Annotated in this window: 90 protein-coding genes and 1 pseudogene (2 of these 91 cut by a window edge); 46 read left to right on the forward strand and 45 right to left on the reverse strand. The window is 41.6% G+C overall.

The genetic code is table 11. The features are described from left to right. On the forward strand, positions 1-498 hold the 3' portion of the coding sequence (locus L2703_RS04705) for a glutathione S-transferase family protein (RefSeq protein ID WP_248969974.1). 60 nt of this gene lie to the left of the window's left edge; the window shows 498 of its 558 coding nt (coding positions 61-558); the start codon falls outside the window, past its left edge; its stop codon occupies positions 496-498. Between the two features lie 60 nt (positions 499-558). On the opposite strand, the gene L2703_RS04710 is transcribed toward L2703_RS04705, so the two are convergent. Continuing rightward, positions 559-2,391 carry a M61 family metallopeptidase gene (locus L2703_RS04710; RefSeq protein WP_248969975.1) on the reverse strand — a complete coding sequence of 611 codons (1,833 nt, stop codon included), beginning with the start codon at positions 2,389-2,391 and terminating at the stop codon, positions 559-561. 199 nt (positions 2,392-2,590) lie between these two features. On the opposite strand from L2703_RS04710, the gene L2703_RS04715 reads away from it, so the two are divergent. From L2703_RS04715 to xni, 4 genes are all read left to right on the forward strand, one after another. Then, positions 2,591-4,747, forward strand: coding sequence for a tetratricopeptide repeat protein (locus L2703_RS04715; protein WP_248969976.1), 2,157 nt, complete (start codon positions 2,591-2,593; stop codon positions 4,745-4,747). A 176-nt stretch (positions 4,748-4,923) separates the two neighbouring features. Then, positions 4,924-6,480 (forward strand): sensor domain-containing diguanylate cyclase, encoded by a 1,557-nt coding sequence (locus tag L2703_RS04720; protein ID WP_248969977.1) that lies wholly within the window; start codon positions 4,924-4,926, stop codon positions 6,478-6,480. A 62-nt stretch (positions 6,481-6,542) separates the two neighbouring features. Continuing rightward, positions 6,543-7,907, forward strand: coding sequence for a nucleotide 5'-monophosphate nucleosidase PpnN (ppnN, locus tag L2703_RS04725; RefSeq protein WP_248969978.1), 1,365 nt, complete (start codon positions 6,543-6,545; stop codon positions 7,905-7,907). Next, a complete protein-coding gene (xni, locus tag L2703_RS04730) occupies positions 7,900-8,667 on the forward strand; it encodes a flap endonuclease Xni (protein WP_248969979.1) in 768 nt (255 codons plus the stop codon). The genes ppnN and xni overlap by 8 nt, the downstream gene beginning before the upstream one ends. A gap of 387 nt (positions 8,668-9,054) precedes the next feature. On the opposite strand, the gene L2703_RS04735 is transcribed toward xni, so the two are convergent. Further along, the gene (locus L2703_RS04735; protein WP_248969980.1) at positions 9,055-11,847 is read right to left on the reverse strand and encodes a S9 family peptidase; all 2,793 of its coding nucleotides are present in this window, start codon (positions 11,845-11,847) and stop codon (positions 9,055-9,057) included. A gap of 351 nt (positions 11,848-12,198) precedes the next feature. On the opposite strand from L2703_RS04735, the gene L2703_RS04740 reads away from it, so the two are divergent. Further along, positions 12,199-13,209: an isocitrate dehydrogenase gene (locus L2703_RS04740; protein ID WP_248969981.1), complete on the forward strand. Its 1,011-nt coding sequence runs from the start codon at positions 12,199-12,201 to the stop codon at positions 13,207-13,209. Between the two features lie 70 nt (positions 13,210-13,279). Here the strand turns inward: L2703_RS04740 and rlmM are convergent, their stop codons facing one another. The 4 genes from rlmM to L2703_RS04760 form a co-directional block, all read right to left on the reverse strand. Continuing rightward, entirely contained in the window at positions 13,280-14,368 is a 1,089-nt protein-coding gene (gene rlmM / locus L2703_RS04745; protein WP_248969982.1) for a 23S rRNA (cytidine(2498)-2'-O)-methyltransferase RlmM, read from the reverse strand. Between the two features lie 99 nt (positions 14,369-14,467). Then, the gene (locus L2703_RS04750; RefSeq protein WP_248969983.1) at positions 14,468-14,848 is read right to left on the reverse strand and encodes a DUF423 domain-containing protein; all 381 of its coding nucleotides are present in this window, start codon (positions 14,846-14,848) and stop codon (positions 14,468-14,470) included. A 22-nt stretch (positions 14,849-14,870) separates the two neighbouring features. Beyond that, complete coding sequence (locus L2703_RS04755; RefSeq protein ID WP_428848642.1) at positions 14,871-15,581, reverse strand: alpha/beta family hydrolase; 711 nt, start codon at positions 15,579-15,581, stop codon at positions 14,871-14,873. Continuing rightward, a complete protein-coding gene (locus L2703_RS04760) occupies positions 15,562-16,473 on the reverse strand; it encodes a transcriptional regulator GcvA (RefSeq protein WP_248969984.1) in 912 nt (303 codons plus the stop codon). The genes L2703_RS04755 and L2703_RS04760 overlap by 20 nt, the downstream gene beginning before the upstream one ends. A gap of 177 nt (positions 16,474-16,650) precedes the next feature. On the opposite strand from L2703_RS04760, the gene L2703_RS04765 reads away from it, so the two are divergent. Next, positions 16,651-16,887 carry a hypothetical protein gene (locus tag L2703_RS04765; RefSeq protein ID WP_248969985.1) on the forward strand — a complete coding sequence of 79 codons (237 nt, stop codon included), beginning with the start codon at positions 16,651-16,653 and terminating at the stop codon, positions 16,885-16,887. Positions 16,888-17,426: 539 nt separating this feature from the next. Here L2703_RS04765 and thiI read toward each other — a convergent pair. The 3 genes from thiI to pomA all read right to left on the reverse strand — a co-directional run bounded on the left by thiI (position 17,427) and on the right by pomA (position 20,880). Continuing rightward, positions 17,427-18,881, reverse strand: a complete 1,455-nt coding sequence (thiI, locus tag L2703_RS04770; protein WP_248969986.1) for a tRNA uracil 4-sulfurtransferase ThiI — start codon at positions 18,879-18,881, stop codon at positions 17,427-17,429. 301 nt (positions 18,882-19,182) lie between these two features. Further along, positions 19,183-20,109, reverse strand: a complete 927-nt coding sequence (locus L2703_RS04775; RefSeq protein WP_248969987.1) for a flagellar motor protein MotB — start codon at positions 20,107-20,109, stop codon at positions 19,183-19,185. A gap of 3 nt (positions 20,110-20,112) precedes the next feature. Beyond that, positions 20,113-20,880, reverse strand: a complete 768-nt coding sequence (pomA, locus tag L2703_RS04780; protein WP_248969988.1) for a flagellar motor protein PomA — start codon at positions 20,878-20,880, stop codon at positions 20,113-20,115. A 358-nt stretch (positions 20,881-21,238) separates the two neighbouring features. On the opposite strand from pomA, the gene xseB reads away from it, so the two are divergent. From xseB to dxs, 3 genes are read left to right on the forward strand one after another with little or no spacing between them, the layout of a single operon-like run. After that, a complete protein-coding gene (gene xseB / locus L2703_RS04785; RefSeq protein ID WP_248969989.1) occupies positions 21,239-21,475 on the forward strand; it encodes an exodeoxyribonuclease VII small subunit in 237 nt (78 codons plus the stop codon). Between the two features lie 36 nt (positions 21,476-21,511). Next, the gene (ispA, locus tag L2703_RS04790; RefSeq protein ID WP_248969990.1) at positions 21,512-22,393 is read left to right on the forward strand and encodes a (2E,6E)-farnesyl diphosphate synthase; all 882 of its coding nucleotides are present in this window, start codon (positions 21,512-21,514) and stop codon (positions 22,391-22,393) included. Positions 22,394-22,415: 22 nt separating this feature from the next. Continuing rightward, a complete protein-coding gene (gene dxs / locus L2703_RS04795) occupies positions 22,416-24,281 on the forward strand; it encodes a 1-deoxy-D-xylulose-5-phosphate synthase (RefSeq protein ID WP_248969991.1) in 1,866 nt (621 codons plus the stop codon). 72 nt (positions 24,282-24,353) lie between these two features. Here dxs and grpE read toward each other — a convergent pair whose 3' ends face one another. Next, positions 24,354-24,959 carry a nucleotide exchange factor GrpE gene (gene grpE, locus L2703_RS04800; protein ID WP_248969992.1) on the reverse strand — a complete coding sequence of 202 codons (606 nt, stop codon included), beginning with the start codon at positions 24,957-24,959 and terminating at the stop codon, positions 24,354-24,356. A 154-nt stretch (positions 24,960-25,113) separates the two neighbouring features. Between grpE and nadK the strand changes: the two genes are divergently transcribed. From nadK to L2703_RS04815, 3 genes are all read left to right on the forward strand, one after another. Continuing rightward, positions 25,114-25,992: an NAD(+) kinase gene (gene nadK, locus L2703_RS04805; protein WP_248969993.1), complete on the forward strand. Its 879-nt coding sequence runs from the start codon at positions 25,114-25,116 to the stop codon at positions 25,990-25,992. 330 nt (positions 25,993-26,322) lie between these two features. After that, positions 26,323-27,975, forward strand: a complete 1,653-nt coding sequence (locus L2703_RS04810) for an L-lactate permease (protein WP_248969994.1) — start codon at positions 26,323-26,325, stop codon at positions 27,973-27,975. A gap of 138 nt (positions 27,976-28,113) precedes the next feature. After that, entirely contained in the window at positions 28,114-30,918 is a 2,805-nt protein-coding gene (locus L2703_RS04815) for an FAD-binding and (Fe-S)-binding domain-containing protein (RefSeq protein WP_248969995.1), read from the forward strand. A 189-nt stretch (positions 30,919-31,107) separates the two neighbouring features. Here the strand turns inward: L2703_RS04815 and L2703_RS04820 are convergent, their stop codons facing one another. From L2703_RS04820 to L2703_RS04830, 3 genes are all read right to left on the reverse strand, one after another. Continuing rightward, positions 31,108-32,169, reverse strand: a complete 1,062-nt coding sequence (locus tag L2703_RS04820; protein ID WP_248969996.1) for a CobW family GTP-binding protein — start codon at positions 32,167-32,169, stop codon at positions 31,108-31,110. Next, a complete protein-coding gene (locus L2703_RS04825; protein WP_248969997.1) occupies positions 32,166-33,437 on the reverse strand; it encodes a DEAD/DEAH box helicase in 1,272 nt (423 codons plus the stop codon). Before L2703_RS04825 ends, L2703_RS04820 begins: the two co-directional genes overlap by 4 nt. 220 nt (positions 33,438-33,657) lie before the next feature. Beyond that, the gene (locus L2703_RS04830) at positions 33,658-36,726 is read right to left on the reverse strand and encodes an EAL domain-containing protein (RefSeq protein WP_248969998.1); all 3,069 of its coding nucleotides are present in this window, start codon (positions 36,724-36,726) and stop codon (positions 33,658-33,660) included. A 582-nt stretch (positions 36,727-37,308) separates the two neighbouring features. Between L2703_RS04830 and yiaY the strand changes: the two genes are divergently transcribed. Continuing rightward, positions 37,309-38,457 (forward strand): L-threonine dehydrogenase, encoded by a 1,149-nt coding sequence (yiaY, locus tag L2703_RS04835; protein WP_248969999.1) that lies wholly within the window; start codon positions 37,309-37,311, stop codon positions 38,455-38,457. Between the two features lie 226 nt (positions 38,458-38,683). Next, positions 38,684-39,049, forward strand: a complete 366-nt coding sequence (locus tag L2703_RS04840) for a cytoplasmic protein (RefSeq protein WP_248970000.1) — start codon at positions 38,684-38,686, stop codon at positions 39,047-39,049. A gap of 71 nt (positions 39,050-39,120) precedes the next feature. Here the strand turns inward: L2703_RS04840 and L2703_RS04845 are convergent, their stop codons facing one another. From L2703_RS04845 to L2703_RS04870, 6 genes and pseudogenes are all read right to left on the reverse strand, one after another. Next, positions 39,121-39,489 (reverse strand): acyl-CoA thioesterase, encoded by a 369-nt coding sequence (locus L2703_RS04845; RefSeq protein ID WP_248970001.1) that lies wholly within the window; start codon positions 39,487-39,489, stop codon positions 39,121-39,123. 209 nt (positions 39,490-39,698) lie between these two features. Then, positions 39,699-40,715 (reverse strand): low-specificity L-threonine aldolase, encoded by a 1,017-nt coding sequence (ltaE, locus tag L2703_RS04850; protein ID WP_248970002.1) that lies wholly within the window; start codon positions 40,713-40,715, stop codon positions 39,699-39,701. Positions 40,716-40,733: 18 nt separating this feature from the next. Next, positions 40,734-41,315, reverse strand: a complete 582-nt coding sequence (gene tpx / locus L2703_RS04855) for a thiol peroxidase (RefSeq protein WP_248970003.1) — start codon at positions 41,313-41,315, stop codon at positions 40,734-40,736. Further along, positions 41,245-41,523 (reverse strand): annotated as a pseudogene (locus L2703_RS04860) (hypothetical protein). The gene tpx and the pseudogene L2703_RS04860 overlap by 71 nt, the downstream one beginning before the upstream one ends. A gap of 122 nt (positions 41,524-41,645) precedes the next feature. Then, complete coding sequence (locus L2703_RS04865) at positions 41,646-42,479, reverse strand: mechanosensitive ion channel family protein (RefSeq protein WP_248970004.1); 834 nt, start codon at positions 42,477-42,479, stop codon at positions 41,646-41,648. Between the two features lie 25 nt (positions 42,480-42,504). Beyond that, positions 42,505-43,152: an OmpA family protein gene (locus L2703_RS04870; RefSeq protein ID WP_248970005.1), complete on the reverse strand. Its 648-nt coding sequence runs from the start codon at positions 43,150-43,152 to the stop codon at positions 42,505-42,507. Positions 43,153-43,682: 530 nt separating this feature from the next. Between L2703_RS04870 and L2703_RS04875 the strand changes: the two genes are divergently transcribed. Then, positions 43,683-45,152 carry a peptide MFS transporter gene (locus L2703_RS04875; protein WP_248970006.1) on the forward strand — a complete coding sequence of 490 codons (1,470 nt, stop codon included), beginning with the start codon at positions 43,683-43,685 and terminating at the stop codon, positions 45,150-45,152. Positions 45,153-45,219: 67 nt separating this feature from the next. On the opposite strand, the gene L2703_RS04880 is transcribed toward L2703_RS04875, so the two are convergent. Further along, a complete protein-coding gene (locus tag L2703_RS04880; protein ID WP_248970007.1) occupies positions 45,220-46,344 on the reverse strand; it encodes a response regulator in 1,125 nt (374 codons plus the stop codon). Positions 46,345-46,388: 44 nt separating this feature from the next. Next, on the reverse strand, positions 46,389-47,168 hold the full coding sequence (locus L2703_RS04885) for an MlaA family lipoprotein (protein WP_248970008.1): 780 nt from the start codon (positions 47,166-47,168) through the stop codon (positions 46,389-46,391). 293 nt (positions 47,169-47,461) lie between these two features. Between L2703_RS04885 and L2703_RS04890 the strand changes: the two genes are divergently transcribed. Then, entirely contained in the window at positions 47,462-49,555 is a 2,094-nt protein-coding gene (locus tag L2703_RS04890; RefSeq protein ID WP_248970009.1) for a hypothetical protein, read from the forward strand. Positions 49,556-49,558: 3 nt separating this feature from the next. Further along, entirely contained in the window at positions 49,559-49,870 is a 312-nt protein-coding gene (locus L2703_RS04895) for an EscU/YscU/HrcU family type III secretion system export apparatus switch protein (protein WP_248970010.1), read from the forward strand. Positions 49,871-50,124: 254 nt separating this feature from the next. Here L2703_RS04895 and L2703_RS04900 read toward each other — a convergent pair whose 3' ends face one another. Next, the gene (locus L2703_RS04900) at positions 50,125-50,463 is read right to left on the reverse strand and encodes a hypothetical protein (protein ID WP_248970011.1); all 339 of its coding nucleotides are present in this window, start codon (positions 50,461-50,463) and stop codon (positions 50,125-50,127) included. 597 nt (positions 50,464-51,060) lie between these two features. On the opposite strand from L2703_RS04900, the gene L2703_RS04905 reads away from it, so the two are divergent. Continuing rightward, positions 51,061-52,026, forward strand: a complete 966-nt coding sequence (locus L2703_RS04905; RefSeq protein WP_248970012.1) for a DUF3187 family protein — start codon at positions 51,061-51,063, stop codon at positions 52,024-52,026. A 360-nt stretch (positions 52,027-52,386) separates the two neighbouring features. Here L2703_RS04905 and L2703_RS04915 read toward each other — a convergent pair whose 3' ends face one another. After that, entirely contained in the window at positions 52,387-53,325 is a 939-nt protein-coding gene (locus L2703_RS04915; protein ID WP_248970013.1) for a diguanylate cyclase domain-containing protein, read from the reverse strand. A 3-nt stretch (positions 53,326-53,328) separates the two neighbouring features. Further along, the gene (locus L2703_RS04920; RefSeq protein ID WP_248970014.1) at positions 53,329-58,194 is read right to left on the reverse strand and encodes a PAS domain S-box protein; all 4,866 of its coding nucleotides are present in this window, start codon (positions 58,192-58,194) and stop codon (positions 53,329-53,331) included. Between the two features lie 346 nt (positions 58,195-58,540). On the opposite strand from L2703_RS04920, the gene L2703_RS04925 reads away from it, so the two are divergent. Beyond that, the gene (locus L2703_RS04925; protein ID WP_248970015.1) at positions 58,541-60,163 is read left to right on the forward strand and encodes a methyl-accepting chemotaxis protein; all 1,623 of its coding nucleotides are present in this window, start codon (positions 58,541-58,543) and stop codon (positions 60,161-60,163) included. 802 nt (positions 60,164-60,965) lie between these two features. Then, complete coding sequence (locus L2703_RS04930; protein WP_248970016.1) at positions 60,966-62,012, forward strand: GGDEF domain-containing protein; 1,047 nt, start codon at positions 60,966-60,968, stop codon at positions 62,010-62,012. 103 nt (positions 62,013-62,115) lie between these two features. On the opposite strand, the gene L2703_RS04935 is transcribed toward L2703_RS04930, so the two are convergent. Together L2703_RS04935 and L2703_RS04940 are read right to left on the reverse strand one after the other, a co-directional pair. Beyond that, positions 62,116-64,584, reverse strand: a complete 2,469-nt coding sequence (locus L2703_RS04935; RefSeq protein WP_248970017.1) for an alpha/beta hydrolase family protein — start codon at positions 64,582-64,584, stop codon at positions 62,116-62,118. 97 nt (positions 64,585-64,681) lie between these two features. After that, positions 64,682-65,368: a DUF6933 domain-containing protein gene (locus tag L2703_RS04940; RefSeq protein WP_248970018.1), complete on the reverse strand. Its 687-nt coding sequence runs from the start codon at positions 65,366-65,368 to the stop codon at positions 64,682-64,684. Positions 65,369-65,548: 180 nt separating this feature from the next. Between L2703_RS04940 and L2703_RS04945 the strand changes: the two genes are divergently transcribed. Further along, positions 65,549-66,958, forward strand: a complete 1,410-nt coding sequence (locus L2703_RS04945) for an MBL fold metallo-hydrolase RNA specificity domain-containing protein (protein ID WP_248970019.1) — start codon at positions 65,549-65,551, stop codon at positions 66,956-66,958. Between the two features lie 44 nt (positions 66,959-67,002). Here L2703_RS04945 and L2703_RS04950 read toward each other — a convergent pair whose 3' ends face one another. Continuing rightward, positions 67,003-69,048, reverse strand: a complete 2,046-nt coding sequence (locus L2703_RS04950; RefSeq protein WP_248970020.1) for a TonB-dependent receptor plug domain-containing protein — start codon at positions 69,046-69,048, stop codon at positions 67,003-67,005. A 37-nt stretch (positions 69,049-69,085) separates the two neighbouring features. On the opposite strand from L2703_RS04950, the gene L2703_RS04955 reads away from it, so the two are divergent. Further along, positions 69,086-69,514 carry a Cd(II)/Pb(II)-responsive transcriptional regulator gene (locus tag L2703_RS04955; protein ID WP_248970021.1) on the forward strand — a complete coding sequence of 143 codons (429 nt, stop codon included), beginning with the start codon at positions 69,086-69,088 and terminating at the stop codon, positions 69,512-69,514. A gap of 276 nt (positions 69,515-69,790) precedes the next feature. Further along, entirely contained in the window at positions 69,791-70,012 is a 222-nt protein-coding gene (locus L2703_RS04960) for a DUF2375 family protein (protein ID WP_248970022.1), read from the forward strand. Positions 70,013-70,179: 167 nt separating this feature from the next. Here the strand turns inward: L2703_RS04960 and L2703_RS04965 are convergent, their stop codons facing one another. Together L2703_RS04965 and L2703_RS04970 are read right to left on the reverse strand one after the other, a co-directional pair. Further along, positions 70,180-70,575 (reverse strand): MerC domain-containing protein, encoded by a 396-nt coding sequence (locus tag L2703_RS04965; RefSeq protein ID WP_248970023.1) that lies wholly within the window; start codon positions 70,573-70,575, stop codon positions 70,180-70,182. Between the two features lie 297 nt (positions 70,576-70,872). After that, on the reverse strand, positions 70,873-72,921 hold the full coding sequence (locus L2703_RS04970; protein ID WP_248970024.1) for a TonB-dependent receptor: 2,049 nt from the start codon (positions 72,919-72,921) through the stop codon (positions 70,873-70,875). 150 nt (positions 72,922-73,071) lie between these two features. Between L2703_RS04970 and L2703_RS04975 the strand changes: the two genes are divergently transcribed. The 7 genes from L2703_RS04975 to L2703_RS05005 all read left to right on the forward strand — a co-directional run bounded on the left by L2703_RS04975 (position 73,072) and on the right by L2703_RS05005 (position 80,239). Beyond that, positions 73,072-73,332, forward strand: a complete 261-nt coding sequence (locus L2703_RS04975; protein WP_248970025.1) for a hypothetical protein — start codon at positions 73,072-73,074, stop codon at positions 73,330-73,332. Further along, positions 73,332-73,631 carry a hypothetical protein gene (locus L2703_RS04980; protein ID WP_248970026.1) on the forward strand — a complete coding sequence of 100 codons (300 nt, stop codon included), beginning with the start codon at positions 73,332-73,334 and terminating at the stop codon, positions 73,629-73,631. The genes L2703_RS04975 and L2703_RS04980 overlap by 1 nt, the downstream gene beginning before the upstream one ends. Beyond that, positions 73,628-75,247 carry a PepSY-associated TM helix domain-containing protein gene (locus L2703_RS04985; protein ID WP_248970027.1) on the forward strand — a complete coding sequence of 540 codons (1,620 nt, stop codon included), beginning with the start codon at positions 73,628-73,630 and terminating at the stop codon, positions 75,245-75,247. The genes L2703_RS04980 and L2703_RS04985 overlap by 4 nt, the downstream gene beginning before the upstream one ends. Before the next feature lie 360 nt (positions 75,248-75,607). Further along, positions 75,608-76,078 (forward strand): Fur family transcriptional regulator, encoded by a 471-nt coding sequence (locus L2703_RS04990; RefSeq protein WP_248970028.1) that lies wholly within the window; start codon positions 75,608-75,610, stop codon positions 76,076-76,078. A gap of 273 nt (positions 76,079-76,351) precedes the next feature. Then, entirely contained in the window at positions 76,352-76,771 is a 420-nt protein-coding gene (locus tag L2703_RS18965) for an ATP-binding cassette domain-containing protein (RefSeq protein WP_283107803.1), read from the forward strand. 1 nt (position 76,772) lies between these two features. Beyond that, a complete protein-coding gene (locus tag L2703_RS05000) occupies positions 76,773-78,899 on the forward strand; it encodes a TonB-dependent siderophore receptor (RefSeq protein ID WP_248970029.1) in 2,127 nt (708 codons plus the stop codon). 134 nt (positions 78,900-79,033) lie between these two features. Further along, complete coding sequence (locus L2703_RS05005) at positions 79,034-80,239, forward strand: acetyltransferase domain-containing protein (protein WP_248970030.1); 1,206 nt, start codon at positions 79,034-79,036, stop codon at positions 80,237-80,239. A 204-nt stretch (positions 80,240-80,443) separates the two neighbouring features. Here the strand turns inward: L2703_RS05005 and L2703_RS05010 are convergent, their stop codons facing one another. Then, the gene (locus tag L2703_RS05010; RefSeq protein ID WP_248970031.1) at positions 80,444-80,617 is read right to left on the reverse strand and encodes a hypothetical protein; all 174 of its coding nucleotides are present in this window, start codon (positions 80,615-80,617) and stop codon (positions 80,444-80,446) included. A gap of 825 nt (positions 80,618-81,442) precedes the next feature. On the opposite strand from L2703_RS05010, the gene L2703_RS05015 reads away from it, so the two are divergent. The 4 genes from L2703_RS05015 (at position 81,443) to L2703_RS05030 (ending at position 84,291) form a co-directional block, all read left to right on the forward strand. Further along, positions 81,443-82,138 (forward strand): hypothetical protein, encoded by a 696-nt coding sequence (locus tag L2703_RS05015; protein ID WP_248970032.1) that lies wholly within the window; start codon positions 81,443-81,445, stop codon positions 82,136-82,138. A 254-nt stretch (positions 82,139-82,392) separates the two neighbouring features. Continuing rightward, complete coding sequence (locus tag L2703_RS05020; RefSeq protein WP_248970033.1) at positions 82,393-83,154, forward strand: uracil-DNA glycosylase family protein; 762 nt, start codon at positions 82,393-82,395, stop codon at positions 83,152-83,154. A gap of 40 nt (positions 83,155-83,194) precedes the next feature. Further along, on the forward strand, positions 83,195-83,647 hold the full coding sequence (locus L2703_RS05025) for a hypothetical protein (protein ID WP_248970034.1): 453 nt from the start codon (positions 83,195-83,197) through the stop codon (positions 83,645-83,647). 344 nt (positions 83,648-83,991) lie between these two features. Continuing rightward, a complete protein-coding gene (locus L2703_RS05030; RefSeq protein ID WP_248970035.1) occupies positions 83,992-84,291 on the forward strand; it encodes a helix-turn-helix domain-containing protein in 300 nt (99 codons plus the stop codon). Positions 84,292-84,440: 149 nt separating this feature from the next. On the opposite strand, the gene L2703_RS05035 is transcribed toward L2703_RS05030, so the two are convergent. Further along, positions 84,441-85,544, reverse strand: coding sequence for a Fic family protein (locus L2703_RS05035; RefSeq protein WP_248970036.1), 1,104 nt, complete (start codon positions 85,542-85,544; stop codon positions 84,441-84,443). Positions 85,545-86,392: 848 nt separating this feature from the next. On the opposite strand from L2703_RS05035, the gene L2703_RS18970 reads away from it, so the two are divergent. Continuing rightward, positions 86,393-86,518, forward strand: a complete 126-nt coding sequence (locus tag L2703_RS18970) for a hypothetical protein (protein ID WP_283107804.1) — start codon at positions 86,393-86,395, stop codon at positions 86,516-86,518. Positions 86,519-86,659: 141 nt separating this feature from the next. Here L2703_RS18970 and L2703_RS05040 read toward each other — a convergent pair whose 3' ends face one another. Together L2703_RS05040 and L2703_RS05045 are read right to left on the reverse strand one after the other, a co-directional pair. Continuing rightward, positions 86,660-87,889 carry a type II toxin-antitoxin system HipA family toxin gene (locus tag L2703_RS05040; protein WP_248970037.1) on the reverse strand — a complete coding sequence of 410 codons (1,230 nt, stop codon included), beginning with the start codon at positions 87,887-87,889 and terminating at the stop codon, positions 86,660-86,662. Further along, on the reverse strand, positions 87,882-88,208 hold the full coding sequence (locus tag L2703_RS05045) for a helix-turn-helix domain-containing protein (protein ID WP_248970038.1): 327 nt from the start codon (positions 88,206-88,208) through the stop codon (positions 87,882-87,884). The genes L2703_RS05040 and L2703_RS05045 overlap by 8 nt, the downstream gene beginning before the upstream one ends. Positions 88,209-88,959: 751 nt before the next feature. Between L2703_RS05045 and L2703_RS05050 the strand changes: the two genes are divergently transcribed. Both L2703_RS05050 and L2703_RS05055 read left to right on the forward strand, forming a co-directional pair. Continuing rightward, the gene (locus L2703_RS05050) at positions 88,960-90,309 is read left to right on the forward strand and encodes a type II toxin-antitoxin system HipA family toxin (RefSeq protein ID WP_248970039.1); all 1,350 of its coding nucleotides are present in this window, start codon (positions 88,960-88,962) and stop codon (positions 90,307-90,309) included. After that, positions 90,306-90,722 carry a helix-turn-helix domain-containing protein gene (locus tag L2703_RS05055; RefSeq protein WP_248970040.1) on the forward strand — a complete coding sequence of 139 codons (417 nt, stop codon included), beginning with the start codon at positions 90,306-90,308 and terminating at the stop codon, positions 90,720-90,722. The genes L2703_RS05050 and L2703_RS05055 overlap by 4 nt, the downstream gene beginning before the upstream one ends. Positions 90,723-90,932: 210 nt before the next feature. On the opposite strand, the gene L2703_RS05060 is transcribed toward L2703_RS05055, so the two are convergent. The 3 genes from L2703_RS05060 to L2703_RS05070 all read right to left on the reverse strand — a co-directional run bounded on the left by L2703_RS05060 (position 90,933) and on the right by L2703_RS05070 (position 93,303). Further along, positions 90,933-92,243, reverse strand: a complete 1,311-nt coding sequence (locus L2703_RS05060) for a type II toxin-antitoxin system HipA family toxin (protein WP_248970041.1) — start codon at positions 92,241-92,243, stop codon at positions 90,933-90,935. After that, positions 92,243-92,524, reverse strand: a complete 282-nt coding sequence (locus L2703_RS05065; RefSeq protein WP_248970042.1) for a helix-turn-helix domain-containing protein — start codon at positions 92,522-92,524, stop codon at positions 92,243-92,245. Before L2703_RS05065 ends, L2703_RS05060 begins: the two co-directional genes overlap by 1 nt. Positions 92,525-93,102: 578 nt before the next feature. Further along, entirely contained in the window at positions 93,103-93,303 is a 201-nt protein-coding gene (locus tag L2703_RS05070) for a hypothetical protein (protein WP_248970043.1), read from the reverse strand. Positions 93,304-93,807: 504 nt separating this feature from the next. On the opposite strand from L2703_RS05070, the gene L2703_RS05075 reads away from it, so the two are divergent. The 8 genes from L2703_RS05075 to L2703_RS05110 all read left to right on the forward strand — a co-directional run bounded on the left by L2703_RS05075 (position 93,808) and on the right by L2703_RS05110 (position 105,474). Continuing rightward, entirely contained in the window at positions 93,808-94,287 is a 480-nt protein-coding gene (locus tag L2703_RS05075) for a hypothetical protein (RefSeq protein WP_248970044.1), read from the forward strand. Positions 94,288-94,290: 3 nt separating this feature from the next. Beyond that, on the forward strand, positions 94,291-95,916 hold the full coding sequence (locus L2703_RS05080; protein WP_248970045.1) for a hypothetical protein: 1,626 nt from the start codon (positions 94,291-94,293) through the stop codon (positions 95,914-95,916). Continuing rightward, the gene (locus tag L2703_RS05085; RefSeq protein WP_248970046.1) at positions 95,909-98,839 is read left to right on the forward strand and encodes a site-specific integrase; all 2,931 of its coding nucleotides are present in this window, start codon (positions 95,909-95,911) and stop codon (positions 98,837-98,839) included. The genes L2703_RS05080 and L2703_RS05085 overlap by 8 nt, the downstream gene beginning before the upstream one ends. 9 nt (positions 98,840-98,848) lie before the next feature. Continuing rightward, positions 98,849-100,168 carry a hypothetical protein gene (locus L2703_RS05090; protein ID WP_248970047.1) on the forward strand — a complete coding sequence of 440 codons (1,320 nt, stop codon included), beginning with the start codon at positions 98,849-98,851 and terminating at the stop codon, positions 100,166-100,168. 295 nt (positions 100,169-100,463) lie between these two features. Then, positions 100,464-101,630, forward strand: coding sequence for a tyrosine-type recombinase/integrase (locus L2703_RS05095; RefSeq protein WP_248970048.1), 1,167 nt, complete (start codon positions 100,464-100,466; stop codon positions 101,628-101,630). Positions 101,631-101,711: 81 nt separating this feature from the next. After that, positions 101,712-103,385, forward strand: a complete 1,674-nt coding sequence (locus L2703_RS05100) for a hypothetical protein (protein ID WP_248970049.1) — start codon at positions 101,712-101,714, stop codon at positions 103,383-103,385. A 464-nt stretch (positions 103,386-103,849) separates the two neighbouring features. Further along, positions 103,850-104,140 carry a helix-turn-helix domain-containing protein gene (locus tag L2703_RS05105; protein WP_188925606.1) on the forward strand — a complete coding sequence of 97 codons (291 nt, stop codon included), beginning with the start codon at positions 103,850-103,852 and terminating at the stop codon, positions 104,138-104,140. A 2-nt stretch (positions 104,141-104,142) separates the two neighbouring features. Next, the gene (locus L2703_RS05110; RefSeq protein WP_248970050.1) at positions 104,143-105,474 is read left to right on the forward strand and encodes a HipA domain-containing protein; all 1,332 of its coding nucleotides are present in this window, start codon (positions 104,143-104,145) and stop codon (positions 105,472-105,474) included. Positions 105,475-105,565: 91 nt separating this feature from the next. Here L2703_RS05110 and L2703_RS05115 read toward each other — a convergent pair whose 3' ends face one another. From L2703_RS05115 to L2703_RS05155, 9 genes are all read right to left on the reverse strand, one after another. Then, the gene (locus tag L2703_RS05115; RefSeq protein ID WP_188925608.1) at positions 105,566-105,826 is read right to left on the reverse strand and encodes a hypothetical protein; all 261 of its coding nucleotides are present in this window, start codon (positions 105,824-105,826) and stop codon (positions 105,566-105,568) included. A gap of 421 nt (positions 105,827-106,247) precedes the next feature. Continuing rightward, entirely contained in the window at positions 106,248-107,597 is a 1,350-nt protein-coding gene (gene glmM / locus L2703_RS05120) for a phosphoglucosamine mutase (RefSeq protein ID WP_248970051.1), read from the reverse strand. A gap of 274 nt (positions 107,598-107,871) precedes the next feature. Continuing rightward, positions 107,872-108,750 (reverse strand): UTP--glucose-1-phosphate uridylyltransferase GalU, encoded by an 879-nt coding sequence (gene galU / locus L2703_RS05125; RefSeq protein ID WP_248970052.1) that lies wholly within the window; start codon positions 108,748-108,750, stop codon positions 107,872-107,874. A 35-nt stretch (positions 108,751-108,785) separates the two neighbouring features. Beyond that, entirely contained in the window at positions 108,786-110,720 is a 1,935-nt protein-coding gene (locus L2703_RS05130) for a polysaccharide biosynthesis protein (RefSeq protein WP_248970053.1), read from the reverse strand. Positions 110,721-110,947: 227 nt separating this feature from the next. Beyond that, the gene (locus L2703_RS05135) at positions 110,948-111,496 is read right to left on the reverse strand and encodes a sugar transferase (protein ID WP_248970054.1); all 549 of its coding nucleotides are present in this window, start codon (positions 111,494-111,496) and stop codon (positions 110,948-110,950) included. A 9-nt stretch (positions 111,497-111,505) separates the two neighbouring features. Further along, positions 111,506-112,453 carry a UDP-glucose 4-epimerase family protein gene (locus tag L2703_RS05140; RefSeq protein WP_248970055.1) on the reverse strand — a complete coding sequence of 316 codons (948 nt, stop codon included), beginning with the start codon at positions 112,451-112,453 and terminating at the stop codon, positions 111,506-111,508. Beyond that, a complete protein-coding gene (locus L2703_RS05145) occupies positions 112,450-113,601 on the reverse strand; it encodes a glycosyltransferase family 4 protein (RefSeq protein WP_248970056.1) in 1,152 nt (383 codons plus the stop codon). The genes L2703_RS05140 and L2703_RS05145 overlap by 4 nt, the downstream gene beginning before the upstream one ends. Then, positions 113,591-114,595 carry an NAD-dependent epimerase gene (locus L2703_RS05150; protein WP_248970057.1) on the reverse strand — a complete coding sequence of 335 codons (1,005 nt, stop codon included), beginning with the start codon at positions 114,593-114,595 and terminating at the stop codon, positions 113,591-113,593. Before L2703_RS05150 ends, L2703_RS05145 begins: the two co-directional genes overlap by 11 nt. Before the next feature lie 41 nt (positions 114,596-114,636). Further along, positions 114,637-115,343: the 3' portion of a nucleotide sugar dehydrogenase gene (locus tag L2703_RS05155; protein WP_248970058.1), read on the reverse strand. 460 nt of this gene lie beyond the right edge of the window; only the last 707 of its 1,167 coding nucleotides appear in the window; its start codon lies beyond the right edge, outside the window; it ends in the stop codon at positions 114,637-114,639.

Genomic DNA, 115,343 nt, shown 5'->3' on the forward strand with positions numbered 1-115,343 from the left:
GAATCAACACTCGACTATGAATTTATCGAGACAGATCAAGTTGCCAGCGCAACATTATCGCCAACCAAACGGGTACCACTTTTACAAGATGGTGAACTGACATTACATGATTCTAGTGCCATATTGCGTTATATTCGCAATAAATCAGACAAACCATTTATTGAAGGCGCAGTCGAACTCGACCAATATTGCCTGATTAACACGGCTCTGGACAGCACAATCAATCTGTTTTTCTTGACCCGTGATGGTGTCGATATTGAACAATTTGACTACACCAAACGACAAGCTCAACGCATAGACTCTATTTTAGCGGAGTTAGAACAACTTAAACTGCCGCTTAACGGCCCATTTAATGACGTACAATTGCGATTAGGCTGTTATTTGAGTTGGGCGGTTTTTCGTCAGCGCATCAAAATTGCCGATTACCCGCGACTAGCACTCTTTTTGACCAGTATTGAACAAGATCCGTGCTTTATTGAAACCGCTCCACCCGTTTAAGCCTGCTTATGAAAACATAAAGCCCTGAACGCTCAGGGCTTTATAAGTTAATTAACGTCCTTAAGCCTTGTTGTCAGTGCTCAACCATTCACCCTTATCATTAAATGGCCAATCAATACCAAGCCATGCTTTGAAGAACGCTTTTTGTTTGTCAGTCACCTGCTTAAGGGCTGTTATGGCTAATTTCCCTTTCGGTTGCTCACCCAATACCATGCTAAGCTCTTTTAGACGATCATTACTAAAGACGGTTAATGTCACTGTATCTCCAGGCTCAAAGTCATTAAAGCGCTTACTTAATCCTTCTGCGGTAACTTTTAAACCATTAAGGGCAACTAATTCATCACCCGCGATTAACCCCGCTTTCCAAGCCGGGCTATTTTTCGCAACAGTTGCTAAGACTAAATCGCCATGCAAACCAGACAATCCTATGCCTGTATCCACTTGGCTTTTTGGCTTGTCGCCGTATGTTGTCACCAATCCAGCCTGGGCTAATAAGGTATCAAACTCTATGCTAAAAGGCTGATTAACAAACTCCTGCCACCAGGGTTGGTAATCTTTGCCTGTCAGCTTGGTGAGGATATTCTGAATATCCTGAACCTTATAACCCATGGGGATTTTAAAGTGTTGATATAATGCCTTATGAACATCTCGATAAGAATGTGCTAACTCACTGTCATCAATGATATTAAAGTCTAAAACCATGGAGGTCAGGTAACCTTCAGAATAAATATTCACGCTGTGGTTAAGGGCATAATCCCCCCAGGTGCTACTCCATTGGCCTAAACTGGCCTCTGCAATTGACTGAGTATCCCTGCCAGGGTTGTGCTCATTTAGGCCTATTCGTAAACTTAAATCATCAAAAAACTCTTTAGGTGTTATCACCCCTGCACGCAGCAGTAGTTGATTCTGAAAATAACTGGTAGACCCTTCAGCCACCCATAACAACTCACTCATATTTTCAGACTGATAATCGTAAGGCACTAGGCCTTGAGGCCGATAAGATTTAACATTCCAGGTATGTATAAATTCGTGTGATGCCGTGCTGATAAAGCGTAAATAGTCATCCCGCTCACGGAATTGAAATCGCGGTAATTGTATTACTGTAGAATTAAGGTGTTCGGTTGCCCCACTCGCACCACTTGTAGCATGAACCATATAAACATAACGTTCGAACGGATAATCATCCCAAATCATTGAAGCTTGACCGCTAATTTTACGCAGATCAGTTAAAATTTGCTCGGTGTCATAATTACCCTCCCCCCAGAAAACCACCTCATATTCACGGCCATCTGCTTTAAAATTAAAATGTTGATTAATCCCGGTTTCAATAGGTGAATCAACTAACACATCATAATTAGCCGCGGTAAAAGAATGAGGCTTGGGTCCTTTGTCCATACCCGAAAAACTGTTCCATCCTTTAGGAACGCTCATTTCAACGGATATCGGTTCCTGGCGAAACTCAGGGCTATACATAAACACACCACTGGCATCCAAATAAGCATGACTTTCGTCAATATGACGTAAACGGTCGCCTAACTCATTAGCATGCAACTGATAAGTGACTTTTACCGCCGTAGGCTTAGTTAAACTGACCGTCCACTCACCACTGGCTGTTCGCCGCCAAGGTAAAGCATGTCCTTTACTGTCTGTTGCGTTAAATAATCTAACGCCATCAGCGACAGGCAATACCTGATAACGCCCCGTGCGCCACACGGGTAAATTAACAACCAGTTCTGAAGATTGGGATTGAGGAAAAGAAACACTGACTTGAGCCAAGTGGTGAATGGGTTGGTTAATATCAATATGGTAATTAACATCTGCAAAAGAAGATGTAGAAAAACACATCGAAAAAAGTGCACTTGTCGTTAAAAAGGCAAGATTTGTTGGTTTCACAAAGAGTTCCTTCTGATATGATTCTATTTGTTTTTATTTTAAATTCCGAACAATTATAACAATCTACGCTAATTTACAAAGTCGCCATTTACGACTCATTACAAAATGTCATGTTGCAACAGTAAATTTAAATGGGATTACGCGCTATCGTCGTTTGCCCCGCGTTTATGCTAGACACACATTTAAGGATTCAATCACTATGCTTCGACTTGCATATCTTTTACTGTTTTTTTCACTATTTACCAGTTCAGTCGTGGCCGCAAAAGATCTTGAACAGCAAGAGATTGAATTTAAAGAAAACCCCGGAAAACTATACATTAAGCTTTTAAAATCAACAGAATACCCGCAGCACTTCACCACAAAAGAAGCGTTTGTCCAGGTGGCAAACGACTTGGGGTTTCAACCCGTTGAATTACAAAGGGACTTAGAAGTACTCGCCCGAGTCAACCTTGAGGCCAACTTAACATCACCCACCAAGTATGAAGATGCAAAACAGTTAATTGAACAGCTTGATTTAATAGCAACAACAGCTTACGACAAAGCCATGGTTATCATGCTTAAAGCAAGATTAAGAGGGCGGGAGAATAAAGAATACCAACCGATTGTCGTGCAATACATGGATGCATTAAACATGATCAACACTGACACGAGCACCCAAGCAACCATTTTTAAGTACATACTTCATGAGCATTTAGCCGGCTTAAATATGATGTTACTTCAAAGTACAGCCGCCCTGTCACACTTCAATCGCTACCGCGAAATAGCCTATCAACTGCACAATGATTATTTTATTGCCGAAGCCGAAACGGCATTAGGCAAATACTACAATCGCAGTGGCGATAAAGCTAAGTCATTACAACACTTTAGCGAAGCATTTCGCCTAGCAAATGGGGTTAGTTACCCTCAATTAAAATCGCAAACACTCATTAACCTTGCACGCACTTATCGAGATTTAGAGCAATGGGATGATGCACTAAAATATGCCCATGAAGCGGCAGACATTCAACAAAACTTAGGTTTAGAGAGCTATCTTGCAGAAACGTTAAATGTCATCGCAATGGTGTACGAGGGTCAAGAAAAGTGGACTAAGGCGGTTGATTATTATTTAAATGCACAGCAAGTTAACGAACGCGTAGGCAATATTATTGCGGTAGGTGTTAATTTTCACAATGTGGGGGGAATATATGCAAAACTGGATAATATTCCTGCTGCACTCAATGCATTACAACGCGCAAATGAAATTTTTCGCTCCTTAAAAACACACCATTACCTCGTTCATAATGAGTTATTGTTCACGCAAATCAATGCCGAACAAGCTCAATGGGCAGAAACCATCAAACATGCGAAGCAAACACTTGAGTTAGCAAAACAACTTAAACAAACCGACATTGAAATCGAAGCACTTGAGTATCTTTCTAACGCTTATCGAAAAACCAACGACCTTAGTGCGGCAATCGACACCATAGAGTCCATTATCGAACTCACAAAAATAACCAAAGAGAGCGCTAAAGAATCAAATGGTCATTCTGAATTTACAGAACAAAAATTAAAGTTTGAACTCACCACCCTCAATAGTAAGCTCGAACAGCAAATTGCCAACAACAAGCACAATCAGTTTATTATTATTCTCTTCGCACTGAGTTTAATCATTGTGGTGTCGCTAATGATTTTTACTTGGCGTAAATACATACAAAAAAGAAGGCTATATCTCAAATCTGAAGCCATTAATCATATCGAACCAACATCACAAACCCCAGGCTATCGGGCATTTATTCAAACGCTCGATTCAATCGATTTGACCACAGCTAAAACTCTCGCACTCATTAATATTAATGAACTGAATCATATCGATTTACAACTTGGGCTAACCGAATCAAGACAGTTCATGCAAAAATTCCTTGTTCAAATGGAGCAACAATTCAATACACAAGTCTTTATGATCCGCTCAGGCTTAATTGCATGTTATTTTGATCAACCACGTGATGCTGAATATATTCATGCCCAAACAATGCAATGCTTGGAAACATTCAAGACAATACAAACCAACATTCCAAATTTTTCAAACACATGTAATGCTCATCAAATTAGTATTGGTCACATTAATTTACCCTTAATCGCCAATCCAGATGTGACCATTAGTGCTCAGTTACATTTCGAAACCATTCAATATGCATTAGCCGCAGCGCTCGCAATCCCAGAAAAACCAGCCTTTGTCTCATTAAGGCCGCTTAATTTTGCCCCTGCTGCTATATTTATGCCGCCATTGTACTTAAACCTCTCGCAAGCATTAAACCGAGGGATCATTCGTGCAGAGAGCAATCGAAATATTTTGGAGTTTAATTGGCCAAAATGCTAATTGGCTAATAAACTAGCAACTGTCACTCAATGGTTAATGTTTTATGGGTAATTAGATTTGTTGCACAACATTATTGAGATAAAATCACTATAATGTACAGGTATAGCAATCATCCTTATTTTAGGATTGTGATAATAGGTCGTTAAGCAACCTAATTAAGAGTAGGCAACATATTGATGAAAGAGTCAGATACCGCGGTTTCACAAATATCCCTAATGAAGCAAAAACTTCATGCGGCAAAGCTTGCTCTAGATGATATTAATAATGATCGTAACGACAAATTAAAAACACTTATTCAGTTTATTAGCCATTTAAGTCTTGCCTGTAAAGGCCAAAATTTAGAGCTAGACAATAAACTGGCGAAATTGCGACATCATATGCATAACTTTGAGCAAATTGATGAAGCATTGCCCGAATTAATTGATATTGAACGCCTTTTAAAAACACAGTATAACCATACCATGTCACGGCTTGAAGACAGCCGTCTGGGGTTAACGCGGGTTATTCGTCAAATTCAACGAATCAATTCAGTACCTGACAAGCTCAAAAAAGAAATCACCTATTTCAAACAAGATTTGAGCAAACCATTCCATACGGTTTGGGAATACATCCCCAAAGTTGAAAAACTGATCTTTTTTTATGAAGAAATCCTAAAACAAGAGATATCAGGTACAGACAACTACGATATTCTGCCGCAGCACATCCAATTAGCCAGAGAACTGGCAGCCAAAATTGCAGAAGTTGAGTTCAGAAAAGACCAACGAGATCAAATTTTAGTCCTAAAAGAAGTCTTATTAGGTGATATTCATGTCAATGGGCTGTTAGAGGCTTATCAAACTATTTTAAGTTTATTACTCGATAATATTGCCCGTGAAAAAACAGCCTCACAAGACTTTTTATTTGCCTTAAATGATGCCCTTAGCATTGTTAGAGATGTCGTCAATAACACCTACAACAACAGCCAACGTAGCGAGCAATTAAAAGGCCAGTTAAACAAAGAAATTAACTTGCGCGTTAATAATGCTGACTCCATCGTTGTCGATATTAATGATCTGTCAGAGCTTAAGACTCAGCTTACCGTTCAATTATCATCGCTTCGCGATGCACTTTCTCGCAAAGAAGCGCTTGAACAACGTGAACAGGCTATTCTTCGTAAGTCGATAGAGTCTATGCGTAAAGAGCTAAACGCGATGAGCAATGAAGCAAACAACTACAAAGAAAAGCTCTTTGAGCACCAAAAGCTAAATCTGCTCGACCCCTTAACCCAACTGTCAAACCGAACCGCTTTAGAAGACAGAATGGAGCAAGAATATCGCAACCATGTGCGCTATAAAACGCCATTATGGATTGCAGTGACAGATATAGATCACTTTAAAAGCATTAACGACAACTTTGGTCATAGCACCGGTGATAAAACCTTACAAGTGATTGCTATGGCGCTGAAAAACTCTCTACGAGACAGTGAGTTTGTCGCAAGGTATGGTGGAGAAGAATTTGTATTATTACTCCCAGACATTACAGATGAACATATCTCACTGATGCTCAACCGAGTCAGAGAGAAAATTAAAAATATTCCGTTTAAGTTTAAAAATCAGAGAATTACAGTTACATTATCTATAGGTGCTGCCCAAGTAATGGAAAATGAAACGCTTGAAGAAGCATTCGAAAGAGCAGACGCAGCATTATACCAAGCAAAAAACAACGGCAGAGACCGAGTCGTTATTGATATCTAATCCACTGCAAAATCATTTTCTTTGGACTCGATATCAACGACTCGAGTCCAAAGGAGTTGCTTATGATCGTAAAAATTAGTCCACGCGGTAGCCTAGATCAACTGTCTCAATTAGAAGTAGAACGCCTAAGACAAGGCGCCAAAAGCGAGCTTTATCAGTTGTATCGTAATTGTTCGCTTGCCGTATTAGCGTCAGGCTTAATTAGCGACAGCTCTGAAGCGTTATTTAGCCAATATGAATCATTTAATATTAATATTCTTCAGCGCGAGCGCGGCATTCAAATCGAATTAATTAATCCGCCGACACAAGCTTTTGTCGACGGAGAAATTATTGTAGGTATTCAAGAGCATCTATTCGCGGTGCTACGAGACATTATCTACATCAGCAATAAATACGAAAATTTAAAACACATCGACTTAACAAATGCCAGCCACATTACCAATGTGGTATTTGATATTTTACGTAATGCTCAAGCCATTTCGCCCATGAAAGACCCTAATGTTGTGGTCTGTTGGGGTGGCCACAGTATCAACCCTGTCGAATACCAATACACCCGTGATGTTGGTTACCAACTCGGACTTCGAGGCCTTGATATCTGTACAGGTTGTGGTCCAGGCGCAATGGAAGGACCAATGAAAGGGGCCACCATAGGCCATGCTAAACAGCGTGTGTCTAATGCCCGCTATATTGGCTTAACCGAACCAAGCATTATCGCCGCCGAGCCACCTAACCAAATCGTCAATGAGCTGGTGATTTTACCCGATATTGAAAAGCGCCTAGAAGCCTTTGTCCGCATTGGTCACGGTATTGTGATTTTCCCAGGTGGTGCAGGTACTGCAGAAGAACTTCTGTATCTGTTAGGTATTTTACTGCATGAAGAAAACAGCAACACACCCTTTCCGTTAGTATTAACTGGCCCGACAGAAAGCGCTGAATACTTTACAGAAATCGATGCGTTTATCGGTGCGACACTGGGTAAAGCTGCACAAGACAAATACCACATTATTATTGGCGATCCTGAAAAAGTTGGCCAAATGATGAAACAAGGCATGAGTGAGGTAAAAACATATCGCAAAAATAAAGGCGATGCGTATCAATACCAATGGTCACTAAAAATTGAACCTGAATTTCAATTACCCTTTGATCCAACCCATGAAGTTATGGCAAATTTAAACTTATACTTTCAGGATAACAAAGCAGAACTGGCCGCCAATTTACGCAAAGCATTTTCGGGCATTGTGGCAGGAAATGTAAAAGGCGACACCATAAAGCTCATTCAACAACATGGGCCTTTTAATATCCAAGGCGATGTGCAGCTTATGCACATGATGGACAAAGTGTTAACGGCATTTGTAAAACAACAACGGATGAAATTACCAGGTAGCGCTTATGTGCCCTGCTACAACATAATAAAAAACAATGAATAAACTGCTGATTATTGATGGATTAAACCTGGTGCGCCGTATTCATGCGGCGCTACCCGACGAGAACGACATCACAAGCGTACAACAACGTACGCTTGCTGCCTCGCAAAAAATGTTGCTTCAACATCAACCCACCCATGTCATCGTAGTGTGGGACGGCAGTGAAACATCTTGGCGCAAAGTGCTGTTTGAAGATTATAAAAAAGGGCGCAAACCTATGCCAACCGCGTTAAGCGATGGGTTAGTACACATAAAAGCAACCTTAGCCTCTAATGATATTCACTCATTTGACGCCCCCTCAGAAGCCGACGATGTCATTGCCACTATCGCCACCAAAGTTATCAACAATCAGGGTGAAGTCGTCATCGTATCGACCGACAAGGGGTTTAGCCAATTACCAAGCAAAAACCTAACATTGTGGGATCACTTTAACCAACAAACCTTTGATATTAAACAATATGAAAAGAAGCTTGGGGTTGAGCAATATCAGCTACTGGACTTTATTGCATTAGCGGGAGACAGCGGCAATAAAATCCCAGGAATAACAGGGATTGGCCCCAAATCAGCAGCTGATTTACTGAATAAATTCAGAACCCTTGCCAACCTATATCGCTCACTTGATAACCTAGGAGCAAAACAAGCACAAAAACTTGCTGAAGGTAAAGACATGGCACGGATAAGCTATAAGCTTGCCCAACTGCAAACAGATATCCCGCTCAATGTAAACTTAAAGCAATTTAGGGTGAATACCAATCCGCATTAATTAACCTCAACTCTGGATAAGAGATGTATTGATAACGATATAAATCAATAGATTGACTAAAATCCACTGTCAAGCTTGTGATTTGCTTTGCTAACAAGGCGAATTAACGCGTCAATAGCTAGCCTATTGCAAGTTAATTCAACGCAGTGAGGAAGGCAAAGGACTGCTTGAAAGGCGTTTGTTATCCAGAGCTGAGGTTAATTAGGTGTCTGCACACTGACCGCGGTTTTGATTAACGTGTTGATGTAGTATTTCCTGTTCCCTTTCAACAGCGACAACCTAACGCCAAAGCCACTGGGGCATCACTAAACACAAAGCTGAAAACCTAATGTGACGTGCATAAAAAAGGCCACAGTAATCATACTGTGGCCTATTAATCGCTTAGGCTTAATCGGCTTTTTTGTACTCTTGATAAGCCTCACCTTGAGATAACCATGTTGGCGCTGGTGCGCCTTTTAAATAATGGTCAAAGTACTGCTTCATTTTAATGCTGTAATCTAATTTATTAGGGTATTTTTTCAAATGATGAGGTTCATCTTGATACTGCAAAAAGACCACATCCTTCCCCGCACGACGCATGGCTAAATACAGCTCAACGCCCTGCTCCCAAGGCACGGCATCGTCTTTATCGCCAAACATAATCATCATGGGTGTTTGGATTCGATCTGCATAAAAAATAGGTGAATTCTCAACATACTTTTGTGGCGCAGCAAATAAGCTCGCTCCAATGCGGCTTTGACCTGTCTCATACTGAAATTGGCGCGCCAAACCCGAACCATGACGAATGCCACTATAAGCACTGGTCATGTTAGACACGGGAGCCCCCGTGACTACAGCCTTAAAAATATTGGTTTGCGTTACAGCATAGGCACTTTGATAGCCGCCCCATGAGTGCCCCTGGATCCCAACAGCATTAGGATCTGCAACGCCCATCTCAATAATTTTTTGCACCCCAGCAGTCAATGCCTTTACAGACGAAATGCCAGGGTAGCCTATTTCAAAGCGAATATCGGGTAAAAATATGGCGTAACCATTGTCGGCATACCATGCAAAATTTGGACGATGATTAAGCTTCATATCAGGAAATGCATGTAATCTGTCACTCATAAAGCGATAAAAATACACCATCGTTGGGTAAGCCTTACCCACCTGATAGTTAGCAGGTTTAATCAATACCCCATCCATTTTAACGCCATCACCATCACGCCAATGCACTAACTCAGCACGACCCCAAGCAAAATCATTACGCTGAGTATCAAGCTCAGTGATTTGAATGGCATTTTGAACATTATTGATATTGGCACTGTACAAATCAGGGTATAAATCATAACGCTGTTTAGAAAACACTACAGTGTCGGCATCTGTTGAGCGGGCGAGCAATGTCAGCTTACTGTCGCCTTCGGTAAGGGCTGTCACGCCTTGTTTGCCTACAGTCGCCCGGTAAAAAGTGTCGGCTTTAGTGCTGTGGCTATACCCTTGCAGTAGTATTTTTTGCCCCTGGGAAATCACCGCAGGTAGGCGCTTCTCTTTTGCTAACCCCACAACCCTAAATTGAGTTTTGCTCTTGCGTCCGTCACCCTTTGTAAGCATAAACCCCTGATGTGAAGAGGTATCAAATTGCCACATATCGTATTTATCATAAACGGTAATGCCGCTGTCATCACCTAACCAAGGTCCAAAACCATACCCCGGAGCCTCGATGGGATAATCATGATCTTCATCAGCAAATGGGGTGCTAATGTTATGCGTTAAGTTAATACTGCGACCCGAGCTAATATCAAATAAATACACACCACCTTGCTTAAAATATGCTAAAAACTTGGCATGAGGCGATAGGGTTGGCATTGAGTCACTTGGCTGCTGAGCAAGAATAAGTTGCTTATTACCCGTATTAAGATCGACAAGGTACACATCGCGATAAAAACCCGCCCAAGTGATCATTTTTTGGTACGGCACATCAGAGCTTGCAACCAAATAATCACGTTGTTCACCATAAGCAACATCTGGTACAGACTCATCAGCTAATTGCACCATGTTATTGGTTTGAAGATGCAAAACCGCAAGATAAGTACGTTTTAATTCTTTTGCGTACTCTTTTACTTCTTGTGGCTTAATTTTAGGGTCGTCACCATGCCATATTCTTAACTGCTTTTGTGCCGTAATGATCTCAGGATTTACCACATCCGCAGCGTCATTGTATTTAGGTAACTGAGCTTGTTGAGCCACACTCGCAACACGGCCAACAAACAAACGTTGGTTATCTTTTGAAAATTGTAAGCTGGAATATTGATTGTAACTCCAGCCATTATCTTGGCGATAAATCTGCGATTTTTTCGTATCGGTATCTAACAGCAACAGTGAGTGTTCGCGGCCATAACGCGCCACCGATGCATCACCTTTAGTCAAGGCAACAAAACGTCCATCAGGGCTTATCGCTAACGATTCAAGTTGTTCGCTGTTGCTGTCATATAGGATTTCGCTGGTCAATGATTCAAGCTTAACCAAAGACATTTGATGCACTTGATGTTTGTTTTGCAATACCGCTACATAGTTACCCGCTTTATCAAATGCAAACTTGGTGACATTGTTTAGGGTTATTTGCTCACTAGTGGCAAGCTTGATTAAAGTGACATTTGTACCGACATCCTTTTCATCCACATCAGGTTTTGTCTGCTCATCAGTCGACGGTTCGTTAGTCTTTGCTGCTAACGCCTGCGCAGCATCCTCATCGTCTTTAACCGGTTTATGTTTAATCAGTAAATAAGCGCCATTGTCACCAAACAGTGTCGACTCGACCTCATCAAACTGCTGCGTTGTGCCGCTGTCGGTTGCCAATAGCACTACCGAATGAGGTAAATCGTCGCTTTTTTCGGTTTCGCGATCAAATAAAGGTGGTTCAATGTCAGCAAGCACAAAGCGTCCGTCAGCACTAACTTTAACATTGCTACCATGGTCAATCTGATACCGTTTACTGTTATCACTAAAGCGCACTAATGCGCGGCTGTCACCGCGATCAGGTGTAGCTTGTACAGCAATAACCTTGCCATTATCAGAAATAACCGGCTGTTGCAGGGTTTCAAACTGCATAATATCGTCAATGGTTAATGCCCTTTGTGTCGCAAAACTGGGCACGCTAAAAGACAGGCACAAAGCCAGTGGAATTAAATTAAATACTTTCACAGTTCCCTCTAATTATTATCATCATGGATTGTCTGTTATCGCTATGGCGAAAAAGTAGCGCCATCTTACGACCAAAGTCGTCTACATAAGCTGTCTGACATCAATTATAACCTTACCCTTTGAGTCAGCGTAAACTCACCCCTGTCGAGCTGGCTGTCATAGTAAAACAATCGGATTAGGATTGACTCAACAATATCGGAAATAACGTGATAACTCTCACTATTTTCTGTAAATAAACATTAAAATTCGTTAAAATGCGCCGCAGAAAAACGGCGGATTTTATCGTCGTCTGGCCGCAGTAATGATGCGGTTCAACGCTTGCAGTAACCACAACCGTGGAAAGGACTATTCATGTCAAAACGTACAATTACCGTAATCCCTGGTGATGGGATTGGACCTAGCATTATCGATTCAGCATTAAAAATCCTCGACAAAGCAGGATGTGACTTTGAATACGAATTCGCCGATGCAGGGTTAACAGCACTAGAAAAACACGGCGAATTATTACCACAACGCACGTTAGATCTTATCGAAAAAAACCGCATCACCTTAAAAGGCCCACTGACGACACCTGTGGGTGAAGGCTTTACCTCAATTAACGTGAGTCTTCGCAAAAAGTTCAGTTTGTATGCCAACGTTCGCCCAGTCAATTCATTTAAAGGCACTCAGGCGCGTTACGAAAATATCGATATTATTACCGTTCGCGAAAACACCGAAGGTATGTATTCAGGTTTAGGCCAAAAAGTGTCTGATGATGGGCAAACAGCCGAAGCAACCAGTATTATTACTCGCCAAGGTGCTGAACAAATCACCACTTTTGCCTACGAGTTAGCACGTAAAGAAAACCGTAAAAAAGTGACGATTGTTCATAAAGCAAACATCATGAAATCAACTTCAGGTTTATTCCTGAAGGTGGCACGTGAGGTGAGTTTACGTTACCCAGATATCACCACTGAAGAAATGATTGTTGATGCAACCTGCATGAAATTAGTCATGAACCCAGAAAACTTTGATGTGATTGTCACCACAAACCTATTTGGTGACATTTTATCTGACTTATGTGCCGGCCTTGTGGGGGGGTTAGGCATGGCGCCAGGTGCAAATATTGGCCGCGACGCTGCTATTTTTGAAGCAGTACACGGCAGTGCACCAGACATTGCAGGTAAAAACCTTGCCAACCCGACATCAGTGATTTTAGCGTCGATTCAAATGCTTGAGTATTTAGGCATGTCTGACAAAGCTGAAATGATCCGCAATGCTGTATCTGCAGTGATTGAAGAAGGTGACCGTACCACACGCGATTTAGGTGGCACACATGGTACAACCGACTTCACTCAAGCGGTTCTTGAGCGCTTGAGTTAGTCTCGCATCACGCCAATAAAAAGCACGCTGATGGTCACATCAGCGGGCTTTTTATTCGGTCTGCAAATCACTAAGCGTAATTCACACCCTTTTCAGGGAATAACCATAAATGAACAGTCACTTCATCACGGTCATGATATAAGTGTTTACATTGCATTTTAAAGTCAATTTCATTCTCAGTTAAAATGGTGCTCATGGTATCTAAAATGGTACTGACTTCTTTGTATCGACTCTTCATCGGCAGTTTAAGATTAAAAATAGCCTCTTTAAACCAACCATTAATCGCCCATGCCTCCATCAACTCAGCCACTCGAGCAGGCTTTTCGACCATATCACACACTAACCAATAAATGTTTTTGCGCGGTGGTTCAAAACGAAACCCATCCGCTCGATAATGTTTAACTTGGCCGGTTTCCATTAATTTAGGATCCATTGGACCATTATCAATTGCAGCAACCATCATGCCTCGGCGCACAAGTTGATATGTCCAGCCGCCAGGACAAGCACCCAAATCAACGGCATTTAAGCCACTACGGCATCGGGTTTCTTGCTCTTCTTTAGTTAAAAACACACCAAATGCTTCGTCTAACTTTAAACTCGAGCGACTAGGCGCGTCGGTTGCCATTTTTAAACGCGGAATGCCCATAAAGTGTGCAGAAGAATTATGACTCAAGGAGTAACCGGCATAAGCTTTACCAGGTGCAATAAAACACACATGAATAATTGGACGACGGTCATTTTCAGTACCTAACAATGCACCACTTTTCTTTAACCCTTGACGAAGTGGGACTGTAAATTTACGACAAAACGCAGACAGCTCTTTGGCTTCATTGGTGTCAGGTGTTTCAACCCGTAACTCGCCACATTTTGATAACTCAGATAATGCCGCAACAACAGGACTCACACGGTCTTGCTCTGGTAAATCAGACAACATCTCGCCTGCTGCAAACATTTGTCTGGTAAAAATAAGCGAACTTAGCGCCAATTCTTTCGCTAACGTATCCGCCCCATTCTCTTCAAAACATTGATAAATAACATAAGCATCATTGACGTTAGTTTTTACAAAACCTCCGACATTGAGTTCTGCTGCACGTTGTTGAATTTCTGCAGCGCAGTCTTTTTCATAGCCTGAGCGACAAAATAGGAATAGGTTTTTCATTTAGAGCCTTAACATTAAGGATGGTCGCATAAAATCGCGAGACAATAATCCCGCTATTATACCCAAAAAAACGTTAGGAGGGAGAATTAAGGCAAACCGTTATTTATCTGTTTTTGATTGCCACACAGCGGTAGCAAATAACACCCACCCTGCCAGCAAACACAAACCACCCAAAGGGGTTATCGGCCCAATCCATTTCGCGCCCGTAAAAGCATATAAATATAACGATCCTGAAAATAGCACCATACCGGCAATGAAGCTGTAAGCTGCCCAATGGAGTAATTTAGAGGTAACCCAATGACCCGAAAAGGCTAACGCGATCAATGCAAAAGTATGATAAAACTGATACTCAACACCGAGTTTAAAAATGCTAACCATCTCTGGTGGTGCGATTGCTTTTAGTCCATGAGCACCAAATGCTCCCAAAGCCACCGCTAAAAATCCACTTAGGGTTGCGACAAGCAACAAGCTTTTATTCATGTCATTATTCCTATGGAATACTTTAACCATTAGCAGCAATAAATTGACTGATATTGCTTACCGCCAATTGCATATTACCCGCTAAGGTATAGCCGGACGACTTTCGCGGTTGCAGACTGTGATCGCCATCGCTCATCCAACACAACACAGTCTTATCTGTTAGCGTCCAGGCGGGGAGCTGTTCCCGGCCACCAAACTTATCTCGTTCACCTTGAACGATAAGTATAGGTAATGGATTCGTTTGAATAGGTGCTAGTCGAGGTTCGCCACCTTTTAATGGAATAAACGGATAGCCAAGGCACACTACAGCACAAATGTTAGCTGCAACCTCTTTAGCTTGAGCCGATAAAAATACGTGTTCAGCGCTGGTCAATATCGCCGACATACGACCGCCCATTGATTTACCCATGAGCACAATACGTTTTGGTGCGATCAATCCTTGCTCAATCTTATGCCCAACGTCTATCAACACCTGCTCAAAATGATTGAGTAATTTAGGGGCACGATCAGGTGGTCGGCGTTTACCATCTTGCATGTTGGCTTGCATATACAAAAAATTGAAACGATAAACTTGAACCCCCGCACTGACCAATAGCTCACTCATATTGACCATAAACTCATGGTGCATGTTGGCCCCCGCGCCATGAGCAAAAATAATTAAGGTGTCACTTTTAGCCCCTTGCAACACATAATCTTGCGCCATTGCAGCTTGGTTATCCGGTAAGCAGCTCACTGCGAGACTCCTCTGCAAACATATCAACCATCCATTCTCTAAACGCTGAAATTTTGCCAATTTCAGAATGGTTTTGTTGGCATACAAGGTAATATGCATCTTTACTGACTAGCACTTCAGAAAACGGGCAAATCAAGCGTCCAGCTTTAATATCAGGTCTTGCCAATACACTGTAGCCTAACGCCACACCTTGACCGTGAGCGGCAGCCTGAAGCACTAACGACGAATGACTGAAAATAGGCCCTTGGTTCACGTTAATATCGGTCACGCCGCATTGTCTAAACCAGGCTTGCCAGTCTTGGCGACTAGAATCGTGCAATAAAGTATGAAATTTTAAATCACTTGGTTGAGACAAAGGTTTAGGGCCGTTAAGTAATAATGGTGAACACACAGGGATCAGCACTTCATTACGTAATTTGTCTGCACGCAAGCCCGGCCAATTGCCTTGGCCGTAGTAAATTGCCACATCAACATCATCGGTTAACGAGCTTGCGTCGCTGTCTACCGCTTTAATGCGCACATCAATATCGGGGTTTTTCTCACTGAATTTTGATAAACGAGGCACTAACCACTGAATAGCAAAACTTGGCGACATACTGACCGTTAATGAGCCCACAGCGCTGCGGGCAAGTAAACGATTTGTTGCTTCACCCAGCTCAATAAAAATATCTTTAATGTCGAGAAAATAGCTTTGCCCTTCTTCTGTTAACAATAATGATCGATTCTTCCGCCTAAACAGCTTTAGCCCTAAAAAATCTTCTAATGCTTTAATCTGATGACTTACGGCGGCTTGAGTGACAAATAACTCTTCTGCGGCGCGGGTAAAGCTCAGATGCCTTGCTGCGGCCTCAAATGCCTTAATGGCATTCAAGGGAGGCAATCGTCTAGACATAGTGATCAATCTCTCGTTTTATGATTAGTTTTTCTAATGATTATCGTTATTTTTTGTCGTTTGTAAAGAACACTGTGTTTGGTTAAATTAGCATCATTGAAAATACAGTTGGACAATCTCCACGACGTAATAGGGATAGTCCAGCAATTGTGAATAAGTCACCTGGAGGCTTCCCCTATGAACAACTCAACCCTATTTGCTGCATTAGTGCTAACATCCATTATCGGTTTAACCTCTGCTCAAGCAACAGAGCTCGAACCGATAAGCATAACAGATTTACATGCTGAGCTATCTCAAAGTATTGAAGCAATGAAAATTGATATCCATGACGATGTTAACAGTATTTTAGTTGCAGACAATGAAGAAGCACAAAAAACTTCTGATGCACCTAAAACAAACGCTCCACAAAATTAACCCAGGCAGAGTAAATAACCTCAACTCTGGATAAGAGATGTATTTATAACGATATAAATCAATAGATTGACTAAAATCCACTGTCAAGCTTGTGATTTGTTTTGCTAACAAGGCGAATTAACGCGTCAATAGCTAGCCTATTGCAAGTTAATTCAACGCAGTGAGGAAGGCAAAGGACTGCTTGAAAGGCGTTTGTTATCCAGAGCTGAGGTTAAATACCTTTGCGGGTTTAATCGAGAATGACTCAGTGAGATTGTAAAAGGGCATAAACAAGGCACATGGCTGAGCGAGTACAACTTAATAAGCCGTTGTGCTTTATAAAGCCAGGCAATGTAGGCTTTTAATGGCTATAAAGATACAAAGTCACCAGAGATTGCGTAGGCAAAATCGCTTAATCAATTAGTCTTTTGATCATACATTTCTCATCCAGAGTTCAGGTTAAGTCAACGCCAACAAGTACAAAAAAACCGCAACGAATGCGGTTTTTTTATGTCTCGACTTTGTGAACACCAACCAGTAGACCAGTTGGTGAATTACATTTAAGGACGATACACTTTTACGTTAGTGTAGCCTTGCTCAATTAAGTACAGAGCTTGCAGTTTACTCATTACACCGCGATCACAGTACAGTAGATACGTTTTACTCTTGTCTAGGTCAGCAAACTGGGTCGAAAGCTTAAAAAACGGAATGGTCTTAACCAGCACGTTATCGATTTCAAGCGGATTACGCTCTTCTTCTTCCGGTGCGCGTACATCAATCACGATTTCACCTGATGCCACATCTTTAACGGTTTCAGTTTCAGTAACCTGTTGATTCATTTCAGCTTCAATATCACGTACATCCATCACCACAGCGGCATCAACGACGCGATCGATTAAATCTTCAGAGAACTTAAGCTCTTCTTTTTCTACCTTTGACAAAATCGCTTTAACGGTCGGTTTTTGTGAAATAACACCGCAATATTCAGGGATAGATTTGGCAAAATCTTCAGTGCCAATCACTCGGCTTTGATTAATAATATCTTGCTTGTCCATGGCAATCAGCGGACGCAAAATTAATAGATCGGTGCTGCGGTCAATCACATTTAAGTTGGTTAACGTTTGGCTCGACACTTGGCCTAAACTTTCTCCAGTGACCAACGCCTGGATACCATATTTATTGGCAATGCGAGTTGCTGCACGCATCATCATACGCTTTAACACCACGCCCATTTGGCCATTATCAATACGCTCTAAAATTTCAGCAACAACCGGTTCAAAGGGCACAGAAACAAAGCGTACCTTGTGTGATTCGCCATAGGTTTTCCACAAATGATAAGCCACTTGTTTTACACCAATTTCATGTTGAGCACCACCAAGATTAAAGAAGCAATAATGAGTACGGGCACCCTTTTTAATAAATTGAAAACTCGATACACCAGAGTCAAAACCACCAGATATCAATGACAACACATCTTCTTGAGTTGCCATAGGAAACCCACCAAGCCCTGGAATACGGCGTTCAACCATATATAGCTTGTCTTGATCTATCTCAAGATTAACGGTGACTTCTGGGTTTTTAAGCCTTACGCCCAGTGCATCAGTGTGCTGATTTAAACCACCACCAACATAACGCTCCACATCGATTGAGTTAAAATCATGTTTACCGGAACGTTTCACCCGCACACAAAATGTTTTACCTGCAATTTCATCGCGGTATTTTGGTAACACTTGCTGATAAATATGATCGATAGAATCAAAAGCGTATTCACTGACCTGCACCACATGGGCAATGCCCGGAATACACGCCAAACGCTCAGCAAATGCATCGCCTAATTCTGGTTTATTGTCTGGCACTTTCACTAAAATACGATCGTATAAACGCTGTACTTTGGCTTCTTCATCAACTTTTTTCAGTACATTACGAATATTGGTTTCGAGCATCTTGGTAAAACGCATTCTTACCGATTTACTCTTCATCATTATTTCAGGGTACAGCTTTACAATAAACTTCATGTGGCGTCCGCAGGCATAACTCATCCCTCAGCGCGGCATGATAGCGGGCTAAAAGGAGTTGCAATACATTGATTATAAGTTTGAAAAACAGCTTACGATGTTAAACACCCCAGTCATTTGCCTAAAGTGCGTTAAAACGTAAACAATAATTTGTCGATTATACCAAATGCTGACTATTTACCAAATACATTCAATTTTTAATCATTGATTTTGTGCTTCCCACCCTTTTAACAAACATTTTGATAACAAAAAAGCGCAATCTTTGCAGATTGCGCTTATATAAATAGCGAGTTTGACCAAGTTACTGGGCGACCGTTATCTCATTGGACTCTTTTGCTTTACCTTGTTCTATCGATATCTCAACTCTACGATTACGGGTTCTGTTTTCGTTAGAATCATTAGGTACTAAAGGTCTATTTGATGCTTCACCCACCACTTTCATTCGGGTTTCATTAAAACCGGATACCCGCCTTAATTCATCGGCAACCGCTACCGCACGCTGGCTCGACAATTCCCAGTTAGAGCTATATAACTCGTTATTAATATGCGCTCCGTCAGTATGGCCTGACACAGTCACAATCCCCGGCACATCCTTAAGCAAAGCACCAATGGAACGAATAATAGGCTTAAACTTAGGTTGTAAAAACCCCGAGCCTGAAGCAAATGAGCCCTTCTCACGGATCCGGATAATGATTTGCTGCCCAAGAGATTCAATCTCAATGGCGCCATCAACGATTTCCTCGTTGAGTTTTTCAGCCATTTTTTTCACTTGTTCATTGATATTCTCTTGCGCCGAGGCCGCATCTTTTTTAACAGACTCAGCTTCTTGCTGTGCCGTTGCAGCCGCATTACCGCCACGCTGATCGCCACTTTGTTTTTGCGTTCCGCCGGCACTGTCTTCTTCGCCAGCTTGATACTCAATCGTCGGCTGGGTCATTTCGTTAGTCTGTTGATTGATGATCTCAATCGGAGTCGGATCAGGGCGTCCAGGACGAAACTCAAGTGCAATAACAGAAGTGCCCTTAGGAATGTCTTTCACTTCAACCTTATTTTGTACACCAAAGGCGTACTTCATCGAACCCGCAATCTGCTTAAACTTCATCACGTCCATTTCAGAGAACGCCAAAAGCAGTACGAAGAAGCACATTAGCAACGACATGAGATCAGCAAAGGTAGCCAACCACATCGGCGCGCCAGCGGGTGGACAATCACACTTGGCCTTAGCCATGAGTTACTCTCCGTCCGTTGTATCAATTTTTCGTTGTTTCTCAGCGAGGTAGTTCTTTAGAAACCCTTCAATTACCCGCGGGTTTTGCCCATCTTGAATAGCCAATACCGCATCCATAATTAAATTTCGATTCAATAGTTCTTCGTTCATGCGCAGCGACAGTTTATCGGCCATCGGTAGCGCTATCATATTGGCGATTACCGCACCGTATAATGTGGTTAACAAGGCAACAGCCATAGAAGGCCCAATAGATTTAGGGTCATCCATGTTTGACAGCATAGCAACAAGCCCCACAAGCGTACCAATCATTCCCATTGCGGGCGCCACATCCCCCATGGCTTTAAAGATACTAATACCGGTTTTATGTCGCTCTTCAGTTAACGCTATGTCTTTTTCTAGCGCATTACGCACCACATCACCGTCGTGGCCATCCACTAACATATCAACCGCTTTTTGCATAAAGGTGTTAGTAATCACGGCTTCTTCTAAGGCTAAAAATCCACCTTTACGCGCAGCATCTGCCATGGTGACAGATTGTTCAATTAAGTCTTCAGGTTTATCAATTTTAAACATGAAGGCTTTCAAGCCGATTTTTATCGAACCTAAAAATTGCTTGAGGTTAAACTTCATCATCACAACAAATAAAGACCCCATGATAACAATCAACACGGAGGGCACATCGATAAATAAACCGATACCACCACTGGTCACCATTGCGCCAATAATAAACGCAAAAGCACCGATAATACCTATTAGGGTAGCTAAATCCACAACCTCTCCTCAATCGCAGCGATGATTCTGCTTATTTATGCGCTCAGTAAATACAATTTATGATGACGTTTTAACGTAATGATGTCGACACAAATCACAATGATGATGTAATACTGTAAAAGTTATCATGAAATTTGCCAACAACATGTTGTGACCAATCACACTCTTTATCGCGCTCTCTAATTTAAGCCTCTAAGTCGTTATCGGACAAACTCGCTTCAAGTTTAGCCCGTTTTTGGAGTTTCTAAAAAAAATTCAACAACAAAGCGTGCTGTCGAGCAAATAATAAGCGACTGTATTTGACCGATACGCTAGCCTGATATACCTTGTCACACGCGCCAAAAGAGGAATATTATCCGTGGTTAAAAAAACAGAAAATCTCAGTTTCGAACAATCCCTAGCCGAACTCGAAACCATTGTTGCTCACCTAGAACAAGGTGAAGTCTCACTTGATGACGCGCTTAAACAATTTGAACGTGGCATTACCTTAGTTCGCCAAAGCCAAACTAAGCTAGAGCAAGCCCAACAAAAAGTGTCTATTTTACTAAATGAAAATGATGTTGAGCTAACACCATTTTCAGTCGAAAGCGAATAACATTCAATTAATTAGATTGAATCATAGGTCTTAAACGTGTTAGCTGAAGCGATAAAAACTTACCAAAAACGAGTCGATGCAGTACTCAGTGAACATCTAAACCAACTGGATGATGCTGCACCTTACCTTAAGGCCGCCATGTTACATGGCGCCTTATTGGGCGGTAAGCGTATTCGCCCCTTTTTGGTTTACAGTGTGGGTGACATGTTGGCGACAAATATCAGCGCCCTTGATAAAGCCGCTGCCGCCATCGAATGTATCCATGCCTATTCATTAATACACGATGACTTACCGGCAATGGACAATGACGCGCTTCGTCGAGGACAACCAACCGTTCATATTGCTTTTGATGAAGCAACTGCGATTTTAGCAGGTGATGCACTACAAACGCTGGCGTTTGAGATCATCACATCGCCATGTTCTTCATTAACGCCGAGTCAACAGCTGGCCATGGTCAATGTGCTCGCTAAAGCCTCGGGGTATCATGGCATGTGTGGTGGCCAAGCCATTGATCTGAGCGCCACAAACCACAGTATTGAATTACCACGCTTAACTGAATTACATAACAAAAAAACCGGTGCATTAATTAGTTGTGCTGTTGAGCTTGCATTGATAGCGGCAAATGCCCCAAAAAAAGACTATCAATTAATGATGCAGTACGCGCAATCATTGGGGTTAGCGTTTCAAGTTCAAGATGATATTTTGGATATAACCGCAAGTACAGAAGAGCTCGGAAAACCTCAAGGCAGTGATGAGCAATCCAATAAAAGTACTTTTCCAAAACTACTTGGCCTTGACGGTGCAAAGGCCACTGCGGAACAACTAATACAAGATGCACTATCAGCGCTGACTAAATTGCCCTACAATAGCCAGTTAATTGCAGACTTCGCCCGCTACATTATTGAGCGAAGATTATAATAAAGAGTCAGAAAATCTCGCTATGAGTTTCGATATTTCTAAATTCCCAGTACTAGCACAAGCTAATACGCCAGAAGAATTACGGAAGTTACCCCAAGGTTTACTTCCACAAGTGTCTGATGAACTTAGACAATTCTTACTTCAGTCTGTTGGTATTTCCAGCGGACATTTTGCGTCTGGCTTGGGCACGGTTGAATTAACTGTTGCGCTCCATTATGTCTATAACACTCCCTTTGACCGTTTAATTTGGGATGTTGGCCATCAGGCATACCCACATAAAATTTTAACGGATCGTCGTGAGCGTATGCACACCATTAGACAAAAAAATGGTTTGCATCCTTTTCCTTGGCGTGAAGAAAGCCAATACGACACTTTTAGTGTGGGCCACTCTGGCACCTCAGTAAGTGCGGCACTCGCCATGGCTGTCGCGGCAGACAAAGAAGGCGCAGGCCGAAAAGTCGTTGCGGTGATTGGTGACGGTGCCATGACCGGTGGCATGGTGTTTGAAGCCATGAATCACGCTGGCGATCTCCATAAAGACATGTTGGTGGTGTTAAACGACAATGAAATGTCTATTTCAGAAAACGTTGGTGCATTGAACAACCATTTAGCCCAATTAATGTCAGGACGTTTTTACACCACAATCCGCGAAAACAGCAAAAAAGTACTTAAAGGTATGCCGGTTATTAAAGAGATGGCCAAGCGTACTGAAGAGCACCTCAAAGGAATGGTGGTTCCTGCCACCTTGTTTGAAGAGCTTGGTTTTAATTATATTGGCCCAATCGACGGCCATGATGTGGATTCGCTAGTTGAAACCATGCGCAACATGCGCAACCTAAAAGGCCCACAAATACTGCACATCATGACCAAAAAAGGTCGTGGTTATGAACCGGCAGAAAAAGACCCAATTGGCTGGCATGCCGTGCCTAAGTTTGACCCAAGCCAATTTAAAAAGCCGGCATCTAAACCAGGCTTACCCACTTTTTCACAGGTATTTGGTAAATGGCTATGTGATGTTGCTGAAAAAGACGACAAGCTAATGGCAATCACACCAGCTATGCGTGAAGGCTCAGGTATGGTTGAGTTTTCGCAACGTTTTCCAAAACAATATTTTGACGCAGCCATAGCAGAGCAACATGCTGTTACCCTAGGTGCGGGCTTTGCCTGCGAAGGGCTTAAACCCGTTGTCGCCATTTATTCAACCTTTTTACAACGCGGTTATGATCAATTAATTCATGATGTTGCTTTGCAACGCCTACCGGTATTATTTGCCATTGACCGCGGCGGCATTGTGGGTGCTGATGGCCCAACTCACCAGGGAGCTTTCGATTTAAGCTTTATGCGTTGCATCCCTAATATGGTTATTATGGCGCCATCTGACGAAAATGAATGCCGCCAGATGCTCTATACCGGATACTGCTATCAAGATGGTCCAACCGCCGTTCGCTACCCTAGAGGCAGTGCAACAGGTGCTGAACAAGTTGAAGAAATGACCGCTATGCCAATCGGCAAAGGGGTGATAAAACGCCAAGGTAAACGCATTGCAATCCTAAACTTTGGTACAACACTGGCCGCTTCACTTGAGGCAGCTCAGCAACTTGATGCCACCGTGGCAGACATGCGTTTTATCAAACCACTGGATCTTGATTTAGTTTCTCAACTGGCTAACAGCCACGATATTATTGTTACCGTTGAAGAAAATGCAATCATGGGTGGTGCAGGCTCTGGCGTATTAGAAGCACTGCAACGAAAACGCATAATCAAACCTGTGTTATTAATTGGGTTACCCGATGAGTTTATCAAACATGGTGCCCCAGATGAAATTACCGCCGAGTTGCAGCTTGATGCACCTGGGATTTTGTCACAAATTCAAGCATTTATTTCGTAAAATAACATAATATAAAAAAAGGACTGAATATTCAGTCCTTTTTTATACTCAACTGAGCGCGATAATATCAGCTTAAGCTTCTACGTCTACGCTAGCACCGCCTTGAGATACCATCACCATGGCAGGGCGCAATAAACGGTCATTAAGTAAATAGCCTTTTTGCATCACCATCATCACAGTGTTTGCTGGAAATTCAGCACTAGGTTGCATACCAATGGCTTGGTGATGATCAGGATTAAATGCTTCGCCCTGAGGGTTCACTTGAGTCACGCCAAACTTCTCTACCGAAGTCAGGAATCCCTTCATTGTTAACTCGACGCCTTCATAGATGGCTTTTGTTGATTCGTTTTCAGGATCGGTTCCCTGTAACGCACGCTCCATATTGTCTATGACAGGCAATAATTCGTTGGCAAACTTTTCAAGTGCAAATTTACGCGCTTGTTCAACGTCTTTTGCAGCACGTGTACGGATATTTTGTGTTTCAGCCGCGGCACGTATCTCGACATCTTTACGTTCAGCCAATTCAGCTTGAGTTTCAGCTAATTGTTGCTCTAATTCTTCAATGCGAAAATTTGCTTGGGTCAATTCATCCATCAAACTTGCTTCATCAGCCACCACTTCAGGTGTTACCACTTCTTCCACTTGATCTTGCGGTGCGTTGTTCGATTCGTTGCTCATTTTCACTCCAGCTAAAAAATGCAAAATTGGATATGCTAGTAATGTGACAATTTACTGATTAATTAACAGTAAATAGCACACTTTTAATAAGTTTGAGTATATTATGGGGATCAATTCTTATGTTTCAAGTCCTAAAGGCACAACAAACTCGAATATGACTAAATTGTTCAACACAATCGGACTCATCGGCAAGCCGCATCATGAAGGGACAAATCAAACCTTAAGGCGATTGCATCATTGGCTCAGTATTCAGGGCTTTAATGTGATTGTTGAAGAACGCGTCTCAGCCGAGTTAGGCCCTGACGTTCGCTCAATGGACTTACTCGAAATGGGCGAACATTGTGATTTAGCCATCGTGGTGGGTGGTGACGGTAACATGCTAGGGGCAGCAAGAGTGTTAGCCAGGTTTGACGTGGCAGTGATTGGCGTAAACCGAGGTAATCTTGGCTTTTTAACCGATTTACCCCCCGATAACTTTGAGGATGCGCTGTCTAAAGTCTTAGACGGTGAATTTGAAACCGAACACCGATTTTTACTTGAAGCAGAAGTGCATCGACATGGCAAAATTACCTCAAGTAACAGTGCCGTTAATGAAGCAGTGTTACATCCGGGTAAAATAGCGCACATGATCCAGTTTGAGGTGTATATCGACGATCAATTTATGTACAGTCAGCGCGCTGATGGCATGATTGTATCGACACCGACAGGATCAACCGCGTATTCATTATCTGCGGGGGGCTCCATTTTAACGCCCAATTTACAGGCATTAATTTTAGTGCCTATGTTTCCACACACTTTGTCTTGCCGCCCTATTGTGGTCGATGCATGCAGTACCATTAAATTGCTTGTGTCACCAAACAATGGGGAAAATCTTGAGGTCAGTTGCGATGGGCATGTGCATTTAGCTGTGCTACCAGGGGATGAGATTTTTATCCGCAGATCCAATGAGCGCTTAAAATTAATTCACCCTAAGGGTCATAATTACTTTCATGTACTGCGCAATAAATTAGGCTGGGGCAGTAAACTTTTTTAACTTTTGACCCCGGTCACACATTCTCAAGCCTGGACGTGAAACGCTTCACATTAACACTTGCTAATACACGTTATCTTAAGCCATCCGTTTTTACGTATGGCTTTTTTTATGATGATTTTTCCGCTTCCAAAACGTGATCTCAAACCAACATTTAAAATACTGCTATTGAATGTGGATCTCACTTCTACAAGTGAACTCGGTTTCTCCTATTTTAGATGATCTCGATCAACACTTTTAACACTTAAATAACGTCTATTACGCCCTAGTTAGCGATAAAGCTAACAAATAATAACAACTCAATACCCACTATAAAGTGATACAGAGGTATACATGACATTTCTACAGTTACTCGCAAGCTTAACGCCGATTATCAGCGTAATGGTATTTTTAGTACTCATGCGCTTACCGGCATCTAAAGCGATGCCCATATCAATGATTGCGACAGGTCTGGCAGCAATCTTTATTTGGCAAATGGACACGACGCTTCTGGCAGCCTCCGTTGTCGAAGGACTTCTTTCAGCATTAACACCGCTTACCATTATTTTTGGCGCGGTGTTTTTGTTAAATACCTTAAAATATTCTGGTGCAATGGACACTATCCGCTCAGGATTTACCAACATTAGCGCTGATGCGCGCGTGCAAGTTGTGATTATTTGTTGGTTGTTTGGTTCGTTCATTGAAGGATCTGCAGGTTTTGGTACCCCAGCAGCCATTGGCGCACCATTACTGGTATTGCTTGGTGTACCTCCTATTGCCGCGGCTGTTGTTGCCTTAATTGGCGACTCTACCGCGGTATCATTTGGTGCCATTGGTTTACCGGTACTATTTGGTATGGAACAAGGCTTAACTGAAGGTGGCGTTAACATGGCAGCAGCGCAATTTGCTGAACATGGCGGTACGTTTGTCGGTTACGCTCAGTTTATTGCTAAGCACATGATCACTATCGACTTAATCACGGGCTCACTGATCCCATTAGTGATGGTCTGTGTTTTAACCGGGTTCTTTGGCCGTAACAAATCCATTAAAGAAGGCTTACAAATTTGGAAATTCGCCTTATTTGCAGGCTTTGCATTTACGGTGCCTGCATGGTTAATTAACTATTTCGCCGGCCCTGAGTTTCCATCAGTTATCGGTTCGCTTGTTGGTATGGCATTAGTGATCCCAGTGGCCAGAAAAGGCTGGTTATTACCGTCACAACCTTGGTGCGACTTTAGCGAAAATGACAACAAGTCAGAAGAAGAGTTAACCATTAACGAAACACCAGTAAAGTTCTCGCAAATTGCGGCTTGGTCTCCTTACATTATCATGGCTGCGCTATTGGTATTATCACGGGTAGTTGGGCCTTTTAAGAGCTGGTTAACAAGCTTTAACGTAAGCTGGACAGGATTATTAGGCACAGAACTAAAAGCGGGGTTTGCGACCTTTTACGCGCCTGGGATCTTCTTTGTTGCCGTCTGCTTATTTGGTTTTGTGCTATTCAAAATGAAGCCCAAAGCCATGAAACAGTCGTTTACGGTTTCTTGTAAATCAATGTTACCGACCATTATTTCGTTAGGTGCATCTGTACCTATGGTGAAGATTTTCCTCAACTCTGGCGACAACGGAGCCGGTCTTGCTTCTATGCCTGTGGCACTAGCTGATTTACTGGCAAACAGCATGGGGGCCGTGTGGGCATGGGTGTCGCCTATCGTGGGGATTTTTGGTGCCTTCCTTTCAGGCTCTGCCACATTCTCAAACATGATGTTCTCAGGCTTACAATACTCTGTGGCCGATAATATCGGGATGAATCACGCACTAGTGTTAGCACTTCAAGGTATTGGGGCAAACGCCGGTAACATGATGTGTGTAATGAATGTTGTTGCCGCAGCAACGGTCGTTGGTATGGCAGGCCGTGAATCTGAAATTATTCGTAAAACCATGCCTATCGCCCTTGGTTATGCACTTGTTGCTGGCACCATTGCGGTGCTTTGGGGCGGTTTTTAATCACTCAAACTCAAATCAAAAAATAAATACCTACACACGTTGGGGTTGTAACCAGGGATGTTGCAACACCAACAACTAAAGGTATCAATCAGTAGGCATAACTGCCTACACAATATTACAGTGTTAAGAGAGCATGTTATGACTATAAACTATCAAGTGGTAATGGATATTTTAACGTCTCAATTAGGCAGCCAATGTGTGACGAATGATCCGGTTCGTCGCTTTGCCTGGTCTACCGATGCGAGTTATTTCCGTATCGTTCCTGAAATTGTCGTTCACGCAGATACCCTAGAACAAGTTAAAATCACACTCAATATCGCCAATGCCAATAATGTCCCAGTGACATTTCGCGCGGCGGGCACCAGTTTATCTGGCCAAGCAATTGGCGAAGGTATTTTGTTAATACTCGGCCATGATGGTTTTAGAACCATTGACATTAGCGAAGACAAATCTGCCATTACATTAGGTGCGGCAGTCATTGGCTCAGACGCAAATGCCGCGCTCAAACCTTTTAACAAAAAAATCGGTCCAGATCCTGCCACGCTCGCCTCGGCACAAATTGGTGGCATGGTTGCCAACAATGCATCTGGTATGTGTTGTGGTACTGCACAAAACAGTTATCAAACAATCAAGTCAGCCAAATTAATGCTTGTTGATGGCACCGAACTCGATACCGGATGTCCGCATTCAAGAGCGGCATTTAGCCAATCACATGCTGCATTATTGGCCGCATTAACTGACTTAGCACAGTTAACCCAAAACAACCCCACACTCGCAGCTCGTATCCGTAAAAAGTTCGCGATAAAAAACACCACCGGCTATAGCATTAATGCGTTAGTAGACTTTACCGATCCCTTTGACATCATTAACCACCTTATTGTGGGCTCTGAAGGTACCTTGGCATTTGTGAATGAAATTACTTATCACACAGTCGAAGAAGCCCAATTTAAAGCCTCTGCCATGGCGGTATTTTTCAGCATGGAAGATGCGGCTAGTGCAATCCCATTAATTAAAGGTGACAGTGTTGCTGCCGCTGAATTACTCGACTGGGCGTCAATTAAGTCTGTAACAGGCAAAGCAGGCATGCCAGAGTGGTTAAGTGAGCTACCTGAAGGCGCTGCAATTCTGCTGATTGAATCACGCGCCAATGACTCGCAAACACTCGAGCGTTACACCAGTGACGTTATCCAAAAAATTGCTCACATTAAAACAGAGCGTCCAATTGAGTTCAGTAAAGATCCAGCAGTATTTGGGCAATACTGGGCCATGCGTTCTGGTTTATTCCCCATTATTGGTGGCGCCCGCCCGAAAGGAACATCTGTGATTATCGAGGATGTGGCATTTGAGCTTGTACATTTAGCTGATGCAGCAGCCGATTTAACCGCATTGTTCCATAAACACGGTTATCCTGAAGGGGTAATATATGGTCATGCCCTAGCGGGCAACTTCCACTTTATTATTACACCAACATTTGCATCACAAGGCGACATCGATCGTTTCCATGCCTTTATGCAAGATGTGGCAGACATGGTAATTAATAAGTACGACGGCTCAATGAAGGCTGAACATGGTACCGGCCGTGCTGTGGCGCCATTTGTTGAAATGGAATGGGGTAGCGATGCTTACACCTTAATGAAGCAAATTAAGCAGATTTTCGATCCGACCAATTTGCTAAACCCTGGGGTTATTTTAAATAATGACCAACAAGTCCATGTTAAAAATATCAAGCCATGCCCAGTGGTTGATGATTTTGTCGATAAATGTATTGAATGTGGTTTCTGTGAAAAAACCTGTCCAACATCGGCATTGAACTTCTCGCCACGTCAGCGTATTGCAGTGTTACGTGAAATTGAACGTTTAGAGCAATCTGGTGACAAACAAGCAGCCGCCGAGATGCGCGCCAGTGCGAAATACGATGTGGTCGATACCTGTGCAGCATGTCAGTTATGTACCATTGCCTGCCCTGTCGATAACAGCATGGGCCAATTAGTACGTAAATTACGCACCCCGTATATCACCACAACAGAGCAAAAAGTACTCGACTTCCAGGCCAAACATTTTGGGGCGGTAAACCAGGTGATCAGCACAGGGTTTGACATTCTCGGTATTCTTCATAAAGTGACCGGTGACACCATTACCAATTCGCTGATGAATGCTGGGCGAATGATCACCAAAGAAGTGCCATACTGGAACCCTGATTTCCCTAAAGGTGGCAAAGTCGCTAAACCATCGGCTCACAAGCCTAGTCAAAAAACCGTACTGTATTTCCCCGCTTGTGGCGGCAGAACCTTTGGGCCTACGCCAAAAGATCCTGACAATCGTACGCTATCTGAAGTGGTCGTCACCTTACTTGAACGTGCTGGCTATAATGTTATTGTTCCTGACAACACCCGCCATTTATGCTGCGGTCAAATGTGGGAATCGAAAGGTGACTTTAAAAATGCCGATGCAAAACGAGACGAGCTGATTGATGCACTCAGTACATTGTCAGATAACGGCAAAGTGCCGGTAGTGGTTGATGCATTGTCTTGTACTTATCGCACGTTAACTGGCAACCCTAAAGTTGCCATTACCGACTTAGTCGAGTTTATGCACGATAACTTGCTGCCAAATATGAAAATCACCAAAAAATCTAACGTCACCTTACACCAAGGGTGTAGTGCGCGTAAGATGAAACTTGAACCCAAACAACAGGCTATTGCAGATGCATGCGCTAATCATGTTGTACTACCTGCCGGTATTACCTGTTGTGGTTATGCGGGCGAGAAAGGCTTATACAAACCTGAAATCAACGCAAGTGCATTACGTAATATCAAAAAACTCATTCCGGCAGAAACCAAAGAAGGTTACTACGCAAACAGAATGTGTGAAGTGGGCTTAACTCAACACAGTGGGATTTCATATCGCCATTTAGCATACTTATTGGAAGAATGTACTCGCTAAGGTGATTCTTGTCTGCTTAAGGCAAAAACACAATGGGCATTGATGTTATATCAATGCCCATTTTTTGTGGTGGAATATGGCTTTACCCAAAAGAGTTACTGAGATGACTTGATATCAATCTATTCGCCTCGATTAACAGGTTGTTAACTCGAACAACACTGTCCAACAGAGATCTACAGACCCAACTGATTAATCAACACATTCAAATAGCTGTTGTTGGAGTGTGTCGCCATCGAGCGGTTTATCGCTGATGATTTCTATACGCGAATCAAGTGCATCGTCTAATTCATCAAGGGTTAATTTATCATCAACCATATTGACACTTAAAATGCCGTCAAAGGTAATCACAATAGCTTTTAACCTCATAACATTGAGAGATTTTACGGACTCAACCCATACCATAAAACGCGCAAAATCAAAGCAACGCTGACAATCGATAATCCAGCCAACACTGTAACAGCCTTCACCTTGATTTGTTTTGTAAATATAGCCCTGAGCATCAAACTGCTGCTGCAATGCCTCATCGACCTTAATTGATGCAACAGGAGTAAACCATTGCTCAGCAGAACGAGAAAGCAAACTGACGGGCTTTGGAGACTGATGCCATTTAGCACGCTGACTGGGCTTATTAAGTAAAAGCATCAAGTGTTGCAACTGTGAAGCTTGAGTGAAATGACTATCACTGAGCATAATAGGTGTATCCGCCCTACCAAGGGACGCCATAAAATCGCGTAAACACGGCATGGCTTGTTCATCATAAAGCTGAGCTTTGTTAGCAATGACCATATCAGCAATGTGCAGTTGTTGCTTAAAGATGTCATGGTCGCGATAACGGCTATCACTGACTTTACGAGCATCAACTAAACACATGCTGGCCTGCAAGGTGATAACGTGCTGTAAATGTGGTGCTTGTAACAAGTTAACAATTTCAGCGGGATGCCCAAGCCCTGTGGGCTCAATTAAGAGTCTGTCTGGTTTAGCTTGTTGAATAATTTGATTAACAGCAACTTGTGTCGGCACGCCCGCGGCGCAACAAAGGCACCCTCCAGGCACTTCTTTAATGACAACTCCTGAGCCATTATGGCCAGAACTCAGTAACCCGCCATCAATGCCAATTTCACCAAATTCATTAACTAGCACGGCCCACACTTCGTTGTCTGGCTTACTGGCCAGCAATGCTTTAATCAGCGTGGTTTTACCCACGCCCAAAAAGCCGGTAATAATATTCGTTTTAATTGGTGTAGTGATCATTTTTTCGCTTTAGCGTATTTGCCTTTTCGGCTTGGTTTAGCATCACCTTGTGACGGTTTTCCACGACGATGCTTAAAAACTTTCTTAGGTTTATCGGGGCTGATGTCGCGATACCTTGCAGGCAAAGGTGCACCTTCTTCATAACCAATGGGGATCAATGTTGGTAACGTTTGGCCAATCAGTTGCTCAATCTCATTGAGCAGTAATACTTCTTGAGGGCTAACTAAAGAAATCGCCTCCCCCGCTAAGCCTGCTCGGCCAGTTCTGCCAACACGATGCACATAATCTTCACACTCTTCTGGTAACTCAAAATTAATCACCCGTGGTAAAGCTTGAATATCTAACCCACGAGCGGCTAGATCGGTGGCAATCAATACGCGCAATTGTCCTGCTTTAAATTCTTCTAGAGCGCGATTACGTGCGCCTTGGCTTTTGTCACCATGGAAAACGGCTGACTTAATGCCATCTAAAGACAGCTCACGAAATAAATGTTCTGCCGTTTCTTTTCGGCTGGTGAATACCATTACCTGTTGCCAGTTATGCTTACCAATGAGCTCAGAGAGCAATTCTGCTTTGCGACGAGCATCAACACGATACACTTGTTGGGCAACATTAGCCGCTGTGGTTTGGGTTTCAACATGGATATATTCAGGCTGCTGCAACATGTTCGCGGCAAGGCTTTTCACATCTTCAGAAAACGTAGCCGAAAACATCATCGTTTGATGCTGCTTCGCAATTAACCGCTTCACTTTTTCGATGTCTTTAACAAACCCCAAATCAAGCATGCGATCAGCCTCATCTATCACAAGATGAGTCACAAAAGATAAATCCAATTCATGTTGACCAATAATGTCAAACAAACGACCTGGCGTAGCAACGAGTACATCCACACCTTGTGCTAAGGTTTTACGCTGTGGATTAATACTGGCACCACCGTAAACCGCTAAAGTGGCCAGTTCACTATATTGGCTGTACTTAATAAGGTTTTGTTCAATCTGAATAGCCAACTCACGGGTTGGCGTCATGATAAGCACTCGCAAGCGCTGTTCTTGAGGGATGTCAGTATTAGGTTGTTGTAATAATTGATGTAACAACGGCAAAGCAAATGCCGCTGTTTTACCGGTACCTGTTTCGGCACTGGCCAGAATATCTCTACCTTTTAGCGCTAGAGGGATCACTGCTTGTTGGACAGGAGTGGCAGTGTGATAACCAGATTGGTCAATCGCATCTAGTAGTAATGGCGATAGCCCTAGCGAAGTAAATGACATAACAAACTCAATAAACAATGAAATAGTCCGCTATTGTATACCCAAACAACCTGAAGATGATCGATTTCAGCAAGAATTTACGCGCGTTTGGGCAAGGCATTGATTGCGGGGAATGGTTATTCCCATCTACATCAAAGTCATTTGAAGCCGTAATGGGGGTTGTGACGCAACCCCGAAGGGCGAATTGGTATAATTTGCGCAATTAGCGAAATGCATCATTTTAACTGGCTGTAAATTGATTTATCAGTATCAGCTCAGCGGGTTGTTGCAAGTATTTTTGTTCAAAGTCTTCACTGCATAACGCATGTGAAAACAAATACCCTTGGCCGTAATCACAACCCGCAAATTCAAGTAAGTTTCGCTGTTGCTCTGTCTCGATCCCTTCTGCGATGACTTTCATGCCTAACTTATGTGCCATCACAATCATGGCTTCGCACAAACTTAAATCGTTACTGTCAGGGGTAAGATTATTAACAAAGGACTTATCAATTTTAAGGTAATCAATATTGAACTTGCGTAAATAAGACAAAGAAGAATAACCCGTACCAAAATCATCTAAAGACACCTCAAGCCCAGCCTCTCGATAGGCGAGTAGCTTGGCTTCAACATTTTGCTCTTTTTCTAGCAATAAACCTTCGGTGATCTCAATACAAATACTCTTGGCGTTTAACTGTAATTGAGACATGGTTGAAAGCCAGTCCTGCACATCGGTGGTTTCGTCTCTAAATTGTACCGGAGATTTATTAATACTGATTTGAATATCAACATTAAACAGAGCTTTCCATTTAGCAGACTGCGCCACGGCCTCATTAAAAACCCAATTACCAATATCGATAATCATCCCCGTCTCTTCTGCAATAGGGATAAACTCTGCTGGCGATATAAACCCCATGGTTGGATGATCCCAACGAATGAGCGCTTCAGCCTTAATGACACTGTCACTGCCCAGCTCAACTATAGGTTGATAATACAGCTCAAACTGCTCTTGCAACACCGCATTTTTTAGCTCTTGCACTAACAACATTCGTTTTTGAGCATCGCTTTGCATTGCTGGGGTAAAATAATTAAAACGATTACGACCATGGGTTTTGGCCGAGTACATCGCTTGATCAGCATTTTTAAGTAATGCCTCAGTGGTTGATGCGTCATCAGGAAATAACGTAATACCAATACTGCCACTAATGTAGGCGGTTTGATCGCCTAATAAATAAGGCTCAGCTAGGCTTTTAAGTATTTGGCTCGCAACGCGTTCTACACCATGGTTATCATCTAGATTAGTTAATACAATGGTAAATTCATCGCCACCTAAACGCGCCACGACATCAGATTCTCGCACACAGCGTTTAAGGCGCTCAGCGGTTTCTAACAACAACTCATCGCCCATATCATGACCAAGTGTGTCATTAATTTCTTTAAAGTAATCTAAATCTAAAAACATCAAGGCAAAGTGATTGCGCTGACGATCAGTTTGGGTTACCGCTTTGGCTAAAAACGCTAATAGCATTCTACGATTAGGTAAGCCGGTAAGTGAGTCATAATTTGCTTGGCGCCAAATTAACTCTTCGGTTTGTTTTTTCTCCGTAATATCTGAAAATAACGCCACAAACCTTGCTGATTGTGTTTTAGTTCGGTTGACAGAGTTTATCGTTAACAAAATGAGGTAGTTTTCGCCATTTTTATGTTGCATCCACACCTCACCCTGCCAGCGACCAATTTGTTTAAGCTGAACACTGAGTTGATCATAGAACTTCTGAGGCTGTAACTCAGATTTAAACATACTAAGGCTTTGACCTTTTATCTCATCTTTTTTAAACCCTGTAATTAATGAAAATGCAGGGTTAGAATCAATAATCACCCCTTCAGAAGTAAAGACACTCATTGCCTCACTGGAATTTTGATATACCGATGCAGCAACGCTTAACGTCTCTTCGACATGCTTAATATCGGTAATATCGCTCAATGTACCGCACACACGCAGTGGTTTACCCTTTTCGTCAATGTCGACCACTTTACCCGTTTGTAAAATCCATCGAGACTCACCCATTAAGTTAATTAATTGATACTCAATTTTTTGGCTAATGCTGCGTCCCTTTTGGATATCAATAAGCGAGCGCAAAAACCTTAATTTGTCGTTTTTATCAATCGCATCAATCCATCTTTTGGGTGTTTCATTTAGCTTACTCATAGGGCAACATAAAATATCAGCGCTGTATTGGTTTATATTAACTGTCCGTTTTTGAACATCCCAATCCCAAACACCTAGTTCACTGCTGTCGAGTACCAAATCAAGTTGCTCTTTGCTTTGTAACAATGCAAGTTCAGCTTGTTTTTGTTTGGTAATATCAAGAAAGCCAGCAATGACTAAAAAACCGTCGTCATCTGGGTTACGTCTACAGGCAATCGTGATATGGGTATACACAATGGAACCATCTTTCGCCACAAAGCGCTTGTCCATTTCGTACTCATCAATTTCACCTTTGACCATTTTGTCGTATTTGAGTAAATCTTTATTTAAATCATCGGGATGAGTAATCTCTGCCCAGGTTAGCGCCTTTAACTCACTTTCACTGTAACCAAGCATTTGGCACAAATAAGGGTTCACTTTGAGCCAATACTTAGCTTTTGAGGTGATCGAAATACCAATGTTACCGATATCAAATTGGCTTCTGAATAAAAAGTCTTCTTGGGATTTAATCTGTTGCTCGCGCTCCCGAAACATAATTTGCGTCAACAGCCGACCAGTTACCATAGTTAAAAAAGGAAAAATAATTAAGATTGGAAAAGCAATAAGTAAAAGCGTGTCAACCGCTTGCTCAAAAGGGATTAACAACACAGAAAATAATAAAAACACATGAACGATAATACCAAACACATAAAAGGCCACAAGGCTGATTTGGTCCAGATGATTTTTACGGTAGTGGCGCCATACCAAACCGAGAAACCCACTACAAAACAACATGATAATACCGACAGACGCACCAACACCCCCAAGGCTGTAACGGTATAACGCCATAAATATAGCCGCGACTGTAGTAGGGATCACCCCAAAAAAAAGCCCTGACAAACACAATAACACTGAGCGACTATCGAACTGTAAACCTTCTTGAAATACCAGTGGGCTCATCATAATGATCACACCAATAATACCAATGATCGCTCCGATACCGAGTTGCCAATACAACAAATGAGAATGACGCTGATGAGAGGGAAAAAGCGAATACAGGTATACCAGCGCAAGCAATAGCGCGGCATTTTCGAAAAAAGAGAAAAAAATATTCAGATTGATCATCTACACATTTCCTTAGGCATCCATAACACTCTCATTTGCATCCAAGCATTCTTTCATTAGTGTAGCAGAATCAAATAACTAACATGATTCTTTTGCAGGTATAACCGTATCGCTGAACATAAATCAACTTTTGATAATACATCTACCCAAAGCCAATCGTTTATTGCAATTAACCGATTTAACCACAATGAGTCATTGAGCATACCAAACTCAACAAACCTTGAGCAATATTAGGGCGTGTTTATCTTTATTGATAAATAATGCAGACGGCTGTTTTCCAGACAATGGCAAACAGACCCCGTTTAGCCTGCTAACCAAGTAAATGTGTGGCCAGTATAACTAGAAAGTAGTCACAGCACGCCGGGGTGAGACTGAACAAACATAAACGCGCCTTAACAACCTTAATATCAAAAATAGGCCCAGATCACACTTTATCGGCTAAACATCGATGGTGTAGTAAAAGCACATAGGTTTCCCCCAACACAGGTATGTATTTAGAGGTATATCACACAAAGTTGTCCATCATATTGGTACTTTTACTACAGAGAAAATTTAAAATTACAATATATAGGGGTACAACTTATGGCGACTAAATTCTTTATTCCAAGCGTCAACATTCTTGGTCAAGGCAGTGTAGATGAAGCGATTAATGATATTAAAGCACTCGGCTTTACCAAAGCATTAATCGTCACTGACAAACCATTAGTCAGTATTGGCCTTGTTGCTAAAGTGCAAGATAAACTCAATACCCAGGGGATTGAAGTTGTTATTTTTGATGGCGTTCAGCCTAATCCCACCACTGGCAATGTTGAAGCCGGTTTAGCATTGCTCACCAGTAACCAATGTGACTTTATCATTTCACTCGGTGGTGGCTCACCACATGATTGCGCCAAAGGCATTGCACTCGTTGCAACTAATGGCGGCCAGATCAAAGATTATGAAGGCGTTGATGTGTCTAAAAAACCACAAATGCCATTAGTCGCCATCAATACCACAGCCGGTACAGCAAGCGAAATGACGCGCTTTTGTATTATTACCGATGAAGCAAGACACATCAAAATGGCGATTGTCGATAAAAACACCACGCCTATTTTATCAGTGAACGATCCTGAACTGATGTTAGAAAAACCAGCATCATTAACCGCGGCAACCGGTATGGATGCCCTCACCCATGCGATTGAAGCCTATGTCTCAATAGCAGCAAACCCCATCACTGACGCTTGTGCGATTAAAGCCATTGAACTCATCAACGCCAACCTTATCAATGCTGTTAAAAAGGGCAACGATATCACTGCACGCGAGAATATGGCCTATGCGCAATTTTTAGCAGGCATGGCGTTCAACAATGCCAGTTTAGGTTATGTCCATGCGATGGCACACCAGCTAGGCGGGTTTTATGATCTTCCGCACGGTGTTTGCAACGCGTTATTGTTGCCTCATGTTCAAGCATACAATGCTCAAGTTGCGCCACAACGCTTAAGTGATGTGGCTAAAGCCATGGGAGTTGATGTTAGCCTAATGACAGCAGAACAAGGTGCCCAAGCTGCGATAGATGCCATTAAAACCTTATCTGCCGCGGTCAATATACCGGCAAATTTAACTGAGCTAGGCGTAAAAGCGGAAGATATTCCAACGCTTGCGGACAATGCCCTTAAAGATGCCTGTGGTTTCACTAACCCTAAACAAGCGACTCACCAAGAAATTTGTCAAATTTTTACTAACGCATTATAAAGGTTAAATTTAGCTTCACTTTTTAACGCTCGCAGCCTGCTGCGAGCGTTATTTTTATCCGCTCTACAAGATTGGCTTTTAAAGTAAATATCTAACAATGACAATAGGTTATTTATGATTTAGTAAAAAGTGATGCATAGATCTAAGTTCTTGAAATAAGCATTGACCAATATAAAAAATAAGGACTATGATGAAATCACTTAGAAAGCGAATAGGTAGGTAAATAATGACAGCAATCACTCATGTATATAATTACACCGTTCGATGCCCGCACTATAAAGAAAATGAACAACCTGCAACATGGCTTAACCATATAGAAGTAAATCAATCGTGTGAAATCGCCTTAGCTCGTATCACTAAATGGCATAATATTTCAGGCACTAAATCATTTGAGCTAAATGACTTTGTGGTAAGAAAAGCTGACAACGAAGAAGCCTATTTTGCTATGCAAAGTAGCCGCTTAAAACATGATGGACATGCACTCGTCACATTCAAAATCTTTTTAGACAACTGCTGCCAAGAAGCCTCACCCAATACCATCATGCAACACTTAATTGAAGATTATCAGCATCGAATTGCTAAAATTGAATAAGCCAATCATCGCAATACAATCATAATTTGAGGAGCAAATAATTGAGATTATTTGCTCCTTTTTTTACTGGGTTATGCCGCATTAGCACGCATACCATGTGGAATTGGCAACCCATTTTCATTAATATTAACGAACACCATTTTATCTATGAATGCGATAGGAGCATGGTTAACTTTATTACGGATTTTACATCTCACCGTTACAGAGCTTTGCCCTAAGCTGACAAGTTCAAAACCAAATTCAATAATGTCACCAACGTAAGCGGGTGCCATAAAGTTGATTTCAGAGATAACTTTTGCAATGTGGAACTGGCTGCGCATTTGGCAACTGGCAAAGATAGTCGCCTCTTCATTAACCCAACTTAATAGCTGACCACAACATAAGGTTTGACTGCTATTTAAGTTAATAGGCATAACCATGTGACGTGTGAAATATTTCATAATAACCTCGTGTGTTAATCCATTCATTTTATGCCACCAGGCATATACCTCTAAATGAGTAGCAACGTTCAGGCCAATTATTTAGGCTAAACATTTCAACAACTTAATTATTATCAATTGATAAAAACACGTATATTGCTCGAATAAAATGCACTTACGCACCAAAAAAAGACAAAGACAGCGTCAACGTCTTTGTCATCCCGCTTGCATCAGCACTTGAGCAGTGCGTGTTTAAATTCGTGCACAAATGTAATGATATCTTGTTGGCTAATATCGTGATGAGTCACAAGGCGAAGGTTATGACCACCACTGATTAATATTCCTTTTCTGCGTAATATGTCAGCCAATATCATAGGATTAATGTCGTCAGCTAATTGCACAAAAACCATGTTAGTTTGTACCGCTGCAAGGTCAACGGTGATCTCAGAAATTTCAGCCAACAATTGAGCTAACAATCTCGCATTATCGTGATCTTCTGCTAATCGCTCTACTTGATCTGTGATGGCAAGTTTAGCTGCAGCGGCAATGATCCCAGCTTGTCTCATACCGCCGCCGAGCATTTTACGCCAACGAGTCGCTTTTGAAATCAAACGCTCATCACCCAGCAAAATAGAGCCTATTGGGGCGCACAAGCCTTTAGATAAACATATAGAAACTGAGTCAAAATACTGGGTAATATCAGCAATAGCGATCCCTTGCGCGACCGCGGCATTGGCAACCCGAGCACCATCAAGGTGTATTTTAAGGCCTCGGTTAAAGGCCAATGCCTGTGCTTTTGCCAAATATTCTTGGCTAAGCACTTTACCACCAATGGTGTTTTCCAAACTTAGTAAGCGAGTACGAGCAAAATGAATGTCATCAGGTTTAATTGCGGCCTCGATGTCACTTAATAAAATGCTGCCATCAATTTGATTGCTCAACGGTTGTGGCTGAATACTGCCCAACACTGCAGCCCCACCACCTTCAAACTTATAATTGTGGGCTTGCTGGCCACATAAATACTCATCACCGCGTTCGCAGTGAGCCATTAATGCCAATAGGTTTGCTTGAGTACCAGAGCAGACAAATAATGCGCCATCAAAGCCAAACATCTCTGCCGCCATCTCTTGCAAGTGATTCACTGTAGGGTCGTCACCATAAACATCATCGCCCACCTCAGCCTGCGCCATCGCAGCGCGCATTGCTGGTGTCGGTTTAGTGACGGTATCACTTCGAAAATCTATCATTTTGCACTCACTTTGTGGTTAGTTTGCAGCAATTTCAGTAAGCGCGTTAAGAGCAGCTGTGTAATCTGGGTGCTCACTGACCTCACTAACAAGTTCGTGATACTTTAATATTCCTTGCGCATCAATAATAAATATAGAACGGGCAAGCAAACCACGGTCTTGGATCAGCAAGCCATATTTTTGGCCAAAATCACGCCAGACAGAATCTGACAACACTTTAATTTTATCGACGCTTTCTGTTTGGCAAAATCGCTTTTGTGCAAAGGGCAAGTCTTCGCTGATAGTCAACATAACCACATCTTGACCAAACTGGCTAAACTCTTTATTAAATCGTTTCGTTTGCAATGCACAAACACCGGTATCAAGGCTTGGTACCGCACTAATAAGCACAGTTTTACCTTTAAAGTCGCTTAAACTAATCGGTGTAAACTTTTCATCAACCACTTTAAAAAGTGGGGCGGGTTCACCCAACGCTGGGATTTGACCTTCAAGTGCAACAGGGGTTCCTCCCATGGTAATCATGGTCTTTTCACCCGCGCTCACACTGAAAGCTGCGGCAGAAAAAAGTGTAATTACTGCAAATGTTGAAATAAATTTCATACAAACTCCTAGGGTCTGTTGATCTTTCAAGGTTATTTTTGCAGCGAGTTGTTGGTCTTTTATACAAGGCAGAGACTTTGAAGTGTAGTTATTCTACATAAAAAGTCGATAACGCAGTAAAAATGACCAACAAACGCTGCCCACAGGGTTCGGCTAAAAACGTTTTACTCTTTGTTGAATAGATTTTGCTTAGGTGGCTAGGCTTCAATCCATTCGCCTCGATTAAAACGTTTTTAACTCGAACAAAATTCAACCAGCAAAGATCAACAGACCCAGTATAAAAAAACCAGCAAATGCTGGTTTTTGTTTATAAACATACGTTGCTGCAAATTATTTTGCTGGAACTTCTTTTACATGTAAATCCATTTGTGGGAATGGAATTTCAATGTTAGCAGCGTCTAAGGCATTTTTAATTTGCTCTAGTAGCTCAAAGCGAACTGGCCAATAGTCTGCCGTGCTAACCCAAGGACGAACCACAAAGTTAATTGACGAATCAGCAAGTTCAGCTAAACCAATTGTGTAGCCAGGATCTTTTAATACCAATGCATTGTTATCAAGTACATCAGCAATCACTTTTTTGGTGGTAGCAATATCAGCAGTATAAGACACACCAATAGTTAAATCGATACGACGTTTTTCTAAGGCTGAGTAGTTAGTAATTGTGCCATTCATGATTGAAGAGTTTGGCGCAATAATCACTTTGTTATCGCCTGTGCGTAAACGTGTAGAGAAAATAGTAATCTCATCAACCACGCCTGCAGTGCCTGCCGCTTCAATAAAGTCACCAACGCGACATGGACGGAACAATACCATCAACACACCAGAAGCAAAATTCGATAACGAACCTTGTAATGCCAAACCAACGGCTAAGCCAGCAGCACCGATAACAGCAACCAGTGACGCAGTTTGCACGCCAACCTGACCTAATGTGGCAATAATGGTAAATACAAACACTAATGCCCACGCGAGGTTTGCAACAAATGACACCACAGTTGCATCAACTTTACGGCTATTAAGCACTTTCACCGTGACACGCTTTGCTACACCGGCAAAATATTTACCAATGATAAAAATAACAATAGCAGCTAATGCTTTAAGACCATAAGTCATTAGAAACTCAGGTGCTTGCTCAATTAGACCATCTAAACCTTCTAGGTTTTCCATTTCTCTCTCCCTTAGATAAGCAGAATCATTCTGCTAAAATGATAAATTCTACACGCCGGTTACGCTGTCGCCCTTCTACTGTGGCATTATCAGCCGCCGGCATTTTGCTACTCATGCCAACAACGTCAATCGATGTTGGTTGGAATTGGTAATCATTAACCAATAACTCTTTTATTGCGTTAGCACGTTTAAGTGATAATGCACTATTTATCGCCTCGCTACCTATGATATCGGTATGGCCTTCTAAACGAACCCTGACTTGTGGGTGCTGCTCAATATATTGTTGTACCCTAACTAAAGTGGGGCGTTGGGTTAACAATACATTGGCTTTATCAAAATCAAAATACACAGGTTGAAGAATTGACCCAAAGCAATCAGCAGCCACATTGACATCCGGTTGCTGGCGACATTGCTCTGCAATTAATGCGGCATTATTGGTAATCGTTGCACCAACTTCACCTTCATCGCTGTCGTCGTAATCGTCACCGTCTTCATCAACAATTAAAATATCATTATCAATACAACCATTGGCCATAACAACGGTGTTAATAGGCGTCTCTTGGCAGGCATCTTTTTTGTCGGGTACACCATCAAAGTCAGTGTCGACCCAAGCTAAAGCACTGCTAAAATAAAGGCTAAAAATGGTTAATGTCAAAGTGCGAACGATAGCCATGGGAACTCCTTCGACATAGTATCGAGATGCGTGAATAACAGTCATGTTAACTGTTTATTGACAAAATTAAAAGACAATACTTAATAATCAATGCCTTGCAAACGAGTTATCATCAAACTGTCACAATATGAATACAATGTTATCGACCGCTTTGTTGAAAACCTAACTCAACAAACGCGCATTTCCCAAACAAAAACTTACAACTTACTAACATACAAGCCTTTTTATTTTTTCCTCTGACACACTTTTTAACAGGCTTAAGCGCCCCGTTTCCCGCATTAACATTGACTTTATCGCCTCTAAAAGGGTATATAAGGTTAGCTTTTTGGTGTTTGGTCTGCTTTTAGCATCAAAATGACATAATCTCTTATAAAAATTAACCAATAAAGTCGCTCAGTCATGTTGTATTTATCATTTCCTTGCTTGTGCAAGTGCAAATTGTACCCCATGACTAGACGATAAATGCAAACAAATAATTTCTGTGTCGACATTTTCGCACAGGCAATCACAAGCTTAAGGTGGAAGACTTAATGAGTGAAGCAAAACCAGCAGGAACAATGTTTGGACACCCAAAGGGGTTGTTCTTACTTTTTACAACAGAATTATGGGAGCGGTTTAGCTACTATGCTATGCGCGCCATTTTGGTGCTTTATCTTGTTGATAAAGTACAAAGCGAAGGCGGTCACGGTCTTGGTTGGACTCAAGCCGACGCGATTTCGCTTTATGGTACATTCACCGGTTTAGTATATTTAACTCCGCTACTTGGTGGCTGGTTAGCTGACACCTATTTAGGTCAGCGTAAAGCCATTTATATTGGCGGTTTTTTAATGGCCGCAGGTCAGTTTTTATTAGGTACACCTCATGCTTGGGTTCCTGGTATGGAACTTGAAATGTTTTACCTTGGGTTAGGTACGCTAATTTTAGGTAATGGCTTATTTAAGCCAAATATTTCAACCATGGTAGGTGACCTCTATCAAGAAGGTGATCATCGCCGTGATGGTGCCTTTACCATCTTCTATATGGGTATTAACGTTGGCGCATTCTTATCAGGTATCGTTGTAGGCTCTGTTGTAGCGGCTTATGATGGTAACTTCCAGGCCGGCTTTATTTGCGCTGGTATCGGTATGATAGTGTCGTTAATTATTCAATTCTTTTTTGCACAAAAACTACTTGGTGACATTGGTACTGTACCAGCTGCTAAGCTTGAGCAAAGCAAGAACGAAGCAAAAGGCGAAGTGCGTAAAGAACCATTAACCCAAGTGGAACGTGACCGCATTAAAGTGATTATGGTAATGGGTCTGTTCACAATTATTTTCTGGGCAGGTTTTGAACAAGCCGGTGGTCTAATGAACTTGTTCACGAATGACTTCACCGACCGCATGATTGGCTCATGGGAAGTACCAACAACGTGGTTCCAATCATTAAATGCGATGTTTATTGTGTTATTTGCCCCCGTTATTGCTTCAATTTGGGTCAAACTCGGTAAAAACGAACCTAACTCGCCAGTTAAATTTGCACTAGGTTTGTTCTTCTTAGCTATCGGCTTCTTATTTATGATTGGTGCCGTTTTAGAAATGGGTGGCGACGCTTCTGTTAAATCAAGCATGTGGTGGTTAGTTGGAGCTTACTTCTTCCATACTATGGGCGAGTTATGTTTATCACCTATTGGTTTATCGATGGTGACCAAACTTGCTCCACTGCGTATCGCCTCACTGATGATGGGTGCTTGGTTCCTGTTTATTGCTGCGGCAAACAAGATTGGCGGCTTAGTGGGCTCGTTAATTGGTCATGGTGGTGCAGTTGAAGAACAGCTAGCAAACGCAATGGCTATTTTCGCGGGTATCGCAATCACAGCAGTTATCTCTGGTATTATCTTATATTTAATGTCAGATAAATTAGTTGACTGGATGCACGGTGCAGAAAGCAAACACGATTCTGAAGAGCAAGCTTTAGAAGAAGAAATTGCTGTTACTGCTGAACATGAAGCAATTAAGCGTTAGTAGTATCGACTATAAAATAATGAGTTAACAAAAAATCCCCTTCAAGCTAGCTTGCAAGGGGATTTTTTTATGCTTGACACGTTAACTGCATAAAGCCACCAGCATCGATATCAGACTGATAAATCAACCCTGTAAAGCGATTGTCGAGTAACTGCTGCCTATGCTGCTGATGATAAGTACCAATACAAAGTTTCTCACCTAGCTGCAACTCTCGTCTTTGCACCCCAACTTGGTGCCAATTGACATCACCCAATTGCAATGCACTAGGGAGCACTAACGGCATTAAATGATTATCGTGCCTCAAATAACAACGTAACCCATTACCAGCCTGCCCGACTGCAACTACACGTTGCTGCAAATCAATACACACATAAACGATGTCTGTCAGTATATGTAAGCCCGACCTCACCATTCGCTTATGTAAATACCCAAGCATGTTGCCTGGTTCAATTAATGTTGTACTTAAGCCATTTCGAAATAATTTTAATTTTTGATTCACAAAGCTTCGCAGCAGAACACACCCAAAAGCCGCACTATTGTCTTCAGGGTGAAAATGCGCCATGTACATCACTAGGTGACGCTCACCAACCATAGTCGAGTCAATAAAGTAGGCACTGATATCATTATTTTTAAATAAACTGTAATCAATTACCGCATTTGGGTAATTCACATGAGATGCTGGAAACAATTGCTGTTGTACGCTTTTAGCCGCTTGGACATTTTGTTCAAGCAACTGTAAGTTATCGGTTAATTCTTGATAGGATAATTCGTTCATTTCATGTAAATGAGATTGACCCGCAACATTTAACGGCATTGCAGCGGTTAACATGGCTTGAATAATGGCATGTTCTATCACAAATAAATCAGCTATCGGTTTTGTAAGGTAATCACTTGCCCCTATACGCAGTGCTTCGACCACGTCAGACATCACATCGTTGCCCGATATTACAACGAAAGGAACAGCTGGATTTATACTCTGCATTTGTTTCAGCATAGGTAGGCCACCCAGAACAGGTAACCCCAGATCGGCAATGACAATATCAAATATCTTGTCAGAAAAAAGTGTAAGCCCCTCAGAACCATTGCAAGCTTGCTGAACCCTTGCTCCTTGCCCTTGCAAAAAATCGGCAACAACTTGACGAAATATCGGATCATCCTCAACAAAGAGGATGTTCACATCAGTTAACGCCATACTACAACCCCGCAGATATGCTGTCGGGGTTGTTAAGGTCCCGACTACTCTAGTTCATCTAGAAATTCATCAAGTAATTCATCATCAGCTTGATTTGATGGCACATCACCATCGTAAACTTTGTAATCCATGTGCTGTAAGTATGCATCTTTAGCAAAAGCATAAGGATCCAGAGCATTGTCTAATAGCCTTTCTTGATCGATAGCTTCAGCTCGAGAGTGAAGCCCTTTTAAGCCCCATTTAAGCACCGATTGCCAAAAAGTCAGTTCTGATAAGGGAAAGTATAGACCATCCACCCAATCAGAGGCGATTTCTCTTGTCACAAAAGGGCCATAAAAAGGGGCCATAAAATACGGGCCATTTGGCACACCGTAATAACCCAAAACCTCGTTAAAGCTATCTTGCTTACGAGGCATGCCCATCATCTCAGCAACATCAATAACACCGAGTAATCCAATGGTGGTGTTAACGGTAAATCGCCCCCCCGCATTTGCCGCCCAAAGCCACTTTCCTTGTAAGGTGTTATTCACCAACGAACTGGGTTCTTCTAAATTATAAACAAAATTAATCACCCCCGTTCTTACCGGGTTAGGTACATATTGTTTATAACCATGAGCCACAGGCCTTGCGATATATTTATCTAAAAATAAATAATTAAAGTCCCACATTGTGCGGTTAAATTCTTCAAACGGATCCCTTGGATCGTCATAGGTAATCTCAATCGCAGATTGTGGTTCACTTGCAACTTGAGGCGCTTCACTTTCTGCATACACTGGTATACTAAAAGCCAAAACCGCCTGAAGTAATATCCATTTATACTTCATAAAACTCTCTTTAACATGACAAAGGGTTACTCAACAAACTGCTATTTTTGTCTTTTTATTAAAGCAATTTTTGTTCAAGTCGATATAATTTAACGTACTACACTCAGGCGTTGCCTTGAGATGTTCATTTTTGTAGGACATCAAGCTTGTTCTTATTACTAGCAATCTTTATCAACACAACAACTTGATAAAATGAATTGCCCCAATATGAGCAACAAGAACGCTAAGGATACTGCGGCTGTTGACAATATCAATCAAAAGTTTGTAAAACATGTTCGCTAAATAGGATATTTATGGTTTTGCCTACTGCACATTCAGCGACAACAATAGCAACACCAGCACCGCAACAACCTGCAAATGCAAGTCAGGCAAATACATCTGCCCCCCAGCAAACCCAAAGTAGCTCAGAAACCGCTAAGCACATAACAAGTAATATAACGTCCGATCTTTCGGCCATGCTTTTGCCTGTGCAAGTACAACAAAAACAAACATCTGTTAACACTCAAATCAATGTCGCGATTCAAGAGCAGCAGTACCTACTTAATAAGACCGCCGAACTACAAAAATTATTACAGCAGACATCTCAAATTGTGATTTCAAACGAGCAAGCCAAATCAGTTGCCAGAGCTGCAATGACTCAAGTAGCCATCCCTGCTGACGTCGCTCAACTCGCAACACAAACAATGGCTAGCGCAAAACCCATACCCGCTCAGCTCATATTACTTGCGCAAACAGTACAATTTGCCTTACCGCAATCCTTAACTGAGCTAGCGGCACAAAATGGGGTATCAACCAAACAATTGATGACCTTAGCCTCTCGGCCTCAAGGGTACCCCTTACCCACAGCACATATTTCTCAAGGTCAATTAACATTTACCGATGGCCCCACCGTCCAACTGCCCAACAGCACAGTACTCAATAATGGCCAATATCTGGCCAAAGTCGTGCTTAACCAACATCAATTACAACTCGCTTTAACACCAGTCATTGGCGAGATAAAAGTCGACTTACTCAAACAATCATCGACGCCCCAGTCTGTACAACACAATAATATTGTGGTCACTAAAAACGAACCGGTACAAATCTTAAGTCAATTTTTAAAAAAATTAGAAGCAAGTCCGCTACCATCGACAAATACGGTAAACGAAACCACACAGTTAAAAACGCCCTCTGGGCAAATAAGCGCTGCAGTCAATAGCACTCAACTAGCAGAGAAAAGCCCGGCTGAACGCACACAAATGGTTAGCCAACAAACAGTCAACAGTACAAAATCACAAGATATTGCCGGTTTAAATACCCAAAACACAGCCCAGAGCCCACAAACTAAAAATAACGATACTCTGGCCAATATCCAGGCACAGGGAAAACAAACTGAGGTAAAAACCAACCCGCTTAATCTCAATCAAGGCACGACAAAATCAGGCAGTAACGCTAACATTCAACAACTTACGCAAAACCCAACGTTACCTCAGACTAAACAGGAAACAGCACTTGGCGCCAAACCGCTCAATACGACACCAAATCAAGATCCTCAACCCATCGAAGTGTTAAATAAAGCGTTGTCCAAAGCCGGGGCCATGCCGATAAAACAACAGCATTCGTTACAAGTGTCCAATAACTTAGCCACAGAACTATTAAAACAATTACCGCAAATTAACCCACAGCCGCTAAGCGCCTTAAGTGACCCTAAATTACTTAGCAATGAGCTCTATAGCCTTGCTGGATTAAACCTGGCACAAACTCAATTAAGCGCTAATAACGCCGTCGCCACAACACTGTACTCTGGTGGTGCGATTACCACCTTATTCCAACTGTTGCTTGGTGTAAAAGCCAAAACAACGGGCACAGGAATTAGCGCTAAATTGCAAGAACATCTTAACCAGTTGCAACAACGCACCCTGGCAAAATTAAGCGCTAACTCAGGTTTGTTAAGCGCATTAGATAAACTCGGTGGTGCCGATTCTTTAGCACAATTGGCTGGTAGCATTGCGTTATATCAACAAGCCAGTACCGATCCAAGCCAAGCAATGACCTGGTATTTTGCTCTACCTTATTCACTCAACCAGCGAAATGAGCAATTTGAAGGTAAATTCGAACAAGAAAATGAACAAGATAACGACAAGTCAAGTGGATGGAAACTTCAGCTTAAATTCAACATGACGCAAGGGTCATTGCTTATTTGTGCCCACAAAAAAGCTGAAAAGCTCGATATCCAGTTTAAAGGTAACAACCAAGCATTGTTGGCCAAGGTCGACCAATATAATGGTGCTTTAGCCGACAAAATTAGCCAAATAGGCTTAAGCCCTGGTACCTTCAGTACTCAATTAACCCCCATTCCTGCAACCTTACTGCCCGGTGATCATTACCTTGTCAAAACGAGAGCTTAACCAATGAATGATGAATCAAAAAAAATTCAGCAAGCTGTAGCACTTAGCTTTGATGGTAAACACGCCCCTAAAGTAACAGCAACAGGTAAAGATCTCGTCGCAGAAGAAATCATCGCCATTGCTAAAAGTGCCGGGATCCATATCCACCAAGATCCCCATTTGAGTGAGTTTTTACAACTATTAACACTCGGAGAAGAGATCCCCAAAGAGCTCTATTTACTGATTGCCGAACTCATCGCTTTTGTTTACATGCTCGATGGAAAATTTCCAGAGCAGTGGAATAATCTTCACCAAAAAATTATTGCTCAAGCGTAGGGGCAGTTGATCTTTGTTGGTAAATTAACCTGATCTCGGGATAATAAATGCCTTTCAAACAGTCCTTTGCCCTGCTCACAGCGTTGAATCGACTTACAATAGGCTAGCTATTGACGCGTCAATTCGCCTTGTTAGCAGAACAAATGACAAGCTTGAAAGTGAGAATGGGTAACATGTTGATTTTAAATAGTATAAGATCATCCCTTATCCCGAGATCAGGTTAAATTATTCAGTCAGGTTGAGGCTAACCTGGCTTATGCCAAAAGTTGATAGGCAACTCTACCGCTCATAATCACCCCACCCGTACCTAAGCCTGCAAGGCACAAACCAGCTAGATGATCTTGATCAAATTCAAGCCAGCCGTTAAATGCAGCATAAAATCGCAATGAAATTCCATATAAAACAATAAAGGCTAATGAAATAAAGCTGTAGAGATAATGTTCTGGATAAAAAAACGTCAACAATGGGATAAATGCTAATACATAATCGCCGATTTTATATTCAAAATCAGTGTTATTTTCGATGATAACATCGAGTAACATTTGCAGCGGAATAATAATGACCAGCAAACCTAACAACAGAATAAAGTCCATCAATCCTCCGTTGGTCTGCAGTAAATACAGACATTGCTAGCTTGAGTAAAGACAAGCCGACTATTGAGAGTAATTGACCGAGTTAACCACCTATTTATCACACGATATTTAGGTTTAAAGCAAAACGAGGGACCATGTTCATTCAAGCTAATGGCAAAGACATGGCAAAAAAACCGTCTAATCCAATCCATTATAAATTCCATTTATAAGTGTTTCGTCCATTTCAAACTGTCACAGTATCAATAATAAGATAAAAAAATACAATGCAGTTAACAAAATTTATAACTTGTTTTTAGCTCACAATCAATCATTTACATCATTTAATACCAATCCTTATTAGAATAAGACATATTGGCATACTCTATAATGAGATCCGTAAAGCAAATAGGCATCAGCGAACATGTGATCCAGTTAATACTTGATATAATTTATCGCAATATTTAGTTCATTTTTGATTGTTTAATTTTATATTGTGCACAATGATAATAGTCAACTCGATGGTGATGATGTTTCCCCAAAACAACACAAGCTCACCGAATTAATGGCAGTGTTAACGCTGAACAAGATTTCACGCAATCAATGAGAGAGATGATGTCAATGAAAGCCAATTTGTTAATTACACTTTCAGGATTAGCTGTATTTCCTGCAGTTCAAGCTCAAATGGTAGACTTTGACGATTACGGCCCACTAAGGGTTTATGCTCAATCACCAATCCAATCAATCAACCACAGCCCATTACTCCGCTCCGGATTCTCATTACCCAATGACCAAAAAGAATGGTATATCACAGCCAACATCGGAAGCATTTGGTCTGAGTCAGATGTATTGCTCGCTGATTACTATCAAAATACTGTCTCGGGTGGCATAAAATGGCAAATGTCTGATGCCCTAATGTTAGATGTAAATTACCGATGGGCATTTAGTGCAGATAACCATTTAGATTCGCTCACAATGTGGTTCCATGATGTTTTTGGGTTTGATCAAAATGGTCGTCAAGATCAAGCCAAGCATCAAAACCAAATTCATTCAGATGAATATGATATTCACATTGATGATTTAAGCGGTAAAACCCTCGAAAACGCCTTAACGGCATACTTAGGCTATCAATTATTACAAAATGAGCATCATGGATTATCTGTTGGCGCTAGCCTCTATTACAAAGCTGTCGACAGTGGCCCATTTGCTGAAGATTCTTTTGCGCAAAGTATCCAAATAAACTATAGCTACAAAAATGGTCGACATCATGTTAATTCAAGCTTTGGAGTCAGCTTTATTGAAGACACAGAGTCGATATCAACCAATAATTATAACTCTCGTTTCACCACGTTTGGGATAGGCTATGAATATCGCAGCGGTCGCCATGGTTGGTTAGCTGAGATACACAGATATGAGGGACTGGTAAGCTGGGATGAAAACTTCTCAGATGCGTCTCATGAAGCGTTACTCGGTTACCGTTACTACTTAAATAGCAGTGCGATTGAATTTACTCTGGTTGAAAATTTTGAAAACATGGATAACAGTGCTGACATTGCTTATACCATCGGCTTTCGCAATCGCTTTTAATGCACATAATGTAAACAACTGCCATCGTCATTAGGCAATGCCACTCAACTGCCTAATGACAAACATAACACCTAAATGTGCCTAGGGCCTGTTGATCTTTGCTGGTTGAATTTTGTTCGAGTTAAAAACGTGTTAATCGAGGAGAATGGATTGTAGCCTAGTCACCTAAGCAACTTTTTATTTGTAAAGCATTGTTCAACAGAGAGTAAAACGTTTTTAGCCGAACCCTGTTGGCAGCGTTTGTTGGTCATTTTTACTGCGTTATCGACTTTTATGTAGAATAACTACACTTCAAAGTCTCTGCCTTGTACAAATGGCTAACAATTCGCTGCAAAAACAACCTTGAAAGATCAACAGACCCTAGAGTACCTGTACACCAAGCACCCTATTTCGCCCACGCTCTTTAGATAAATAAAGTTGTTTATCCGCGGCCTCTATGAGTATCTTATCGTCTTTATTTCTTACAGGAACAATCGTGGCGACGCCAGCGCTTAATGTCACATAATCAGAGATGTGTGATTTCTCATGGGTGATTTTAAGAGCAATGATGCTATCGACAATTTGTTGTGCAACATAAGTGCCGCCAGTTAAATCCGTATTTGGCAACACACAGATAAACTCTTCACCACCATAACGAGCCACTAAATCATAAGGACGATTGACAGTATCTTGAATTGTTTGAGCGACTTTCCTTAAGCAAGCATCGCCTTCGGTGTGCCCGTAGGTATCATTAAATAATTTAAAGAAATCAATATCCAATAAAATAATGGTTAATGGCTGTTGCTCACGGCAACATTGCAACCAACTGACTGGCAATGTTTGTTCAAATTTACGGCGGTTAGCCACGCCAGTTAATCCATCAAGCAACGCAATTGAACGTAGTAAATCTGATTGAGATTTTAATGTTAACTGATTTCTGATTCTTGCCTTGGTAATGATTGGGTTAATAGGCTTATGAATAAAATCAACGGCCCCAAGGTTAAACCCTTTGACTTCTTTATCTTCATCAAAATGGCCACTGATAAAAATAACCGCAATTTCTTTTGTCGCCGGATCACTCTTAAGATGAGCGCATACATCAAATCCGTTAAGAATTGGCATTTCAATATCTAATAACACCAAATCCGGGTTTACTTTTTTACACATATCAATAGCCTGATGACCATCTCTTGCCATGTAAATATCGTAATCATCTTGCAGTAATTGATGCAGTATTTTTATGTTAACGACCTGATCATCAACTAATAATATCTTTCCTTTAGCAGGAGCAACACCCGAAATATACTCATCTATGAACACACACTACTCCTTAATTATCGATTTCAGTGTATCGATAGCATCCAAGAATTCTAATTGGCTTACCTGTGCTTGTAATCTTAACCAGTGGCTATCTGCCGCCACGTTCTCTAACAACTGTGCTAGGTAGCTTATCGCATCCAGGTTTTGATCAACTAACAAATCCATTAATCGATATTGTTTATCTATCGTTATACTGGTTATCGGCAATAACTCGGTTTTATCCAACTCATTCTCTGGCGTTTTGGGTTCATCAGGAAATAACGTGTCTAGCATATGTAAACTGTCATTTATTTGCCCCTGCATTTGGCTTAAACAATAATTGGGGTCAATGTGAGCACCCTGTTTCATTTTTTGTTCTAGCTGGGTAGCAAACGCGGCCAAGCGCTTAGCACCAATATTACCCGCAGTCCCTTTAATGGTATGAGCTATAATACTCACTTTATCATTATCTTGCATTGCAAATGCCTGAGCTAATGCGCTTAACTGCTCAGACATTTCGTTAGAAAAATGATGTTTTACATCCATAAAAAATGCAAGCTCGCCACCAAAGCGGCGTAAAATAGAATCTGGATTTTCGATAATCACATCATCATCAGTTAACGCTATTTCGGTATCAACTACATCATCGCCTTCAAACACGGCGTCTTTGCCTAACAGCCTCAACATGCAGGGGAGTAGCAAGGTCATGTCTATCGGTTTTCCGATGTGATCGTTCATACCGGCTTCTAAACACAGTGTTTTGTCAGCCAGTGAGGCATTTGCTGTCATTGCAAGTATGGTTAAATCATTGAACCGTCCATCAGCACGGATGAGTCGTGTTGCCTCAAGTCCGTCAATATCAGGCATTTGCATGTCCATAATCACAATATCAAATTTGTTTTGAGATTGTGTCACCCACTCTACACCTTCTACACCGCCTTTAGCGAGTGTCACCAGCGCTCCTTGCAAGCGGAGTAACTCGTCTATCACCTGACGATTTAATTGGTTGTCCTCAACCACTAGCACTCTTATGCCCTGCAGAGCAGGGCCGGTGATTTTTTTGGCCTCAACCGGTAAGTAAACCCCGGTTATCGCTTGATTAACGGCCTCAAGCATTAAATTAGCGGTGATAGGTTTACTTAACATATTAACAAAAGGTTGCTGACTGTACTGTTTAGTTTGTTTCATCACCTCAGTGCCATAAGCCGTCAGCATAATAATTGCTGGTGCACTCCCTTCTGGGAACATTAACTGAATATGTTGCGCCGTTTCTAAACCATCCATGTCAGGCATACGCCAATCCATGATAATCACATCGTAATGGTTTGTTGCATGTAAACTTTGCTCAATTAAATTAATAGCTTGTTGACTATTACTCGCTTCATTAACATACGCACCATGAGCCACTAACGTTTTTGCCAATATTTTTCGGCTCATTTTACTGTCATCGACAATAAGAATATTTTTCCCATGTAAATCAATATCTAAATAAGTATTTTTCAATTCAACAACAGCAAAATCTAAGTCAAACCAAAAACGACTGCCTTGGCCTAACTTACTGCTTAAACTTAACTCTCCGCCCATTAACTCAACTAAGCGTTTAGTAATGGCAAGCCCAAGGCCTGTACCACCAAATCGCCTTGAAGTAGATGACTCAGCTTGAACAAACCCCTGAAATATCTTAGTTGCTTGCTCATCGCTAATCCCAATGCCGCTATCTGACACCGAAATACTGAGCTTCACGTCATCTTGAGTCAGTAGCTTACAGTGCACTCCAACAATCACATGCCCTTCTGTTGTAAATTTAATGGCATTACCCGCAAGGTTTAACAACACTTGTCTTAAGCGCTGCTCATCCCCCTCAATTAAGTAAGGGATATCGGGGTCAAGGTCAAAAATCACTTCCAGACTTTTACTGTGAACATTTGTCGCCAACATGACAGCAAGTTCGCGCATTAAGGTTTCCATTTGAAATGGATGCTGATCGACTTCGAGCTTTCCGGCATCAATTTTAGAAAAGTCTAATATATCATTTAACAAGCCTAACAATGACTTAGCTGCGACTTCTGCTTTTGTCACGTAATCAAGCTGTTGCCTTGTCATATCAGAGTGTTGTACTAATTGAAGCATACCTAACACCGCATTCATTGGGGTGCGGATTTCATGGCTCATATTGGCCAAAAATGCTGACTTAGCCGCACTTGCCGCATCAGCGGCTTGTTTTGCCAGCCTTAATGTATGCTCTAGTTCACGCTGCTCCGTAATGTCGCGATTAATCCCCACAACCCTAACTGCGGTACCTTTATTGTCGTAACTGATTTGTGCGCCAGCATGAATGTAGCGAATTTGATTAGACCGAGTAATGATCCTAAAAGTCGGCTCATAGGTTGTGTTATTAATTATGGCTTGCTGTAAGCATTGCTCTGCCATATCAATATCTTCTGGGTGTACTCTATCTCGCCAGTGCTGGTAAGTCAGTCCTGCTTCTTTTATTTCAAGCGGGTAATCATACATAACAAACATCCGGTCGTTCCAAAGCAAATCGTCGGTGAGTAAATCTAAATTCCAAATCCCCAACTCAGCGACTTCTGCAGCTTTTATCAACTGGTTACTTGCTGATACAAGCTCTTCTTGTTGCTTAAGCATAGTGTCAATGTTCACGGCAACACCCAAGTAGCCAACAATGTTTCCAGCATCATCTCGCATTGCAGAAACAGACAAAGACACCGCGCATTGCGAATAATCTTTTCTCACGTAGGTCCATTGACGGGTTTCTGGCCCCTCGTGTCTGGGTTTATAAACAAAAACATTAAATGCGTTTATGTCTTCACCAAACTCTTCACTCAACTCCTTACCTCGCAGCCTCACTTCGCTAGGAACGTGGAATACCGCAGGGCTCATTTTGCCCACAACTTCCTCAGCACTATAGCCAAGCAGTAATTCTGCACCACGATTGAAAATCGTAATAATGCCTTCGTTATCGGTGGAAATAATGCCAATTTCAGACGCGGCAGACAGCACATTGGTTAACAAGGATGTCAGTTTATTGTTTTCAAACTCAATACTTTTACGATCAGTGATGTCTATTCGCAGTGCAATACAACGTTCAAGTTCGCCAATACTGTTTAAAACGGGGGTAATAACTGTGTCAAACCATTTACTGTTACCCTGTTTGTCATAATTACAAACTTCTTTATGCCATGATTTACCTTGGGTAATGGTTTCCCACATGGTTTTCCAAAATGCATCATCATGTTGATCCGATTTTAATATGGAATGGGTTTGGCCAATCATTTGCTCTCGAGTAAACCCCGATGCAATACAAAAATAGTCGTTAACCGCTAAAATAACGCCATTTTTATCTGTCTCGGAATAAAGTAATTGTTGATTGATGTTTTCAAGTAAGGTTTTGTTTTCGGATAACGCCTCTTGCAATGCTTGGGTTCGCTCAGCCACTTTACGCTCAAGATTGGCGTTTAAGCTTAAAATCTGCTTTTCAGCATTTTGTTGCGCGGTAATATCGCGAATAGTTTGGCTTACCCCCGTGATCACACCAAATTCATTGTAAATGGCTAATGACGTCATGGTTGTTGCCAGTAACTCATTGTCTTTTCGCTTATGTTGACCAATCAAATTTAATAGTGGCTTACCCTGTAGCACTTGTTCAAACAATGCCTTCTCTGCCTGTGAGTTTTCACTATCAGGTGCTATGCATGTGTAATCTTTTACACCCACAACATCGTTAGGCACATAACCAAAAGTGGACTCGGCTCCTTTATTCCACCCAGTAATCACACCATCGCAGTCGTAACTAATAATGGCATCTTGCGAATGTTCTAAAATATTGGATCGACGTTCATTATCTTCAATAATGATACGCTTTCTACCCAAAGTGACACTGTAAAAACAAATAAATGAGCCTAATAACAAACTTAAAACCAGCCCATAAATAAACACAATATTGGGCGAGGTTAAATTAAGTCCGCTCACAAAATTAGGGTAAGCAAAAACGCCTATTTGCCACTTTCGGCCAAACACTTCACGTTCTAACTCAACATGGTACTGAGATAGTGGCGAGGCATCATCGATATGAGTTTGATAAAAAGTAATTGCATTATCGCTGTCGGTAATGTCGGTGATAGCAAGTTTAGTGGTTTGCCTTGATAAAGAAAGATCGTTAAAGACCTCATTAGCAACCAATGGAGCATAACTCCAACCAAAAGCATTCTGCTCTCTAAGCTCTGGAGTTAAAGGCGTATTGCCCGTTTGATAAATTGGCATCAAAATTAAAAAGGCTTGTAAGGGGTTTCCAGTAGCTTGCACAAGGGTTATGGGGCCGGTTAACCGCACTTCACCGCTAAGGTAAGCCTCTTTTGCTGCAGTTTTACGGTTACCCTCAGATGCGATATCTAACCCTACCGCAGAGTAGTTTCGTTCTACAGGTTCAATATACTGGATGATATAACGTTCATCATCGTGGGGAGTTAACTGCCTAATGGCAAAATGAGGCCAATCATCTTGTTGAGCTTGAGCAATAAACTGCGCTTCATCTTGTTTATCCACCCGCCGGATAAACCCAAAACCACGCGCACCAGGAAACTCAACATCTAACTCACGAGTCAGGCTGTATTTTATAAATTTAGCACGAGATAACTCCTCACCAGCCGTGTATATAATGCCTCGTGAACTACGTAACCCATATTGATAAAGCTTAAAGCGGTCGGTAATGTTGTTAGTGATCTGTAACGATACGTCTTCAAGTGATTTACTAACAAATTGATTATTTTGATTTTTTACCTGTAAGGCAACGCCTGCACTAATGGCCAAGCCAAGAGCGAAAACTCCAACACCTAATTTAAGCGCATTTTTGTAACTAGCAAATATGGTCATTTTTATAATTAGTTTAGGGTTACCGATAATTAACTGTGGACGATAATTTAGCGGATTACAAGCTAGACATTGAAAAATATAGTTTTTTTAATTGATTATTTGCAAGGTAACGCAGCACTGAGGTGACGCTTTGATAACAAAAATCACACTTAATTAAAGTATTACCATCACCAACCGATAACAAATTACACTTTACATTACTGATGATAAATACCGAATCGTTGGCCCTATCATTTAGCGTAAACGACGATAACTTAACCGTTATTGCTGGCAAAAAGACCGCAGTAAACTATGTTTATTGTTGATGTACTAGCATACGGTTTTAAACACAACATAGAGGGTGACAATGAGAAATATCAAAATTGGCAAATTATTGTTATTGGGTTTTTCAATACCCGTGATGGCAATTATTGGATTAATGTTATTGTCACTTTCACAAATGAACACCATTAACCAGCAATCTACAGAAATATCAAGCAATTGGCTTCCTTCGGTGCAGCTTATTGAACGCATTAATACGCAAACGGCCGATCTTCGTAACGACGAAGCCGTGCATATCATTTCAACAGATGCACAAACCATTGCGCAGGTAACAAATCAAATAAATAAAAAGAAGCAAATCATCGACAAAACCATCAGCGATTACAAAATACTCATATCAAGCCCACAGGAGCAGGCGCTTGTTGATGAATTTGATGAGCTTTATCAGCAATACCTCGCCATTCAAACTGATTTACTTAGGCTATCTGAAAACAATAACAATGATGAAGCAAAAGCCATGTTTCTTGGCAAGTCGCTAGCGGCTTACAGTAAATATTCAGACACACTGATCAAGTTGTCAGAGTTAAACGAAAAAGGCGCGATTACAGCCAGTGAGTATGGCGATGTCATTTACAATCGATCTATGACCATCATGATGGTCAGCGTGGGGGTTGTGGCCATCATTATTGTATTTATGGCATTGCGGATCTCCAGTCTTCTCGTTAATTCAATCACGGTAATTCAACATGCCATGATCAGAATGTCGCAAGGTGACTTAAGCGTACGTATTGATAATCAAGGTGAAAATGAACTCGGGGTACTGTCAGACTGTTTAAACAAAACATCTGAACAATTTGCAAAATTAACGCAACAGTTGATTACCGTCGCAGACGCAGTCGACAGCTCGTCACAAACACTGGCCTCTACCATGGAGCAAGCAGACAGCAACTCACAACATATGCTGATGCAAGTTGAACAAGTTGCAACGGCAGTCAATGAAATGTCGAGCACAGCAATGGACATCAGCCGCAATGCCACAGAAGCGGAGTCATCAGCCATTGAAGCTAACCAAAGTGTCGATAAAGGCCATCACGCATTACTAGAATCGAATAAAATATCGGATAAAATCAATCACTCAATAAAAGAGTCAACTGAGATTGTTAATCAGTTAAAAAGTTATTCGAACGAAATTGGTGCAGTCATAGAAGTCATCAACGGTATTTCAGAACAAACCAACCTATTAGCGCTTAATGCCGCAATCGAAGCGGCACGAGCAGGTGAACAAGGCCGAGGTTTTGCCGTTGTGGCAGATGAAGTCAGAACATTAGCTGGTAAAACCCAAACCTCCACCATTAATATTCAAGAAATCATCACTAAACTGCAAAATCAAGCATCTAAAGCCGATGAATACATGCAATCAAATGCATACTTAATTGACGAAGCCCAAAAAATTGCTCAAGAAGTTCGAGACTCATTCTCAGACATTGCCCTATCGGTTTCTAAAATCTCAGAAATGAACTCTTTAGTCGCAACCGCTTCTACTGAGCAATCAAGTGTTACGGACGATATTTCTAAAAATATTACTCAAATGGTCGACATGGTAAATCAAAATGTTGAGGGTATAAGCCACAGTTCTAAAGCCAGTATTGATTTATCTAAGCAGTCTTCAAATCAGAAAAAAGTGCTTTCGTTTTTTACCATTAACTAGTTAACCTGAGCTCGGGATAATAAATGCCTTTCAAACAGTCCTTTGCCCTGCTCACTGTGTTGAATCGACTTACAATAGGCTAGCTATTGACGCGTCAATTCGCCTTGTTAGCAGAACAAATGACAAGCTTGAAAGTGAGAATGGGTAACATGTTGATTTTAAATAGTATAAGATCATCCCTTATCCCGAGATCAGGTTAGTTAATTTGTAGAATAAAACTCAAAACGCGAAGGCTATCATGATTGCCCTTCGCGTTTTTGTGGTTTGTTTGGGCTAATACCACTTAGCACCACACACTCAGCAATACCAAAAACACATCACCGTTATTCTGATAACTCGATTGCACCAAAACCGACTACTAACACGTACATACAACCTGTTGTTGCCTGCAAAACTCCCTTTTTAAAGCGAAGCAATCACAGGAGCAATATGAACAGGGTAAGCCATTATTTATTCACCAAAGTCCATGGATATTTAGATAAAACTGATTTAATGTAGTGAGCAATGTTTATACAATAGTATTAACCGCAACTCATCAAGGGTTGAATGCTCATAAAGTTTTGCATATAAACCATTGTAAAATAACAGCATATATTCCAGTACAACAAAAATACAGAATACCATATTGATTAGTGCGTTTTTTACAGTCATATTGTACTTTTATGTTAGTATCTTTACCCAAAGCAGCTTTACAATAACCTGAATATATTCAGTCAATGGCAGTATTTTTCAGTAATAAGAGTGAGTTAAGGTACATTATTTATTCACAACCTAAATTCACCGAAATGAAAGGATTCAATCATTGCTCGAACGCATCAAAAAATATCGCACCAGCAACGGTGAGCTTGAACAAGCTAGAGTGATATCGCTCTTTTCACTGGTTGGCATGTCAATCACTTTCTTGATGGGGTTCATTGGCCTATTTGGCGACAATACCACGCTAACCGTCGTATTGTTTGTCGCGAGTTTTGTTTATCTGCTGGCGTTTCTCTTCATTAAGCGGTTTGACATAACAGTCAGTGCAAGCATTATCATTTACTCACTGTATTTATTGATGTTTTATCTGATATTTAGCGGTGGAGTCTCGCAAACCGGTCCGTTGTGGATCTTCATTGTTGCTCCCGTCTCGGTGTATGTTTTGGGCTTACGTCAAGGCGTGATTAATTTATCCGTTTTCCTCTGTACCATCTGCATTATTATGTTTTTACCCCAGCAGTGGGTAGCGCATGCTCAATACACTAATGAGTTTAAAGTGAGACTTTTTATCTCATTTTTGACCTTATCATTTTTGTCTGCCCTTTATGAATATTCAAGAATGCTGGCATTCAAAAACGCCATCGAAATCAGCAAGCAATATCAACAACTTGCCATGCGTGATCCTCTGACCAAACTGGCTAATAGACGTAATGCAGCCGCCATTTTAGAACAAGAAAAGGCCAGATTGCAGCGCAACAATGAACCACTATCAGTATTGTTATGCGATTTGGACCATTTCAAAGCCGTTAACGACAAATACGGTCACAATGCCGGTGATATGGTACTTACCGAGTTATCGGCTTTATTTACAGAACAGGTGAGAAAACAAGATTGTGTTGCGCGCTGGGGTGGTGAAGAATTTTTAATTATCTTACCGCAAACATCATCTGAACAGGCACGCATCATTGCAGAAAAAATCCGTAACAGTGTGGCGCAGCACACAGTCAACTTTTTAGATCACAACATTCATATTACTATCAGTATTGGTATTTCACAGCTCAGTGAAGATCAAAGCATCGACGAGCTGATCAATACCGCTGACAAATGTTTATATCAAGCTAAAACCTTAGGCCGCAACCGAGTTTATCCTTAGCAATATTGAGTTACCCATCATAACTTCGATGTTTAAATGCCTATTTTTTCGATAAAAAAGCCCCAAATGTTGGGGCTAATTTCTATTCGGTGGATATACCCGATTATTGCTTTGCCGTCTCAGGATAAAGGCTGTTCCACCATTGCGGCTCATTTTTGAGCTTCATATCAAACCAGGCCATGGTGGTGTTCCACCAGTCAAAGCGAGCTTGGCGGGTGTTGATATGATGATCCTGGTCGTTAAACTCCACCAACTCCACTTCTTTACCCAATAACTTAAGCGCGGTGTACATGTAATGGCTTTCACCTACTGGCACGTTGGTGTCGGCATTACCGTGAATGAGTAATAACGGTGTGGTGATTTTATCAGCTTGATAAAGCGGGCTTTGCTCAACATAAAGCGCTTGGTTATTCCACGGGAAACTTCCACGGCTCGCAACACCTGAATAGCCATAACCCCACCAACCATGCCCCCAATACGAAGACAAATTACTGATCCCTGCATGCGACATTGACGCGGCAAAAATATCGGTTTGTGTGGCCAAGTACATGGTCATAAAGCCGCCATAAGACGCGCCCATATTCCCCACACGTTTGCCATCAACTGATGGGTAGGCATTTAAGAAAGCTTTAGTGCCAGCAATAATATCGTCTGCGCTGTACTTGCCCCAGGCATTCACATGGCGACCACTAAAGGCCTGACCATAACCAGTTGCGCCATTAGGCTGTAACACATACACCACATACCCCTGAGCAGCCCACAAGTTAAATGGCCAGCGGCCAGTAAAGTGACGCCCTACCGGCGAGGTACCGCCGTAATAGTAAACCAGTGCTGGGTACTTTTTGTTGGCATCATAATCGGTTGGCAGGTACACGCGGCCGTCGATGTTATGGCCATGCTGATTAGTAAAATCAAAATCTTCAATCTTACCTAAACGCGTATTGGCATAACGTTGCTGTTGGCTGTCAAATAACACCTGCTTACGGCTTGAATTAAGCGACATGCTATACGCTTTTTGTGGCACGGTGGCCGAGGTGCCTGCAACCACCAGCAGTGGGGTTGATAGCTTGGTAGCCACACTAAAGCCATCTACCATATCAACCCCGGTATCGACCTTACTAAAACGCTTTTGGCTTTTATCAAATAAATATAACGGTGAGCGATCGCCTTCGGTAACCGTTAGCAGTAGATCACCATTTTCAAGCTTGGTCATACTGCCAATGGCTGGATCAAAGTTTTTGCTTAATGCGCTCACATTGCCCTTAGTATCTCGCCAATATAACTGACCGTCGTAATCATTGACTTCAATGCTCGTGTCTTGCATACCAAGGCCACCCATAAAGCGCGGGCCTGCTGTGATATACATGCCATCATCGGCATACAAGGCACCGCTAAAACTGCGGTACTCGCCAATCAAAGTCTCACTTAAATCACTCAGCTTAAGCTCTATAAGCTGAGTGATGCCATGAGCGGGTTGCTTGTAATCGACAGGTGAGCGAGTGAGCAACAAGGTGCCTTTATTGGCGTTGCTGTCTAACAGTGAACTGGTGATGCTGTTGTCAGTAAGTTGGCGGATCAAACCGGAGGCGACATCGACTTGATAAAGTTGACTGTTATTACGCCAATAGCTCCAGCGGTCTTCCAATGCTTGGAAACGCTTAGAAGTGGCTTTGTCATCGGCTTTAAAAGGCTTTTCCCAGCTAAACAGTAAGCTGTCGCCAAACCACTGTAAGCCCGACACATTATCAAGCTCAGTCGCGATAACATCGACGCTTAAGTCAGCCACATTCAATAATTGAATTTGCTTATTCGCTACAAACGCGAGTTGTTTTGAATCATCTGACCATACCGCACTGCCAGGGCGGCTCTCTTGCCAGCGATACATTACGCTGTTGTCTGGCAGTTTACGCAGCTCTGTCACCTGAATAGGCTTATCGCCCTGGGCGGCTTGGTATTCTATGGTTGATTGCAGTAAATACTTGCCATTAGGCGACAGGGTTAAGTTATTGATGACTTTTGAGTCAAAAAGCTGCTCGGCTGATACGCGCTGCATTTTTTGTGCAGCAAAATCAAGCTCATCCTCATCGCTTTTGCCTTGCCAATCAAGACTAAAAGACACGTCTTTTTGCGCGCCATCTGCGAGTAATATCAGTTGATGATCGCCATTAGCGAGTGCAAGCTCAACCTTGTCCGCTGATTTGACAAGCTGGCCATTGAGATACACTTGCGGGTTTTCAAGGCCTTTGACTGTTAACGTGCCTTGAGTAAATCGCTTTGTTGCAACCGGTAATTGATAGGCTAACCACCCCTCACCTTCTGCTTTGGCAGTCGCAGCTTGCCACGAAAACGTTTGGTTAAATAGCTTAACCTTATCGCCCCGCTGCACTTGGCTAAGCTTAGCCACTAGATTGGCGCGCAAGGCATCGGCCTGAGCACTTTTAGATAACGCTGTAGCAGAAACTTGTGTTACCGGGCCAATACGTTGAATGTATTTTGCGTCAATGTCGACGCCAAATGCCATGCCTGAAACTGCCATGGCTAAACTGGTAAACACCAGAGAAAAAGCTTTCATTACACGTCCTTTTTGTTTGTAAAAACCAGCTTGTATTAAATCAATTTTAATAGGCCAGTTAATTATTTTTAGTGGATTATTAATCAAATAACTGTGTCTATTTTCTATAATCGCTGAGGTAAACCAGGTTAGTGGTGTCTACCGGGCCGTCTTCAATATCAAGATCTTGTAACCAGCTATCGATAAACACATCATTAGCAAAAAAGTGGCTACGGCGCCCTTTTGCATTTCGAGGGAATTTACCCATAAAGACGCTAAAATCAATAAACTCGTTGGGCATGACTAACATTCCATCTTCATAACATTGTTGCTCTAGATGCCAGGCAACCTCGTTTAAATGCCCTTGCACGCTGCGATCGCCTCGCGGATGAAATGCACAGGTCGTAAATTTATCGTGATATTGTGCAATTGCTAAATCAGTCTCGACACTGTCCACGCCTTTTTTATTGGCTAAAAACATAAAGTTCGACACCATCATTTTCTCGAACATATTGAGAAAATCGATTTCATCCCCCTTTTTTGTCGCCAAAAAAATCAAGCAATAACGGCTAACATAATCCATCACTAATAAGTATTTTTTGCGTTTAACGGTGACACAGTGCACCACCCAATGCCATTGAGTGCCATCGTGTTCTTGTGGTTCAACATCTAAGGGAAAAACAGGCGCAGCGACTGACTCTGCAATGGTTTTATGCGGTGCAGCTTTTAGGCAAGACAACACTTCGCCTTTGCGAGTGACACTAAAAAATTCTGCAGCCACTTTGGTACAGTTAAACACTAACATCAGCAATCCATCGAACATAAGCCAGAAATTAAGCTGATTATATCAACAACAGGATAATAACGACCACAATACACAAGGGATTACCTCAAAATCGTCAACTTAGTTTGTAAGCGCTTGTTATCGCTAAATCACTACTCTACTGCTAAGTTAACGAGGGACTCATTCAATTAAAGGATTACTATGCAGATTATTCACCATGGCGCAGTTAATGGGGTAACGGGCTCTTGTCATCAGCTCGATATCAACCCGCAACTGCCAAGCAGTTACCTTATAGATTGTGGGTTATTTCAAGGAGCGGAAACCGCTGGTAAAAACTCGGCATCTCAACTGCAAATAGACTTTCCAATCGACAATATTAAAGGGTTAATCGTCACCCATTGTCATATCGATCATGTTGGGCGGATCCCTTATTTATTAGCCGCAGGCTTTAACCAGCCCATTTATGCCACTACGGCAACCGCTGCATTATTGCCTTTAGTGATTGAAGATGCATTAAAAGTGGGCGTGACTCGCGATCAAAAACTTATTCAGGCCTGCTTAAACCAGCTCAGTAAACTCATTGTGGCAATAGACTATCACCAATGGATTGCACTGCCTGTCAATCTCAGTAGCAATAGGGCTCAGCCGGTTAATCAAGTGAAGCTTAAATTTAAACCCGCGGGGCATATTTTAGGCTCGGCCTATGTTGAGCTTGACCTTAAAGGGCCAAATTATAAACACAGAGTGGTTTTTTCAGGTGACTTAGGCGCAACCTACGCCCCATTACTGGCAAGCCCCAAAAGCCCTTACCGAGCCGATACCTTAGTGATTGAGTCAACCTACGGTGATAAAAACCATCAAGGCCGTAAAGAGCGCAGTAAACAGCTCAAAGAGATTATTGAAAAAGCGGTTAAGGATAATGGCGTTGTGCTCATCCCAGCTTTCAGCATTGGCCGTACACAAGAGTTGTTATACGAGTTTGAGCACATTATTTATCGCAACAAGTACAACCCCATGTGGCAACATATCGACATTATTGTCGACTCACCTATGGCGGCAAACTTTACTCAACAGTATCGTGCATTTAAGGCGTTGTGGGACAAAGAGGCCAAGCAAAAACTGAAACAAGGCCGTCATCCGTTAGATTTTGAACAGCTCACCACTATTGACAGCCATCAGGATCATCTAGCAGTTATCAACTATCTAGACTCGGTCAATAAACCCGCCATCATCATTGCCGCATCGGGCATGTGCACCGGCGGGCGTATTAGCAATTACCTTAGCCGCTTTTTACCCAAAGCCACCACAGACGTATTATTTGTCGGCTATCAAGCCCAAGGCACCACAGGCCGAGACATACAACAATATGGCCCACAAGGCGGCTATGTGTATATTGATGAGCAGCGCATTGACATTAAGGCGGTTATCCACACTATTAGCGGCTACTCTGCCCACGCTGATCAACACAACCTCATCAATTTTGTCAAACGCATGCACCACAAACCAACACATATTCGTATTGTTCATGGCGATGCTGAGGCTAAACAAGCGTTAGCCTCAGCCTATCAAGCATTGTTACCTATGGCTGAGATTGAAATAGGTAAAACTTAAATGTCCCAACAGCAGTCAATCACTGTTCAGTAGTGAAAGACAACTTAGCCAAACTTAACTCTGACGCCAGCGTTAGCAATAAAGCCATCGTTACGCGACCAAATGTCAGTGGTCCATTGTCCGCTCGGCGCGCGGCTAGGCAGTAGCATTGGGTGCTCATCCGTTTGCTTTATATCGAGTAGGTTTTCTAAATTAATAAACCAACTGACTCTGCCCACGGTAATCTCACCCATTAAGCCTAAATGCCAATAGGGGTTGGTTTCGTCAATATAAGGATTATCATTTACGCGCTGCGTGCCAGTGTAGTAGGCCTCAAAACCGGCTCTAAAATTACCATGCTGCTCCCACATTGCTACAAAACCTGCAGAATGACGTGGAGTGAGTGCAATATCTCGTCGCCCTGCGCCTTCAGGGTCCTCTTCACTGGCATCTAAATACAAGTAACTTGCCGTGAGTTTTACGTCGCCTAAATAGTAACGCAGCAACACTTCAGAGCCACGAATTTGGCTTTCACTTGGTGCATTCACCAATCTCACTGCATCGAGGCTGCCGTTGTTGTTGGCTGAAAATGCCTCTAGCGTGGTGACGTTATCCACATTAGAGCCAAATAACGTCAAACTGGTTTCGGCATCGTCAAATACATAGGTAAAATCAAGTGACGCCGTTTTAGCCTGTTCTTCTTTTAACCCCTCAATTGGCGCGAGCCTTGACAACCCCGCAGCCTCAATCTCTTCAACAAACGGTGTGGGGGCAAAGTAACCTTCGCCATAAGAGCCTCTTATGGTTAATTCATTTGGGCGATAAAGCACTGACACTCTTGGGCTAAATTGCGTACCGTATTCGCTGTGATCGTCAATACGCGCACTGTAAGACGTAGTGATTTGATCGGTTAACTCATAATCAAGCTGGGCAAACGCGCCAGGGACGTCGTAAGAGTAATCAAACTCAGGGAAAGTATCTGAGCGAAAGACTTCAGATTGATACGCTAAACCAACCACCCAATCACTGTTATCGGTGTAACCTGCAACGCTGTTCTCAAATAAATAACTCTCATGGGTATCTTCTTCAATATCAGTACCATAAACATGCACATGATCTTGCACCATCGCCGAGCCGCGTGTGGTCATGGTTAGGCTGTCTAATAACGGCATGGTAAACACTAAGCCACCATCAAGCCTTTCTGAGTCTTGTGATTGCTCAAATGTTGTGCCATCGGCTACCGTATTATCACCAAGCGTCCCGCCTGTGCGATTTTCGGTCATATAGCCACTGGTAACATACAATGTTTGTCCCGCGTCACCTTCCCAAAATACACGAGGACGCACGGTATAACGCTCATACCCCGCCAGATCTATCCAGCCATCGTCGTCAACATCTTGCTCATCTTGATAATGGGCGCCTGCAGTCATTGAGCCTTTTACATTATCGCTCAGCGGCGACTCCACATAGGTGGTCACATCCTGCCCGTTCTGTGTGGTTGCATTCACTAACACTTCGCCATTTAACTCATCACCTGGCGTGCGAGACACAAGGTTAATCACGCCGCCAAGCGCAGAACCACCATAAAGCGATGAAGCAGAACCTTTAATAATTTCAACACGTTTTAAATCTGTTGGTGGCACTTGCAATAACCCAATCGATGCAGCCTGGTTACCATATAGCGGTAAACCATCAGCCAATAATTGGGTATAGCGGCCGTACAAACCTTGTAAGCGAATATTGGCACTGCCCAGCGCAGGAGATGTGGTTTGTAATCGCACCCCGCCCGTTTCAGCCACCAGCATCGAGATATTGCCTGGACGCATCGCGGCTTTCTCTTCAATTTCTTCGCGATTAACCACCTCAACACGGATCGGTTGCTCATCGACAATCCGCCCAGAGCGCGTTGCCTGTATCACAATGGTTTCCATTTCTTCTTCGTGTTCATGATCATCTTCATGCCCCTGCTCATGATGATCAGCATGATGTTCATCATGAGATCCCAAAGCGTGTTGCTCTAGGTTAACCGAATGCGCCTCATCACTTGCGTGACTCAGCCCCATAAGCCCAAGCGACAGCATTAACGATGCCGTAGCAGAATAACGAAACATATAACGTCCTTATAACAACAGAGGAACTAGAAATGATATGATTGAGCTTAAAGGTTACAGTCACTGGAAGGTCAAGTTGAAAATAAGTGAATTAGCATCGATAGCTCAGGTTTCGGTAAAAACCATCCGATATTATGAACAAATTGGTTTGTTATCGACCCCCATTCGCGCCAGCAATGGTTATCGTCACTACCAAGAAAAAGATATCGAGACATTGGTGTTTATAAGGCGCTGCAGAGAATTAAACATCGGACTTGACGACATTAAGCGCCTAGTTGATACACAACAAGACCCAAAGTCATCGTGTACCTTAGTCGATAATATCATTGCCGAGCAACTGGCACGTATACAACAAACCCAGCGAGAACTGGCATTACTAGAGCAATCGCTTGCGGCACTGGCGTCCTGTTGCCAAAGCCAGCAAATACAAGATTGTAATATTTTACAGACGCTAAAATCGTCATAACAAGGCAAATTAATGTGCCAATAGCTTACCTATTGCCACTTAATTCAACGCAGTAACAAAGATTAAGGGCTGTTTGAAACACGTTTATTATCTTAAGTTTAGGCTTTACTGAGTGCACTTAAACGACTATGATCCCGCCAGCAAGCTGTTGCGCATAATGTACTGTTTACGCTCTCATTTAGTAGCGCATTAAATCATGCTAACCATGCTCGTTTTAATCTACTTTTACACATTAAATAGGATCATCTGTCGCCAAGACACTGTATGGATACCATTATGACAACACAGACAATCACAGTACTTTACTACCCTGCAGAACTTGCCATTAAGCCGCTAGCCGAAGTGTTATACGATCTCGAAGTGGGCGTTAACGGCCGTGTGATCATTCCGATGGAATATAAAGAAGATAAAATTATCGTCGCGGTATTTAAAGGTGAAGTCGAACTGTTAAACGCATTAGGCGACAGGGTTGCCTCAGAGTTTAATGACGTTGCTTAAATTCTGCCGTCACTTGCGTTAAAACAGATTAACTCAGGTTGTTTGGGTATACATCAAATCGATTCAAATTTAACACTCGCCAAGGTACATAAATGCGGTATTTTTACGGATAAAATGCCCCGCAAACGACTCAATCTTGGCACCTGTCACAAATTACCCTGCCCTATCTAATTCGACCTGCTATTGGTGTATTTGTAATTCAGAAAATGTCCAAACGCGATGAATATTGAACCTAACAGCGTAGCTAAACGCTCACCAAGTTCACCTAATCCATCGTGCCCCAACATGGCAGATAACATCAGTATTGTCAGCCCCACCAGGCCCAAAAAGGCAACAAGCAAGCTTCGGTGTTGCTTAACGCCAAGTGAAAGTGAAATCAAACTCAGTGGCACCACTAACCATAACAGCAACACATGAAACAACTCCTGCCCGAGTATGGTTTGCCCTAATGCAGGGAAAATAACCAACATGAGGGGTAAGCTGAGACAATGAACCGCACACATAGCCGATACCGAGATGGCATATTTATCTAAAAAAGGCGTGATTTCGGGTAGTTTGTACATATTGATGTGGTCATTAAACAAGATTGCAGTTATGTTATAACGTATCTTAAATGATGTCTATTACTCTGTTGCCAAGACTCCAAGGATTGGTAGCTTCACATTATACCATTGCGCATTAATAAGTGACCACTGTGAATGCGTCCAGCGGTGTTTGCTTAAGGCGTCGCTATGTCGTCATGGTTGTTCCCTTTCAAATAGCGAGAACGTAAAGTAAAAGCGGCTGGGGTATTACTTTGTGGCGAGTGTTAAAAGCCAGTTCCGAAAAACTGGCTTTGTCATATGTAGTGCTATACACACTTAAAATTGATAGGTCACAGTCGCACCAATATTACGAGGGTCAATAATAGCAGCATACCCTGTAGGGTAACGACCTGATGCCGGCTCGATACTGGTAATGCCTTGTTCATCAAATACGTTATTGATATAGGCACTCACACGCCATAACTCATTTTGATAATCAACATTGACACGACTCATTACATAATCACCTGCCACACGGGATTCGGTATTATCAATGTCACCAAAATATTCACTGACATAATTACCCGATAAACCAAAGCTAAACTCATCGGTTAACCAGTATTTTAATCCCAAGTTAGCGGTGAAGTTAGGCGCTGAATTGAGTTCATTACCTTCAATATCGCCATAATTTACGTCTGCTTTTTTTATCTCACTTTTAAGCCAACCCACACCAGATACTAGCTGTAAATCATCTGTCAGCATACTGGTTAACTCGCCCTCAAGACCATAAGTGACGGCTTTTTCTACATTGGTGATACGGCGTAAACTATTAGAGGCTTGATAGTCATCGTAGTCATTATAAAACAGGTTAATGTTCAGGTTGATGTCGCCGTCATTAAAACTGCTGCGTGAGGTTAACTCGTAGGTGTATACCGATTCTTGATCATAGTAATAGTATTCTTGTGCGGTAAAGTCTAACGCTCCTCCACCTGAGTTATAACCGCGACGCACACTGGCGCCAAAGGTGGTGGTATCAGAAAACAGATGCTGTAGTACAACTTTAGGTAAAAAAATTGATTCACTATTATCTAAAGTTTCAATAATCGGTAAATAAGTAAAGTTGCGCGTTTGCTCCTCTCGCATAAATCGGCCACCAGCAGTCAGGCGCCATTTAGGGATAAATTCATAGGTGAATTCACCGTATACCGATCTCGATGTTGTTGTGTCATCACCAAAGTATTCAGAACTGCCCTGGCTGTCAAAATCTTGATCACGCTGAAAAAAGGCTAAACCGATAAAACCATTTACACTGGGATTATTTAAACCAAACGTGTACTTACCGTCCACAGTCCAACTTTCATCGGCCATGTTGACCGTTTGTTCGGCTGTCGCAGTGGCTTCGTAAGAATCAAATCCCCAGTCATAATCCATGTAACCCACAATCAGGTCCAAAGATTGGCTTTCGTCGATTTTGTATTCTAAGTTCACCGAGTGCGTGTTGGATTTAGTGGTAACGTAACGATTAAAAATTTGTTCAAAATCCCATGGGTCGCCACCAGAAAAATACTTACGTCCAGAGTTACCCAACTCTTCATTAGATGAGAAACTGTACTTTGCCGAAAACCCCTCTAATGCACTTGGCTGCCATAATAACTTGCCACGCCAGCGATTAGTCACCAACTCATTTTGGTCAAAATGACTCGGGTTAGTGTCATAGTCAACCTGGTTAGTATAAGTCTCACCATCCACTTTTTGCCCTGTTAGCCTAAACGCCAATTCATCGTCTAAAATTGGACCCGATAGCATCACAGCGGTGTCGATAAATTGATCTTGGTCGCGATAGCCAACTCGCGCAGCACCTTCCCAGTCAAACGTGGGATCTTCCGTCTTAATAAATACGGTTCCACCAATGCTGTTACGGCCATTAATGGTCGATTGAGGACCACGGTACACTTCTATTTGCTGAATATCCCACAATCCGGTGTCGCCACTTAAGTCGGCAACAAATGGCTCTGCAACGCCATCAACAAGAGTCGATACCCTTGCCCGTGCACCACCAGAAAACGAGTTAAACCCCGTTGCGCTACCATTGCCACTTACACCACGAATATCAGGCACCGCGCCCGATAACACCACGATATTAGGCACTTCAGCAAGAGCACTGGAAATGGATTGATATTGCCCACTGTCTATTGAGTCTTTATCAATCACCGAAATAGAAGAGGTACTGTCTTTAAGGCTACGTTCTATTTTCTCACCGTACACAGTGATCACTTCTAAATCCTCTGCCTTTTCGTTATCGACAACCTCATTTGCAAAAGTAAACAATGGTGTGGCTAACAGTGCGGTAGTAAGAAGATGAAACTTGAATCTGCGAGCGTTCATATACTGCGTTTCCTTGCATAACTAAATCATATGAGTGAATTTCAATCGCCAATAATTTACTCCTGAGCAAGCAATAATGCAATTGCGAATCATTATTATTTACATTATGATTGGTGACGATTTTAAATACTCATTAACTTCGAGGTCGTTATGTTTCAAGTCTCGGCATTATTACTTACATTTATTGGTGTCGTGCTGATTTATGTCACAACTAAACACCAACGCCTGTTAAGCACCCCCTATCCTAAGGTTGTCGCCATAATGGGGGCATGCTTACTGTTATTTGCCTTGCTTAGCTGGATGCAGCTATTAACGACCGCGGCAGCCATATTTGTATGGATATTTACCTTTATCACCCTGATGATCTGTGTGCCATTTTCCACACTCATTCACTTTGGTCGGGGTAAGTAATGGCTCAATTATTACCACAAGATAAAATCCAACCTCATTGGTGGCGTAAAACCTTTATTGGTATTTTTATGGGTTTATTGTTGAGCTACGGCATCATTGCCTTGTTTGCATGGTTTGGTCCTGACGGATTAACAACCAACACGAAAGTACAATTTAATATGTGGATGATCAGCGCAATTTGGTTGCCCATTTTGTCATTGTGCTACTTATTCAAAACCGCACGAAGTGCTTTTATTTGTTTGCTCATGGCCAATGGCTGTGTGTACTTACTTTTTGCTAGTTTGTGGTGGTTACAATGAAAATTCGCCCTGATGTACTAAGAACCTATCAATCAGTTCACACCTGGACTGGCATCACCACGTCATTGTTATTGTTCATTGCATTTTTTGCAGGCGCTTTAACCATGTTTAAACCGCAAATTGAACAATGGGCCTCGCCCAGCAACCTAGCAGCAACACCCGTTAGCGAACAACGCATCGATCAATTAATTAGCCAAGTGACTCAAGAACAAGACAAAGCACGTGAAGGCTTTAATATTGACTTTAGTGAAGACGGTGCAGCATTATCTTGGTTTGTGCAAGGTGGTGGGCGTGGCCTAAGGCTTAATGACAAGCTAGCGTTTGCAAACCTAGACAACGACAAGCAATTAGTCGTACAGCAAGCACCTAGCAATGAGCTGGGTAATTTAATTGATCAACTGCATCGCACTGCTGGCATCATTGGAAAGGTGGGGCATGAAGATTTAGGCGTACTCATTCTTGGTGTTGCGGCTGCGTTATATTTTATTGCGTTGATTTCCGGCGTCATCATTCTTTTACCTACCTTAGTTAAGCAGCTGTTCGCGCTTCGTCAGCATAAAGGGGCAAATCGCTTATGGTTAGACAGCCACAATCTGGTTGGGGTTGTCAGCTTGCCGTTTCATTTATTGATAGCATGGACCGCCGTAGTGTTTGCCTTTCATGATCCAATGTACGACGGACTGAGTGTTGTTTATGGTGACAAACCCTTATTTGAACCAAGAGCGCGCGGCACCATCACCTACAATCTTGATCAACTGCCCAGTATGGCTGAATACCAAAAGCAGTTAACCGCACTCGCACCAGACCACCGCATTGACAAATTTGAATTTAGCGGACTTAATACCCCTAACCCCAGCTTAGCAGCCTACCTCAGTGCAAACGACCGCATGCAGCGCGGCGGGTATTTCGACATTATTTATCTGCACCCCTTTACACAAGAAGTCGCTTATTCGACCGTAACCTCATCTGAGCAAGATGCTTACGCCCCTATAGTCAACAGCTTCTTTTCATTACACTTTGGCAATTACGCTGGCAATTATGGTCGCTGGATGTATTTTACTATGGGGCTGTTAGGCGCATTCTTATTTTACAGTGGTAACTTACTTTGGTTAGAAAAACGTCGCGAAAAACATAACGAGCAACGTAAAGCAACAAAGATAATGGCTGCACTCACCATTGGGGTTTGCCTAGGCTCAATGCTCGGTATTGCAATCGCAATGTTAGCCTCAAAATGGCTGTATTTCTTCGACGTACAATTAAATCAAGGCTACATGTGGAGTTACTATGCCACCTTTGCACTCGCAATTGGTTACAGCTTTTACCGGGGGGCCGCACGTAGTGCAATTCATCTTTTGTATATGCTCACCTTGGTATGTTTAGCCATACCAGCAACAAGCTTAATCACATTTATTATTGCTAGTGCGCCAAATTGGTCATCCACAGAACCTGGCAACCTAATGGTAGAAGTGATAGCAATGGTGTTTGCGTTTGTTTTTTGGCGTGCAGCTAACAAGGCAAAATCGCGTGCATATTTTGGCGAAAGGAACTCAATTTGGGCAATTAATCTGCCACAAAATAAAGGCCTTGAGCCAGCTATTGCAGGATCTACATCTTAAACATGCTAAAACAAGGTTAAGCCAACACGGGCCCTAAACAGCAAAAGCGCTAGGCGGCCAACGTAAGTGAAGGCTTATCCTTGTTTCATGGTTTAACAACGATAGCAACACAAGCACAGTTTACTGTGTACACATTCCATTGCCACTGGTACCGCTATGACATCACACCGCAAAAGTTTTTAACGGTTGTTGTTTTATGCGCTGATGCACATTTAGCTTAATCAAAAGTCTTTACAGCAAGATTTTGCATTGAAAACCCACATGTTTTGCGAGATGTCCTGCTGTTTGGGTGTTTTATCATTTACAATCGGTTTACGACAATAAATAATACCCCAATCATTATTGACCAAGAGTTGAATTATGCCATCTGCCAATCACGCTGCTACGTTTGCCAAAGCAGAACAAATTTGTCACGACAATGGTGTCAAACTCACAGTAAAACGAAAAAACGTGTTAGGGGTATTACTCGACTCTGACAAACCTTTATCGGCTTATGAAATTGCCGATATTTACCGCACCACACATCACGAAACCCTCGCACCTATGTCAGTGTATCGCATGCTCGACATACTCAGCGAACTGCCGCTTGTGCATAAGTTATCATCTGAAAACAAATACCTAGCGTGTTCACATATTACTTGTTCCCATACACACCAAGTACCACAGTTTTTAATTTGTAAAAGCTGCGGTAAGGTTGCCGAAAAAGGCATTCAGGCCAGTGTGATTGAGGCACTAAAAGAAAGCATAAAGCAGGCTGACTTCCAATTGCTTAACTCACAAATCGAATTACAGTGCATCTGTAATGACTGTGCTAAATCAACCTTGAGCTAAATTCAAGCCAATTGTTTGCATTCTTTATATTATACCATTACATACCGATTGATGGCTCGTTGCGCCAATCAGCTCAGCGTCACTCATGACTTGGCATAAGCCGCTCAGCATAAGCACCTGACATAATTTACCTCGCACCCACTCGCAATTAACAAGGTTTGTTTTACAGCCTTAATGATATGTTATAACATACCACTCCATTGTGTTTACAGCGCCCATCAAACACGGCTTACACAGCACACGTATTACAACCTTTTATTTAGAGATCAGGCAATGCAAAAAGAAGCGGTAGTCGCGTCAGCACTGAGCGTGCGGTTTTCCCAACAAACCGTATTAGATAAAATCGATTTTACAGTTAAACAAGGCGAAGTCTTTGCCCTTTTAGGCGGCAATGGCGCGGGTAAATCGACAGCATTAAAAACGTTTCTCGGCACAGTTCCAAAACAAAGTGGTGAGGCAAAAGTCCTTGGAATGTCAGTAGATAAAGACATTGACAGTATTCGAGCCCAAATTGCTTACCTGCAAGCATCATTGCAATATGAGCAACAAGTGCGCGATTACCACAATGCATTACGCCTGTTCTATTACCCACTGCTATTTAGCAAAGACCCATTTACGCTCGAAAAACTCAACAACCTACCTGAGTTTTCGACTTACTCTGCATCCCAACCTTCGCCAAAGGACAATGATTAATATGAAACGTGTCACCGTGACGTACCCCAAAACCTACCTGAGCCTGTTAATCGCTTCGGCATTATGTTTGCCCACCATGGTACATGCCGCAGACAACACCAACTCAGTGTCAGAAGATGTCGACGTAATTGAAGTTAAAGGGCTACGTCAGGCCTATCGCGGCAATGTACAAGAAAAAAACCTGCCTCAATCTATTTCAACAATGTCATTTGAAACACTCGAGTTAACCGGCATTACAGGCTTACAAGATTCACTAGAGTTAGTCAGCGGCGTGACTCGTCAAAACGATTTTGGTGGCTTATGGGATATGTTTGCTATTCGTGGTTTTGCTGGCGATGAAAACCTGCCTTCAGCTTATTTAATCAACGGCTTTAGTGCAGGACGTGGCTTTAGCGGTAATCGTGATATGTCGAATGTCGAATTTATGGAAGTGCTAAAAGGGCCTAGCTCTGCGTTATATGGACGTGGCGAGCCTGGCGGCACGGTGAACATCACCACTAAAAAACCACAATTTGACGAGCAAGGATACATTAAGTTCACCGCAGGAAGCTTTAATACCTACCGCGCAGAAGGTGATTACACTAACGCAATTAGCGATGATTTAGCCTTTAGAATTAACGGGGCTTATGAAGATGCGCAAAGCTATCGTGATACGGTAGAAAAGAAAAAAACCATTCTTACCCCGTCATTTATTTATCAGGCCACTGACGACACCCTAGTCTCTTATGAGCTTGAATACCTCGACCAAGAAGCCGACATGGACCGTGGGGTCGTGTTTGTTAAAGGCAAACCATTCTCTTATTCAAACTTTTACGGCGAACCGGCAGATGGTCCTGTAGAAATTGACGCCCTAGGCCATCAACTCCAAATTCAACATGATTTTGCCAATGACTGGGCCTTTAACGCAGGATTAAGTTACCGCACATCTTCGTTTGAAGGCAGTGTGTCTGAGCCTCGTTGGTATGATGCAGATAATAACTACATTGTACGTCAGCGCCGCTATCGTGATTTTGATGCAACCGATCTCTCTGGGCGCGTTGAATTGAGTGGCACCGTTACGCTATTTGGGCTTACCAACAACCTGCTCATTGGTGGCGACGCGTATGAATACGAGCTAGAACGCCTCATTTTACGTTATCGCCATTCTGGTGCTGACGGCGATGGCGCAGATGCATTTGCTATCGATTACGACAACCCTGTATATAGTGCTACGTTACCTAGCATGAAAAACAATACCTCAGATTTAGAAGCGCAAAGTGGTCAAGGGATTTACTTTCAAGATCAAATCGATATTACCGACAGTGTTAAAGCCATGTTAGGGATGCGTTTCGATCATTTTGAGCAAGACATCACCAACCGCCTTGCCGATAACGCCATGATAAGTTCGTCAAAATCATACTTTAACCCACGCTTCGGGCTGGTGTATGTTGTAAATGATGATGCTCGCTTATATGCCAGCTATTCAGAAGGCGCAAGACCAAACTCAGGCGTTAATGCCCAGGGGAATGGCCACGATCCTGAAGAAAGCACCTCTTATGAAGTGGGGATAAAGTGGGACATGCAAGATCACGGCTTTAGCGGTACTGCGGCCGTGTTTACCACAGACAAGAAAAACATTCTCGCCAGTAGCCCAAGCGGAGACGGCACAACCGAAGCCATTGGTGAAGCCCAAAGTGACGGATTTGAACTGGATATTCATTACAATTTAACCGAAAACACCCAAGCAACCTTGTCATACGCTTATGTCGATGCCAGAAATACCAAAGAAATAACCCTGTGGGACTGGTATGTCATTGAAGAAGGCGCGCGATTAAGTAACGTGCCAGAGCATAGCGGTAGTGTAATGCTTCGCCACTTTACAGAAATGAACGGCTTAGAAGGCAGTGGTGGCGTTGTGATTAAATATGTGGGCGATCAGTTAGGCGATTTTCTAGAGCAAGATTTTGATTTACCACACTATACCTTACTCAATCTATTCGCCAATGTTAACTTAACCGACAACCTAGATCTGAACCTAAATATCGACAATGTGCTAGGTGAAGAGTACTACGCCAACTCATATTCCGACGCATGGACAATGCCAGGCGCACCAAGAAACTATCGAGTCAGCGTTAAGTACAGTTTTTAACATGTATACCCAAACAACCTGAAGGTACTCGATTTAACGGATCTTCAGGTTGATTGGAGACGTAATGATATCGCAGGGATAAAAGCTAGCTTTTATCCCTATTTACTTTTAGCAACTTGGTCAAAGAGGTTACCTTGAACAGTAATACAACTGCTTCTAATTTCTCCCCAAATGCTCCTTTAATGGCAACAAACGTCGGCGCGAGAATCGATTCAATCGATATTCTTCGTGGTCTGATCATTTTAATCATGATGCTCGATCACGTGCGTGAGCGCTTTTTTATGCACACTCCAGTAGGCGATCCAATATTCGATCACATCGCTCCTGAGTTTTTCTTTACACGTTTTATCACTCACTTTTGCGCGCCGATATTTATTTTTTTAGCAGGCATGTCGGCCTGGCTTTATGCGCATCCAGCTAATGGCACTTACCGTTCGCCAAGCGGCTTTTTGTTCAAACGCGGTTTAGTGTTAATGATGTTTGATATAGTGCTGTATACCCTATTGTGGTTCGACTTAGGCTACAACACCATTTGGCTACAAGTACTTTGGGCAATTGGACTAAGTATGCTTGGGTTATCTATTGCGTGTAAGATGAACATTTGGCTCATAGGCACGTTGGGGGTCATCATTACCTTTGGGCACGATTTATTAAATGCATACCGGTTTACGCCTGAAGATCCAGGCTTCATCCTCTGGGCCATTCTCAACCAAAATGCGGTGATCGGGCAAATAGCAGGCATGACCATTAAGGTATCATACCCCTCATTAGCATGGTTTGGGGTAATTCTGCTTGGCTATTGTGCAGGAGCACTTTTTGCAAAAACAATGAGCCCACTCGTGCGCATTAAATCGTTTATGATGATTGGGCTCGCCTGTATTCTTACCCTATTGGTATTACGCGGATTTAATCTGTATGGCGAAGCATTACCCTGGTCGGTTCAGGCAACTGGCATTGAAACACTCATGTCGTTTTTAAACGTGACCAAGTATCCGCCATCACTAAATTACCTCTTAGTCACCATAGGTGTTGGCTGTATTTTATTAGCGTTATTTGAAGCGGTTCAACAACATGCAGTAAAACCATTAAGCGTGTTAAAAACTTTTGGCTCAGCCCCTATGTTTGTATACTTTGCGCACCTTTACCTCATACTCGCCGCCTATTGGATTTTATTTACCATCATAGGCCCAACCCACGACGAGCGCTTTGGACTGCCCACGGTTGAAACAATATGGATAGGCACAGTAATGCTGACTGCCATTCTATATATTCCAACTAAAAAGTTTGCCACCTATAAGCACAAGCATAAAAGTAAAAAGCCTTGGTTGAGTTATTTGTAGTTGGCTTAATAAAAATGGCCGAGTAACGTCGGCCATTTTGACTAAAACACCTTTTAACTGTAAGCCATAACGACACGGTGCGCTTAACTGATCTCGATATCATTGTTAACAAGTTTTTTAAACATGTGGTTTCCTGCATAAAGTGTAAAAGGGTCACTCAATTCTTTCAGCTTTCCTAATTTATGAAGTTTTGTTATCGCTTGCTTATAGAGTGGGTTCAGCTTCTCTATTGGCAAATTGTCTGAGTCCCCCATGCCACAGTCGTAACTCAAATGCACCCATTCCACCGTCAAATGCAGAGCCGATTATACCGCTGGATGCATAATCTAAAGCGCCAGGAGACATAGCACTGTTTTTAGGCACATCGAGATCGCGCAATCCATTATGAAACCCTTAACTGCCATCGACCACGTTCATCACAAAACTCAGATCAGGATCATAAGTGAAATCTTCATCGCTTTGTGCTGTGTAAGGGTCTGTAGAGGCACAACCCACTAATAAGCTTGCTACCATGCTAATTGTTAAACATTTTTTTTACTGTTTTCATTGATTGAGTCCTTACTTTTTTATGCGTTATATGTAGCTTATCATTCGGGTTAAATCGGGCAATCGAGGCCATCACAAACGATTGTTTTTGTTTACCCATGTTTCAGATGATTGGTAAACAAAGCCCCACAGCTCGTTGAGTTGAAGCTAAAATGGAACATGCACAATCAATCACCTGTATTGATCTTGAAAACGCGAGCGTTGAGAAGTCTACGAGCGAAAGTGACAGCTTGCGTAGAACTCAAGCAATAGAGAAATAAAAAAATGATTTAAAATCAATTACTTAGAAAATAGTTAGGCCTATTTTACCCATTTCATTTAAACATCACTACTTAACTGATTTTATTGAAGTTTTTATCATCCCCAATCAATGACTGAGACTGAAAACTGCCAAAATGTCCTCCAATGAGACACCATTGTCTGAGGTCTTTCATTGAATAAATTCAAATGTCGCCCCCATCCATCTTCATCCATTGGGCGTATTTTGCGTATCACAATCGCTCTGAAAGCCCAGCCTCTGTTTCTATGACACATCATCATTCAACTATGCCCTATCGGGTTAGACGTAATATTTTCATTCATCCCTTAAAATGTACTTTACAAGTACATTTAAAGGTGACACAATCCATGTACTAACTAAGTACATATTAAAATATCATGTCCAGAATAAATATTGAAATCGATCCAAAACAAGATCTGAAACCGGTAAGTATCGAAGCATTAACAGCATCAATTTACAGTGCACTTACTGCACTGCAAATTCTCACTGACAGTAGTCAAAATAAAGGAGATTGCGATGTCTCAAGTGGCGCCATCGAATGGTTCGACACTCCCGAAACCACCGAGTTCGTGAGAAAAAGTGCCATGTGGTTATTGCTAGAACCATTATGGTTATATGCAGAAAAAGGTCAGTTAGTCAGACCTAAAGATCATCTTAATGATGTCATTGGTGATCTGCTCAAATGGGTTTGTGCAATTGAAGCGATAAGCGAATACTCAGGTGAAAATGTACACACACCCATTTTGAAAGTGATCACTAAATTCTTAGCTCGGTTAAAACTGGATTATCAAATTGACTTATGGTCAGGCGGTGACGTCAAAGGCTATCCAGATCTTAGCGATGGCCTCGTTGGGATCTTATGGTTACCTCAAGTCGGTGATAAAAACCTGACCATTATTGAGTTAGCCCTCCTTGCTGGGGTGTCAAACATAAGAAGCGTCAGAAATGCTCAATATGATAAAGACAACCCTTTAGTGTTTATCAAAACCGGTAAAAACGTCGAAGTCGAAATCGATGTTGCCAAGCAGTGGCTGGCTAAACGCAGAGGATTTGTGGCAACAAATCACGAATGAAATATAAACCATCACTCAACGAGTGTTATTAAAGAGCACTGAAATACCTGCATAAAATCACAGTTTGTACCTGTAAATGTGTGAAAGAGGGAGTTGTGCCCCTCAATAATGGCTCGAAGGAGGTGTCCTAAGAGCAACAAGGGGGCCCGAAATAGGGCTCCCTTTTTTAAAATTTTTTTTGTGTCAATTCAGTCATTATTTAACTTCACGATCTCGTCATCGTGAAATGAAACCATAAGAAGGTCAGTACTAAAATGTTAGAACACTATGTTAATTACATAAAAAACCATTCATTTAGCTCTGTTCAGCAGGCATTAGGAGAAGAATTAGTCATTGAGCAAAGTGGTGAATTATCCGTATATTACGCCCCGTTTGAATACATCAATAAAGAAGCAAAAATTATCATATGTGGGATAACCCCAGGCATTCAGCAAGCAATCCTGGCGCTTGAAGAAGCCAGCAAACAATTAGCACAAGGTTGTTCAATTGAAGCCACTAAAAAAGCAGCTAAAAATACCGCGAGTTTTGCTGGGCCGATGCGTAAAAACCTCATTCGCTTACTGGACTATATAGGCCTTCCACCAAAGCTGGGGATCACTTCGTGTTCTGAACTATTTGAAGCAAAAGCTCATCTCGTTCACTACACCTCAGCGTTACGCTATCCCGTGTTTAAATCCGGTAAAAATTACAGCGGAACACCGTCAATGGTTTCCAACCTTTTTTTACGCAAACAGCTTGAGCAACACTTATTACCTGAGCTCGCGCAATTTAGCTCATCAACGCTCATTATTCCACTCGGCCCCAAAGTGGAAGAAGCATTGCGTTATGCCGCTCGAGTTGGCGTTATCAATGAAAACCAAATTTTGGCGGGACTTCCTCACCCTTCTGGCGCAAATGCAGAAAGAATTTCGTACTTTTTAGGTCAAAAGCCAGCAGATAAATTGTCTATCAAAACAGATCCTGTCGTGATTGATGCCGCGAAACAAAAATTAACTGCGCAGATAACATCCATTTAAGTCTTTACAAATTACCGTGCTCAAAAAATAAGGAAATAAGATGGCCACAGCCAACAAAGTCAGCTTACTGGATACTATAACGAAGTGCATAGCACCGTCTGTTGAACGCAATATTGTAAAAACATGTCATGAATTGGGGTTTTCCAATACCTTTACTAAAAAAGAAATCGCTATTCTAAAAAATGAGCAGATTATCGCCTATATCAGCCGTACTTCAGGCTTGGGTAAAGGTAAGTTACATATAGTGATAAATCCGATCCTCTCTTCAAAAATGGATATGGCAATTGACGCAATGCCATGCGTGAAAATTAACCACAACAAAAGATGCTCTTCGCGTTTTGTGAGCAGCTCTAATTATAGAGGATTCAATAATATTGGTTATTGTGAAGCGTTAAAGTCAGGTGAACATGTTGGCGCGGGTTATATCATTGATCATGAAAATTATATTACTGAGTTAACTTCATTTTTAGCGGTATTGAATAGCTTAACTTAATGCTCACGAAATTAAGCATTTGTTATTAAAGTAATTAATACTCACATTGAGACTGATAGCTAAGCAATAGCCTCCTTGAACTGTGCTATGTCCCAGTTTAATGACTTTATAATCCCATGTCCCCCTGAATGTGACTCGTTTAGGGGCTAAAATCTGTACTACTCACCATACTCGATTTCCATGTTTCAAAGATGATGGCAATCGCTTCTCTCGCTGAATAAATTGCTTCTTTAGGAGTAACTTGGTGATTTTAGCTTATCTATCTAAAATAAAGTTAGCCATATAGCTAACTTAGATATTTAAACCCGCAATGTTAGCTATATAGCTAACATGATGAGTAGTGTATGGGAAGTAGAGCTGAAATTGATGCAGCGGTTAGTGAACGCCGCAAAGCGCTAGGTTATACCCAGCAGTATCTTGCTGAATTAACGAGTATTCATAAGGTGACTATTTCCGTAATTGAGAATGGTCGGTTCACTGGTTCTTTTGATATTTTTGAGCGTTTGCTTGATGCAATTGGTTTGCAATTTAGTGTGGCTCCAAAGACTCATGAGTTACCAGATTGGGACGAAATTGATAACATATTTAAGGAAGATGACCAATGGGTGCTGAAATTATTTTTCCAATTAAAATCAACAACATAGTTATTATTGATACTGATAATTCTGAGTGAGGTGTGTTGACGTATGGTTCTGTGCAGAGCTCGCCTGAGAGCGGACTTCGTCCTTCTAGGTTCTAGGTCCCGTCCTCGAATGCTTTAATCCCGGCTTTATAAGCGTTACCGGGACGGATCCTAGGATCTCGCAAGCTTATACCGAGTGCTCCGTCCTCCGGCTTCACTTTTTACCAAGCACCCAAGCTCTACCAAAGCCGCTAAATGACGAGAAGCGGTTGGCTTGCTGACTTTTGCTACTTTATGATATTGCGACGTATTAATGCCTTGGTCAAAATCCCCATCAAGCATTTGATTGAGCACTTTTACTTGTTCAGAGGACAGTCGCGTTTGATCGACATTTCGCCAGAAGTTTGTTTTAAAAACCGTTTGGTCGATTTCTTCAAGCACTTTGGTGAATGTTTCACCTAAGGTATTTAAAAACCAAATTAGCCAGGCGGTAATATCAAGCTCACCTTTCTGGGATTGCTCTAATATTTCATAGTAGCTTTTACGATTGGCTAAAATCGCCACTGACATCGCATAAAAACGGACTGATTGACGCTCAGCCTGTGCCAGTGCCAAGTCAGTAAGTAAGCGGGTGATCCTACCATTACCGTCATCCAAAGGGTGGAGCGTCACAAACCATAGGTGTGTTATCGCGGCTCTAAGCAAAGGGTCTAAAGCGGGGTCCTCACGGGAATCATTAAACCAGCGGATAAACACGTCTAGTTCGGATCCAAGCACATCTCGGCTCGGCGCTTCAAAATGCACCGTGGGTTTATCAATCCTACCCGATACAACCTGCATAGGCTCATCCCCGCGTAACAGTCCCCCTATAACAGGGTTGAACAAGGTGTAACCCTGAGGAAACAGCCGTTCATGCCATTGTAATATTCTCTCAAGTAAGAGCGGTGAGTCTAAATTCTCCACCGCATCTAACATTATTTCTGCTAGGCCATCTGTGCGCTCAGTGGTTGGAAATGGTTTTTCTTCAGAAAGACCAAGTTTATTAGCCAGCGACGAACGAACAGAAAAAGCATTCAGCTTCTCACCTTCAATGGCACTCGAATGAATAATGTTCGCCAATAGCGTGTCTAACATACTTTGCTTTTGGTCTTTAGGTTGACTCGACATCTTGCCCAACAACATTCCTTGGTGAAAGCGAATGTCTCGTAACTTGGGTTCAATGACGTTTTCATCCCAGATAAAGTTTGGCCAATCAGCTCGTTGCCAGATCCACATCTTGTCGCCTTTTGATTTAAATAATAGCGCATTCAAATCATATCATGATTCGAATAAAATCCTCAATCAAATCTAATTATGATGCGAATAAGCCAGATATTCATATCATCTCTTGATATTATCACCCGTCTTAGTAACCATTAACCTTCTAGGGGCTAGGAACTCGCAGGATCGCCAGAGGGTATAGATTCGAGGAGCGAAGCGTCCTTCTGGTAAATCATTAAAAGCGAACACCTGGATTCCGGCTTTAACTGCATCACCGGAATGACGTAATTGAGCAGCGTAGGATCCTCGAACCTAGCAGCGTATGTTGGGGATTCACTATTCACTCCTCGCACAAAGGGATAGTCAAACCGATAATTTCATTTAAATACAGAACATTAAAATTGAAACGGAGGTTCGCCTGATAACTCAACAGATCGTTGGGGGCCAAAGCAATATAATCCATCCCTAATCCTGCTGACCAATGGCGAGAGAATTGAAATCGACGATGTGCTAACATTATCTTATGGCTTAGCATGATATAAAGAAGGGCAAAATCATGAGCTGTTCACTCAACTATTGGTTGCCGCTTATCTCAATTGGCATCGTTATCATGGGTGGATTATTCATGGGGATTTACCACATCGTCACCTTTAACTCTTTCAAGGCAAAACAAGCGATAAGTCACAAAGAAGATAGATAGAATGCCCTCCCTGTCTGTTCTGGTCTAATGCCATCGGACACTTAAAGTTGAGATTGTAATGGTCAATAAATTAAGAGGTTTTACTACAACCGACTTGCCATAAAGTTCGCAAAGCAGTTAATCTTTGGTAGATGGTGTGCATTTGGCCCAGAAGGAGACAATTATGTCTTTAAAAAATAGCTCGACAACAGCTCAACGTAAAGCAGATGGTATTCGTCGCCTTATCGCTGCACGTGAAGCGGCTAAGCAAGCAGGGACTCTTCGCCAAGTTTCTGCTGCATCATGTTAACGGCAAACGCCAGTGATACCATGCTGGCGTAATTTCTTGCTAACTTATCAACCGGGGCAATGATTGACAAAAAAATCACTAAACATAATCTTCAACCTAATATGACAGACGCCTATGCATGCGTACGTGTCTGTTATCATTTTAGCGTAGCGGTATGCTTAGTAAGTGGCTCTCGATTGCTTCAATCATCGACTTGGTAAGGGGTAAATGCGCTTTTTCTCTCGCCCAAACCTCATGAAAGCCTGTTACGGTTTGCTTAGCGGTATCTAACACCAATTTTTCTGGCAGCATGGCCTTAGCGGCTAAGTGTGACAACTCATCCAAGGTGAAATCGCTGAATTTTTTGCTACGGCTAACCTTGAGCGACGCACTATCATGAGGGATATAGGGAATGGTTGAAACAAAGTCATAAGCTGGTGCAATCGATGCGGTGCGTTTGTCTTTATAAATCACAGACCAATTCTTCAAATGCATATCGGCATTGCCAATTAACGTATTGAACACTAACCTACGGGTAAATTCTGCGATGTCCTCATCTTGACCTTCGATACCAATAACCTGAGCAATATTCCGCATACTGGCTTTTTTGTATTTATCTTGAGGATAGACACCAAAAACTTGCGCAAAGTCCTCAATATGTACAGCTTGACCATCAACACGGTCAAAGCGTTTTATCGCAAAGGCCTGAGCATTTTTAAAAGAATTGCCATATTTGCCGACACCTTCTGGAATATTGGCAATCTGGTCAATAGAAAGTAGTTGAGTCTCTGGTACCTCCATTCCCAACATTCGAGCCAATTCCATCATCGAATATTCATTTTCTGGCACCGCCTCAAATCGAGACGACGGCAATTTCACAATCCAAGACCCACCTTTACCCGTAGCAGGAATGGTCAAACCGCCATTTACTTGTTGTAAAGCTGAAAACTTCAACTGCACACCCGCCAATGAAAAACGCATGGGCGCTTCAACTTTCGTATCACCTTCAATGTCTTGATGCACAATAGGTGGCAGCGCTTCACCATCGGCCGGTTCAACCGTGATCGCACCAGCTAAATCCTGCCCTAGCACCCACAGTAGAAAAAATTCCCGCTCAGGGTTCACACCGGCACGCTCTGCCAGGTAATGGCGCATGGTTTCTTCTGGCAAAAGATTAGAGAAAAACGGGGTTAACTTGGTTTGGGTAGGTTTAAAATTGGTCAGTAATCCACCTAGCGGATCTTTAAAACCAAGCCCTAACACGGGCCGTGAACCATCATTAATGTATGAATCCATAAAGGCAAATAGCGTTCTGTCATTGCCCACATTAGTGATCGTTGCGATGGGTTCACCATAGAGCAAAACGTTTAACGTAGAGACATTATTAGTCATCGTCGTATTCCTCTAACTGGTATGCTGGCAACATTGGCTCACTTTCATCGCTAAGGCCGTTATGATGAGTCGCGTTACTACTTCGAATGATCGACTTAATTGCAGGAACAGTCTTTCTAGGTGCGACAAATAACTCTAGGTCGAGTACGCGGGCAAGTGCAATCAAACTGGACATTCTTAAATCAACGCTACCAGACTCAATTTTCGATATATGGCTTTGCGGTACACCCGAACGAGCGCTCAGCTCTCTTTGGCTAAACCCCTTACGTATCCGAGCGTCTCGAAGGCTTCCTAATATCTGCTCTGTTAGATAGTTCATTTCAATATGTCTTAATGCATCACTAAAGATAAATTATATATAAAAACATATCATCACAACCAAAACAGCCCAAGATTGATTAGTTATTGCACATCAACAAAGGTATAGCGATATATTATTATAGATAAAAGATAACGCGCTCACTTGCTGTAAACAGGTGGCCAATGGACAGTATTAGAATAGCTTACAAAATACCTCGTTTTTAAGAATCAAGTCTTTGGTCACATTCGCTCGGTGTAATCCCACTTAATCAGGACCACACCATCACCCGTTGAAGCATGGTCCTGAGACACGTTAAAAAGCAACCATAAAAAATTCTCCAGACTTAGGTGCTTGCGAGGGGTTAATGTTCAGTAATATTTTTGACGTGGTAGAAAAGCGATTTTTCTCAAAAAAGCTCAGATCTGTGTATTGGTGTCAGAGATATTTTGACTGCATGCCAGATCTCGAATGCTGCTGAGCATAAGCTAGCCTTGAAGCGAATTGAACAATTATGGAATGCAAAACCTGATACAGGACTGGGAAATGAACTAGATAATTTAGTTGACATTGTTTGCCAGTATGAAGTTTGTCCTCTGGCGAGCTTACGAGTTCCTAGGGCCTGTTACTTAGGGCGTTTTGTGATCACAAACTGGTGTCTGACTTTTTGAGCAAAAATCGTGTCAATAAATAGTGTTATAGCTATTTATTGTGCTAATATTGTTTCAATAAATTAGTTTTACACTCTTTATTGAACCGAAATGGATGCATTATGCCTAAAGCAATTACAATTCAAATTAACTACGCTTTTGAGTGGCATGATGTTGCGACTATCGAGTTTGCAGAACACCTTGATTCAAGCTTTTGTCGACTGGACTATGAAACAGATCATGTGTTTGCACACTATAATGATTTTGCAGAAACCGCAACCAGCGTCACTTTGCCAAACGACACCATGCCCTATCGAAATAATACAAACTGGTTTCGTTTTTTAGATGACATTATTCCCGCAGGCTCAAGTCGTAAATATTGGCTACGAACACTGCGCTTGCTCGATGAAGATAAGCTTACCAGGAATTTTATTTTATTATCTCAAGGTACTATCGCACCGATAGGCAATATCAGGGTGAAAGAGTCAGTTCCTGCTACTATTATTAACCCAATACCGGTAACGTTTAGCGTTGAGGATGTCTGTAGGCTTGAAGTCGACTTTATCGAATACGCACAGGCCAATGGAGCCGCTGCCGGCGGTGCGTCTGGTGCAGGTGGTGCGGCGCCTAAATTACTTCTTCGTTGTGATCCAGATGACAGAGTGTGGATCGATACCTTTCAAGATAATCCAAGTAATCTAGACACCCGATACTTAGTTAAATTTCCAAGAGGAAGCGCAAGTATCGACCACGATATTTTAAGGGCTGAGTTTCACTTCTATCACGAACTTAACGCGTTAGGTTTCGATACTATACCCACTGATGAAATGCGGTTGATCGAGAGCGAGCGAGGTCCATCACTGTGGTTGCCAAGGTTCGATGTTGCAACAATAGGCAATAAACAGCAATTGCTTGGTATGGAGTCAGTTTACTCTGTCTTAGATATTGCTCCAGCGACGATGATGGAGCATGGCGAGGTGATCCGCGCTTTGATAGAAGTGTTTACTTTAAAAAGCGATAACAGTGAAACAACAACGTTTCTGGATGTAGAGGATGGAATAGCCGCGTTTGTTATCGAATGGGTTCGCAGGGACTTGCTTAATATTGCTTTTGGTAATTCCGATAATCACGGTCGTAATACGTCATTCATCAAGCAGAACAATCGCGTATCCCTTGCGCCTATCTACGACTTTGCCCCCATGAAAGCCGATCCAGAAGTGATATCAAGGACTTTTATATGGGGGGCGGAGCTTGAATTAGGTGGACAATATGACTTTGTTAAAATTGCCAATAGTCTTGCAGATCTTATTGAGCCAAAGGCCCTTTTAGATGCATTGGCTCAAACAGCAATAGAATTAATTGAACTCAAGCAAAGGCTGGGAAACCGAGGTGTTCCCCAGTCTATTCTCTCTTTCCCAAGTATGGGGTATGAAAATTTAGAGAAGAAATTCAAAACCTGGAAACTACTATGACAGAAAAGGCCAAAATGTTAGCCCAAGATAATCGTCATGGCCGACAACCACTTGCTGCTAAGCGTAAAAAATTGTCGAGCTCTGTCAAAGATGAGCTTATGAAAAGTATTTGCATTGAGCTTATTACCAGTCAGATCACCACAGGTAAGGCTTTGCAGAGGTTGCGTACTGAAATGCTATTCGCTAATCAAGAGCAATATGCCAAAATGGTTGGCATTACAAGGAAGGCATTATCTGAAATTGAGGGAGATAAATCGAAAGCTAGCGCATTAGTTTTAGGCAAAGCCCTAAGGGGGGTTGGACTGGAGTTATTAGTCTTACCAAGAGATAAGTTTTTACAGGGTGAAATCATCAGTTATCAAAGCGCAACTGATGGTTCTGGCGCAAAAGCATACCGGGATGATAATTTGTAGGGATCTAGCAGGGCGCTTCACTTCTAAGCCCGTCCTCAGGCGAGCTTGCGAGTTCCTAGGACCTTCAGTCGCTGATAAGAGGAAGGTTGAAAGCAGTGGTGACAAGCACTGCGCCATTTTCCACCTGGTGGAATTTCTGGGTTAGTAATCAAAGTTTGGTGTGGGAACTGAGAAAAAAGCAACCTGGTCTTTAAAACAAGAAGCCAATTGCTATTTAAGTAGTCGTCTAGATCTATCCAGTAAGCCATCAAGAATTGTATCCCTTATATGCACTGGAAAATCTTGAGGTAATTGTAATTTAACTTTCGTGATGACTGAATCAACTGAATTGGCTATCTCATTCATGATGTCCGCCATAGTTGCGGTATCAAAACCAACGGCTTTTGCTGTTTGAATAAAGTGCCTTGGGAAGATCTGTGCTATCTGGTACTTCTTACCTCTTGTCGCTTTGAGTCCCATAGCCAGCTTTGCATCGCGAATATTTAACCCTTTCCCACCAAGCACAGGATACAAAGATAAAATATCGTAAAAAGGGGTTAGTCGATATCCGCCTCCCGCCTCAATAAAAAGTGAGAAATTTTTAGCGTGACCATCGGTTGCCGCTAATAGCCAAAACAGTACCTGAGACTTCATGAAGTTAACTCGATCTTGCTCTGAATTGGTGGAGCCTAATAAAGATGACATAATCTGCTCAATATCGGGGCCGCCGTGGCTTTCATATTTTCTCGCTAGCGGAATGTTTAATGCTTGGCAAAAGTCCTCTTGGGGCAAACGCATAATCCATTTACCATCAGATGAGAGCCTACGGTCAAAGCGTTCCACAGCAAGCGCTTTAACATCACCCACCTTAATGACCGAGCATTGCGGTACATCTAAGCCAAACTCCCTCACAATCATCATACATAAGTATTCATTTTCAACGCTGTCAGACATATCAAGAGTATGTGAATGACTCTGTATTGAACCTATGGGTAGCTTAATGATGTGCGTTGTCGGGGTCGCCTTAATAGGAAGCCGCCACTGTCCATCAAGATTAAGTAAGGCCGTTTTTTCTTGGGCACCTGCTATCGATATTCGAAAGTCATCTTCATCGGTTAACATGCCTAGTGGAATACCCGACTGATAACCCTTTAACACTCTTTCCAATTCTTGATCCGATAAGGGTTTAGACTCAATTTTTTTAATATCAAACGGCTGCTGATCATGCGGTACGAGCTGCAATGCACCGACACTGTCTTGGCCGACTTTAGCCAATAAATCGAACGCTTGGGTCGATTGAGCATTATGGCGAACAACAATTCTGTTTCTCACCTCAATATTATCTGGGAGTAGATTATCGAAGAAATTGTAAACCTCATCACCTTTATACGCTTGCTTACGCAGTGGCATAGACAAAGAGATGGGACGACTGCTAGAGGTATCTAACCATTGCTGTTCATACTTAAACAGATGCGAGCCTGTGGTCGATTTAGTTAACTCTCCGACTAGGTAACCATTCATATAAACATCAAGGATAGCCATTACCACTCCTCCTTCCATTCTTGCTCAGTCGGTATGGCTTTATCATCTACAAGCTCACACCCTAACTCTGGGTTTCTAACCTTAATGTCTAGCTCAAGGTTTAATGCCGATAATATCTTAAACAGTGTTTCTATTTTAGTAGAGTCAGGGTTCTGCTCAAAGCTAGAAACCGTATCCTGACGAATGCCGACCTTACTAGCTGCTTTACTTTGCGATAGCTTCATATTTAGCCGCGCATCTTTAAGATACGCACTAAGCTGCTTTGAGTTCGTCACCTTCATAATCACTTTACCTATATAAACAGTTCCAACATCACCTTACACGCTACAGCAGGTAAATCAAGTTTTACACGCTACAACCGTTAAAGCAATCTTTACACTCTACAGGCGTTAAATAAGTGATTACATACTAACGCATGTTGCCATAAAAGAGACTGACCAAAAATATGAATGAATAAAATAGAAATACTAAGGGGAGTTTGCCCATAAGAATATCAGCTTATAGAGCTATCAAAGTGGTACTAAAGTGATGACTAAATGTATTTACCACAAAACAAAATAAAAATAAGCCATTGAATAGAAGTAAAATAAAACCAGGCCCACGATTTACAACCCGTTTTGGGGTAAGTCAACTCACCATGTAGGGTGAACGCCTCAGTTTCATCAACCGTCACTTTCAACTTCTTAAAGCAACCGCTTTGATCTGTTCTGGTCACCGGAAATTATGGCAGGTGTTAGGCATGTTGCAGTGAATCGTCTTCAGTCAGAGACAAGCTTTAAGAAAGGAGTAAGAGCGAAACAAATGAAAGCCAATCGCAACACCGATTACCTTGAAAAGGTTATTTTTGGCAAGTGAATTTTCATACTCTTACCCTGATAGTTGCAGTATCAAAGCCAACGGCTTTTGCGGTTTGAATAAAGTGCCTTGGGAAGATCTGTGCTATCCGATATGCCTTACCTTTCGTCGCTTTGAGCCCCATCGCCAGCTTTGCATCGCGCATATTTACCCCTTTACCGCCGAGCACAGGATACAAAGATAAAATATCGTAAAAAGGAGTCACTGGTTTTCCAAAAAAGAAGTCCTAATACTGATCGCATTTTTCGTTAATTAAAAAATCAAGCTCTTACAGACAGGTCCCCTCTACTTTCAACGTCATAAAACAACCACTTTGATCATCATGACTTCCACTGCAGGTGCTAAACACTGCGATAAGACCGAACAAAAAACTACTTTTACCGATATTTAAGTTCGATATTTTAGACTACCCCTTGTCAAATTAAGTGAAAAACGTGATCCACCTCACAAAAAAGCAAAAAACACCTCCTTTAAAATCAATGGCTTAAATGACTTCTCAGTTCAGCGTCCAAAATGGCATCTGAACCGGAAAGCTAATGAAACGTTGACGTGTAATATCACTTCCAGAGCACAAATATGACACATCAAGTGCTCAAAAAACGTCAAACATTTTTTAGCGTGATTCCAAGTAAGTCATATTCAGTAAAGAAATAGGCTGCAGAAGCGTACTAAAAAATAAAACAGTGTTTAATTGCAAAGGAATTTCAGAGTGAAAAATAGAAAAGTTAAAAAAGTGCCCCTCAACTCACTCACACTACAACAACACCCTGTTCTTATGTCGTTGTTAATGAATGATAAGAGAACGTTACCAGCGCCCCCAGACTACACGACCCTATCTTATGGAGATATTCAAATCTTGTTAGATACAACTCCAGTACCCGTTTTTCAAGATGAGAATGGGGACTCATTATTACTTATGCCAATGCCCTTTTTACATCACTTAAGACTGCACCCGCTTTTCAATAAATTCGAAGTGACGCTCGTAAACTTTAACGATCCAAAACAGGTTAGGCACGTCATTAGCACCTTAAATGTACTCAGACCCTCAGTGCAATATATCGACTTTAAACAACTTCCCAATCTACTCTGCCATCGAATTAACGCCGCAAAACAAGCTGGCATACCCATTTTATCTAAAAAACAACTAGCCCATTTCGTACAACTGTCTCCAAGTGCGATAAGGATTTAACACATGACTAAAAAAACGTCATTAGCAAAACAAAATCGTCGTCTAAACTCCGGCGGAGTGATGCCTGATCAAATCAAAATCATCACAACATTAGTCAAATTATGCCATCAGCTTAAAAACAGAAGTACTAAATACGACAATCAGGAAAAGCTGTTTATTGTGTTCTTATATCTATGGTTGACACATCAGCTTGATGATATTGGAGTCAAGCCTGATGGAGAGGCTCAAGTTGACAGTGATTTTATTCCTGATTGTATCAAGGTCACCGCAGAGGCTGTATGTAAAGCACATACTTTTCGCAATGTGAAATATGGAAATCGATCATGGACAGAATATGCTCAGCTTTACCATACCCAAAATGATGATCAGCTCTATCGGTGGCAGCCCATCCCGCCAAGCCTGCATCATATTTTCAATCCCTTTTTGTCAAAGATGTCGTATGGCACCCCTTGGTTAACCTCAAAAGATAAAAATAACTTATTTGGGCTAATAAAAACCAAATGGTCAAAACCAGACAGTGTCAAAGGCTTCCCTTCTGCAGTGAAACAGAGCTTTTTCAAGTATTTTACTCATTGTGTACTCATTGATAATTATTTACGGAACATTACTAAAAATGTGCTTTTACCTATGGATAAATTGCACCATGAAAGTTCAAGTGCTTATCAAGAGCTAGACAGTGGTCAGATCCGAGTTCAAATATTTCAAGCACAGGAGCGTTTTTTAAGCCGTCTCATTAAACAGGCAAACACACTCGGTTTGGGTGAGTTGCTTATCTTTTTTCGCTCTATCAAAAATAATAACGCGCCAAGAAGTCAGCGCCATAAAAGTAAAGTTCACCTGCTCGATGTCATTGACACAAATAATATTCCTGATGCGCTCAAGAGCCAGTCAATTAGGCATGAATACCATCATACGAGCTATGTCGACGTTCGTGAAATTGGCATTAACGAAGAAATTACAGTCGGCAGTAAACGAATGATTGAAGAACATGTGGTTGCAGATGGGTTCAAACGTTTGGAAGAAGAAATCCTCACTGCTAAGCCAACTCAAAGTGTGACACTCGCAACACACATTGACTACTACAACCTCTGCACAAATCATCTCGCCTTATTGTTCATTCTACTGTCTGGAGCTCGCCCTCATCATGCGATTTCCATCGAGAAACGACGTAGCTTTAACAATCAACAGGTTTGCATAAAGGACAAAGGGCGATTACGTCCACTCTTTCTTGGTGACTACTTCAAGCAACAAGTTGAGCACTATTTAGTCCTTCAACAAGCATTGATATCGCGTCTACCTAAAGCTGTTCACTCAGAGCTACTTTGGTATCTGCTCGACCACAACGGTAACCCCACTGCATTAAGTGCAAAATCACTCAGAATGTTTATGAATGCAAGAATACCAAACAAAGTACCTTACATGTTGCGTCACCGGTTCTGCCAATGTGCGTTGACTTGTATTACCCCTGTCAAATTAACGAATCACCAAATCGATCGACTCATGGGTCACTCTTCGTACGGCGAACATTTAGGCAGTGACCACTTGTTTCCCGCCAGCACAAAACAGATGAGTGCGTTCTTAAACACACTTCACGTACGCTTTAATTTACAAGAGATCAAATATGTTTAGTTTTAATATCGACCACATTTCGCGAGACATATGTGATTATTTTTATCGCAACAGCACAAAATGCGCAACAAAAGATGACCTCAAATGGGTCTTTGAACATTGGAGCTCATTAATAGGTAACGCCAAGCCATCTGAACAAATCAAAACGCTCACAGAAAACGATATCAATGCTATCAACAAACTCATAAAAACAGTATCAACGGGAAAACAAAGACACTATAAACTTGCCTTAGTCAATATTGTGACTTACCTCGGAGATGTGCTGCATTGGCAACTTCCAGAAGTGAAAGCATTACCCTGGGAAGATCAAGACTTAATCTGGTTTGGTAAAATCAATCATTGTGCAGACGACGCTTTTCAAATGCTTGACGCATATTCACAAAGTAAGGCCGCATTGTTTAATCAACGTTGCCAGCCATCCGCTGAATTTGTCGCGCTGGCGATCGCAATGGAAGTGGCTCCATTTTCCATCCATTATCTGACGAGCATTATTAATGATCCTAACTGCGTCATCATTGAAGATACTGAAACCTATCTCAAAGTGGATCATTTAGGTGGATTGAATAAACAAAAAGGTGAAGATGACGATGTATTTTTTACTCGTTATCATTTACCACTCTTTGTGTATCGCCTTTTATGCGACTATCAAAAAGAACCGATAAAAGATTTAACAACCCAAAGACTTCATAAACGCCTTAACCAGCTCATCGAAAATGAGCCATTTTACCTCACCGCGAAGCCTGTTTGGCAATGGCAGCATCTTTTTCAAGCGGTTTGGCATTATCGCGATAATGTCGTCCCCACGTTGCTCAAAGATATTAGTTATCCTGAACGCCATGTGGCATTCGTTAAAGTTAAAACCACGCTTAAAGATACGCGACAACAATTAAAATCCATTTATGAATATGACTGGCGAGCACCACTGAGTGGATCATCAACGTCTCAATCTCAAGAAAATGATTGGCCACACAAACGGTTGCTCAGCAACAAGCATGTAGATAAGCAACTCGATTGTCGTTTCAGTGAGTTTGAACAACACAACATTTTACCCGCCATGCTCTTCCGTTATACCCAAGAGCTTATTGAACACGGCGGTGTCAATAAGTCAGTATTGGCTGATAACACTATCTATGCTTATACAACCTTAGAATCAAAGCTAATCGATCACCCCCTCTCTTACGCAAACGCCATTGACGAAGAAGCACTACAACTATGGGCTCACCGGGTGTATGACTCACTTGAAAATGATAGAAGTCGACTTTATATGTTGTATTTTTTTCGTTTTATGCGCCATCAAGCCATCACAGATGGTATTGACCTCACAGAGTTTGATGCACCGACATCTTGTTCAAGTGTCGATGCCTATCGACTGAGTCTTGAAGAGTTACATGACATCACAGATGCCTTGCTCACTCATCAAGACGGACACCCTTTACAGCGGCTGTTTTGTGCGGTTTCAGGGATTTTAGCTTATTTCGCCATGTTAAGGCGCGGAGAGATCTTACGTTTACGGATCCAAGATATTCATTGTCTTCCAAACCATCAACAATGCTTTAGCATCTATACCCGAAAAACAGAAGAAGGGACGAATAAAGAGAATAAAGCTCGTACAGTACATACGGTTATTCCAGAAGAACTGGCTAAACTCGTGCGCATCGTACTTGCGAATAAAGCAATGTGTGATGTCAGTGAGCCACTGATTGGCTTCACCGATGAAAGTTATCATTCACGCCAGTTGAATTACCTTTTACCACTGACAAAAGCCATTAAAGCTATCGCTGGTCATCATGTACGGTTTCATCATTTACGTCACAGCGGCGTGCATCTTTTTATGCAGCAAGCCTTGCATATGGCTTACGGTTTAGCCCCTCAATTGACAACGACTTCTGCTGCACTTCAACGATTACTAACAGAAGAAGTCATCAACGCTCGTTTCGACTACTGGTTAGAAGGTCATCATTTTTCACAATGCAACGACAATTTACTGTTTGATGAGGTATGTAAACAAATCGGCCATGAGAATTACGCGACGACTCGTTGGTCCTACCTGCATAGCATTGACTGGCTGTATCCCTTTTACAGACTTGGTTATGGCGCATTGCAACCTCGAGAATATTCACACGCAGAATTAAAATACATACTCAACTTAACACCGAGCTCTAGTGATCTGTCCCGTCAATTAGCACTCATCAGCCCTAAGTACCGCGACAAAAGCCTAGCGCAAAAACAAAATAGCACAATATCGCTTACCGAAAATCAATTACGTCGCCACCTATTGGGTTCGAAGCGTTCATCGTTAAACGCTATCCCAAACAATATTGCTTGGAGCACGAACTATGACGAAGTGGCTTTCGACTTCATCAAACGTTGGCAGGGCTCTTTCTCTACTGCACCCAAAAATTTTGTATTTTATCTCTTCCTTGAAATGCGAAAAGCAAAGCAATTGAACTGGCCACTGCTTAGCCAAATTTGGCACCAATCAGGTCGACATTTACACACCAATATCAATAAAGCTCAAATGACAGCGCTGTCAAATTTACCGGCACCCACAATTTCCACAAATGAAACCGGTCAAGCGTTAACACTGACATTAGCTTGTAATGTCAAAAACTCACGGCACTTTGAAACCGTCTTTAGGCAACCACAGTGGCGATGGTTACGACCAAGTTTCACACTCGTCATTAACCGGAAAACAGATACAAATGTCCAACTTTCGAGACTGAAACAATATTTTGTCAAATCACAAGAGAAGTACATGGTAAAGAAGCAATCAGAGGGAGATTCACACTTAACAATCACTCTAACGCCAACGTTCACCCCGTCCAAGGGCAAAACGCAAAAGAATGCATTGCGCGTTAACAATATCGAATTCGTTCTTAAGCATATTCAAAATTATATCAAACACGTTCAACAAACTAAGTAGAGGTTGTATATGGCAAAACTAATCATACCGGCAGAATCGAGTGAAATTTTTTTAAACATCGTTGATCATTTAAATAAAAAAGAGAGTGACAACTGCATTAGCGTCTTTATCAATGCGAAAGCCAATAATGTGACCTTTATCGGCGGGATCTATCCAGAATACATGTTATGTAATGCAGAACTTGAACCAGGACATGGTTTAAAAAACAGCGAATTTGCTATCCCTCGCGATTTCTTCATTAACATGAAAAACCTCAAAACAGATTACTGGCAAGCAAATAACACCCCCCATATTTTACACCTTTCATACGAGAATGGACGATACACTACTGTTCAGTTTTGTCTGTATTTAACAAAAGACATATTAACGAAAAACCAAGACTATCTTCCGATGGATATATTTGATCTTGATGTCGCCCACCAAAAACATATTGCGTACTTTAAAGCCAATAATCAACGCGCTTTTCAACGTGTCCCCGTCACAACGCTACAATATATTTTGCATGAAACACAATATTATGTCCCCTTTGAATTTATTCAGTTTAATGGTGAAAAAGGAGAGCTACGCTATCAGCGTAATGGCAAAGTGAACGAAAAAATGCTGCCTGAACACATTAAACCTCCTTTATCTTTTGCTTTAACACAACATGCCGCCACGCAGTTAACACAGATTTGCAACAATACAGAAAGTCCTGACATTGAGATCTGCATTGAAGGTGATGCCATTTCATTTAAATCACCCGAACAGTCAATGACATGCATACTCAGTGATATTGAGTTGTTTTATCAACGAGATGTATACAAGCCTCAAACAATTTTGAATTTTCAAGCCGATCTATGGGCATTAAAGATGAGAAATGATGCTCTTTGGAAACAACAGGAAATCAAAGCGGCTAACCAATGCGTGTTATTTATTGAGGGAAATGAGATGTTTATCTGCTCTATTTTAGACCATAGTCAGTCATTTAAACCCATTGCAACGAACATCAGCATAGAAGATCCATTGCTCTTTGCCTATTGCCCTAAAACGTTATCTGAACTTCCTATCAAAAATATGCTCAATATGACACAGACGCGAGCTACGCTAACAAAAGACAAACAAGGAGAATACAAACTCAATATTTATAAGAATTTAAAAGATCGCCTTCCTTACGGCAGCATTGAGTTGAAGACAGAACAACCCAAACTGAAGCAATACCAAGCACTCAAGCGAAAGTACGATGAAACCCAAGAAAAACGATTTATCATTCAACCGGACCCCTCTGAAAAACAAGGTCAGCTAGCATTAGAAGAGGTAGTAGAAGATCCATATGGTTTTGATGAGGATTAATGACAAATTGAATAAGATAAGTACAACAAAACACTGGACAAATACACAGTAGTAGTTGTATAAAGTAGAGGTGGTTAACTAATAAGCTAAAACATCAGCCTATTGGGAAACACAATGTGGTGATTAACTTGCGCGATTGGCAAGTTGAGTTACCCTAAAATAGCAGTTGGGAGAGAGTGGCGGCAACCACTCTCCCCCGTACCGGCTGCAACGACCTTTAATCCGTACCCAGCCGATGGCTAAATTCTAACGAATTCCATCGGATAGGGATAGATCTATTTGATGGAGGCCTCTTATGGCTCAAATTCGTGTTCGCCCCAATGGGCGTATTCAGTTCGACATACATCTTTATGGCTGCCGTTTTCGTGAAGGCACCAAATTGATGGCCACGCCCAAAAACCTTACAAACGCCAAAGCCACACTCAAAAGAATGAGTGCCGAAATCGACTTAGGCACCTTTCAATATCGCGACTACTTTCCAAGCAGTAAAAAAGTGGCGCAGTTTGAAGCGCTACAACGCGCAGCTCACCCCGACCGCCAATACCCTTTCTTTGATAATGTTGCCAACCAATGGTTTGAACGCAAAAAAGCCACCTGGAAAAACAGCTACCAAGCCATGGTTCGCGCAGCATTAGACAAATACCTCATCCCAACGTTTGGTAATACCCTCATTAACGAAGTCACCTTGTCGCAGGTCGATTACTTTCGGCAGGCACTAAAAGAAGGCGAGAAAAAAGACGGTTCACGTCTTATGTCGAATCGGCGCATTAATTTTATTCTGTGGCCTTTGATTGCCATCGTAAGCCTGGCCGCTGATGAATGTAAATTCGAATACCCGTTACGCCGCTACAAAGCACTAAAAGAAGAAAAAGCCGAGTCTAACCCCATGACCATCGATGAGGTGCGCAAGTTTCTTGCGTGTGCCCCTAAAAAATGGAAAGACTATTTTATCATTCGATTCTGGACCGGTATGCGCAGTTGTGAGGTGCATGGCCTCGAATGGGAACATATCGACTTCAACCATCGCTTAATTCGAATTCGTCAAAACTGGGTCAATGGTGAATTGTGTGATGTAAAAACACCAAAATCACGCCGCGAATTAAAAATGTGCGACACCGTTTTTGATGCGTTTAAACGTATTCAGGCAGTAAAACCTAAACACTCAAACTTTGTGTTTGTATCCCCCACGGGTCTCCCCCCATCAACTCACTTTGTCAGCCGCAAATTATGGTTCCCGACGCTAAAAGCCGCAGGCTTAGCAGCACGTCGCCCTTATGAAACTCGCCATACTGCTGCTGTGCTTCATATCGCCGCGCACGAAAACCCCTTGTACATCTCTCAAATGCTTGGGCACAGCGACACGCGATTACTGTTTGATGTCTACGCACCTTATGTGGCCAATGCGTCACGCCTTGATGGCAGTGCGTTTGAATCATTAATGCGCAATGAAGGTTTAGCTTAATTCGACAATGCTCCACATACCTGTGCAGCATTTTGCTCGCACAATGAAGTCACAATAACTTGTATCAGCAAGGGGTTCTTTATGATTTGTATTAACTGTTTTAAGGGTGGTCTATCAGGCATAACTGAGCACTTTAACGCTCAATTTACACACGATTTAGACATTGCATCATTTTCATTTGCTAAACTACTTGAAATGCCGTTGGTATCGCTCAACAAAAATGAATGGTTCAATCTGTTTGATGACAACATCTCATCACAAACCATTATTCAGTTTTTAAAAAAATATCCGTTAGCCATACCCAGTTCATCTTCTAATCTCAATCAACCTTGCTATAAAGAGCTTGCACGGTTTTTAGGGTTTACAGATGAGCTGACTGACTACCAATCACTGCGAGCTCGGCAATTACGCTTTTTTGCTCAATTTATGATGCAAGAATGTCATTTAACACTGTGCCCTTGTGCATTTACTCAACTCAAAATAAATAGAGGCTTAAAGGAGCAACACAAGCTTCAAAATAAGCTTAATCATATTTTGACTGTGAGAAGAGAACATGACAAAAACCTGGTGTCATTAAAGGTAAAAGTCGACTATGTTCACTCAAAGCTTGATTACAACTTTATCCTGAGTGCAGAGTTTTTAGTCGCACGAAATAAAATCGAAACGCGTACCTTTAATACGTCTGACAAACTGCTCAAACGAGCAAAGGTCATCCACGCTTTGTCATATGATCTACAAGACATGGATACCGAAGAAAAAATTACCGACTTTAAAGCACAGGTTTACCATGAACTGCAAAAGTTCAGAGACAGCGAATTTGTTACCGACATTAAAGTGTATACTTCTGAGTATTTCCCTGAATCACAACGCAATAATTTTCGACGTGATTATAAGCAAAAAGACAAATACCCTATCGATATCGTCATCGCAGATCGATTTATTGCCAGAACATGCCTGTCTTCACTCCAAAAAAGAAACCCAGGCGGAAAAGTGACAGACATGATGTGCAACGATATCCTTATCATTAATGATCTTTACAAAATACCGAATAAGCTAAAACCTTTCCCGATAAAATGGGCAACGGTTGAACGCGGTGAAAGAGAAAGCACAGGTAAACAGCGGATCCATGTCAAAATTACCTACAATAATGGCCAACAGTGTTACCTCAGAAACTTTTCTAATACCCCTTGCGTCGAGCAGCCCACATTATTGTTGCCTTCTGAAGAAAAAATCAGCCGTGTTTACCATAAGTTCACCCACACTCATATTATCTTTTATGTCTGGAGTGGCATTATTGAAACCGCGCATACAAGAGAAGTGATTTATAAATTTGGGGTATGCCGCTTTGACTGGTCTGATACAGAGAAGTACAACATTGAAGAATTAACGCAATCAGTCATGAGCCGTCAATTAGAGTATTGTCGATCACATCAAATTGTGGTGAATGAAGCAAAAGTTGAGTTGATTTCAACCCCAATGCCTTTTAATGACGGTTGGGCTAATAGCGCGTTAGGTCGATTAGAAAATGGGCTAAAAGATCCAAACAATAATCCCATATTAATGCGTAATGACAATGTGCCTGAAAATAGCATGCTCAGCAGCAATCCCACTGAGATCATGTGCAACGACTGGCATAGAAGACTGTTTGTTATTCCATTTATCAAAAACTACGTTAATACAATGGAACATGCTCAATCAATCGACTTTATCGATCTTGAAAACGCGAGAGGTGAGGAGTATCCCGTACCAAAGTAACAATACAAGCAGATAACCTCTTAATTGATTCTTGTGTTTATACCATCAGGATAAATAAGTGATCAGAGATTGCGTAGGAAAAATCGCTTAGAACAAGGCAGAAATTACAGCGAGGTAGCTGTTCTAGCTTCAAAATTTCTAACGAAGTTATAAGCAATGTTAACCAATAAGCATGATCACATTTTTGTGCTGATTGCTATTAAAAGCGCTCATCGAGTAGGGTGAGGCGTTGCCGCCTCTTCCCTCTCACATATTGAAGCAACTCAACAAAAATCTACATTGAAATAGATTGCCGCTAGAGTGATTATTTGTTGAACAGCCAAATAATCACCACTATCGGTTATTTATTGCTAGTGCATTTCACGAGCGCAATATAATCACCCTTATCGGTGAATATATTTAAAAGTTACTGAAATCGGTCTATAATCACTGAAATCGGTGATTATTTTAGTAAGGTTCGATTGATGGCTAAGAAAGTAACTTCTTCAAAAATGCCTAGCGCTGCATTCATAGATAATGCAGCCGTTCTAGGCCAACTCATCAAAGCAAAAAGAACTGAACTCGGCCTAAAGTTAGCAGACTGCGCCGCGCTATGCGGAATTGGTATTAATACTTTATCACGTATTGAAAACGGAAATTCAAACTGTACTTTATCAGCAGTATTTTCTGTTTTAAACGGATTAGGTATTAAGCTAACCTCCAAAGAATTAACCCCTTTAGAAAAGATATCATCACCTTTTGATGAGTGGGTTTAGATATGACAAAAGCTGACGCATACAGGCTAGACATCAAATACGCTGATCAAGTGATTGGAAATTTATCTTTAGATAACAAGACCAACTTATTGAAACTGAGTTATTCACCACTGTGGCAAACCGAAGGTTTTGCTATCTCCCCCCATTTATCACTGGATAATCAACACTCACCAGAAGTCGCGTACAGCTTTCTAGATAATGCCTTGCCTGAAGGTGAAGCAAGAAAACTTTTGGCTGAAAATCTGGGTGTTTCAGAGAAAAATGTTTATTCACAAGTCAGTGCCATTGGAAATGACTTAGCAGGCGCAGTGACATTTTTACCGTCATTAGAAGAACACCGACACAACAAGCCGTCTTTTAGAATACTTGAAGAAGAAGAGCTCATTACAAGACTCGACAATAAAGAAGAATTGGGCCTACTCACATGGGACGATAAGCCACGTCTCAGCGTGGCCGGAGTTCAAGATAAACTAAATGTTTTTATTGATGAGAAAGGCAATATTGGCTTTGGAGATGGGTCACTCTGCTCTACCCATATTATAAAATTTGAAAAGAGAAACTGTCCAAATCTCGTCTTAAACGAATTTTTTTGTATGAAGCTCTCTAGTGCAGTTGGATTGCCAACTGCTGATGTTGAGTATAGACATTTTGGACCGCACCCTTCGCTCATCGTAAAACGATTCGATCGCAAATATGTTGCCGACGCCAACAAAGTAATGAGGCGCCATGTTATCGATGGCTGCCAGGCATTAAATTTACCAAGAGACTACAAATATGAACGAAACTTGGGTGATGGAAGAGATGTTCAACATATTCGAGATGGCGCTAGCTTAGTAAAGCTATTTGATTTCACTGGACATATGTCTTCGCCAATTGAAAGTAAGCAATGGCTTATAAACTGGCAACTGCTTAATTTAATGATCAGCAACTACGACAGTCATGGCAAGAACGTTTCATTATTCTTTGATAGAAATAATGCACGATTCACTCCAGCTTATGATCTCGTCAATATCGCTTTGTTCCCTCAATTTAAACACAGGTTAGCGATGGCTATAGGTGATGAGTTTTACCCCGACCATATTCATGCGTATCAACTGGCTGATTTCGCAGAAACATGTGATATCGATAAGAAACTGTTATCTAGGCTATTGATTGAATTAGCAAACAAATTGATAAAACAACTATCGACTGGGTCGTTGATTAAAAGTTTACAAACTCAATCTCATTTTTCTGATAATGATATTAAGTATTTTCAGCAACTGAGTGACAACATACTGACAAGAACCGAGTATTTAAAAGCTCAAGCAGTTGAAATCCCTAATATTGAAGTATAGAGACGTCAACTTAGTGAAATCGTTTTTTTAGAGGGGATGACCAACGGCGTAGCCAACAAACATAGCTGCGGATTACACATATTATTTAATGTTACCACTTAGAAAAGTCATAGTGCACGAATGAAGGTGACAATGAAGTGTTGGCTCCATCAAACTTTTTTCCACAATAGGGACAATAGCGTACTTTTATTGCTATTGTTTCGATAATTTGGCCAACTTCTTCTAAGTAGTGATTTTCCTGAAGATCAATTTCTGTTGCCACCCTATTTAAATTTAAAATGAAGCAACCTTCGACATATTCATACCAAGCATCGACTAATTTCATGTTGTCGCAATAGTGAAGATCTTTCATTTGTAACCCTTGCAAGAGAAGTACATATTTATAACCGGCTAACACTGTTAATTTTGCACTGTTCTGAAGTTAAGGGCATGATCAGATCTGCGCTAAGTTTCGATTCGCTCATGTAAAGATGACGAAGTGTGATACTTGTAATTGAATGGGTACTTACCTCTTAATTGCCCGAAAAATTGCACTATCGTTTCACTATTGGCAACTGAATGTGCGGATACAATCGAAATAGATTGTTTGTTAAAAAAGCACACATATGAAAACAGGTGACTGGTAAGCAATCACCTGTTTTTATGTTTTATGTGAAGCGTCCTCGAAGCGCAGCGTAGCGCCCTTCTGGTAAATCATTAAAAGCGAACACCTGGATTCCGGCTTTAACTGCATCACCGGAATGACGTAATTGAGCAGCGAAGCGCCCTAGCACCTAGCTGCGAACCGCGTTGGCGATGTGCTCGGCCTGTGTTTGCGACATTTCTGGGTCGGTTGACTCAACCATTACGCGGATTAATGGTTCTGTGCCAGATTTACGCAGTAAAACGCGGCCATTATCAGCAAGTACGGTTTCCGCTTCTATTACAGCTTGCTTAACCGCGGCAGATGCTAAAATCTCATCGGCATTGTTTGCAGTTAAACGAACGTTAAGTAATACCTGTGGCAGCTTTTGCATGCCAGAAACAAGTTCAGCTAATGACTGTTTAGACTCAAGAACTGCTTGAAGCACTAATAAGGATGCCACCACACCATCACCCGTTGAAGCATGGTCAAGGTGTAAAATATGGCCAGAGCCTTCACCGCCTAACTTCCAACCGGTTTCTTTTAATAGCTCAACCACATAACGGTCGCCCACTTTGGCACGTTTAAATGGAATATCCATGTCTTTTAATGCCAATTCAAGGCCAAGGTTAGACATTAACGTGCCCACTACCCCACCTTGTAACGTACCGTTCAGTTTGGCTGCGCGGGCTAAAATATATAAAATCTGGTCACCATCAACCACATGGCCATGATGATCAACAAACATAATGCGATCAGCATCACCGTCAAGCGCAATACCTAAATCTGCTTCGTGCACCATTACAGCGGTTTGTAAACTGTCTAAATGGGTAGCGCCGCAGTGGTCATTAATGTTTAATCCGTTAGGTTTATCATTAATGCTAATTACTTCTGCACCTAACTCACGGTACACATTTGGGGCAATGTGATAAGCAGCACCATTGGCACTGTCGACAACAATTTTTAATCCAGCTAACGTTAAATCTTTAGAAAATACGCCTTTACAAAACTCAATGTAACGACCAGCAGCGTCATTAATGCGGCGTACTTTACCCAATAACTCAGATGACACACACTGCATCGCATTATGATGTAATGCCTGGTCTAACAGCGCTTCAATCTCAAGCTCTTGCTCATCGGTGAGTTTAGTACCTGAGTTAGAGAAAAACTTAATCCCATTATCGTAGTGAGGATTATGCGATGCACTAATTACCACACCGGCATCGGCTCTAAAGGTTGAGGCTAAATAAGCCACAGCCGGCGTTGGCATTGGGCCAATTAACGCCACATTAACACCAGCAGCTGAAAGACCCGCCTCAATGGCCGACTCAAACATATAGCCACTGCTACGGGTATCTTTACCAATCAACACTTCTTTGGTACCCGTTGATGCAAGCACTGTACCCGCAGCCCAACCAAGCTTCATGGCAAAGTCAGGCGTAATCGGGAATGCCCCAACCTTACCGCGCACACCGTCGGTACCAAAATATTTACGACTCATAAAAACTCCAAAAATAAAAATGGTGCTAGGGCCTAGGAACTCGCAAGCTCGCCTGAGTGCGGACTGCGTCCTTCTAGGTCCTAAGATCTAGGTTCTAGCAGCGTAGCGTCCTCGCAGCCGCAGGCGCCCTATTATTAGCACCTAGCAGCGTAGCGCCCTAGATCCTAGCAGTGACGAAGTCACGCCCTAGAAGCGCTCTAAGCTTACGCCCTAGCTCAAAGCAAAAAACCAACTGATAAAAGTTGGTTTTTTAAATAAACTGTATGAATTATAACTAAAACATTTTAGCGATACGGTTTTTAAACTCTGCGCCTAGCTTGGCGTCACGTAAACCATATTCAACAAACGCCGCCATATAACCTAGCTTGTCACCACAATCATGCGACTTACCCGTCATGTTAAAGGCTTCTACGGTATCTTGCTCAATGAGCATATCAATGGCATCAGTTAACTGGATTTCATCACCGGCACCCGCGGGTGTTCTGGCTAATAATCGCCAGATTTTTTCTGATAATACATAACGGCCAACAACCGCTAAATTAGATGGTGCTTCACCAACGGCAGGTTTCTCAACCATGGCGCTAATTTTTGCCGAATCACCAGGGGCAATATCAACACCATTACAATCGGCAATACCGTATTTATTCACTTCATCGTCAGGTACTGGCGCCACCATAATTTGGCTAGCATAACTGGTTTTATAACGTGCAATCATCGCCGCCAGGTTTTCAGTTTTTTGATCAGCGGTGTAGGCATCTAAAATCACATCCGGCAGCACAACCGCAAAGGGGTTATTACCAATACAAGGGTAAGCACATAACACAGCGTGGCCCAGTCCCTTTGCCTCACCTTGACGCACATGCATAATGGTCACGTCTTTTGGGCAAATAGCCTGTACTTCTTCTAATAACTGACGTTTTACGCGTTTCTCAAGTGTTGATTCAAGCTCATACGATTTATCGAAATGGTTTTCAATGGCGTTTTTACTGGCATGAGTCACTAATACTATCTGCTTAACACCAGCAGCGACACACTCGTCAACAATATACTGAATTAAAGGCTTATCAACCAAAGGCAACATTTCTTTAGGGATCGCTTTGGTGGCAGGTAACATGCGAGTCCCAAGGCCCGCTACAGGGATAACAACTTTCATAAATAATCCTTTATTGATTTAATGCTCCGCACATACTAAGAAACTAAATTAATAATTTTTTTTGCGGCAGTAGAATTTTTAGCTTTTTGCTGATAAACCAAATCACAAATGCCATCAGTTGGAGCGAAACCAGTCGGTGTAGATAACAAAATATCACGAATGGCCTCATGGTCAAATTCATGACAAGCGACATCTAATCGTTCTAAAATTTGAGAATATTCAGCCCATGATAAATACAACTCATTGGCAGTCATAATTCGCTCATGCTCTGTACCAGTAACATCGTCGCCAATTAACAACTCTTCATAGAGCTTTTCACCAGGGCGCAAGCCACTAAACTCAATGGCGATGTCACCATCGGGATTTTTGTCACTGCGAACTTCATAACCACTCAAGCGAATCATCTTTTTGGCTAAATCGACAATTTTGACTGACTTACCCATATCAAGAACAAATACGTCGCCACCTTTCCCCATAGCCCCAGCTTGAATAACTAACTGCGATGCTTCAGGAATAGTCATGAAGAAACGGGTGATTTCGGGGTGAGTGACAGTAACCGGCCCACCATTAGCAATTTGGTTTCTAAATAAAGGCACAACAGAGCCAGATGAACCAAGTACATTACCAAAACGGACCATACAAAAACGTGTTTGGTTACTTTCTTTAGCAAATGCTTGTAAAACTAACTCAGCCATTCGTTTAGTAGTTCCCATCACATTTGTGGGACGAACTGCCTTATCTGTTGAAACTAATACAAATGTTTCAACTTTTGCCGCTATAGCAGCTTGTGCCGTATACAGTGTACCAAAAACGTTATTGCGAACTCCTTCAACAACATTATGTTCAACCAAGGGTACATGTTTATATGCAGCCGCATGATACACAGTCTGTACACCAAACGACTCCATAATGGCTTGAACTCGATTTTGTCGCTGAACAGAGCCCATCATGGGTAAAATTCTTACATTTAATCCAAGCTCTTTTGCCGTAGCATTTAATTCACGGTCTATGGCATACAAAGCAAATTCGGATAACTCAAAAAGCACTAACTTTTTAGGGGATTGCTTTAAAATTTGCCTACACAACTCAGAACCGATAGAGCCGCCGGCACCTGTCACCATCACCACTTTATCTTTAATATTGGCAGAAAGCAGATCTTCACGAGGATTAACAGCATCACGACCAAGTAAATCATCAATTTCGACTTCTTTAATGTCACTATAAAGTTTGGTGCCGTTAACAAGATCAGCCATTGCGGGAATAGTTAATACTTGTACAGACAAAGGCTCTAACCTAGCAAGGATCTCTTGCCTTTTGGCTCTACTTGCACTGGGCATAGCCAGTAGCACTTTGTTGACAGACTTTTGTTTAATTAGTTTTTTTATAATATAAGGAGAATGTACATGAACACCTTGAATTACAGTACCTTGCAATGAAACATCATCATCAACAAAAGCAAAAGGGTGATATTCATGACTTTGCACAAGTGATGTTAATAACTGTCTACCACTTACACCTGCACCATAAATAATAACGGGTTCACCTTCACGCTTCATGCCTGTTCCAACAAAGGAGCGAACAATTGCGCGCGCACCACCAACAAAAACAAGCGAAAATGTGGCGTAAATAATTGGTACTGTACGAGGTACATTAACCTCTGCATAAAAGGCAACTATCACTAAACAAGTTGTTGAAAAAATTACCCCAACAATAATCGCCACTAATGCTTGCAAACCAATATAGCGCAGCACCGCTCGGTATAAACCCAGGCGGACAAAACCATAAATACTTAATGGAACGACAGGTAAAATAACGCCCCAATATGAGCTATTACTTAACACACTTATATCGTCTAGCCTAACAAGCACCGCACACCAAAAGGCTAGCAACAAAAATAAAGAGTCAATACAAACACTTAGCACCCGTTTTTGCGGGCGAGGTAAAGAAAAAACATGCTGCAAAAAATCCATTTTCCGCTCCAAATTTACTAAACTCATAATCAATTACATCTTATATCAAGGCTAAATTGCAGAAATACTTTGATAAGCCACAAAACATAGTGCTTATGATGTTTAAGATCCAACAAAATAACATTTAGAAAATTATTGTTGCACTGGGCTGTGCAAATAAACAAATAAAAACCTGTTTTTGTATTTTAAGGTTTCAGAGAAAAAGTAATGCCCTCTACCTAAACTGATTACTTCACAGCATCCCCACTACCACGACCAGTTGCCGTCATAACAATGTACTTAAAATAGTTTCTAATATTGAGGCTATCTATCATCTGTTTGTCAGTTTTAGCCAGCAAAGTAGGTGTAGACATATCAATATTTTGAACTTGCGCCAATCCCGTTACACCAGGTAGCACATTATAGATACCCAAAGCATCACGCGCTTTAATTAGCTCTTCCTGATTAAATAAATTAGGACGAGGACCGACCAAGCTCATTTCACCTTTCAAAACATTGATCAATTGAGGTAATTCATCAATTTTAGTCTTACGTAAAAAACCACCCAATTTAGTAATAGAAGCATTACTAGCAAGATGACTAGCAACTGAAGCAGTATCTTTACTCATTGTTCTAAATTTAATCAAGTCAAAAGGTTTTTTATTTTTACCTACACGAGTTTGAATAAAAATAGGTGAACCAGTATCAAAGAAACCGATGATGGTAACGACTAATAATATTGGCCATAAAAATAGCAAGCCCAAAAAGGCAACGAAGAAATCAATTAAACGAATCATGAGCTACCTTCATTTAGTTGTTGATTGAAGAAAAGTTTGTGCTACTTGCCTGAAACCTTCCGGTAAGGACTGAGGAGGTTTCCAACCTAAGGTATCTTTGGTATGTGAAATATCAACTTGCAGTGATCCAATTAACCTATCAACCACTTCAGATTTGTTAAATAACCGGCCCACTAACTTATAGCACCAAATAGGTATTGGGACCTGCCATGTAGACTTATTTAAAGCCTTTGTCATTTCAAAAACCAGTTGGTATGTAGAGACATCATAGTCGTCTGAAACAAGAAAAGTTTGATTTGCGGCTTTAGGATGATCAATACAAGTAATTATTAAATCAACAAGATTAGTAACAGAAACCAAACTACGTTTATTTTCAGTAACACAGCCGAAGGGCATAGGAAAACCTTTAGAAACAAAATTCATCAATGAAGCAAAATTTGCTTTTACACCAGGCCCATAAACTAAAGTTGGACGAATAATTACAACCTCTAAACCAGTCTTTTTTGATAAATCAATAAGTTGAATTTCAGCTTCAGATTTTGATTGACCATAACAATCTTTGGGATTGTGTGGATCAGAATGCTTATATGGCCCCCCAATATTGGTCGACTCTCCATTAACCTTAATGCTGCTTATAAAAATAAAACGCTTCACACCTGCATCATAAGCCTGTTTAGCGAGATTTAAAGTACCGTATGTATTAACATCTAGATATTCTTGAAGCGAATTTGATGAGTCCCCCATCATATGGACACGTGCGGCGCAGTGAATGACCACTGATTGATTTTTTAACGCATGGGTATGGCAAGTGTTGCTTGATATATCGCCGGAAAAACACGTGACTGAATCATCAAAACTATTACTACTTCGAGATAAAATAGAAAGAGTATGTTGGGGTAAGCTCTTTATAAGTTGACGACCAACAAACCCAGTACCTCCGGTTATGAGAATATTCAATTTTCAATGCCTTTTCTGATGGAATGACTGTATATTGCTATATGTTTATCAACAACAAACCTTACATCAAACTCTTTGACCGCATAATCACGTGCAGCTACAGACATAGTAAGTCTTCGTTTATTATCTTCGATAAGATTGATAAGTGCATCAGCTAGTGCATAATGGTCTTTTACAGGAACTAGTATGCCAGTAATATCTGGAATAATTGCATCTCTACATCCAGGATTATCAGTAGTAACCACAGCTCGACCGCAAGCAGCAGCTTCAATTAAGACCTTAGGAACACCTTCACCGTAGTATGACGGCAAAGTAACTATATGAGATTCTGAAAAAACTCTTGGAATATTATCACAATGACCAATTGCATTAATAATGCCTTGAGAATGCCATTCATCGACCTCAGCTTGGGACACACTATTTGGATTTTCTAAGTCTGGTGTACCTGCTAATATAAATTCGACATTAGAATGTTTAGCACGAATTATTTTTGCAGCCTCGACATACTCATAAACACCCTTTTCTTTAAGCAAACGGCAAGCCATAACGATGGTAACACTATCACCAACAGGTTCAGGTAAAGCATTATATAAAGATAGATCAGCGCCAGACCCTTTAATTAAAACTTTGTCCGAAGATTTCAAACCAACAACTTCAGATAAAATTCTATCATCAGCACTATTTTGGAAAATAATAGTTTTATCTTTATGATTAAAAGCAACTTTATATAAAAGGGAGACTAAAAACTTGGTGATCTTAGCTTTTAGTGAAGATGCTGAAAAAACATAGCCAAGACCAGAAATAGCAGCTATGAAAGAAGGTTTAAAGCTAAGAGCATGTAAAACAAGTCCACTATAAATAACAGGTTTTATAGTAACAGCATGTATTAAGTCAGGTCTCAGTTCGCTTAAAAGGCGTTGTAATTTTAATATGGTATTAATTTCTACAGTTAACTTGCTTCCACTTCTAGAAAAATTAATATCATGAAATATTATTCCATATTGAGCAATTTTTGATTTGAGGCCAGAATTTTTAGCTACTAAATGAACCTCATAGCCATTCTTGATCGCTTCTAATGCAATTGGTAAGCGATGTGATAAAAAAAACCAGTCGACATTTACAATAAAAACTAACTTTTTATTTGCCATAAAAATCTCTAAACCAATTTATAAACTCAGCAACTCCCTCTTTAACTCCAACTCTTGGCTTATAACCGGTTGCAGTGAACAAATCCTCTACATCAGCATAGGTTTGGTAAACATCACCAGGCTGCATCTCTCTGAAGTTTTTATTAGCTTCAATGCCTAATTCATCCTCAATTGCTTTAACAAAGCCCATCAAATTAATTGGAGAACCATGACCTATATTATAGATAGCATAAGGTGCTGAGCTAGTTGCAGGTGTACCTTGTTCTACCGTCCAGGAATTATTACGTGTTGGTATCACATCTGCAATGCGTACTAAGCCCTCGACAATATCATCAACATGAGTAAAATCGCGCCACATATCACCATTGTTATTAATATCAATAGTTTCACCATTTAAAATCTTTTTGGTGAAAATATAAGGAGCCATATCAGGCCGCCCCCAACTGCCATAAACGGTAAAAAAACGCAAACCAGTAGTAGGAATGTCATATAAATGAGAGTAGCTATGAGCCATTAACTCATTTGCCTTTTTAGTGGCAGCATAAAGCGATACTGGATGATCGACACTATCACTTGTAGCAAATGGAGTTTTAGCATTTAAACCATAAACTGAACTAGAAGAAGCATAAACTAAATGTTTAACATTGGAATTACGACAACCTTCAAGAATGTTTAGATGTCCAACCAAATTAGAGTCGGCATAGGCATGTGGATTTTCAATCGAATAACGAACACCAGCTTGTGCAGCGAGGTGAATAACTCTATCGAACTTTTCATTATCAAATAAAGATGATACTGCAACTCGCTCAGATATATCAATCGTTTTTAATTGAAAGTTATCATGTTCTATACGCTTTAAACGAGCATATTTTAAGTTGACATCATAATAATCATTTATATTGTCAACTCCAATTACTTCATGACCTACGGATGTTAACTTTTCTACGACAGCACTTCCAATAAAACCCGCAGCACCAGTGACTAAGTATTTCATAAAATTCTCAATTATTTAATATAAAAATAAACTAATAAAGATCAATCAGAACCAAATAAATCACGGGTATAGACTTTATCTGCAACATCTAGAATTTCATCAACCATGCGGTTAGACACAATTATATCGGAGAGCGCTTTAAACTCATTAAGATCTTTAATGACTTTAGAGTGAAAAAATTCATTTTCGTTTAATACTGGTTCATAAACAACGACTTCGACACCTTTGGCCTTAATTCGCTTCATAATCCCTTGAATGCTAGATGCTCTAAAATTGTCTGAGCCTGCTTTCATAATTAAACGATATATACCAACTCGTTGAGGATTACGTTTTAATATTGAATCAGCTATAAAATCTTTACGGGTAGAGTTAGCGTCTACAATTGCACCAATAATACTATTAGGAACATCAGCATAATTGGCTCTTAGCTGTTTGGTATCTTTTGGTAAACAATAACCACCATAACCAAAAGAAGGGTTATTATAATGGTTACCAATACGAGGGTCCAAACTCACACCTTCGATAATTTGTTTTGCATCTAGCCCATGTGATTCAGCATAGGTATCTAGCTCGTTAAAATAAGCTACGCGCATCGCAAGATAAGTATTAGAAAATAACTTGACTGCTTCAGCCTCGGTTGAATCAGTAAACAATACCTCGATGTCTTTTTTAATTGCACCTTGCACAAGTAAATCAGCAAATACTTTAGCACGCTCACTGCGTTCACCCACAATAATACGTGAAGGAT

It is taken from the genome of Shewanella basaltis, assembly GCF_023283885.1.
GTDB classification, from domain to species: domain Bacteria; phylum Pseudomonadota; class Gammaproteobacteria; order Enterobacterales; family Shewanellaceae; genus Shewanella; species Shewanella basaltis.

Bases quoted from the DNA above. Each gene is read 5' to 3' on its own strand.
- L2703_RS04715 (WP_248969976.1), top strand. From the start codon at position 2,591: ATGCTTCGACTTGCATATCTTTTACTGTTTTTTTCACTATTTACCAGT.
- L2703_RS04720 (WP_248969977.1), top strand. From the start codon at position 4,924: ATGAAAGAGTCAGATACCGCGGTTTCACAAATATCCCTAATGAAGCAA.
- ppnN (WP_248969978.1), top strand. From the start codon at position 6,543: ATGATCGTAAAAATTAGTCCACGCGGTAGCCTAGATCAACTGTCTCAA.
- xni (WP_248969979.1), top strand. From the start codon at position 7,900: ATGAATAAACTGCTGATTATTGATGGATTAAACCTGGTGCGCCGTATT.
- L2703_RS04740 (WP_248969981.1), top strand. From the start codon at position 12,199: ATGTCAAAACGTACAATTACCGTAATCCCTGGTGATGGGATTGGACCT.
- rlmM (WP_248969982.1), bottom strand. From the start codon at position 14,368: ATGAAAAACCTATTCCTATTTTGTCGCTCAGGCTATGAAAAAGACTGC.
- L2703_RS04750 (WP_248969983.1), bottom strand. From the start codon at position 14,848: ATGAATAAAAGCTTGTTGCTTGTCGCAACCCTAAGTGGATTTTTAGCG.
- L2703_RS04760 (WP_248969984.1), bottom strand. From the start codon at position 16,473: ATGTCTAGACGATTGCCTCCCTTGAATGCCATTAAGGCATTTGAGGCC.
- L2703_RS04765 (WP_248969985.1), top strand. From the start codon at position 16,651: ATGAACAACTCAACCCTATTTGCTGCATTAGTGCTAACATCCATTATC.
- thiI (WP_248969986.1), bottom strand. From the start codon at position 18,881: ATGAAGTTTATTGTAAAGCTGTACCCTGAAATAATGATGAAGAGTAAA.
- L2703_RS04775 (WP_248969987.1), bottom strand. From the start codon at position 20,109: ATGGCTAAGGCCAAGTGTGATTGTCCACCCGCTGGCGCGCCGATGTGG.
- dxs (WP_248969991.1), top strand. From the start codon at position 22,416: ATGAGTTTCGATATTTCTAAATTCCCAGTACTAGCACAAGCTAATACG.
- grpE (WP_248969992.1), bottom strand. From the start codon at position 24,959: ATGAGCAACGAATCGAACAACGCACCGCAAGATCAAGTGGAAGAAGTG.
- nadK (WP_248969993.1), top strand. From the start codon at position 25,114: ATGACTAAATTGTTCAACACAATCGGACTCATCGGCAAGCCGCATCAT.
- L2703_RS04810 (WP_248969994.1), top strand. From the start codon at position 26,323: ATGACATTTCTACAGTTACTCGCAAGCTTAACGCCGATTATCAGCGTA.
- L2703_RS04815 (WP_248969995.1), top strand. From the start codon at position 28,114: ATGACTATAAACTATCAAGTGGTAATGGATATTTTAACGTCTCAATTA.
- L2703_RS04820 (WP_248969996.1), bottom strand. From the start codon at position 32,169: ATGATCACTACACCAATTAAAACGAATATTATTACCGGCTTTTTGGGC.
- L2703_RS04825 (WP_248969997.1), bottom strand. From the start codon at position 33,437: ATGTCATTTACTTCGCTAGGGCTATCGCCATTACTACTAGATGCGATT.
- L2703_RS04830 (WP_248969998.1), bottom strand. From the start codon at position 36,726: ATGATCAATCTGAATATTTTTTTCTCTTTTTTCGAAAATGCCGCGCTA.
- yiaY (WP_248969999.1), top strand. From the start codon at position 37,309: ATGGCGACTAAATTCTTTATTCCAAGCGTCAACATTCTTGGTCAAGGC.
- L2703_RS04840 (WP_248970000.1), top strand. From the start codon at position 38,684: ATGACAGCAATCACTCATGTATATAATTACACCGTTCGATGCCCGCAC.
- L2703_RS04845 (WP_248970001.1), bottom strand. From the start codon at position 39,489: ATGAAATATTTCACACGTCACATGGTTATGCCTATTAACTTAAATAGC.
- ltaE (WP_248970002.1), bottom strand. From the start codon at position 40,715: ATGATAGATTTTCGAAGTGATACCGTCACTAAACCGACACCAGCAATG.
- tpx (WP_248970003.1), bottom strand. From the start codon at position 41,315: ATGAAATTTATTTCAACATTTGCAGTAATTACACTTTTTTCTGCCGCA.
- L2703_RS04865 (WP_248970004.1), bottom strand. From the start codon at position 42,479: ATGGAAAACCTAGAAGGTTTAGATGGTCTAATTGAGCAAGCACCTGAG.
- L2703_RS04870 (WP_248970005.1), bottom strand. From the start codon at position 43,152: ATGGCTATCGTTCGCACTTTGACATTAACCATTTTTAGCCTTTATTTT.
- L2703_RS04875 (WP_248970006.1), top strand. From the start codon at position 43,683: ATGAGTGAAGCAAAACCAGCAGGAACAATGTTTGGACACCCAAAGGGG.
- L2703_RS04880 (WP_248970007.1), bottom strand. From the start codon at position 46,344: ATGGCGTTAACTGATGTGAACATCCTCTTTGTTGAGGATGATCCGATA.
- L2703_RS04885 (WP_248970008.1), bottom strand. From the start codon at position 47,168: ATGAAGTATAAATGGATATTACTTCAGGCGGTTTTGGCTTTTAGTATA.
- L2703_RS04890 (WP_248970009.1), top strand. From the start codon at position 47,462: ATGGTTTTGCCTACTGCACATTCAGCGACAACAATAGCAACACCAGCA.
- L2703_RS04895 (WP_248970010.1), top strand. From the start codon at position 49,559: ATGAATGATGAATCAAAAAAAATTCAGCAAGCTGTAGCACTTAGCTTT.
- L2703_RS04900 (WP_248970011.1), bottom strand. From the start codon at position 50,463: ATGGACTTTATTCTGTTGTTAGGTTTGCTGGTCATTATTATTCCGCTG.
- L2703_RS04905 (WP_248970012.1), top strand. From the start codon at position 51,061: ATGAAAGCCAATTTGTTAATTACACTTTCAGGATTAGCTGTATTTCCT.
- L2703_RS04920 (WP_248970014.1), bottom strand. From the start codon at position 58,194: ATGACCATATTTGCTAGTTACAAAAATGCGCTTAAATTAGGTGTTGGA.
- L2703_RS04925 (WP_248970015.1), top strand. From the start codon at position 58,541: ATGAGAAATATCAAAATTGGCAAATTATTGTTATTGGGTTTTTCAATA.
- L2703_RS04935 (WP_248970017.1), bottom strand. From the start codon at position 64,584: ATGAAAGCTTTTTCTCTGGTGTTTACCAGTTTAGCCATGGCAGTTTCA.
- L2703_RS04940 (WP_248970018.1), bottom strand. From the start codon at position 65,368: ATGTTAGTGTTTAACTGTACCAAAGTGGCTGCAGAATTTTTTAGTGTC.
- L2703_RS04945 (WP_248970019.1), top strand. From the start codon at position 65,549: ATGCAGATTATTCACCATGGCGCAGTTAATGGGGTAACGGGCTCTTGT.
- L2703_RS04950 (WP_248970020.1), bottom strand. From the start codon at position 69,048: ATGTTTCGTTATTCTGCTACGGCATCGTTAATGCTGTCGCTTGGGCTT.
- L2703_RS04955 (WP_248970021.1), top strand. From the start codon at position 69,086: ATGATTGAGCTTAAAGGTTACAGTCACTGGAAGGTCAAGTTGAAAATA.
- L2703_RS04960 (WP_248970022.1), top strand. From the start codon at position 69,791: ATGACAACACAGACAATCACAGTACTTTACTACCCTGCAGAACTTGCC.
- L2703_RS04965 (WP_248970023.1), bottom strand. From the start codon at position 70,575: ATGTACAAACTACCCGAAATCACGCCTTTTTTAGATAAATATGCCATC.
- L2703_RS04970 (WP_248970024.1), bottom strand. From the start codon at position 72,921: ATGAACGCTCGCAGATTCAAGTTTCATCTTCTTACTACCGCACTGTTA.
- L2703_RS04975 (WP_248970025.1), top strand. From the start codon at position 73,072: ATGTTTCAAGTCTCGGCATTATTACTTACATTTATTGGTGTCGTGCTG.
- L2703_RS04980 (WP_248970026.1), top strand. From the start codon at position 73,332: ATGGCTCAATTATTACCACAAGATAAAATCCAACCTCATTGGTGGCGT.
- L2703_RS04985 (WP_248970027.1), top strand. From the start codon at position 73,628: ATGAAAATTCGCCCTGATGTACTAAGAACCTATCAATCAGTTCACACC.
- L2703_RS04990 (WP_248970028.1), top strand. From the start codon at position 75,608: ATGCCATCTGCCAATCACGCTGCTACGTTTGCCAAAGCAGAACAAATT.
- L2703_RS18965 (WP_283107803.1), top strand. From the start codon at position 76,352: ATGCAAAAAGAAGCGGTAGTCGCGTCAGCACTGAGCGTGCGGTTTTCC.
- L2703_RS05000 (WP_248970029.1), top strand. From the start codon at position 76,773: ATGAAACGTGTCACCGTGACGTACCCCAAAACCTACCTGAGCCTGTTA.
- L2703_RS05015 (WP_248970032.1), top strand. From the start codon at position 81,443: ATGTCCAGAATAAATATTGAAATCGATCCAAAACAAGATCTGAAACCG.
- L2703_RS05020 (WP_248970033.1), top strand. From the start codon at position 82,393: ATGTTAGAACACTATGTTAATTACATAAAAAACCATTCATTTAGCTCT.
- L2703_RS05025 (WP_248970034.1), top strand. From the start codon at position 83,195: ATGGCCACAGCCAACAAAGTCAGCTTACTGGATACTATAACGAAGTGC.
- L2703_RS05030 (WP_248970035.1), top strand. From the start codon at position 83,992: ATGGGAAGTAGAGCTGAAATTGATGCAGCGGTTAGTGAACGCCGCAAA.
- L2703_RS05035 (WP_248970036.1), bottom strand. From the start codon at position 85,544: ATGTGGATCTGGCAACGAGCTGATTGGCCAAACTTTATCTGGGATGAA.
- L2703_RS18970 (WP_283107804.1), top strand. From the start codon at position 86,393: ATGTCTTTAAAAAATAGCTCGACAACAGCTCAACGTAAAGCAGATGGT.
- L2703_RS05040 (WP_248970037.1), bottom strand. From the start codon at position 87,889: ATGACTAATAATGTCTCTACGTTAAACGTTTTGCTCTATGGTGAACCC.
- L2703_RS05045 (WP_248970038.1), bottom strand. From the start codon at position 88,208: ATGAACTATCTAACAGAGCAGATATTAGGAAGCCTTCGAGACGCTCGG.
- L2703_RS05050 (WP_248970039.1), top strand. From the start codon at position 88,960: ATGCCTAAAGCAATTACAATTCAAATTAACTACGCTTTTGAGTGGCAT.
- L2703_RS05055 (WP_248970040.1), top strand. From the start codon at position 90,306: ATGACAGAAAAGGCCAAAATGTTAGCCCAAGATAATCGTCATGGCCGA.
- L2703_RS05060 (WP_248970041.1), bottom strand. From the start codon at position 92,243: ATGGCTATCCTTGATGTTTATATGAATGGTTACCTAGTCGGAGAGTTA.
- L2703_RS05065 (WP_248970042.1), bottom strand. From the start codon at position 92,524: ATGAAGGTGACGAACTCAAAGCAGCTTAGTGCGTATCTTAAAGATGCG.
- L2703_RS05080 (WP_248970045.1), top strand. From the start codon at position 94,291: ATGACTAAAAAAACGTCATTAGCAAAACAAAATCGTCGTCTAAACTCC.
- L2703_RS05085 (WP_248970046.1), top strand. From the start codon at position 95,909: ATGTTTAGTTTTAATATCGACCACATTTCGCGAGACATATGTGATTAT.
- L2703_RS05090 (WP_248970047.1), top strand. From the start codon at position 98,849: ATGGCAAAACTAATCATACCGGCAGAATCGAGTGAAATTTTTTTAAAC.
- L2703_RS05095 (WP_248970048.1), top strand. From the start codon at position 100,464: ATGGCTCAAATTCGTGTTCGCCCCAATGGGCGTATTCAGTTCGACATA.
- L2703_RS05100 (WP_248970049.1), top strand. From the start codon at position 101,712: ATGATTTGTATTAACTGTTTTAAGGGTGGTCTATCAGGCATAACTGAG.
- L2703_RS05105 (WP_188925606.1), top strand. From the start codon at position 103,850: ATGGCTAAGAAAGTAACTTCTTCAAAAATGCCTAGCGCTGCATTCATA.
- L2703_RS05110 (WP_248970050.1), top strand. From the start codon at position 104,143: ATGACAAAAGCTGACGCATACAGGCTAGACATCAAATACGCTGATCAA.
- L2703_RS05115 (WP_188925608.1), bottom strand. From the start codon at position 105,826: ATGAAAGATCTTCACTATTGCGACAACATGAAATTAGTCGATGCTTGG.
- glmM (WP_248970051.1), bottom strand. From the start codon at position 107,597: ATGAGTCGTAAATATTTTGGTACCGACGGTGTGCGCGGTAAGGTTGGG.
- galU (WP_248970052.1), bottom strand. From the start codon at position 108,750: ATGAAAGTTGTTATCCCTGTAGCGGGCCTTGGGACTCGCATGTTACCT.
- L2703_RS05130 (WP_248970053.1), bottom strand. From the start codon at position 110,720: ATGGATTTTTTGCAGCATGTTTTTTCTTTACCTCGCCCGCAAAAACGG.
- L2703_RS05135 (WP_248970054.1), bottom strand. From the start codon at position 111,496: ATGATTCGTTTAATTGATTTCTTCGTTGCCTTTTTGGGCTTGCTATTT.
- L2703_RS05145 (WP_248970056.1), bottom strand. From the start codon at position 113,601: ATGGCAAATAAAAAGTTAGTTTTTATTGTAAATGTCGACTGGTTTTTT.
- L2703_RS05150 (WP_248970057.1), bottom strand. From the start codon at position 114,595: ATGAAATACTTAGTCACTGGTGCTGCGGGTTTTATTGGAAGTGCTGTC.